The sequence below is a fragment of the Frigoribacterium sp. CFBP9030 genome (assembly GCF_034045195.1).
Classification (GTDB): Bacteria; Actinomycetota; Actinomycetes; order Actinomycetales; family Microbacteriaceae; genus Frigoribacterium.
Genome location: NZ_JAXCWG010000004.1, coordinates 227,584 through 340,557 on the forward strand (window position 1 = coordinate 227,584; position 112,974 = coordinate 340,557).

Here is a 112,974-nt window from a genome sequence, read left to right on the forward strand (position 1 = left end):
AGCACAGGAGGACGCCGATGTGGTCGGTGAGGAACCCGTGCTCGTCGGTGGCGGGGGAGGTGAACACGTCGTAGAACGTCGGGCCGTTGTCGTTCTCGAGCCAGTCGGCGTTCGGGCGGAGCAGGGTCCCGCGGAGACCCGCCTCGAGGGCACCGCCTCGCTCGGCGAACGACTCGGCTCGTCGGTCGACCCCGCGTCTGAGTCGCCAGAAGTCGAGCCATCGGCCCGCTCGTGCTCGCGTGAGCGCGTCCTTCAGGGCAGCGGACTCGAACGCGTAGAGGCTCGTCCCACCCCAGACCGCGGCTCGCTCGTCGGTCGCCCAGACGCGGTAGCCGACGTAGTCGTCGCCGGTCACGACGACCGTGTCCATCACGTTGCTGTGGTCCTCGAAGATCTTCAGGCGCAGCTTCTCGGCGTCGCGCAGCGCGACGAGTTCTTCTCGCGTCAGGTCTGGCATTCGTGGTCCCCCGGAGCGGGCGGCGGTGGACGCCGCGCCCCTCCCATCCTGTCAGGCCGACGAGGCGGCGCGCGGGGTCATGCACCCGTGGGGGAGGCGCGACCTGCGCCTCCTGGGCTGGGGCACCGCGGGTCGACGACGCTACGCCGCGATGTCGAACACGACCACCCGCGCCGACGCGTCGCGCAGGTACGCCGACACCGGCTGATGCGACGGGTGCGGCAGATAGCCGTCGAGCGCGGCCCGGTCGCGGAACCGCACGACGAGCATCCACTCGAACCCGGCCTCGAGCTGCTCGCCGCCGACGCTCTCGCCGCTCGACACGGAGAGGACGCCGTCGATGCGGGGGAGGTGCTGGCGCGAGAGGCGCGTCGCCTGCTCGGCCACATCGGTCGGGGCTCCGTCGGCCCACTCGACCAGGACCACGTGCACCAGCTCGTCCGTCACGGTCATGCGCGCATCCTCACGTCGGCGACGCCGCCGACCGCGACGTCTGGTCGATCCTGGCACGCGGGGCGGGCCACGACGCCGGGTTGTGGACATGACGCCGGGTTTGAGGCTGGCGTCGTGTCCATCTCCTGGCGCGGTGGCGGGCGGGCGGCGCCAGCCCGCCACGAGTTCGACACGCCGCCACGCGCTCCGGTGGCGGGGTGTCGAGTCGGTGGCGGGTAGAGCGAGTCGGGCTCGGTGCTCCTCAGCCGCCGCCGCCTGACCGCGTCGAGTAGGCACGACTCGCCGCGGGGAGTGGGGGAGGCGCGGCGTGTCTTGACTCCTGGTCGGGGCGGAAATAGGGGAGGTGCGGGTCCGGGGGACGCGACCCGCGCCTCCTCGGCTAGGCGTCGGTCGGCAGCGCCCGGAAGGCTCGCAACGCGGGGCTCGACAGGCAGATCAGGGCGCAGACGACGAAGCCGGCGCTCCCGATCGCGACGGACGCCTGCAGCCCGAGGAGGCCCGCGACGGCACCCCCCGCGAGGGCCCCCACCGGGTCGACGCCCCACGACACGAAGCGAGCCGTGCCGGCGACCTTCGACAGATGCTGAGCGGGGAAGAGCGCCTGACGCATCGTTCGACCGATGATCAGGTTGATGACGATGCAGATCTCGAAGACGGCGAAGACGACGGACACGATGACGGCCGCGGGCACACCCGATGTCAGCCCGGCGAGGGGCAGCGCGAGGCCGGCCACGGCGATGAGGCCGAATGAGGCGGTGAGGGTCTTGCCCAGCCCCGCGGCTCGCGTGACGCGATCTGCGAACACCGAGCCGACGATGCCCACGACGACCGGGAGGACGAAGACGAGGCCGAGGAGCGCCGGGGACATGTCGAGGATCTGCAGGGCGTAGACCGCGAAGACGGCGAGGATCCAGGAGTCGAAGAAGTTGTAGACGGTCGCCGCCAGGAGCACGACACGCTGCGGGGCCTGCCTCCAGATGAGGCGGAAGCCCAGCGCGATCTCGGCGAGATGCTCGCGGAGGATGCCTCTTTGCGAGGTCGCGGCCTCGTCGACGTCGGGGCGGCGCCCCAGAGGCAGCCCGACGAGCATGATCGAGCTGAACAGATACGTGGCCGCGTTGATCGCCACGATGAACGGCGCGCCGAGCGCGGACAGGAGCGCACCGGCTCCTGCGGGCCCGGCGGACTCCGTCACGGACAGGCCGCCCTCGATCCAGGAATTCGCGCGGACGAGACTCCTCGCGGGCACCACCGCCGGGATGGCTGCCGCCATGGCGCTCTCGTACAGCAGGGTGAGCGCCCCGACGACGAACAGGACGAGCGCGAGGATCGGCCAGGTCAGGCTCCCGGCCAGCAGGAGGACCAGCACCAGGACGAACGCCGCCAGGCGACCGATGTTGCAGAGGTGCAGCAGGAGCGTCCTGTCGGCGCGGTCGGCCACGACGCCTGCCGAGAGCGCGACGAACAAGGGGGCGGCGAGACCCGCCGCCACGACCCAGCTGACCTGGACCGCCGAGAGACCCAGCACCGTCACGCCGATCACGGGGACGATGAACGTGATCATCGAGGAGCCCGTGTTCGACACGAAGTCGCCGATCCAGAGTCGGAAGAAGCCCGTGCCGCGGAGAGGGGCGGTGGGGCGTGGGGGGTCTGCCGTCGTCGTCATCGCTTTCGCCTTTCTCCGTCACATCCGTCTTTTTCGAGGACGTACCCGCCCATCCGGGTGATCGAACCTGCCGCCCTTTGCTGATCCTCAGGGAGATCTCGCAGCCTCGTCGCGAACCAGGCGGCTACCCGTGAGACGTCGGCGGGAGCGGCCCGGCCGTAGACCACGGTCGCGTAGTCGGCGTATTCGGTGGCTAGCAACTGCGAGCTGTCGTGTTCGACCGGTCCGGGCGACCGCCCGACCAGGGCGTTCGTCAGGGGCTCGTGCCTCGTATAACCCAACGCCGAGTGCATGTCCGTGAACCTGCTCATGACGCTACGGGTGTAGATGATGCCCTTGGGGGCGTGCTCTGCCGCGGTGACCTCACGAGCCAACCCCATCCCTCGGAAGGCCGGATGCACGACAAGTCTCTGCCCCAGGGTGAGTCGCCGATTCATCTCGGCGAATTGCTCCAGGTCTTCGGCCCAGGCGCGCGGGTAGGGCGCGCAATACAGATGAGCGGCGACCGGCTCTCCGTCAAACGTCGCGGTGACCACAGAGATCTCGCGGGCATCGGCGGCGAAGTCGAGGGTCGGGTAGTAGTGGAATCGCTCGAGGTCGAGGTAGTCCTTTAAGGTTCCTTGACTGACGTGGATACGAGTCGTGAGTTCCCAAGCCTCACCAGGCGTGCGTGTCTCCACGCGCGGCGCCGAATTCGCCCCCACATGCACGAGCAGGTCGGGGTCGAGCGCATTCGCCAGGTCGTCATGGGCTGTCGCGACGACGAGGTCGATCCCCCGACCTCTGCAGATCCTCTGCACGTTGTGGGCAACGATTGCGGCCGACGTTCTGTCGACAGTGGAGAGAAACTCGTCGATCATGATCCGATCGGCGCCGGAATGGATGGCGGCGGCGACCCTCGCCCGGAATCGCTGACCGTCCGACAGCCACGGCGTCTTACGAATGAGGACCTGCGCGTCGCCGAGGCCGAAGCGTGCCAGGAACGCGATGCGCTCGCCGAGGCTCCCGGAGAAGTGGTCTATGAGGGCTAAATCGCCTGCCAGCTCGGGGAGGACGGTCCATGTCGGGTCGTGGGCGAGTGTGGCCCTGAGGAAGGCGGATTTGCCGCATCCGCTCGGGCCGGTGATGTAGGTAATGCCCGAGGTGACGCGCACGTCGATGTGCCGCTCGTTGCTCCACACGTGGTCGGTGTTCTCGAAGAAGGCAGAGACGACCTGATCCACCGACGATTCGCTGCTGCCTCCGTGTGGCTCGACGCGGGTCACTGCTTCGCCATTTTCGCCAGTATGGACATGTCTGAGTCGAGGTACTCCTCGTAAAGGGAGATGTCTCCGTCTACGAAGCCCATGCTCACGCTTGACAGGACTATCTCCCTACCGGGCTGCAAGCCCAGTGCGGACTCCATGTCTTCAGCGTGAATGGCGTTCGACGTGACAGCCCCGAGACCGACGTCGGCCGCCGCCAAGAGCGCGTTCTGCGCCATGTGACCGGCTTGGAGCAGGAGTGCATTGAATCCCGAGGCCGCGTCGTACTTCCACGCTGTCCGGCTTGCGTTCCCCACCAGGACGACGACGGCGCCCGCCCTTCCGGCCCACCTCTGATTGCCGAGGAGGTGCTCCGTGGCTAGCGTGCGCTGGTCGCCGAGGCGCTCAAGCGCTTCCGAGCGGGGCCGGTAGCGATAGGCCCCGGTCTCGAGGCCCTCGACGTCAGCAACCAGCACGTAGCAATCGATGCCATTCAGGCCACCCGGGCTGGGGGCGAACATGAGCGGCAGAGGCGGGCGGTATGCCGGTCTCTGGAAACCCTGGATTCCGGCGGTCACCCAGAGCACGGATGACAGCTGCTCGGCCGAGACGGGGACGGGGAGGAAGTCGCGGCGGCTTCTCCTTCGGGCCAGAGACGCGACCAGTGCCTCGCTGACGCGAGGCGCTGGCAAGGGGATCTCGTCGGCGCTGGGCGGGGTCTCCGGTGCGAGGTCGTCGGCGGCGTGTCGGCGAAGAGCCTTGCCGAACGTGAAAGCCTCGGTCCTGTCGTCGCTGAAGCTCAGGCTCCTTGTCACAAGGTGGTGACCCGCCGTGGTCTCACCGAATGGCCAGCCACGCGAGAACGCCGACTCGAACTGGTCGGCCGGGGTTCCCTCCTCCACGAGGAATCCTTCCGAAAGCAGTGCCTGCAGGACCACGTCGGACCGGGCTGTGTCACCCGTGGCGTCATGAAGGAGCTCGACTACGGTCGCGCGATCGGTCCACTCCCCAAGGCCTCTGAGGACCTGCCACAGCGAGCCAGGAATCTTCCTCGTCGACCCCACGCGCGGGTTAGCCCCGACGACCTCGTCCTCACGTAGTCGGAAGGTCACCGTCGCTGAGCGCTTCAGCTTCTGGTCTGTCACGATTCCTCCATTCGGATGGCGGCCCAGTCGATCTCGGCTCGTCTCGTCACGATGCATTGTTCGTCCTTCACGCGGGGCCCCGCGGCGATGGTCGTATGGGCTTGCAGGAGCATGGAGAAGTCCGCACCGTCCCCGAAGAGGGTGTCGAGCAGGTCGATCCTGAGGGTGGATGGTTCGACATCTCCGGCCAGGTAGGCGGAGTAGGGCAGGGCCCTGGCGACGGAGGCTGTCAAGCCGAGCCGAGTGAGGACGCCCCCGGCCACCTTGTCGTTTGGATAGAAGTCCGCATAGGTGAGGGCCAGGAGCTCAGGTGAACGGCCATCGGGTTGTGGCGAGGAAGGTGGCAGGGCCGCCGGTGACGGCACTACGTACGCACCCTTGGTGATCTCAGCCAACTGTCGGAGATCGAGGAGCGATGCGACACGCTGACGGAAATCGCTCTCCCCTGGAGCTGAGCGCAAACCCATGATGATGGCCACTCGTGCGTTGACCGCGGTGGATGCCGCCTGCGGGTATCCACCGAGGATGCGGGTCAGGTCCAGGGCGCCGTCGACCAGTAACTCCAGACCTTCGCGTGGGCTGTTTGTCGCCAGTAGTTCGAGCGAGCGGAACTCGCTCTCGTCACCCTCGTCTCGGCGTGCAAGCTCGAGGAGACGACCCCCCTCACGGACGTCGCGGATGGCGAACCGACCGGAGGTGTGCCTCTCCGTCGAGAGACGGATGCAAGGAGTGAGGGAGAAGAGAGCCGACGCCAGAAGTTCCCTCAAGGCGCGTGTTGCCATCGTGGTACGCAGAATCACCGCACGCTGAACGATGTCGGCCTGGAAGGTCGCAGCTGAACCCAGGAACGAAACACCTCGGGTGACTGTGGCGAACAACTCGGTCACGGATACAGGCTGCCCGTCCGTCCACCGGACTCGATCACTCGGCGTCAATGTGAATACGTCTTCGTCCTGCTGTTCGAGGACCGCAGCACTGTCCGTCAGTCCGCCGTCCGAACGAAGGTCTTGTAGTCGCGCGTGAACAGCTGAGGTCGTGAAGGACCAGCTGTGATCCAAGACAGGCGGGAAGGTCACGGTGGACAAAGGCATCTCCGTCTCGACTCGGAGCCTAGGCATGGTCACAAGTGGGGCTCGGACGGAAACGGTGCACCTCTAAGTTCGTGAAGTCCACGGTCATCCGTTCCGTAGGGAGGGCGGGCACTCCCATGGCCCACTCCATGATCTGCTGAGCCATGAGAGCACCCACCAGGGTGTTGGTGACACCGTGCGACCAGCGGGGCACAGGTGCGGGGTCGCGCCGAGTGGAGTACCAGCACGGGAGGCAGTGGGGAGAGCCGGCCGTGAATAGTGGTCCGACGTGGCCGAACTCGATGCCGACGGCACCGGTCATGACTGTCAGGCCTGCGGCAAGCCCGGCTGACACGACCTGCGGCTCAATGTTCGGAGGGTCATCGATGCAGCACGCAACCACCGAAACGTATGGGTGCTCCGTGAGCAGCTGCTTCATGTCCGCGTGGGACCTGACCTTGCGCTCGACGATCTCAACACGCGCATTCAGTGCTCGATCAGCGACGTACGTTCGCGCAGGCTCCAGCTTGCTGATGCCGACGTCCTCGGTCGTGTAGATGAACTGTCGGTTCAGGTTGGACAGTTCAACTGTGTCGTGATCGACGAGGACGAGATCCCGAACGCCAGCCCCGATGAGGTGTTGCAATACGACCGATCCGGTGCCGCCGACGCCCAGGATCATGACGCTGGTTGACGACAGGTGTCGCTGAGCGGCCTGCGGAGACCGGAGCTTCGAGGCCAGATACCCGAGGGACCTGCTCTGCCTCGTCTCAGGTGGCGGCGAGTCCTCGGCGATCAGAAGGGCCCCGATTTCCACGAGCGCCTTGACCAGATCTTGTAGCGGCGCAGGCGCTTGGTCTACGTCGGCCATGGCGTTGCGTACGACGTCCTCGCTGAGCTGAAGCGCTTCGAGGTCGACCGTCCGGCGGTGGCGTTCGTCCTCGATCACGAGGAGCCCGTCCAGGAAGGTGAAGGAGACGCTGGGATTCTGTACGTACGACATGGGTCGCGGCGGGTGCCCGGGGGCACCCGCCGCCTCCGATGGTCTTATCAGCAGCGTCGCATGACGAACTCGCGGGGGTCAAAGCTCGTTGTCGTCTCGAAGAAGGAATCGAACTCAGCACCCTTCAGGCCCGATTCGATCGCTTCGAAGACACTGCTCTCGGTGGTCGTCAGTTCAGTTGATTCCTGCATCGTCATCTCCATTCTTATTAGTGGGGCTGCGGTCAGCCTCCCTGCCTCAAGAATAGACATAACGAGTGGTTTTGTCTACCTTCTACCCAGCTTTGTCCGTCTTCCAGCCCGGCGTCGCCTGCTCGAGCACGACGCCGTCGGCTGTGACGTTCAGAAAGCGGTCGAATGACCGTGCGAACCAGCGGTCGTGGGTGACGGCGACCACCGTGCCATCGAACTTCTGAAGGGCGGACTCCAAAGCCTCGGCTGATTCGATGTCGAGGTTGTCCGTCGGCTCGTCCAACAGCAGCAGCGTCGAGCCAGCCAGTTCTAAGAGGAGGATCTGGAAGCGAGCCCGTTGTCCGCCAGAGAGCTCATCCCAGGTGCTCTCCGCCGACGCGACCAGACCGTACCTCCCCAGGACGCTGCTGGCGCCGCCGCGGTCGAGCCCCCGACGAGAGGGGGTCCCCGCGTTCAGGATGCTGAGCAGGCTCTGCCCCTGGAGATCCTCGCGGTCGTGGGTCTGCACGAAGTAGCCGGGTCGCACCCGGGATCCCAGAGTGACGCGGCCTCCATGCTCAATTGGCTCGAGATCTCGTGTCCGCTCCTCCATCGAGATCTCCGGCTCGTCACTCGAGGCCTGTGTCGCCAGTAGCCGGAGCAGGTGCGACTTACCACTGCCGTTGCTGCCGACGATCGCCACCCGATCACCGAACCAGATCTCGGTATCGAAGGGCTCGATGAGGTCAGGCAGTGCTACGCGGGTGCACACGACAGCGCGCTTCGCCGTCCGTCCCCCCTCCAGGCGCATGGACACCGCTTCTTCGGCGTGCGGAGGTTCAGGCGGGCCTCCTACTCGGAACCTATCCAGCCGCGACTGGGCAGCCTGGTAGCGCTTCGCCATGTCGGAGTTGTACTTGGCTTTCTCGCGGTACAGCAGGACCTGGTCACGAAGCCGCTGCTCATCCTCGAACCAACGCCTCCTGAGCTCGTCGATCCTCGCGTTCCGCGCCTCACGCGCCGGTCGATAGCTGTCGAACCTGCCTCCGTGAACCCAGAGCGTCGCGCCCGCGCCGCCTCGTTCCAGCGTGGCGATGGAGGTGGCGCTCCGCGCGATGACCTCTCTGTCGTGACTGACGAAGAGGATGGACTTTCGTGTCGTGGAGATCAGTGACTCGAGCCACGACTTCCCCGCGATGTCGAGGTAGTTGTCGGGCTCGTCGAGGATGAGCACATCATGTGAGCTGGTCGCCAGACCCTCGAGGACGAGCCTCTTCTGCTGTCCTCCGCTCAGGGTGGAAGCCGGCCGGTGGGCGACCTGGTCGAAGGGCTGTCCGAGCGTCCTCACACAGATGTCGTCCCAACGGAGTTCCTCGTCGTAACCGCCGGCATCGCCCCAGGCCACGAGGGCTGTCGCGTAGCCCATCTGCGAGTTCTCATCGTCGCGCTCGAGCATGCGGCTTTCCGCAGCCGCCAGCTGAGTCGACGATGCCCCGATCGTGCCCGTCGAAGTGGTGAGCAGGAGTTCTCGGATCGTCGTGCTGTCCCGCACCTGCCCGACGAGCTGCTTCATGACGCCGATGCTGCCTGACGCGCTCCTCACGCCTGCCGATGGGGCCTCCTCGCCCAGGAGCAGCCGGAGCAACGTGGATTTCCCGATGCCATTCGGCCCAACGAGCGCCCGACGCTCGCCCTCACCGAGCCGCAGGGAGACGTCGCGCAGAAGTGGTCGACCATCGTTCAAGAAGTGGTCCACATGAGCCAGTTCGACATGTGACATACAGGACAGTCTAGTTCGACGATATCCGTAGAGTCGACCCGTACCTCCTACCTTCCACCTTCCGAGGAAAGGCACGTCCGCGTCAGTCCCAATGGCGTGGGGTGACCAACTAGTGCGCGGGGATGGTGCCGGGGCGTCGATGAGTCACGACTCGCCGCGGGGAGCGGGGGAGGCGCGGCGTGTCTTGACTCCTCGAGGTGCGGGGCCCGGGCCCCGAGGCGCGGCAGCGCTGGTGCGCGGGCCCGGATGGGGCCACTCTGGGCGCATGGACGAGAAAGAGACCCTGCAGCGCTACCTCTCGAAGCAGCGCGCCGACCTGCTCGGCAAGCTCGACGGACTCGGCGAGTACGACATCCGCCGCCCGCTCGTACCCAGCGGAACCAACCTCCTCGGCCTCGTCAAGCACGTCGCCAGCGTCCAGCTCGGCTACCTCGGCGAGGTCATGGGGCGCCCTGCCGACCGCGACGTCCCCTGGCTCTCCGAGACGAGCGAACCCGAAGCCGACCTCTGGGCCACCGCCGACGAGACGAAGGAGGCGGTGGTCGAGTTCGCCCGCTACTCCGCCACGCACGCCGACGCGACCGTCGACGCCCTCGACCTCGACTCGCCCAGCCTGGTGCCGTGGTGGCCGGAGGGTCGACGCGACGTCACGCTGCACTCGATCCTCGTGCACCTCTGCGTCGAGACCGCGCGTCACGCAGGGCACGCCGACCTCCTCCGCGAGCTCGTCGACGGGCGCCTCGGCAACGGCGCGGGCGACCCGAACGTGCCGGAGCGCGACGGGGCCGGGTGGCGCAGCCACCACGACCGGGTCGAGGCCGCCGCGCTCGCCGCGAGCGGGCGCGCCTCGGGCTGAAGGTCGAGGAGTCACGACTCGCCGCGGGGAGCAGGGGAGGCGCGGCGTGTCTTGACTCATGGAGGTGCGGGTCCTGGGGGAGGCGGGCCGCGCCTCCTGGGGGACCGGGGTCGAGGAGTCACGACTCGCCGCGGGGAGCAGGGGAGGCGCGGCGTGTCTCGACTCGTGGACGGGGCGGGTCCTGGGGGAGGCGGGGCGCGCCTCCTCGGGGGCTGCGGCCTACTGTGAGCTCATGACTTCGACGGCTCCCTCGGTCCTGTTCGTCTGCCGGAAGAACGGCGGCAAGTCGCAGATGGCCGCAGGCCTCATGCGACACGTCGCCGGCGACGCCGTGCACGTCGCGTCGGCCGGCACCGCACCGGGCAGCGCACTCAACGCCCAGTCGGTCGAGTCGCTCGGCGAGCTCGGCATCTCGCTCGACGGCGAACAGCCCAAGGCGATCACCGACGAGATGGTGCGCGACGCCGACCTGATCGTCGTCCTCGGCGAGGAGGCGCGGGTCGAGGACGCCGCCGGCACCCCCGTCGAGACGTGGATCACCGACGAGCCGTCGCTCCGCGGCATCGAGGGGATGGAGCGCATGCGGCTGGTGCGCGACGACATCCGCAGCCGCGTCGAGGAGCTGCACGCGCGCCTGCTGCGGGACGCCTAGGCGGCGCCCCGGCGCCGCGCCGCAGGGCAGCCCTACTCGGGCCAGGCGGCGAGCAGCACCTTGCCGCTCACCGACGAGTCCTTCGCCACGTCGAACGCGTGCTCGGCGGCATCGGTGCCGATCACGTGCGTCACGACCGCCTCGAGCGAGGGCGTCGACGCCAGGATCCGCACGGCCTCGTCGATCTCGTCGACGAAGCGGAACACCCCGAGCACCGACAGCTCCTTCGAGATGGCCGGCGCGAGGTTCACCGGGCGCTCCTCGTTCGGCATCATGCCGACCTGCGCCACCGTGCCCTGACGGCGTGCGGCGACGAACGCCGCGCTGACCGCCTTCGCCGCACCCGAGCACTCGAGCACCACGTCGAACGAGTCCGCCGGCACCTCGTCGACGCCGAGTCGCAGGGCCTCGTCGGCGCCGATCGCCAGCGCCCGGCTCAGCGGCCCCGGCAGCAGATCGACCACGGTCACGCTCGCCGCACCGCGGGCCTTCGCCGCGGCCGCAGCCAGCAGACCGATCGGCCCGGCACCCGAGACGAGCACCCGCGCGCCCGTCACATCGCCGACGCGGGTCAGAGCGTGCAGCCCCACCGCCAGCGGCTCGGCCAGCGCCGCACGCTGCAGCGGCAGACCCTCGGGCAGCACGCGGATCATGCCGGCGTCGACCACGAGGTACTCGCTCAGCGCGCCCTGCGTGTGCGGATGCGTCGACGCGCTGCCGAGGTACGACCCCCCGCGCCGCAGGTGCGGAGCGTTCTCGAGACCGGGCTCGTCCGCGCCGAAGCGGGCGGGGTGCACGGTCACCGGGGTGCCCGCCGCGAGACGCCCGCTCGGGTCCGCGTCGACCCGGCCCGAGAGCTCGTGGCCGGGGGCCAGCGGCTCCTCGACGACGAACGCCCCGTTGGCACCCTCGAAGTAGTAGTGCAGGTCGGACCCGCAGATGCCGACGTAGTCGACCCGGATCCGCACCTCCCCCTCGGCTGGCTCGGGCGTCGCCACCTCGCGCTCGGTCAGGACATGGGCGGAATCGATCTGGATGGTCTTCATGCTGGTTCTCTCTGGGGTCTGCGGGGGCACGGAGCAGGGGAGGAGCCGAGGAGGCGCGGCGCGAGACCGCCCGCAGCCCGGCCCGGACTCAGACGACGCTGGTCATGCCGCCGTCGACGAAGATGTTCTGCCCCGAGACGAAGTCGCTCGCGGCCGAGGACAGGTAGATGAGCGTGCCCTGCAGCTCTTCGATGCGGCCCCAGCGCTGAGCGGGCGTCCGCTGGCGCAGCCAGGCGTCGAAGGTCTCGTCCTGCCAGAGCGCCGTGTTCATCTCGGTCGCGAAGTACCCGGGCGAGAGCGTGTTGATCTGCACGTTGTGCCGCGCGAGGTCGGCGGCCATGCCGCGGCTCAGCTGCGCCACGCCGCCCTTGCTCGCCGAGTACGGCGCGATGGTCTGCCGGGCGAGCATCGACTGCACGCTGGCGATGTTGATGATCTTGCCCGAGCCGCGCTCGACCATGCCGGGCGCCACGAAGCGCGACACGTAGAAGACGCTCGACAGGTTGGTCGCCATGACGGCGTCCCAGTCCTCGACGGCGAACTCGGTGAACGGCGCGCGCTTCTGCACGCCGGCGTTGTTGACGAGGATGTCGGGGACGCCGTGCTCCGCGACGATGCCGGCCACCGCCTCCTCGACGGCCTTCGCGTCGGTCACGTCGAAGACGGCCGCCGCCGGACGGGTGCCCGTCGACTGCTCGATCGCGTCTCGCGTCGCATCGACTGCGGACTCGTCGCGGCCGTGCACGATCACCCGCGCCCCGGAGTCGGCCAGCGCGGTGGCGAGCGACCGCCCGAGCCCCCGGGAGGAGCCGGTCACGAGCGCCAGGCGCCCGGTGAGGTCGAAGAGCGGGGATGACATGAGACTCCTTCGTGAGGGTGCGACGGGAGGCGCGGGAGGCGCGGGAGGCGCGGCGCAGGAGGCGCGGGCCGGGTCGACCGGGAGTGTCCGGTCGACCCGACGGGCAGGGTCAGATCAGCGAGCCGACCGCGAACACCAGCAGTGCGGCGGCGAAGCCGAGCACCGACTCGATGGCCTGCTGCAGGGTCCAGACGCGCAGGGTGGTCTTGACGTCCATGCCCATCAGGCGACCGACGAGCCAGAAGCCCGAGTCGTTGACGTGACCGGCGAAGACCGAACCGGCCGCGGTGGCGAGCACGACGGCGGCGAGCTGGACGGCGTTGAGGTCGGCGAGGGCGACGGCGGGCGCCACCAGGCCGGCGGCGGTGACCAGCGCGACGGTCGCCGAACCCTGCGCGAGTCGCAGGATCGCGGCGATGACCCACGCGGCCACGATGACCGGCAGACCGAGGTCGCCGAGCACGTCGGCGAGGGCGTCGCCGATGCCCGAGGCGCGCAGCACCCCGCCGAACATGCCACCGGCGCCGGTGATCAGCACGACCGAGCAGATCGGGCCGAGCGCGCTGTCGAGCACCTTCTCGAGGGCGCTGCCGGTGACGCCGCGGGCGCGACCGAGCACGATGGCGGCGACGAGCACCGAGATGAGCAGCGCGATGCCGCTCGTGCCGACGAGGACGAGGGCCTGGACCCAGCCGGCCTCGGGGTCGACGATGCCGACGGAGCCGAGCGAGCTGAGGCCCGTGTTGAGCAGGATGAGCACGAGGGGCACGGCGAGCACGGCGATCACGGTGCTGGCCTTGGGCGGGTTCGCGGCCTGGACGTCGTCCTTCTCGCTGCCGAAGAGCGAGAGCACGGGCAGCGGGATGCGTTTGTTGACGGCCTTGGCCCACAGGTAGCCCGAGACGTACCAGACGGGGAACACGATCACGAGACCGGCGAGCAGCACGATGCCGAGGTTGGCGCCGAGCAGCTCGGTCGCCGAGACGGGGCCCGGGTGCGGCGGCAGGAACACGTGCATCACCGAGAAGGCCGCGGCGGCGCTGATGCCGTAGAGCAGCATCGACTTGCCGCCCATGCGGCGGGCGACGGCGAACACGATCGGCAGCATGACGATCAGACCCGCGTCGAAGAAGATCGGGAACCCCATGATCAGCGACGCGAGGCCGAGCGCGAACGGCGCCCGCTTCTCGCCGAAGACGTCGACCATGCGGTCGGCCAGCACCCGGGCGCCGCCCGACGACTCGACGAGGCGGCCGAGCATCGCGCCGAGCCCGACGAGCAGTGCGACCGAGCCGAGCGTCGTGCCGAAGCTCGTGACGAGCAGATCGGCGATCGCACCGGTGGGGATGCCGGTGACGAGGGCGGTGAGCGCGGCCACGATGACCAGCGTGAGGAAGGCGTGCAGCTTGAACTTGATCACCAGGATCAGGATCAGTGCGATCGACCCCGCTGCTATGGCGAGAAGAGGTCCCGCGTCGAGGGTCTGGGTCCAGTCGTCCATGGTGGGGTTCTCCGTCGAATCCGGTGCGCCTGTCGGCTGCGGGGTGTGAGCTCGGGGTCTTTCGGGTGGTGCGTCTGCGAGGGGTCTGTCGCGCGCCTCCTCGGTGTCCGTAGGTTGCCACCAAAAGTAGTACTTTTGCAACCCCATCGACTCAGGAGGTGCACGCCAGGATGGTCACGATGACGTCACCACCCGCCCGCGAGGGCGCACACGCGCAGCTGCTGCACGCCCTCGGCGGCACGATCGCGGCCGGCCGCCTGGAGCCCGGCGCGGTGCTGACGCTCGCCCGCCTCGAACACGACTACGGCGTCTCGCGGACCACCGCGCGCGAGGCCGTCCGCGTGCTCGAATCGCTGAGCATGGTGCAGTCGCGCCGCCGCGTCGGCATCACCGTGCTGCCGCGCGCCGACTGGCGGGTGCTCGACGTGCAGCTCATCCGCTGGACCCTCGCCGGCCCCCTGCACCGGCAGCAGCTCGTCGAGCTGATGGAGCTGCGCGCGGCGCTCGAACCGGCCGCCGCGGCGCTCGCGGCGGTGCACGCCTCGGACGCCCAGCGCATCGCCCTGGTGGAGCACGCGACCGAGCTGCACCGCCTCGGCAGCGCCGCCCGCGGGGACTCGGCGGAGTACCTCGCGGCCGACATCCGGTTCCACACGCTGCTGCTCGTCGCCAGCGGCAACGTGCTCTACGGCGAGCTCGCCGCCCCCGTGCGCGAGATCCTGCAGGGGCGGCACGAGCTCGGGCTGACCCCGGCCGTCCCGGCAGCCGGCACGCTCGACGCCCACCTCGCCGCGGCACGGGCGATCGCCGCAGGCGAAGGAGGCGCGGCGCGGGAGCACTCGCGCACCCACCTGTCGCTCGTCAGCGACGAGGTCGAGGGCGCCTGACGGGTGTCGCGGCTGCGGCGGTGGGCGGCGGCGGTGGGCGGGTACGACGCCGGGATGTGGACACGACGCCGGGTTTAAGCGTGGCGTCGTGTCCATCTTCTGGCGTGGTGGTGGGGCGTGGGGCGGCTCGCCGCCACCGACTCGACACGACGCCACGGGATTCGGTGGCGGGGTGTCGAACGCGTGGCGGGGTGCGCGCGGGTGCGGTGTGGGGCGGGTACGACGCCAGGACGTGGACACGACGCCCGGTTTAAGCGTGGCGTCGTGTCCATCTTCTGGCGTGGTGGTGGGGCGTGGGGCTCCGCGCGGGGGCGGGTCAGGCGGGGGTGGGGGCGGGCGGCTTGACGCCACCGAGTCGACACGCCGCCACGGGATTCGGTGGCGGGGTGTCGAACGCGTGGCGGGGTGTGCGCGGGTGCGGGCGGGCTGGCTGCGCGGCGGGCCCGGGGCGGCCGCCGGCTAGCCCGAGGCGACGGGGGAGGCGGGGACACGGGGGAGGCGCGGCGACGGAGGGGAGGCGGGGACACGGGGGAGGCGCGGCGACGGAGGGGAGGCGGGGACACGGGGGAGGCGCGGCGACGGAGGGGAGGCGGGGGAGGCGCGGGAGGCGCGGCAACGGACGGGAATCGACGTGAAAGGGTTTTCGTGAAAACGCTTGCAAACGTCGGACGGCCCGTGCATGCTTCGTGATAGCGATTTCACACCGACGTGATCGCGGTATCGACGAAGTACGAAGGAGTACCTCCGTTGTCGCTCTTCTCCCTGACTCCCGCCCGCCGTGCTCTGCTCGGCTGCACCGCCGCCGTCGGTGCCGTGGCCATCGCCCTCTCGGGCTCTCAGCTGCTCGTCGCCCCCACCTCGGCGGAGGCCGCCACCAGCCGCGTCGCCGTCGACTTCGGCACCACGACCGGCGACTTCCGCGGCGGCGCCACCGGAACCCTCTACGGCCTCGGCGACGACGGCTCGCCCTCGCCCGCCGTGCTCGAGGGCGCACGCGTCACGAACACCTCGCAGAAACCCCCGCAAGGCGCCCAGCACCCGAACGGCGACGCCCTCGACGTCGAGTCCGACTTCTTCGCGGCCGGCGGCCAGGACCTCTACGTCTACGCACAGGACATGTACCCCGACTGGGCCTACAACGGCGGGCAGCGCCCCGCCGACGCGAACGGCGACGGCGAGTGGGACTATCTGCCGATCCTCCGCCAGGTCGTCGAGTCGATCGCGTCGAACTCGGCCCACCCCGAGAAGTACGTGTTCATCCCGTTCAACGAGCCCGACGCCGGCAACTGGTACCCGAACTGGAGCACGCAGAAGACGCAGTTCCTCGCCGACTGGTCGGCGGCCTACGTCGAGATCCAGAAGATCTACACCGCCCACGGCCTCGGCGCGGCGAAGGTCGGAGGCCCCGGCGACGCCGGCTGGCACGCCGACCGCAGCCGCGACTTCCTCGCCTACGCGAAGCAGAAGCGCCAGCTGCCCGACGTGTTCATCTGGCACGAGCTCGGCACGCAGAACCTCGCGACCTTCCGCGGCCACAACGCCGAGTACAAGAGGATCCTCGCCGACCTCGGCATCGCCGACATCCCGGTCAACATCACCGAGTACGGGATGCTCCGCGACATGGGCGTGCCCGGCCAGCTGATCCAGTGGTTCTCCATGTTCGAAGAGCAGAAGGTCGACGCCCAGACCGCCTACTGGAACTACGCCGGCAACCTCTCGGACAACTCGGCCCGAAGCAACGGCGCCAACGGCGGCTGGTGGATGTTCAAGTGGTACGGCGACCTGGCCGGCAGTGAGACGGTCAAGGTGACCCCGCCGCAGGCGGACGCCGCCGACACCGTGCAGGCCATCGCCGCCCGCGACGACGCCGACCGCGAGGCCACCGTGCTCGTCGGCGGAGGCTCCTCCGACGTGCAGCTCGACCTGACCGGCCTCGACTCGGCCACGTTCGGCTCGAGCGTCGACGTGGTCGTCCGCGCGGCCCGGCTGAACGGGGCCGAGGGTCTCTCGGGCCAGCCTCCCGTGATCGTGTCGACCCGCGCCTCCTTGGCATCCGGCGCCGCCACGGTGACGATCCCGAACAACGACCGGTACGCCGCCTACGAGGTGCAGATCACCAAGCCGCTCGCCCAGCGACCCGCCGTCGACACCCGTCTCGTCAGCAGCGTCGAGGCCGAGAACGCCACGCTCGCGAACGCCACGGCCTACACCCAGGACCCTGCCCGCGAATGGTCGTTCATGGCCTCGGGCGGACGCGACGTCGGCAGCTTCAACCAGGTCGGCTCGAGCGCCACATGGAACGTCACGGTGCCGCGCGACGGCACGTACCGGCTCTCGGTGCTCGCCGGCGCCAACCAGGCCCCCGGTCAGCACGCCCTGTTCGTCGACGGAGGCTTCGACCAGCTCGTCAAGTACTCGGCCGATCTCTCGCACACCTACCGTGGCAGCACCGACGTGCTCGTGCCTCTGAAGGCCGGCACCCACTCGCTGTCGCTCCGGGCGAGCCGCGACGGCCAGACGAGACTGCCTGGCAGCGACATCACCCTCGACCGGTTCGAACTGCGCGACGCGACCGACGGCGAGCCCACCACCTACCCCGCCACCGAGGCGCGACTCACCTCCGGAGCTCAGCTCGTCTACGGACAGACGCCGGCCGCCGGGAACGGAGGCGCGCGACTGTCGGGCGCGGCCGGCGCCTCGTTCTTCGTCGCGGCCACCGAGAGCGGATATCACGACGTCGCCGTCCGGTACACGACGACCAGGGCGTCGGCCGTCGGCCTGACCGTGGGCGACAAGGCGATCCCGGCCGGCAGCGTCTCGGCAGCCGGGGCGTGGACGACGACGGTGCGCGTCTGGCTGACCCAGGGCGTCAACGAGATCGGCGTCACGTCGTCGACCGGCGCCGTCGTCACCGATGTGACCAGCACCCGCGGCGCAGCCCAGCGCACGGCCGACACGGCGCAGGGCAACGCCGTGAAGGTGCAGGCCGAGTCGCTGACCCGGGCCGGCGGCACGATCGTCCGCACACTGCCGGCGACGACCGGCTCGAACGGCTCGGCCGACGCGCAGGGCGCGGTCTCCGTGCTCGGCAGCCTCGGCAACGGCGCCGGCAACACCGCCACCCTCGCCCGACCGGCGGGGCTCGGAGCCGGCGACTACGTGCTGACGCTCTCGGCCGCCAACGCCGACAAGAGCGCCTCGATCAACTACAACCCGCAGGTGATCAGCCGTTTCGTCGACGTGACCGAGGCGGGCGGCACCCGCGAACGGGTCACGGTCCGCCACAACTACGCCTGGACCAGCTTCTGGGACTACGCGCAGCCCCTCCGTCTCACCACCGCGAGCGGTGCCATCACCCTCGGCAACACCACCGCGTGGGCGCCCGACATCGACACCGTGACGCTCGCCAAGCAGAGCGTCGGGACGCCGACCACGACGGCTCGCTGACCAGCCCCGCAGCCCCGCGCGCCAGCCCCACCCCGCAGCACGACCCCGCAGCACGACCGCCCGTGCCGGCCGACGACCCGCCCGTCGTCGGCCGGCCCCTCCCGATGACTCGGGAACGAAAGGACACCCCATGACTCTCGACCGCCTCCTGACGTCGCGCGACGACGAGGTGCCGACGGCCCCCGAAGCGATCGTGCGCTGGGCGACCCCCGGCCTCACGCTCGAGTTCGCCCACGGCGACGAGCCGTTGCACCTGGTGCGAGCCACGACCGACACGGTCGACACCCGGGTGGAGGCGGTCGTCCCGATCACCGAGATCCTCGCCGCCGGTCGCGGCCGCACCCTGGTCGGGTCGCGTCTCGTGCACACCGAGCTCGGGTCGACCCTGCGACTGACCGAGGTCCGACGCATCGACGACGATGGACTCGACCTCGTCTCGGCGTCGGACGAGGGTCTGCGGGTCGTTCTGCACCTGCGATCGTCGGCCCGCGCCTCCTTCTCGGTCACGACGACGGTCGAGAACACCGGCGACCGCGCCCTCGACCTGCAGTCGGTCACCTCGTGGGTGCAGGGGCTCGGCGGCACCGCCGGGCGGCCCGGGGGAGTCGACGACTGGACGCTGCTGCGCGGCCGCAACGACTGGCTCGGCGAGGGGCGCTGGTCCGAGACCCGACTGCGCGACGACCTCCCCGTGCTGGCCCAGCAGCTGACCGGGCACAGCCCGCGATCCGCCGTCAAGCAGATCTCGCAGGGCACCTGGTCGACCGGAGGCGCGTTGCCGCTGGGCGGGGTCGCCTCGGTCGAGCGCGGGGTCGCCTGGCTCTGGCAGATCGAGAACAACGGCCCGTGGCGCTGGGAGGTCGGCGAGCACGTCGACGACGCGTTCGTCGCCCTCTCGGGCCCGACCGACGTCGACCACCAGTGGGTGCAGCCGCTCGCGCCGGGGGAGTCGTTCACGACGGTGCCCGCCACGGTCGCCCTCGGAATCGACCTCGAGGCCGCGACCGCCGAGTTGACCCGTCACCGACGGGCCACCCGCCGTGCGCACCCCGACGACGCGCGACCCGCCATCGTCTTCAACGACTACATGAACACCCTCGACGGCGACCCGACCACCGACAAGCTGCTGCCGCTCGTCGACGCCGCCGCGGCCGCCGGGGCCGAGGTGTTCTGCATCGACGCCGGCTGGTACGACGACGGCGGCGACTGGTGGCCGAGCGTCGGCGCCTGGCAGCCCTCGACCGTGCGCTTCTCGGGCGGCCTCGCCGAGGTCACCGACCGCATCCGCTCGCACGGCATGGTGCCCGGGCTCTGGCTCGAGCCCGAGTCGGTCGGCGTGCTCAGCCCCGTCGCGTCGACGCTGCCGCCCGAGGCGTTCCTCCAGCGCCGCGGCCACCGCGTGCAGGAGCAGGAGCGCCTCCACCTCGACCTGCGGCACCCGGCCGCCCGGGCCCACCTCGACGAGGTCGTCGACCGACTCGTCCGGGACTTCGGCGTCGGCTACTTCAAGCTCGACTACAACACCGACCCCGGGGCGGGCACCGACGTCGACGCGCCGAGCGCCGGCGCCGGGCTGCTCGGCCACTCGCGCGCCGTGCTCGACTGGCTCGACGGCGTGCTCGACCGGCACCCCGCCCTCGTGCTCGAGGCGTGCTCGTCGGGGGCCATGCGCGCCGACCAGGCGATGCTCTCGCGAGTGCAGGCCCAGTCGACCTCGGACCAGCAGGACTACCTGCTCTACCCGCCTATCGCCTCCGCGGCACCGCTGTCGATCCTGCCCGAGCAGGCCGCGAGCTGGGCCTACCCGCAGCCGTCGATGACGGCCGAGCAGTCGGCCTTCTGCCTCGTGACCAGCCTGCTCGGCCGGTTCTTCCTGTCGGGCTACCTGAACCGGATGGACGACGCCCGGCTCGACCTCGTCCGAGAGGCCGTCGCGGCGGCCCGAGAGGTGCGCCCCGACCTCGTCGTGGCCGTGCCGACCTGGCCGAAGGGCCTCCCGACCTGGGACGACCGATGGGTCGCCCTCGCGCTGACCGCCGACCGCCGCGTGCTCGTCTCGGTCTGGGACCGCGACGAGACCGCCGGCGAGCACGAGCTCGCGTTCCCCGCCCTGCGCGGCACCGACGTCGACGTCGACGTCGTGTTCCCCCGCAGTCTCACCCCGTGGCAGACCACCTGGAACACCGCCACGGGCATCCTGACCGTCCGTTCGACCGCCGAGACCGTCGGCGCCCGCACGTTCGCCCTCACGCCGCGCCCCTCGGCGTGAGACCCTCCCCCACACACAGCACCATTCTCCTAAGGACCGACCGATGAAGATCACCTGGAAGAAGAGCGCGGTGGCCGCGGCCGCCGTCGCGACCCTCACCCTCTCGCTGGCGGGCTGCAGCGACCCCGGAGCCGGCGGCGGGTCGTCCGCCGGAGGCCCCGTCAGCTGGCCCGAGCAGGACGCCGACCTGACCGGCACGACCCTCACCGTCTGGGCCGCCCAGAGCACCGCCGAGACGGCCGACAGCGTCATCGAGGGCTTCGAGGCGCTCACCGGCGCCACCGTCGAGGTCGAGACCATCCCCGACCCCTACGAGCAGGGCGTGCAGACCCGCGTCGCCACCGGCGACAAGCCCGACATCGCGTTCTGGCAGCCGACCGAGTCGAGTCTCACCGCCCTCAACGCGCGCACCAACCTGCAGCCGCTCGACGGCGCCCCCTGGCTCGGCGACTACGACGCCAACTACGCCGACATCACCGGCCTCCTCGACGACACCCGGTACGCCGCCCTCGTGACGGTGCCCGCGGTCGAGGGCGTCTACTACAACAAGCAGGTGCTCGCCGAGGCCGGCGTCACCGAGACCCCCGGCGACCTCGACGAGCTGCTCGCCACCGCACGCGACCTGAAGGCCGACGGCGTCACCCCCTTCCACGAGATGGGCGGCGACCGCTGGGCCACGCAGTGGTGGGTGCAGGTGCAGCTGGCCGACGCCGCAGCGGACGGCCTCTGGGATCGCGTGAACACCAACGAGGAGACCTTCACCGACCCGACCATCCAGGGCGCGATCGACGAGTACCAGGGCCTCATCGACGAGGGCCTGTTCAACGATGACATCGCCACGGCCACCTTCGAGGACCAGGGCGACGCCCTGCTCGCCGGCGACGCCGCGATGGTCATGCAGGTCAACTCGTTCTTCGGCCAGCTGCAGGCCAAGGCCGACACCGCCGAGCTGAACGAGAAGATCGGGTTCTTCCCGATCTCGCCCTCGGGCAACGTCGGCACGTTCATCCCCGACCAGGCCAACGCCGTCGTCGCCTTCGACACGGGCGACGACGCCCAGGAGGCCGCCTCGCGTCAGTTCCTCTCGTACTGGATGGGCGAGGGCTACCAGGGCTTCGTCGACGACCAGGAGACGGTCTCGCTCATGCAGGGCGTCGACACCCCCGAGACGGTTCCGGAGGCGCTGCTCGCGTCGGCGGAGTCCGTCCCGGACGCGGTCGGCTCGATGCAGGCCCTCGCGGTCGCCAACCCCGACCTGTACATCAACCTGGCCGACATGATCCAGGGCACGAAGACGCCGGAGCAGGTCGCCGAGGCCACGCAGCAGCAGTTCGCCGAGCTGGCCAAGGCCCAGGGCTCGACCGACTTCTGACCCACCCGACCGGGCGGGGCGGCCTCACCAGCCGCCCCGCCGGGCCCCCACCCCCCTTCGCGACTGGAGCCCCCATGACCGCCCCGATCACCGCTCGCCGCACGGCCGTCCCGGCGCTGCGCAGCGGAACCGCGCCCCGCCGCCCCGGCGGCCGGCGACAGGACCACCCCGCATGGTTCATCGTCCCGGCGCTCGCCGTGCTCGTCGTCTTCTTCTTCGTGCCGACCGTCTTCAACTTCGTCTACGCCTTCACGAACTGGTCCAGCTTCTCGTCGCAGATCTCGTTCGTCGGCGTCGACAACTTCACCTCGCTCTTCGCCAACGGCGCCCTCGTCTCCGGGCTGCGCGTGACGCTCGTCTACGCCGTGCTCGTCGCGGTCTTCCAGAACGTCTTCGGGCTGATCCTCGCTCTCGTGCTCGAGGCCGACACCCGCGTCAACCGCTTCGCCCGGGTCGCCTTCTTCGTGCCCGTCGTGATGTCGGCGCTCGCCGTGGGCTACATCTTCCAGGCGCTGCTCAAACCCGACGGGGCCCTCAACGCCGTGCTGAGCGCCGTCACGGGCACCGAGGTCACCACCGCGTGGCTCGGCAGCACCTCGTGGACGATCGTCGTCGTCGCGCTCATCCACGCCTGGAAGTGGATGGGTCTCTCGATGCTCATCTACCTCGCCGGTCTCAAGACGATCGACCAGGACGTCCTCGAGGCGTCGCGCCTCGACGGGGCGAGCTGGTGGCAGACCTTCCGCACGATCCGGTTCCCGCTGCTGGCGCCGGCCGTGACCTTCAACGTCGCCACGTCCCTCCTCGGATCCATGAACGGCTTCGACGTCGTGCAGGCGACCACCGAGGGCGGCCCCGGCGGCACGACCGAGCTGCTCAACATCTTCATCTTCCGCACCTTCGGGCAGGGGCTCTTCGCCCAGGCCACGACCATGAGCCTGATGCTGTTCGTCATGGTGGCCGTGCTGGCGTTCCCCCTGATCCGGTTCCTCCGCAAGAGAGAGGACGTCCTCTGATGAGCGTCTCCAGCATCGCGACCCCGGCTCCGACCGTCACGGACTCCGAGGAGGTGCGCCGCACCTCCTCGAGGCCGCCCGCGTCGCGTCGTCGACGGCCCCGTCGCCGCGTGGTGCAGCCCCTGGTCGCGCTCGCGCTCGTCGTGGCCCTCCTCGGCGTGCCGTTCTGGATGGTCGTCGTCACGGCCGGGAAGGACCAGGCGGAGGCGTTCAGCCCCAACCTCGCCCTGCCCACGGACTGGCAGCTGTTCGAGAACATCGCCACCGTGTTCGGCGACGGCCGCATGGTGCCGGCGTTCTTCGGCAGCCTGCTCGTCATGGTGCCGTCGGTGCTCGGGGTGCTGCTGGTCGGCTCGATGGCCTCGTGGGTGCTCGCCCGACGCTCGAGCCGGGCGATGGCGATCGTCTACGCGTTGGCGATCAGCGGCATCGTGCTGCCGCCCGCCGTCGTCACCATCGTGCTGCTGCTGCGCCAGATCGGCCTCGCCGGCACCGCGCTCGGCATGATCGGCGTCTACATGGGCATGTACCTGTCGACGGTGGTGTTCTTCGTCACCGGCTTCGTGCGCACCATCCCGGTCGAACTGGAGGAGGCCGCGCGAGTCGACGGCGCCGGGCCGGTGCGGGTGTTCGTGCGGATCATCCTGCCGCTGCTCGGACCGACTCTCGCGACGGCGACGATCCTGATCTGCCTCTACGTCTGGAACGACGTGTTCTACGCGCTGTTCGTCATCGGCGGGCGCCTCGACACCCTGCCGTTGAACCTCTACCAGGTGGCGAGCAGCGGGTTGTACCTGCAGAACTGGCACCTGATCTTCGCCTACATCATCGTGATGAGCCTGCCGCTGCTGGTCACGTTCATGGTGATGCAGCGCAAGATCATCTCGGGCATCACCAGCGGCGCCGTCAAATGACGGGTCTGGTCGGATCGCCCTATGGTGAGACGATCATGCCGAGCCCCGCAGCGGACCAGCGCCCCGCCAACATCGACGACGTCGCGCGGCTCGCCGGCGTCTCGGCTCCGACCGTGTCACGGGTGCTCACCGGCGCGGCTAAGGTCAGCGCCGACAAGACGCAACGGGTGGAGCAGGCGATCGTCGAGCTCGGCTACCGGCCCAACGCGTCGGCCCGGGCGCTGGTCAACGGCAGATCGCGGGTCATCGCCGTCCTGGCCGGCGACACCTCTCATTACGGTTACGCCGAGACGATCCGCGGCGTCGAGGTCAGCGCCCGGGCCTCGGGCTACCTGGTCAGCATCACCGTCATCGACTCGACCGAGGCCGAGTCGGTGCACGCCGCCGTCGACCTCGCGCTGCAGCAGCCCGTCGCCGGTGTCGTCGTGCTGAAGTTCGACCCCGAGGGCGTCGCCGCACTCGCGGCCGTGCCCGCGTCGCTCGCGACGGTGGCCATCTCGGGCGAGATCGCGACCGGTGTGCCGCAGGCCGTCATCGACGAGATGACCGGCTCGTACGCGCTGACCGCGCACCTGCTCGAGCTGGGGCACTCGACCGTGCACCACGTGCGGGTGCCGCCCTCGGGCAAGGAGGACGGCCGCACCACCGGGTGGCGCAACGCGCTGATCGACGCCGGAGTGCCGGTGCCCGAGATCATCGACTCGTCGTGGGAGCCGCTCTCCGGTCGCGCGGTCGGGCGCGAGCTGGCCGCCGACCCGACGGTGACGGCCGTCTTCTGCGGCAACGACGAGATCGCGATGGGCGTCATCCGCGGCCTCGCCGACGAAGGGCTGCGGGTGCCCGACGACGTCAGCGTCGCCGGGTTCGACGACCACCCCATCTCCGAGCTGTTCTCGCCGTCGATCACGACCGCTCGCCAGGACTTCGCCGGCCTCGGGTCGCGCGCCTTCGGCCAGCTGCAGCAGCTCATGGCGGGCGGCGAGACGCCGCGGCTCACGACCGACCAGGCGGTGGTGGTGCTGCGGGAGAGCGTCGGTGCGCCGGGTGCCGAGCGCGGCGGGGCCGCCCGAGGCTGAGGAGCCCGGGTCGAGGAGTCACGACACGCCGCGGGGGCGGGGTGGGCCGCGGCGTGTTGTGACTCATGGAGCCGGGTGGGCGGGGAGGGAGCGGCGTGTAGCACCATGGCGGGTATGAGACGCCGAACAGCGACCCCGACCGCCGCCGTGCTCGCCTCCGCCGCGATCGTCGTCGCCGGGGTGACCGGCTGCACCACCGGGGCGACGCAGGGTGATGCGGGGGAGGCGACCCGCGCCTCCTCGGCTCCGGCATCCGCGACGCCCGCACCCACGGCCACCACGGCCACCACGGCGCCGACCGCCGACGCCTCGGCCGCGCTCGGCGCCCTCGAGACCGAGTTCGACGCCCGCGTCGGCGTCAGCGCCCTCGACACCGGATCGGGCACCACCCTCGACTACCGGGCGGACGAGCGGTTCGGCTACGCGTCGACCATCAAGGTGTTCGCGGCCGCGGCGTTCCTCCAGCAGGTGCCCGCCGATCAGCGCGACGAGGTCGTCACCTGGACGGCCGCCGACGTCTCGGCCGCCGGCTACTCACCCGTGACCAGCCAGTATGTCGACCAGGGCATGAGCCTGTCGTCGCTGGCCGAGGCCGCCGTGCGCCAGAGCGACAACACCGCGCTCAACCTCGTGCTCGACCGGATCGGCGGCCCCGCAGGGCTCGACGAGGCCCTCGAGCAGCTCGGCGACACCACCACCGAGGTCGTGAACCGCGAACCCGACCTCAACACGATCGAACCCGGCAGCACCGACGACACGACCACCCCGGGCGCCTTCACGGCCGACCTCGCCGCCCTCGCCAGCGAAGAGAATCTGGCGCCCGTCGACCGCGCGCTCCTGCTCGACTGGGCGAGCGGCAACGCCACCGGCGACACCCTCGTCCGGGCCGGCGCCCCCGAGGGCTGGACGGTCGTCGACAAATCAGGAGGCGCGGGAGGCATCCGCAACGACGTCGCCGTCGTCACGCCCCCGGGCCGCGACCCCATCGTGCTCACCGTCCTGACGACGAAGAACGACCCCGAGGTCGCCTACGACGACGCGCTCGTCGCCCGGGTCGCCGCCGCGGTGCTGGCCGAATTCGGCTAGCTAGGCCAGCTGGTCCAGCTCGGCTAGGCGGACCAGCCGGGCTAGACGCCGGGCCTACGCCTGGGTCCGGTCGGAGGCCTCAGCGGAGGCCGTGTCCGTGTCGGCGGCCGGTGCCGTGTCCGAAGCCGTGCCTGAGACCGGGTCCGAGGTCATGGCCGGGGCCTGCTCGGGGGTCGGTGCCGGGGCCGGCGCGGCCGGCGCGACCGACGCGGTCGACGCGGCCCGCGCCTCCTCGGCGAAAGCGCCGAAGCGGAGCACGTCGGCCCCGTACGAGGCGAGCAGCGCCGCGACGTCCTCGACGCGCGCCTGAGACAGCTTCTTGGTCGGACGCGAGATCAGCTCGCGCACGACGGCCTCGAGCTGGGTCGGGGTCGACACGATCTGCGTGGCCGCGCCTCCTTCGCTGCGGTCCTGATCGACGGCGAAGACGGTCGCCTTCGGGTGCGAGTACAGCACGCAGGTGTCGAACCACAGCCTCGCGTCGATCGACTCGTGCACCCGGTCGGACAGCCTGTTCGCCTGGCGCCGCACCTGCGACGCCGGCGACTTCGTGCCGAGGTGCGACCGCACGGTCAGCACGGTGGGCGAGTCGTCGACCACCTGAAGGGCGAACGGCGGCGACATCGTGCTCTCGTCGAAGAGCCCCCCGAACGCCGGGAACACGCTGCTCGGACGCCGACCGTCGAACACGATGCCGCGCCAGCCCTTGTTCTCGACCACCATCGCCCCGGTCTCGCCGACCAGCACGTGGTCGACCTGCGCGACGAACCTGCCGGAGGCGCTGCTCGCGGCGGGCACGAACACCACGTTGGTCAGCAGCACGACGTCCGCGCCGGCCGCACGGCAGGCCGCGGCGATCAGCTCGCGCGACGTCGCCTCGTACTTGAGGCCCGTCGACAGCATGGCCCGGGTCTGCTCGGCCTCGTCGAGGGCGGCCTGCTTCTGGTCGGCCAGCCGCTTGTTCTCGGTGCCGAGCTCGGTGGCGAGGGCCTCCTTCTCGCGGGTGTGCTCGGCGGTCGTGCGCGCCATGCGGGTGTCGTGGTGGGCGTCGCGGGCGTCCTGCTCGGCACGGGCCTGGCGGGCCTGCTCGTCGGCGGCCCTGCGGGCCTGCGTGAGGCGGCGTCGCAGCACCAGCAGCACCACGACGACGGCGATGACGACGACGAGCAGTGCGGCGGCGATGATCCACGGGAGGGTCTGATCGGAGAGCATGAGGCCAGCACATCACGAGGAGGCGCGGCGCGGGTCGTCCCTCGCCGGGCCGGACCGAGGTCGGCCTGCTCGCGCGTCGTCGCGCCTGCTGTTCGCTTAGGCCGCGAGACCCCGGGGAGTGGCTGAGACCCCTTCGCGCGCACGGGGGTCTCAGCGACATCCTGGGGTCTCGGCGCAGGCTAACCTCGGGGGCATGCCCGACGCCACGATCTACGACGTGGCGGCCCGCGCGGGGGTGTCGCATCAGACGGTCAGCCGGTTCCTCCGCGGCTTCGAGGGGATCCGGCCCGAGACCCGCGCCAAGGTCGAGTCGGCCCTCGCCGAGCTCGAGTACCGGCCGAACAGCGCCGCGAGGTTCCTCCGGCTGAAGCGCACCAACCGCATCGCCCTGCTCGCCGACAACATGCACCTGTCGGGCCCGGCCCGCACGATCGCCAGCGCCACCGAGGCCGCGCGCGACCTCGGCTACGTCACCGACATCGTCACGATGGACGGCAGCGACGAGGGCAGCGTCCGCGAAGCCCTCGATCTCGTGCTCAGTCAGCAGATCGCCGGGCTCGTGCTCATGGCCCAGACCGCGATCGCCCGCACCGCCATCGCGCAGCGCGACATCTCGATGCCCGTGGGCCGCGACTTCGGTCTCGTCGTCGACGGCACCGGCGAGTCGCTCGGCATCCGGGCCGGCCGCGTCGCCGCCGAGCATCTGATCGAGCTCGGGCACCGCCGGGCCGCCTACGTCGCCGGGCCCGAGCAGTGGCTCGTCGCCCGGGAGCGTCAGGAGGGCTTCACCGCCGCCTTCACGGCCGGGGGAGGCGAGGTCGTCGCGAGCACCGCGGGGGACTGGTCGGCCGAGTCGGGCTTCGCCGCGGCCCGCCTCCTGCTCGCCGAGGGCGCCCTCGACAGCGGAGGAGGCGCGGGTCGGGCCCCCGACGGAGGCGCCACCGCCGTCGCGGTCGCGAACGACACCATGGCGATGGGTCTGCTCGCGGCGCTCGCCGAGGCCGGCGTCTCGGTGCCCGGCGACGTCAGCGTCGTCGGCAACGACGACGCTCCGGAGGCGCGCTACATGGTCCCGCCCCTCACGACGGTCGACCTGGACTTCGCGCAGGAGGGCGTGCTCGTCGTCACCTCGCTGATCGACCGCATCGAGGGGCGCGAGACCGACCCCGTGATCCACGTGCCGACGCCGGCGTTGGTGACCCGCGCCTCCACGGCTCCGCCCCGCGTCTGAGCCCCCGGCACCGGCTGCGGACGCCTCGGCACCGGCCGCAGACGGCCCCGCGCCGGCCGAAGACGCCCCGCCGCTCGCCGCAGACGGCCCCTGCACCCACCGCCGCATCACGGTCGGGTCACGCCGCTCGATTGCCACTTGCGCGACGTCGGCGGCTCGACTAGCTTCCTCATCAACGCCGATGTTATCGACAACATCGGCCGACCACCATGCACCACCAGCACGCCAGCATCCGCGGATCGACGCCGATCCGCACGAGCAGACAGGTCGACGATGACGTCAGCACCACGCCACTCCGGGGTCCTCTTCGGGGCCGCCTACTACGCCGAGTACCAGCAGGCGGGCACCCTCGATCGCGATCTCGACCTGATGGTCGAGGCCGGCTTCACCGTGATCCGCGTGGGCGAGTCGGTCTGGTCGACGTGGGAGCCCCGCGAGGGCGAGTTCGACCTCGACTGGCTGCAGCCCGTGCTCGACGGCGCCCACGCCCGCGGCATCTCGGTCGTGCTCGGCACGCCCACCTACGCCGTGCCGCCGTGGCTGCAGGTGCTGCACCCCGAGATCGCGGCCGAGCGCACCTCCGGGGTCCGGGCCGGCTGGGGCGCCCGCCAGGAGATGGACCAGAGCCACCCCGCCTACCGCTTCTACGCCGAGCGCGTCGTCCGCCGCGTCGCCGCCCGGTACGCCGACCACCCCGCCGTGATCGGCTGGCAGGTCGACAACGAGCCCGGCAACGAGCTGCCCCGCAACGAGCAGGTCTTCCAGCGGTTCGTCGCCTGGCTGCAGCGCCGCTACGGCACGGTCGAGAGCCTGAACGACGAGTGGGGCCTCGTCTACTGGTCGCACCGCATCACCGAGTGGTCGCAGCTCTGGCGCCCCGACGGCAACGTGCAGCCGCAGTACGACCTCGAGTGGCGCCGGTTCCAGGGCGAGCTCGCCGACGAGCTGATCGCCTGGCAGGCCGACGTCGTGCGCGAGTACGCCCGCGACGATCAGTTCGTCACCACCTGCATCTCGTACGCCCGACCCCAGGTCGCCGACGACCGGCTCGTGAAGAGCCTCGACGTGACCGCCGGCAACCCCTATTACAAGATGCAGGACGGTCTCACCCGCGGCGTCGAGATCCCCCGCGAGGCCGGCTGGTGGCACACCGGCGTCTGGGCCCTGCACCAGTGGGGCGACCGGGCGTTCTCGTCGGCGCAGTCGTCGTTCCTGGTGACCGAGACCAACGCGCAGTCGATCGGCGGCCCGTGGCAGAACCACCCGCCCTTCGACGGGCAGATCAAGCAGGCCGCGCTCGCCCTGGTCGCCCGAGGCGCCCGGATGGTCGAGTACTGGCACTGGCACACGCTGCACTTCGGCGTCGAGACCTACTGGGGCGGCGTGCTGCCGCACAGCCAGCGACCCGGTCGCATCCACCGCGAGGTCGCGGCCCTCGGCGCGACCCTCGGGGCGGTAGGAGGCGCGGTGGACGGATTCATGCCGGCCGCCGACGTGCTCATGCTCTGGTCCACCGACACGAAGTGGTCGTTCGAGGGCTACCCGCCCCTGGCCCTGCCGAACGGCGACCCCGACCCCGACTCGTACCTGCACCTCTTCGACTCGCACTACCGGGGTCTCGCCGAGTCCGGCGCCCAGGTGCGCATCCAGCACGTCGAGCAGTTCGTCGCCGCCATGACCGCCGACTCGACGGGCCCCGCGGCGGTCGCGGCCGAGCACCCCGTGCTCGTCGTTCCCGGTCTGTACGTCGTCGACGACGAGACGCTCGACGCGCTCTCCGCCTACGCCGAGGCCGGGGGGCACCTCGTGCTCGGCGTCCGCACCGCCTACGGCGACCAGCTCGCCAGAGCCCGGCGCGACGTCGCCCCCGCCCGGCTCTCGGGCCCCGCGGGCGTCTGGTACGAGGAGTACACGAACCTCGACGAGCCCCTCGAGGTCCTCACCGCCGGCCCCGCCGACGGTCTCGCCCTCGAGCCCGGCTCGGCCGGCACCCGCTGGGCCGACGTGCTGAAGGTCGACGACGCCGAGGTGCTGGTGCGGTTCCCGGCCACCGAGATCGGGGCCGACGCGGTGATGACGACCCGCGCCTCCGGGGCCGGTCGCGTCAGCTACGTCGCCACCGTGCCGAACCCCGAGCTGTCGCGGAGCATCGCCCGCTGGCTCGTGCCGCAGACGGCGGCCCGCGACTGGGCGGCGACGGACGCCGTCACCGTCACCACCGGGTCGCGCCCCGACGGGCCCGACCTGGCCTTCGTGTCGAACTGGTCGGCCCACGAGGCCGCCGTGACCGCACCCCGCGCCGTCCGCGATCTCGAGACCGGCGACGTGCTCGAGGCCGGTCGCACCCTGACCCTCACCCCCCGATCAGCCCACGTGTTCGAGCACGTGGCCACGACCCCCACCCCCTGAACCCGGCGTCTCGCCCGAGACGCCGCACACCCCGAAAGAGAAGACCATGAAGCGGAAGAACACAGCAAAGGCGCTCGTGTCCCTGGCTCTCGTGTCGGCGTTCGCGCTGACCGCGTGCGCCCCCGGCGGCGGAGGAGGCGGTGGCGGTGGCGAGACCACCGCCCCCGTCTCGCAGGCCGACATCGACGCGGCGATGGACACCGAGACGACCATCACCTTCTGGACCTGGGTGCCCGACATCCAGAAGGAGGTCGACCTCTTCGAGGCGAAGTACCCGAAGATCACCGTCGACGTCGTCAACGTCGGCACGGGCACCGTGCAGTACCCCAAGCTGCGCACGGCTCTCAAGGCCGGCAAGGGCGCCCCCGACGTGGCGCAGATCGAGTACCAGTACATCCCGTCGTTCCGTCAGACGGACAGCCTGGTCGACCTCACCCCGTACGGAGGCGCGGAGCTGGAGTCGAAGTACGTCGAGTGGGTCTGGAACCAGGTCGCCGACGACAGCGGCGTCTGGTCGGTGCCGCAGGACTCCGGGCCGCTCGGCAACCTCTACCGCTCGGACATCTACGAGCAGGCCGGCATCACCGCCCCGCCCGCCACCTGGGACGAGTTCGCCGAGCAGGCGCAGACCGTGAAGGACGAGACCGGCTCGTACATGTCGAACCTGCCGGGCAACGACCCCGGTCAGGTCGTCGGGCTCTTCTGGCAGGCCGGCGCCAAGCCGTTCTCGTACGACGGCGACAAGACCGTCGGCATCGACCTCGACTCGGCCGAGACGCAGAAGGTCGTCACGTTCTGGCAGGACCTCATCGACAAGGACCTCGTCTCGACCGACGCCGACTTCACGGACTCCTGGTACCAGGGCTTCTCGTCCGGCAAGTACGCCAGCTGGCAGACCGCCGCCTGGGGCCCCGTGTTCCTGCAGGGCACCGCCGCGAACACCAGCGGCAAATGGACCGCCGCGAAGATCCCCCAGTGGGAGGCCGGCGAGGACGTCTCGGGCAACTGGGGCGGATCGTCCGACGCCGTGATCACGGGCACGAAGAACCCGATCGTGGCCGCCGAGTTCAGCAAGTTCCTCAACAGCGACCCCGAGTCGACCCTCGCCTTCGCGAACGAGCAGTTCCTGTTCCCGACGACGACCGACACCCTCTCGAGCAGCGAGTTCACCGGCACGGCCAGCGACTTCTACGGCGGCCAGAAGGTCAACGAGCTCTTCGCCGGCGTCTCGGACACGGTCAGCACCGACTTCCAGTGGCTGCCGTTCATGGACTACGTCTACTCGAGCTTCAACGACACCCTCGGCAAGGCCATCGCCGACCACGACGACATGTCCGCCGCCCTCACGGCGTGGCAGGACGACGTCACCGCCTACGCGAAGCAGCAGGGCTTCACCGTCCAGTAGTGCTCACGGCACCGTCCGTCGACGTCGGCCGCCCCCGGGCGGGCGGCGGCGACGGGCGGTGCCCCCGGCCCGGCAAGGAGCCCCGATGTCCACCTCCGTCACCCCCACCCCCGCCTCCGCGAGTGCTCGTCGAGACACGACCCGCGCCTCCTCGACCCGCACGCCGACCCCGCGTCGTCGCAGCACGCTGCACCGACCCCAGCTGATCGCCGCCTGGGCGCTCGCGATCCCGTTCCTGCTCGTCTTCGCGGCGATGTTCCTCGTGCCTCTCGGCTACGCCGGGTACCTCAGCACCTTCACCTCTCAGCTGGTCGGCGGGCAGGTCTTCTCGGGGCTCGCCAACTACGAGCGGGCCCTGAACGACCCGAGCTTCTGGGCCGGTCTCGGGCGCGTCGCGCTGTTCCTGTTCGTGCAGGTGCCGATCATGCTCGTGATCGCCCTGTTCGTCGCCCTCGCGCTCGACACCGGTCGTGTCGCCGGCAGCAAGTTCGTCCGTCTCGCGATCTTCGTGCCGTACGCCGTGCCCGGCGTCGTCGCGACGCTCATGTGGGGCTACCTCTACGGCCGCGAATCGGGGCTGATCGCCCAGGTGCTGACCGGCGTGGGCCTGCCCGCCCCCGACCTGCTCTCGCCGCAGAACGTGCTCGGCAGCACGATGAACATCGTCAGCTGGGAGTTCATCGGCTACAACATGATCGTGCTGTACGCGGCCCTCCGCAGCGTGCCGACCGAGATGTACGAGGCCGCCGAGATCGACGGCGCCGGGCCCTGGCGGGTGGCGTGGAGCATCAAGATCCCCGCGATCCGCTCGGCGATCCTGCTGACGGTGATCTTCTCGGTGATCGGGTCGTTCCAGCTCTTCAACGAGCCGAACCTGCTCTACAGCATCGCCCCGAACGCGATCGGCTCGGACTTCACCCCGAACCTCTACGCGTACAACGTCGCGTTCCGCAATCAGGACGTCAACTACGCCGCGGCCATCGCGTTCCTGCTCGGGTTCCTCATCATGATCATCAGCTACGTGGTGCAGCTCGCCACCTCACGCAAGGAGCGACTGTCGTGACGATCGCACCCGCACCCGTCGACACCGCCGGAGCCACGGCCGTCGACCGTCCGGCCCGCCGACTGCAGAGCGCAGGAGGCGCGGGTCGGCGACGCCCCCGACGTCGCGTCGAGCGCTCCCAGCGCAAGACGCCGATCCTGACCGTGATCCTCTGGATCACGCTGGCGTACTTCCTGCTGCCGCTGGTCTGGCTCGCGATCCAGGCGACGAAGACGAACGGCGACATCTTCAGCACGTTCGGTCTGGCCTTCGGACGCAGCTTCGCGCTCGGCGACAACGTGGCGCAGCTGTTCACCTTCCAGGACGGCATCTTCCTGCAGTGGATGGGCAACACGGTGCTCTACGCCGTGGTCAGCTCGGTGGGGGCGGCGCTGCTCGCCACCATGTGCGGGTACTCGCTGGCGAAGTACGTCTTCATGGGCCGGTCGTTCGTCTTCGGGCTGATCCTCGGGGCGGTCATGGTGCCGCTGACGGCGCTCGCCATCCCGACGTACCTGCTGTTCAGCGCGGCGAACCTGGTCGACACCCCGTGGGCGATCATCCTGCCGTCGCTCGTCAGCCCGTTCGGCGTCTACCTGATGCGCGTCTACGCGAGCGAGGCCGTCGACGACAGCCTGCTCGAGGCGGCGCGCATCGACGGGGCCGGTGAGCTGCGGATCTTCCTGACGATCTCGTCGCGACTGCTCGCCCCGGGCATCGTCACCGTGCTGCTGTTCGCGCTGGTCTCGACCTGGAACAACTACTTCCTGCCGCTGATCATGCTGAACGACCCGAGCCTGTTCCCGGCGACGGTCGGCCTGGCGCAGTGGCAGCAGGCGGCGACCGGCGGAGGCGGGGCGCAGGTACTGTTCTCGACGGTGCTGACCGGGTCGTTCGTGTCGATCCTGCCGCTCGTGGTGGCGTTCCTGTTCCTGCAGCGGTTCTGGCAGTCGGGCCTGAGCGCCGGCGGCGTGAAGGGGTAGCGGCGGACGGCGGGGCAGGCTCCGCGCCCGCTCCCCGTGCCCCGCGCCTCCTGCCCCGCTCCCCGCGCCTCCTGCCTACGCGAACGCGGTTCATGGCGCATCCGCCCCGAGAACGCAGGAGGCGCGGGTCACGCTAGACGGGCAGCCAGACGGAGTCCGCGGCGTCCGACGCCTCGACCGCGGCCAGCACGCGCTGCACCTGCAGGCCGTCGGCGAACGACGGGGCCGGCTGCGCGCCGGCGGCCAGCGCCACCACGAGATCGCGCAGCTGGTGCGTGAACGCGTGCTCCCACCCGAGGCCATGCCCGGCCGGCCACCACGCGTCGACGTACGGGTGCTGCGGCTCGGTCACGAGCACGCGGCGGAACCCCGACTCGGGCCCGTCGACCTCGAGCACCTCGAGCTCGTTCGGACGCTCGAGGTCGAACGCCACGGCGCCCCGCGAGCCCGAGACCTCGAGCCGGAAGGCGTTCTTGCGACCCGTCGCGAACCGGGAGGCCTCGACCGAAGCGATCGCGCCTCCTTCGAGTCGGGCCGTGAACCAGGCGGCGTCGTCGACCGTCACCCGACCGCGCTCCGACCCCGCGACCCCGCCGAGACCCGAGGTCGTCACCGTCTCGTCGACCAGCGGCCGCTCGGTCACGAAGGTATGCAGCGTGCCCGACACGTCGGTGAGGCGCCGACCGGTCACGAACTGCGCCGCGTCGACCGCGTGGGCCCCGATGTCGCCGAGGGCGCCCGAGCCCGCGACCGCCTTGTCGAGTCGCCAGGTCATCGGGTCGGTCTCGTCGATCAGCCAGTCCTGCAGGTACTGCGCCCGCACCTGACGCACCTCGCCGATGCGCCCCGCCGCCACGATGTCGCGCGCCAGGGTCACGGCCGGCACCCGCCGGTACGAGAAGCCGACCATCGCGAACACGCCGCGCTCGGCGGCGGCGGCCGCGGCCGACGCCATGCGCTCGGCCTCGGCGACCGTGTTGGCCAGCGGCTTCTCGCAGAGCACGTGCTTGCCCGCCTCGAGCGCGGCCACCGCGATGTCGACGTGCGTCGAGCCGGGCGAGCAGATGTCGATCACGTCGATGTCGGGGTCGTCGACCGCGTCGCGCCAGTCGGACGCCGTCGACTCCCACCCCCACCGCTCGGCCGCCGCGCGGGTGGCCGCGACGTCGCGACCGACCAGGGTCGCCATCACGGGCGCCAGCGGCAGGTCGAAGAAGGCGGGCGCGACACGGAGGGCCTGCGAATGCGCCGCACCCATGAACCCGTGACCCACGAGGGCGAAGCGGAGGGCGCCCTGCCCGGTCACCGCGCCTCCTGCCGTTCCCGCTCCGGAGCCGAGGAGGCGCGGGTCGCGTCGACCCCGCCCGCCCCGCCCTGCAGGGCCGCGCGCACCGACGCCCACGACTCGAGACGCGCCTTCACCTCGGGGTCGCGCTCGACGGAGACCGCCTCGCGGTGCGCCTGCTCGAGCACGTCGTCGACCAGCACGCGCTCGCCCGTGCGCGTCGACCGGATCGCCGCCTCGACCATCACGAGGCTCATCACGTTGCCGTGCACCTCGCCGTCGGGGCGCTCGCCGGTGCGGAGGGCCCGGGCGAACGCCGCGAGCGAGCCCGCGATCTCGACACCCACGGTCGGTCGCGCCTCGGGGGCCCCGGGGGCGCCGTCGATCTCGCTGACCGGCTCGTCGTCGCCCGACCAGAGCGCCGTGCCGCCCGAGCCCGAGACGCGCCAGGCGCCGTTCCACGAGGTCTCGACGCCGGGGCTGCACCACGAGCCGTCGTAGCTGTAGCGGACACCGCCCTCGAAGCCGATCACGGCGCTCGCCGCCGCGTCTCCGCGGTACCACGACCACGAGGGGTTCCACGAGTCGCACCACACCGACACGGGGTCGCGACCGATCAGGTAGCGCGCCGAGTCGAACGCGTGGATCGCCATGTCGAGCAGCAGCACGTCGTCCATCTGCTCGCGGAACCCGCCGAAGTGCGGCGCCTTCGCGAACGACGTCGACACCATGCCCACGTCGCCGAGCAGCTCGGCGTGCGCCTTCAGCGCCACCAGCTGGTCGTTGTAACGGCGCGACTGCGACACCATGAACAGCTCGCCCGTCACCTCGGCGGCGGCCGTCAGCGACAGAGCCTCGGCGACGCTCTGCGCGGCCGGCTTCTCGCCGAGCACCGGCAGACCGAGGCGGAGCGCCTGCATCGTCACCGGGTGGTGCGCCACCGGCACGGTCACGTCGAGCACGGCGTCGGGCGAGACCCGGGCCACGAGGGCGGCGAGGTCGCGGTCGACCGGCAGATCGGGCAGACCGGCGTGCTGCGCCCCGGCGCGGGCGGCGTCGAGATCGAGGTCGACGATGCCGACCAGCTCGACGTCGGGGGAGTCGGCGACGGTGCGGAGCCAGGCCCGCCCCATCTCGCCGGCGCCGACCTGCACGACCCGCAGCGGGCCTCCTCGGCGGTCGACGCGGCGGAAGCCGCCGGGTGCGGTGGTCTCGTCCACGGGGATCGGGGCGCTCATGCGTCGGCCGGCTCCTCGATCGGGCCCGAGTAGTCCTTGCCGTCGAAGTACTCGCCGAGGTCGTAGCGGAGCAGCGTCGGCGTGGCGCGTTCGCGCTCGGGGCGGGCCCACTCGGCGGCGTTCGAGATGACGCGGCGGACGTCGGGGTGGAAGTACACCGGGAAGTCCTGGTCGCCGGGCGAGAAGAAGAAGATCTTACCGAAGCCGCGGCGGTAGGTCATGCCGCTGCGGAACACCTCGCCGCCGGTGAAGCCCGAGATGAAGATCAGCTCGTCGGGCGTCGGCACGTCGAAGTACTCGCCGTACATCTCCTGTTCGGGGATCACGATCGGGTTCGGCACGCCGCGGGTGATCGGGTGTTGCGGGTTGACCGTCCAGACGAGCTCCTGGTCGTGCTCGCTGCGCCAGCGCAGCGTGCAGGTCGTGCCCATCAGCTTCGTGAAGATCTTCGACCAGTGGCCGGAGTGCAGCACGATCAGCCCCATGCCGGCGAGCACGTGGCGGTGCACCCGCTCGACGATCTCGTCGTCGACGTCGCCGTGCGCCGCGTGACCCCACCAGGTGAGCACGTCGGTGTCGGCCAGCAGCTCTTCGGTGAGGCCGTGCTCGGGCTGGTCCATCGTCGCGATGCGGACGACGGCGTCGGGCAGGTTCTCGCCGACGCCGGCGGCGATCGCCCCGTGCATCCCGTCGGGGTAGCGGTCGGCGACGTGCTGCTCGACCTTCTCGTGGACGTTCTCGCCCCAGACGGTGACCCGCAGGGGTGCGGTGGTGTTCGTGGTCATGGTGTTCCCTCTCTCTCGGGTGTGCGCCGTCGTCACTTGACGGCCCCGCCGGTGGCACCGGCGGCGATGAACTTCTGCGCGGCGAGCAGCAGCACGATGGCGGGCAGCGACGCGAGCACGGCGGCGGCCATCACGGTCGACCAGTCGGCCGTGTAGGTGCCGATGTACTGGTAGATGCCGAGCGTGATCGGCCGGATGTCGGTGGTCGTCGTCAGCGTCAGCGCCATCAGGAAGTCGCTCCAGGTGAACAGGAACGTGAAGAGACCCGCGGTGATCATCGCGTTGCGGCTGATCGGCAGCACGATGCTGCGGAACGCCCTGAAGTCGCCGGCCCCGTCGACCTTCGCCGCCTCGATGACCGACGGCGGGATGTTCAGCATGAACGCCCGCATGATCAGGATCGCGAACGGCACCCCCGCCGTCGAGTCGGCCAGGATCAGCCCCGGGATCGTGTTCAGCAGCCCGACGTCGTTGTACGCGGCGTAGAGCGCGTTCGCGACGACGATGCCCGGGATCATCTGCGAGATCAGGATCGCGAACAGCACCGCGTTGACCCCCCTGACCTTGAACTGCGCCAGAGCGTAGGAGGCGGGGGTCGCGATCGCGAGGCTGAGCACGACGCTGCCGAGTGCGATCACGAGGCTCGTGACCAGGTTGCCGCCCTGGTCGGCCAGCGCCTGGGCGTACCCGCCGAACTGCGCCTCGAACGGGAACCAGGAGGCCTCGATGGCCGACCCGGCGGGCTGCAGCGAGATGTTGACCATCCAGTAGACGGGGAACAGCATCCCGGCGAGCAGCAGCACGCCGATCGCGCTGAGCAGGTACTTCTTCGGCCCCTCGGGGCGCGAGAGCGGTCGGCGGCGTGCGGCGCCGCGACGATCGACGGCCCCGGTGCTCGGGACTCGCAGGGCTGTCTCACTCATCGACGGCCTTCCGGTTGAGTCGCAGGTACACGACGGCGAACACGGCCGAGATGACGATCAGCACGTTGCTGAGCGCCGCCCCCGACCCGAAGTCGAACTGCTGGAACGAGAGGCTGTACGACTGCGTCGCGATGGTCTGCGTCGCGTTCGCCGGCCCGCCGTTCGTCAGCCCGAGGATGATGTCGAGCACCTTGATCGTGTAGACGACGCCGAGCACGAGCACCACGCTGACCACCGGTCGCAGCAGCGGCCAGGTGACGTGACGGAAGCCCTTGAAGCCGGTGGCTCCGTCGAGCGACGCCGCCTCGTAGAGCTCGGTGGGGATGTCCTGCAGACCGCCGTAGAGGATGGTCGTGTTGAACGGGATGCCGATCCAGATGTTGACGAGCACCACGGTCAGCAGGGCCACGCTCGGGCTGGTCAGCCACGGCACGGCCGGGATGCCGAACGTCCCGAGGAACTGGTTCAGCACGCCCGAGTCCTGGTCGAGGATCCACTTCCAGATCGCGCTCGAGACGATCAGCGGCAGCAGCCAGGGCAGCAGCAGCAGCGATCGCAGGATCCCGTTGAGCGGGAAGGCCCGGCGGAAGAACAGGGCGAAGAGCAGCCCGATGACGAACTGGCCGACGATCGAGCCGATCGTGAAGAGCGCCGTGTTGAGCAGGGCCGTGCCGAACAGCTGCGAGCCGAGCACCTGGGCGTAGTTGGCGAAGCCGACCCAGGGCGCCTCGCCCGTGTAGAACGTGGTGGTCGTGTACGCCTGGAAGCTCATGATCAGGTTCTTGACCACGGGGTAGCCGAAGAACAGGACGATGAACAGCGCGGCCGGCAGCACGAACAGCAGCTGCGAGACGCGCTCCCAGCGGCGGGCCGTGCTGCGGCGGGTCGTGCGGCGGCCCGAGGGGCCGGGATCGCCGCGGCCGGGCCGCCGACGCGAGACCGGGGTCTCGTCGCCGGCGACCGGGCGGGTGCCGATCGAGGAGGCGGTGGTCATGTCACTCGCTCGGCTGCGCGTCGTCGAGGGCCTCGGCGGGTGAGGCCTGGCCGGTCAGCGCGGCCTGCACGGCGGTGTAGATGGCCGTGGCGGCGGCGGGCCAGTCGGCACCGAGCTCCGCCGTGCGCGACCGGGCGCCCGCGACCAGGGTGACGAACGCCTCCTGCTCGGGCTGCTGCTCGGCGTAGGTGTCCGCGACGCTCGTCTTCGAGGGGATCGTGTTGCGCTGCTCGGCCATGGCGAGCTGGTTCTCGTCGGAGTTCATGCACTCGACGACCTTCGCGGCGACGGCCTGACGGGCCTCGTCGCCGGTCTGCGGCACCGTCCACACCTCGCCGCCGAGCGGGGCGACCGCGGTGTCGGAGGCGTCTTTGACCGGGATCGTCGTCACGCCGTACTCGACGGCGGTCTGGGCGTTCAGGGCGGGCAGCTGCCACGGGCCGTTGACCATCATCGCCGTCTTGCCGGCCATGAACTGGTCGTTCACGTCGGCCTGGGTCCAGTTGACGACGCTCTTCGACATGGAGCCGTCGGCGACGAGGTCCGTCCAGAGCTGCAGCGCCTCGGCGGTCTCGGGCGTCGCGATGTCCTTCTCGTCGCCGCCGTTCGACCACATGAAGGGCAGGAACTGCCAGGTGCCCTCGTAGGTCGCGTTGGCGTCGACGGCCATGCCGTACCGGTCGCCCGAGGTGAGGGTCGCGGCGGCGGTCTCGAGCTCGTCCCACGTGGTGGGCGGCTCGACCCCGGCGTCGGCCAGGGCCTGCTTGTTGTAGAACAGCGCGATCGTGTTGACGGTCGGCGCGAGGCCGTAGAGCTCGCCGTCGTAGGTGCCCGACTGCACGACGCCCTCGGCGTAGCCGTCGGCGTCGAGCCCGAACTGCGACAGCGGGGTGAGCGCGCCCGTCTCGGCGATCTGCGCGAGGTCGGGGTTGTCGAGCATCAGCACGTCGGGCAGGGTGCGCGACGACGCCTGCTGCAGCACCCGCTGGATGAGCGACCCGCCGGGCACCATGGTGCGCTCGATCTCGACGCCGTTCTCGGTGCCGCACTGGTCGAGGAACGTCGTGATGACCTTCTCGTCGTTCTCGCCGTAGTAGTCGACGACGGTGATCTTGTCGACCGAGCCTCCGGAGGACGCGCCTCCGCCTCCGCCGCCGGTGCACCCGGCGAGGACGAGGGGGACGACGGCGACGAGGGCCGTCGCGGTGAGGGTTCTGGTGCGGATCGATGCGGGCTTCATTGCTCAGCTCTCTCTCGGTGACTGGTGGGCGGCCGGCGACGTCGGCCACGCGGGGTCGACCCGAGAGGCGGAGTGCGACGTCGCTGCTCCGTTGCAGGGAAGCTAGCAGTTAACCGCTTTACATGTAAAGCGGTTAACACGGATCCGTCCGATGTCTGCGCTGCGGGTCCGCCGCACTAGCCTGGTGTCGAGCGAAGGAGAGTCGTGGCGACCATGCGAGAGGTGGCCGCACGGGCGGGGGTGTCGATCGCCACGGTGTCGTTCGTGGTGAACGGGTCGCGCAGCGTGTCGGCGGGGGTGCACCGGCGGGTGACCGACGCCATGGGCGAGCTCGGCTACACGAACAACGTCGTCGCCCGCGCCCTGGCCAGCAAGCGGACGCGCATCATCGCCCTGCTGTTCCCGGCGCTCGAGCAGCGTCTCGGCGGCATCGCCCTCCACATGTTCATGAGCGCCGCCACGCGCGCCTCCGAGCTCGGCTACCACCTCGTGCTCTGGCCCACCGGGCAGACGGACGACGACGTGCGCGAGCTCGTGTCGGGGCGGCTGTTCGACGGGGTGCTCGTGATGGAGGTGCAGCTGCACGACTCGCGCGTGGAGGCGCTGCTCGAGCTCGATCTGCCGTTCGTGTCGATGGGGCGCACGTCGCAGAACGACCGGGTGCCCTACGTCGACATGGACTTCGAGGAGGCGGTGGAACAGGCCCTCGATCATCTCCAGTCGCTGGGGCACCGCAGCATCGGCCTCGTGGTCGAGGACTTCGCGGGGACCCCGATCGTCGGGTACGGACCCACCGCCCGCACGGAGGACGCGTTCCGAGCATCGACGGCCCGCCGCGGACTCCGCTCGGCCGTCGTCACGAGCGGGCAGTCGGCGGCCGGCGGGCGGCAGGCCGCCCACGATCTCGTCGAGGCGCTGCCGGACGTCACCGGGGTGCTGATGCTCAAGGACGACGCGACCGGCGGGCTGCAGAGCGGCCTCGCGGCGACCGGGCGCGAGGTGCCGCGCGACGTCTCGGTGGTGCTGCTGGCGTCGTCACGGGCGGCCGGTGCCGCGACGGAGCCCACGATGACGACGCTCGACGCGCCGGGAGCCGAGATGGCGCGGCTGGCGGTCGAGGCGCTCGTCGCGCGGCTCGACGCCGGTGCCGGTGCCGGTGCCGGTGTCGGTGTCGGTGCTGCTGCCGGTGCAGCTGCCGGTTCTGGTGCCGGTGCTGCTGCCGAGCTGACGCAGGTGCTGCTGCCGTGCGTGCTGCACGTCGCGGGCTCGAGTGCGCCCGCCCCCGCGCCCCGCGCCTCCTAGGCTCCCGCGCCCCGCACCCGCATCCTCCCCACGCGAAGAACCGCGTTCGCGAAGATGAACCGCGACATATCGCAGCTCATCTTCGCGAACGCGGTTCATGATGCGCGACCCGGGAACGCAGGAGGCGCGGGTCGACCGACCCGCGCCTCCTCGGCTCCCGCAGGCGGTCAGCCCTTCGTCGCCCCGGCCAGCAGCCCGCGCACGAAGAAGCGCTGCAGCGCGAAGAACACGATCAGCGGCACGATGATCGAGATGAACGCGCCGGCGGTCAGCAGCTCCCACGACTGGCCGTACGACCCGGAGAGGTCTTGCAGGGCCTTCGTGATCGGCAACCCCTGCCCCGAGGTGAACACCGTCGCCACGAGCAGGTCGTTCCACACCCACAGGAACTGGAAGATGCCGAAGGAGGCGATGGCCGGCATCGACAGCGGCAGCACGATGCGGAAGAACACCTGCCCGTGCCCCGCGCCGTCCATGCGCGCGGCCTCGATGACCTCGGCCGGGATCTCGCTGATGAAGTTGTGCAGCATGAAGATCGCCAGCGGCAGGGCGAAGATCGTGTGCGCGATCCACACCTTGGCGAACGAGCCGTCGAGCCCGTTCACCCCGAGGCCCGGCAGGATGTACAGCCCGCCGATCCGCAGACCGTCCGAGAACAGACGCAGCAGCGGCACGAGCGCCATCTGGATCGGCACGATCTGCAGGGCGAAGACCAGGACGAACATCGTGTTGCGACCCTTGAAGTCGATCCAGGCGAAGGCGTAGGCCGCGAGGCTCGCGATCGTGATCGGGATCAGCGCCGCGGGCAGCGTGATGACCAGCGAGTTGAGGAACGCCTTGCCGAGGGTGAGGCTGTCGCCCGAGTTCAGCGCGTTGACGTAGTTGTCGAGCGTGAAGCCGGGGTTCGCGAAGACCGTCCACCAGCCGGTGGTCTTGATGTCGTTCGCGGGGCGGAACGACGAGATGAACAGACCGGCGGTGGGGAGGGTCCAGATCACGGCGATGATCAGCGCGGCGATGGTGGCGCCCCGGCTGGTCGTGCCCTTCTTCAGCTTGCCGCTCGAGCTCTCGATCCTCGCGACGCCGCGCTTCAGCTGACTCTCGGTGCCCGGGGTGACGGCGACACCGACCGGGGTGGGGGTGGCGGTCATCGGATCTCCCTCTGCTTCTGGATCTGACGGGCGTTGTAGATGACGATCGGCAGCACGAGGATGAACAGGATCACGGCGAGTGCCGAGCTGTAGCCGGTGCGGCTGCCGAGCTGGAACTGTCGCACCATCTCGAACGCGAGGATGGTCGTGTCGTTGCGACCGCCGGTCATGGCCGAGACGATGTCGTAGACCTTCAGCGACGCGATCGAGATCGTCGTGAGCACGACGATGATCGTCGTCCGGATGCCCGGCACCGTGATGTGGCGGAAGGCCTGGAACCCGTTGGTCCCGTCGAGCGACGCGGCCTCGAGCTGCTCGGCGGGCACGCCCTTGATCGCGGCCGAGAGCACGGTCATGGCGAAGCCGGCCTGGGTCCAGATGAGCACGATCACGAGCAGCAGGGTGTTCCACGGCTCGAATCCGAGCCAGTCGACCGGCTGCCCGCCGAACGCGACGAGGATGCCGTTCAGCAGACCGATCTGCTCGCCCTGACGGATGTCGTAGAAGAACTTGAAGATGATCGACGCGCCGACGAACGAGATCGCCATCGGCATGAAGACCAGCAGCTTGAGGAACTTCTCGCCGCGGCTCTTGTCGATGAAGACGGCGTAGGCGAGACCGATCGCGGTCGCGGTGATCGGGGCCAGCAGCACCCAGATCAGCGTGTTGCCGAAGGCGGTCAGGCCGTCGGGGCTGGTGAAGACCCAGATGAAGTTGTCGATGCCGGCGAAGCCCGACCCGTCGTTCTTCATGAAGGCCTGACCGGCGGTCGTGATGGTCGGGTAGATCAGACCGATGATCAGGAAGAAGACCGCGGGGGCCATGAACCCGATGAGCTGCAGCGAGTAGCCGGCGCCGCGCTTCGAGCGGTAGTCGAGCAGGAACAGCCCGCCGCCGAGGACGGCGGCGATGACGGCGACCCACATGACCGAGTTGTAGAGGCCGAAGGCGAAGAGCACCCCGACGGGTACGAGCACGCAGACGGCGAGGCGGAGGATCGTGTACAGGCGGCCGCGACGGGGCGCGAATTCGACGAAGACCAGCACGATGCCGACCAGGGCCGTGAAGGCGAGCAGGATCAGGGGGATCTGAGCGAGCGGCGGGATCCCCGCCAGCCACTGGAAGAAACTGGACATCGCTGTCCTTTCGGGTACGGGTGAGGGTACGGGTCAGGGGCCGCCGACGAGCGGCGACCCCTGACTGTCGGGCGACTAGGAGGTGTAGCCGGCCTGGATCTCTTCGAGGACCGTCTCGGTGTCCGAGCCGTCGATCCAGTCGACCATGCCCTTCCAGAACGAGTCCGAGCCGACCGACTTGGGCATCAGGTCGGAGCCGTCGAAGCGGAAGGTGGTGTCGGTGCCCTGCAGGATCTCGACGGCGCTCTTCAGCAGGTCGCTGCCGGCGTTCTCGGGGTCGAGGCCCTGGTTGGCCGAGATGACTCCACCGAGCGAGACGCGGCTGTTGGCCCAGTCGGCGCTGGCGAGGTACGCCTGCACCTTGGCGGTGTCGTCGTCGTTCGAGAACGCGGCGACGAACTCGCCGCCACCGGTGACGGCGGCGGGGTCGCCCTCCTCCATCGGCGGGGTGAGGAACGCCCACACGTCGCCGTCTTCGGCGACCGTGGCGGGCTGGCCGTCGGCGTTGTTCGCCGCGGTCAGGAAGCCCTCGAAGAACGAGGCCTGGTGGGTCAGCGCGCAGCTGCCGTTCGCGACGTTGGTCGCGACGTCGCCGAAGGCGGTCGAGTTGATCGACTTGACGTCGCCGTAGCCGGCGTTGACCATCGAGGGGTCCTGCAGGATGGTGCCGACTGAGTCGAACGCGGCCTTGATGTCGGGGTCGGTGAACTCGGTGTCGCCCGAGACCCACGAGTCGTAGGCGTCGGGGCCGGCCTCGCGCAGCACGAGGTCCTCGATCCAGTCGGTGCCCGGCCAGCCGGACGCCTCACCCGAGTTGAAGCCGGCGCACCAGGGCGCTTCGCCGCTCTTCTCCTGGATGGTCTTCGAGACCTCGACGAGCTCGTCGTAGGTCTTGGGGACCTCGACGCCCCACTCCTCGAACTTGGCGGGCGAGTACCAGACGTAGCCCTTGACGCTGGCCATCAGGGGGGCGCCGTACTGGGTGCCGTCGACCTGGCCGTACTTCTGCCAGTCTTCGGACCAGCCGTCCTTCACGTTGGCGAGAGCCTCTTCGGGGAGCTCCTGCACCTTGCCGGACGACACGGTGTCGGCGAGCAGACCGGGCTGCGGGAAGATCGCGAGGTCGGGGGTGTCGCCGCCCTGGACCTTGATGCCGATCTGCTTCTCGAACTCCTTGTCGCCCGTGTACTTGATGTCGATGTCGTTCTCGGTCTCCCAGTCGGCCCAGCTCTCTTCGAGCAGGGTCGCCTCGTCGCCGTTGATGGTGCCGTAGATGTTCACGACGCCGTCGGCCGTGCCGACCTCGGCGCCGCCGCCGCTGCCGCCCGCGTTCGGGTCGTTGGGGTCGGCGGTGCCGGAGCAGCCGACCATCAGGAAGCTGGATGCCGCCAGGATGGCCAGAGGGCCTGTGATCCGACGGTGCAGGGATGCTCGCATTGGTTTCTCCTCATTGAGTGCAAGACAGGCGACCGGTCGTGCTGTCAGCCGGTCTCCGCGACACGTCGTCGTCGACGCGCGTCGACGACGATCTTCACACAGCCTCAGGAGGCGCGCAACCGGATCGAGGGTCGCTCAGGTCACGGGCTCGTAACGGGTGCGGAGCTGCCCCGCACCGTCAATCGGGGCGCGATCAACACGTGTGGCGCATCGTGCCGACGCCCCTCGATGCGGTCGACGAGATCGTCGACGGCGGCCGCCGCGATCCGGATGCCGGGCGGGCTGACCGTCGTCAGCGGGGGCGACGTCATCTCCGCCGCGAGGTCGCCGATGCTGAGTGCGACGACGCTGATGTCGCGGGGGATCGACCGCCCGGCCGCGGCGGCCGACTGCACGAAGCCGGCGAGGGCCGTCTCGTTGAACGCGAGCACGGCGGTCGGTCGACTCGGCCGCGCGTCGAACACCTCGAACGCCGCGCGACCGCCGGGCACCGAGTTCTCGGCGAGATGCGTCTCGAGTCGCAGCCCGCGCTCGGCGGCGGGTCGCTGCAGCGCGCTGGTCGCGCGGTCGAGCGGACCCGAGCCCCGCTCGGGTGACGCGATGATCTGACTGAGGAAGAACACCCGCTCGTGCCCGAGATCGGCCAGATGGTCGACGGCCATCCGCCCGAGCGACTCGTAGTCGGCGTCGACGAACCACAGCCCGTCGGCGTCGTCGGGTCGGCCGATGTTGCTGAACGGCACGCCCGAGTCGGTCAGCACCGCGACCCGAGCGTCGCTCGCCGTCAGCTCCATCAGGATGACCCCGTCGACGAGCCCCTCGCTGACGAGGCTGCCGAGCCCGTCGACGTCGTTGATCGGATGCGACCAGAGGAGGAGGTGGTAGCCGCGTTCGCGCGCCCGATCGGTGGCCGCGGCGACGTACTCGAACTCCGACGACGTCACGCCCCGGCGGCTGTACGGGTAGTGCAGCGCGAGGATCCCGCCGCGCGACCCGGCGAGCCCGCGGGCGAACGCGTTGGGCGTGTAGCTGAGGTCGGCCATGGCCTGCTCGACCCGCTGGCGCGTGCTGGCCGAGATCGTGCGGCGACCGCTGATCGCGTACGAGACGGTGCTGGCCGACACCCCGGCGAGCCGCGCCACATCGTCTCTCGTCGCCGCCACGGCCCGCACCTCGCCTCGTCACGCCTCACGCGTCGCTCGAAGGAGAGGACGACGTCGTCCGAGCACCCGGGTGCCCTTCGTGGATCGTAGCCGGTGCGGCCCGCGAGACCGGCACCGCGCCTCCTGCCGGTGCCTCCCGCCCGCGTGCCCCCGGCCCGCGCCGGCCTCCCGCCTGGCGCGCCTCCCGCCTCTCGCCCGCGCCTCCCGCCGGTGTCCCGCCTGGCGATGAACCGCGTTCGCGAAGATGAACCGCGATAGAACGCGGTTCATCTTCGCGAACGCGGTTCATGGTTCGCCGGCGGCAGGCGCTGCGCGCGCGTCAGGCGCTGCGGGAGGCGCCCGCGTGCGGCGGCCGGTGCGGGGTCAGGCGCCGCGCGCGGCCGGCGGGGCGGTCGTGCCGCGCACGACCAGGCGCGTCGGCAGCTGCACCTCGGGCGTCGTCGGCGCGCCCCCGTCGAGCATCGTGAAGAGCATGCCCGCCGCCGCGCTCCCGAGCCGCTGCATCGGCTGCTGCACGGTGGTCAGCGGCGGCGACTCGCGCGACGCCTCGGGGATGTCGTCGAAGCCGACGATGCTGAGGTCGTCCGGCACGCGCAGTCCGAGCTCGAGCGCCGTGCGCAGCAGCGCGATCGCCGACAGGTCGTTCGTCGCGAACACGGCGGTCGGCCGGTCGGCCTGGGTCAGCAGCGAGCGGGCGGCCTGCCGCGCCGTCGTCAGCTCGAAGTCGCCGTGCCGGGTCAGGCAGGGGTCGCGCGTGATGCCCGCCGCCCGCAGCGCCTGCACGTAGCCGGCCTCGCGCAGCGACGCCGAGCGCAGGTCGGGGCGCCCCGACAGGAACCCGATGCGGCGGTGCCCGAGCGCCAGCAGGTGCTCGACGGCGAGCAGGGCCCCGCCGCGGCTGTCCGCCTCGACGGAGGGCAGGTCGGTGCGACCGGTGTGCGGGTCGACGGCCACGACCGGGATGCTCACGGTCGTCGTCAGCACCGACGGCGTCACGAGGATGGCCCCGTCGATGAGGGTGCCGCTCAGTCGGCTGAGCGACCGGCGCTCCCACCCGCTGTTCTCGCCGTGGTGGGCGCCGCTGTAGGCGAGCAGGTCGTACTCCGAGCCGCGCGAGCGGACGGCCGCGCCGACGCCCTTCAGCACCTCCGAGCTGAACGGCTCGAAGTCGGCGACGAGCACGCCGATCACCCCGGTGCGCCGGGCGCGCATGCTGCTCGCGACGAGGCTCGACTCGTAGCCGAGCTCGTCGACCGCGGCCATGACGCGCTCGATCGCCTGGGGCGAGACCCCGTACCGCCCGTTGACGGCCTTCGAAACGGTCGCCGTCGAGACGCCGGCGGCCTTCGCCACGTCGTGGATGGTCACCCGACTCGTCATCACGAGCCGAATCCTAGTCACGTCGAAATGGTTTTCGAAAACGTTTGACACCTGCGCAGCCGTTTTCGACACTGAGGCGACGCCGCGCATCGGAGCACGGCGCGCTCGGCCGACCACGGCCGCTCAACGAAGAGGAAAAGGTGGAACCATGACCACATCTCGACGGCTCCTGGCCGGGTCTGCGGCCCTGCTGATCGGAGCGGGACTGCTGACCGGCTGCAGCACCGGAGGAGGCGGGGGAGACGACGACGGCTCGCTCACCCTCTGGCAGAACTCGACCACCGGCCCCGGGCAGGACTTCTGGGTGAAGGCCGCGGCCGACTTCGAGGAGGCCAACCCCGACGTGACGATCGATGTCCAGACCGTGCAGAACGAGGACTTCGACAGCAAGCTGCAGACCGCCCTGAACTCGGGCGACGCGCCCGACGTGTTCCTCCAGCGCGGCGGCGGCAAGCTCTCGGCGATGGTCGAGGCCGGCCAGGTGAAGGACATCAGCGACAGCATCTCGGACGACGCCCGGGCCGACATCAGCGAGGGCACCTTCGGCGCCGGCTCGGTCGACGGCAAGGTCTACTCGATGCCCGTCGCCGTGCTGCCCGGTGGCTTCTGGTACAGCCAGGATCTCTTCTCCGAGGCCGGCATCGACGCGGCGCCGACCACGATCGACGAGCTCGACGACGCGGTCTCGAAGCTGAAGGACGCCGACGTGCAGCCCGTCGCGCTCGGCGGCAAGGACGCCTGGCCCGCCGCGCACTGGTACTTCTTCTTCGCCCTGCGCGCCTGCAGCAGCGACGTGCTCGAGCAGGCCGCGACCGACCGCGACTTCAGCGACCAGTGCTGGGTCGACGCCGCCCAGGACCTCGCCGACTTCCGTGACACCGAGCCGTTCAACGAGGGCTTCCTCACCACCGCCGCCCAGCAGGGCGCCGGCAGCTCGGCCGGCCTCATCGCCAACAAGCAGGCCGGCATGGAGCTGATGGGCGCCTGGAACCCCGGCGTCATCGCCTCGCTGACGCCCGACGAGAAGCCGCTGCCCGACCTGGGCTGGTTCCCGTTCCCCGAGATCGAGGGCGGCGACGGCGAGACCGGCGCCATCATGGGCGGCGTCGACGGGTACTCGTGCTCGACCGATGCTCCCGACTCGTGCGTCGACTTCCTGAACTACCTCGCGACCCCCGACGTCCAGACGGCCTACTACAAGGCCTTCAACGCGCCTCCGGTCAACACGGTCGCTCAGGAGTCGGTCACCGAGCCCTACCTGCAGGACGTCCTGACCGCCTACAACGACGCCCCGTTCGTGTCGCAGTGGCTCGACACCGTCTACGGCCTGAACGTCGGCAACGCGATGAACGTCGCCGTGGTCGACCTGCTCTCGGGCGACGGCACGCCCGAGCAGTTCGTCGAGGCCGTCGACGCCGCCGCCAAGAAGGCGTAGGGGTCGCATCGTGAGTCTCCGCGAACCCTCCGTGCGGCCCGCCGCACCCTCGCGGGCTCACGCCACCGCCGGGGGCGATGCGCTCGCATCGCCCCCGGCGGCCTCCCGGGCCGTGTCCCGGAAGGGGCGTGGCGCCCGGGGTCTCGAGATCGCCCTGCTCGTCGGACCCGCCCTCGTGGTGTTCCTGGCGTTCGTGGTGTTCCCGATCGTCATGGCCGCCTACTACGGCTTCTTCAGCTGGTCGGGCTTCGGGGCGCCGACCGACTTCGTCGGGTTCCGCAACTACCTGACGATCTTCCAGGACGTCGCGTTCCTCGACGCCCTCCGCCACAACGCGACCATCGTGGTGCTCTCGCTCGTGCTGCAGGGCCCGGTAGCGATCGGTCTGGCGCTGCTGCTGAACCGGAAGCTCCGCGGTCAGTCGCTGATCCGCGTGCTGATCTTCGTGCCCTACGTCATCAGCGAGGTCGTCGTCGGCACCGGCTGGAGCCTCATGCTCCAGGGCAGCGGCGCCGTCAACGACATGCTGACGAAGCTCGGCCTCGGCTCGCTCGCGCAGGACTGGCTCGCCGACCCGAGCATCGCCATCTGGACCCTGCTCGTCATCATCACCTGGAAGTACGTCGGCTTCGCCGTCATCCTGTTCCTCGCCGGTCTGCAGGGCGTCCCCGAGGAGCTCAGCGAGGCCGCGGCCATCGACGGCGCCAGCTGGTGGCAGATCCAGCGCCGCATCACGCTGCCGCTGCTCGGCCCGACGCTGCGCATCTGGGCGTTCCTGTCGATCATCGGCTCGCTGCAGCTGTTCGACCTCGTCTACATCATCTGGGGTCAGTACATCGCGGCCACCGCCGGCACCTCGACGATGGCCACCTACATGGTCGCGAACGGCCGCACCTCGGGCAGCTACGGCTACGGCAACGCCGTCGCGGTCGTGCTGTTCCTCATCTCGCTCGTCGTCGCCCTCGTCTACCAGCGCTACGTGCTGCGTCGCGACACGGCCGGCGCCGTGACGACCTCCGCCACCACCGCAGGAGAAGAACGATGACCGCCTCGACCCTCGCCGCGCCTCCTCGGGGCCGCGGGTCCGCCTCCACCGACGACCGGCCGAAGCGAAGGAGGCGCGGGATCGCCGATCCCGGACGCGGCGTCGCGTACGTGGTCGCCCTGGTCGTCATCGTGGCGATGCTCGCGCCCGTCGCGTTCATCGTGCTCGGCGGGTTCCGCACGAATGCGCAGATCACGACCGACCCGTCGGGGTTCCCGAGCCCGTGGCAGATCGGCAACTACCTCGACGTGCTGACCGAGGGCACGTTCTGGCGGCAGGTCGGCAACTCGCTGATCTCGGCCGGGGCGACCACCATCGGCACCGTCGCGCTCGGTCTCGCCGCGAGCTACGTGCTGGCCCGCTACCGGTTCGCCGGTCGCGGCGTGCTCTACGCGATGTTCGCCGCCGGGTTGATGTTCCCGATGACCGTCGCGATCACGCCGCTGTACCTCGTCATCCGCGACCTGGGGCTGACGAACTCGCTGGCCGGGGTCATCCTGCCGCAGATCGCGTTCGCCCTGCCGACGACGATCATCATCCTCGTGCCGTTCCTCCGCGCGATCCCCGACGAGATCGAGGAGGCCGCGTTCATCGACGGCTGCAGCCGCCTCGGCTTCTTCTTCCGCATGGTGGTGCGCCTGTCGCTGCCCGGCGTGATCACCGTGGGCATCCTGGCGTTCATCGGCGCGTGGAACTCGTATCTGCTGCCGCTGTTCATCCTCAACGACCCGTCGACGTTCACCCTGCCGCTCGGCGTGCAGGCGTTCTCGTCGCAGTACTCGGTCGACACCGCCCGGGTGCTCGCCTTCACCGCGCTGTCGATGCTGCCCGCGCTGATCTTCTTCAGCCTCTTCGAGCGCCGCATCGTCGGCGGACTCACCGGGGCGGTCAAGGGATGACCGCCGCCGACACCGTCACCGAGACGGTGCAGAACCCCTCAGACCAGGAGGCGCGAGCCGACATGACCGACACCGCCCAGCGACCGCAGTCTCCCGCGACCGACACGGCCGAGGCGACCCTCCTGCGGGGCGAACCCCGCGCCTCCGGCCGGGTCTCCGCTCTGCTCGCCGACATGACCCTCGACGAGAAGCTGGCGCAGCTGGTCGGCTGGTGGGTCGACCAGGGGGCCGAGAACGTGGCGCCGATGCAGGGCGAGATGGCCACCTCGGGCGACTACGAGGACGCCACCCGACACGGACTCGGGCACCTGACGCGGGTCTACGGGACGCGACCGGTCGACCCCGCCGAGCGCGCCTCCTGGTTGTGGCGCGAACAGCGTCGCCTGCGCGACGAGACCCGTCTCGGCATCCCGGCCCTCGTGCACGAGGAGTGCCTGACCGGGCTCGCCGCCTGGCAGGCCGCGACCTTCCCGACGCCGCTGGCCTGGGGCGCGTCGTTCGACCCCGAGCTGGTCGAGCGGATGGCCGAGCTGATCGGCGGGTCGATGCGGGAGCTCGGCGTGCACCAGGGGCTCGCACCCGTGCTCGACGTGATCCGCGACCCGCGCTGGGGGCGGGTCGACGAGTGCATCGCCGAGGACCCGTACGTGGTCGGCACCATCGGCACCGCCTACGTGAGGGGGCTGCAGAACGCCGGGGTGCATGCGACGCTGAAGCACTTCGTCGGGTACTCGGCGTCGGCGGCGGGGCGCAACCACGCCCCGGCGCAGATCGGGCCGCGGTTCGTCGAGGACGTCCTGCTGCCGCCGTTCGAGATGGCCGTGCTCGACGGCGGGGTCCGCTCGGTGATGAACTCGTACGCCGAGATCGACGGGGTGCCCGTCGCCGGGACCCCGTCGTATCTGACCGATCTGCTGCGCCGCCGGTGGGGGTTCGACGGGGTCGTCGTGTCGGACTACTTCTCGGTGGCGTTCCTCCAGGTGATGCACGCGGTGGCGGCCGACCGGGGCGAGGCCGCCGCGCTGGCCCTCGAAGCCGGCATCGACGTCGAGCTGCCGACCGGCGACGCCTACCTCGCGCCGCTGGCCGAGCGGGTGCGCGCCGGGCTGGTCGACGAGGCGCTGGTCGATCGGGCCGTGCTGCGCGTGCTCGCGCAGAAGGAGGAGCTCGGCCTGCTCGACGAGACCTTCGAGACGCCGCCGCCCGCCGCGTTCGACCTCGACTCGAGCGAGCACCGCGCCGTCGCACGGCGACTGGCGGACGAGTCGGTCGTCGTGCTGACGAACGACGGGGTGCTGCCGCTGGTCGGTGCGGGTGCGGGTGCGGGTGCGGGTGCTGGTGTTGGGGCTGGCGCTGGTGCTCGTGCGGCTGCGGGTGCGGGTGCGGGTGCGGGTGCGGGCCCGGCCTCGATCGTGGTGCTCGGGCCGAACGGCGACAGCGCCGAGGCCCTGATGGGCTGCTACTCGTTCGTCAACCACGTGCTGGCGCACCACCCGGGAGTGCCGCTCGGCATCGAGCTGCCGACCGTCGCCGACGCGCTGCGGCTCGAGCTGCCGGGCGCCGACGTCACGGTCGTAGCGGGCTGCGACGTCGAGGGCGACGACCGGTCGCGCATCGACGAGGCCGTGGCCGCCGCCCGCGACGCCGAGGTGGCGATCGTGGTGGTCGGCGACCGCGCCGGTCTGTTCGGTCGCGGCACCGTCGGCGAGGGCAACGACGTCGAGAGTCTCGAGCTGCCGGGGGTGCAGCGTGACCTGGTGGAGGCGGTCGTCGCCACCGGCACGCCCGTGGTGATGGTCGTGCTGTCGGGGCGGCCCTATGCGATCGGGTGGGCGGTCGGTGGCGCGGGGGCGCCGGCGGCCGTCGTGCAGGCGTTCTTCCCGGGGGAGGAGGGCGGCGCCGCCGTCGCGGGCGTCCTCACCGGGAGCGTCGAGCCCTCGGGTCACCTGCCCGTGTCGTTGCCCCGTTCGGCCGGAGCGCAGCCGTTCTCGTACCTGCACCCCGTGCTCGGCGGCCCCTCGGAGGTGACGAGCGCCGACAGCACGCCGGTGCTGCCGTTCGGCCACGGGCTGTCGTACACGACGTTCGAGCGGACCGACCTGGTGGTCGGGTCGCCGGCCGGTCCGTCGGCCGGCTCGTCGGGCTCGGCCGGCTCGCCGGGCTCGTCAGGTTCGGCCGGTTCGTCGGCCTCGGCCGCGGAAGTGGCCGCCGGAGGCTCGTTCACCGCCTCGGTGCGCGTCGCCAACACGGGCGACCGCCCGGGCACCGACCTCGTGCAGCTCTACGCCCGCGACGTGATCGGCTCGGTCACGAGGCCGGTCGCGCAGCTGCTCGGCTACGCCCGGGTGACGCTCGAACCGGGTCGGGAGGCGCGGGTCGAGTTCGACGTGCCCACCACCCGTCTGGCGTTCACCGACCGGCACGGCCGTCGGGTCGTCGAGCCCGGCGACGTCGAGCTGTGGGTGGGCCCGTCGTGCGACACCCGCGAGACGGAGGCGCGCCTCCTGCTCACCGGAGACGTGCACCCCGTCTCGCTGACCGACCCCCGGCTGGTCGGGGTCGAGGTCGCGCCCCTGGCCTGACCTCCTGCCGCTCCGCGCCGCGCCATGAACCGCGTTCGCGAAGATGAACCGCGATGTATCGCAGTTCATCTTCGCGAACGCGGTTCTTCGGTGCGGCGGCGGCGGACGCGCCGCGGGCAGCCAGGGGGATAACCCCCGCGCGGGTCTGGGTGCGGGCGTCATAGGGCCGCGTGGCACGCGTCGCGAGGATCGTAGGCATGGAAGATCACGCCGCCACCACCACGCCCACCACCCGCCGCCGTCTGCGCGCCGGGGCGCTCGCCGCCCTCGGAGTCGCCGGCATCGCCGCCCTGACCGGCTGCTCGTCGATGGTCAGCGCCGCCGAGGAGGCCCTCGGCAGCGAGCAGGTGCAGCAGCGCCACTACGACACGTACGCCGATGCTCCGAGCTCGCGCACCTCCGACGACGTCGCCTGGTTCATGCCCGACTGGGTGCCCGCCGACGCCCGCGACATCGACGTGCGTCTCGACACCGAGCAGCCCGGTTACGAGCTGTCGTTCACCTCGGCGGAGGGTGTCGACCTCGACGCCTGCGAGCCCGTCGACGGCGATCTCGGCGGGCCGGCGATGCCGACCGAGACGCTGCCGCAGCCCCTCCCGACGACCGGTCTCGTGTCGTGCGGCGACGGTCGCGTGACCGCCACCGTCGACGACCGCTGGGCCAGCTGGACGACCCTCGAGGCCGTGCCCGGCGACGACGGCGGCAGCACGCTGCGCCGCTGACCCGCGCCTCCGCGCCGGTGCCGACCCGCGCCTCCGCGCCGGTCTCGACCCGCGCCTCCTCGCCGGTGCCGACCCGCGCCTCCTCGACCCCTCTCTCCGACAGGACCCCCCTCATGACCCACCCCGCAGCCCACCCCGCAGCCCACCCCGCCACCCCCACCAGCCGAGGAGGCGCGGCGCCCGTCGCCCGCGTCGAGAACGTCACGAAGTCGTTCGGCCTCGGCGACGGCCGCGTCGACGCTCTGCGAGACGTGTCGCTCGACCTCCGCGCCGGGCAGTTCACCGCCGTGATGGGCCCGAGCGGCTCGGGCAAGTCGACGCTCATGCACATCACCGCCGGGCTCGACCAGGCGACCTCGGGCCGGGTGATGCTCGGCGACACCGACATCACGCGCCTCGACGACACCCAGCTGACGCTGCTGCGCCGCCGCCGGATCGGCTTCGTCTTCCAGGCGTTCAACCTCGTGCCCACGCTCGACGTGTCGGCCAACATCGAGCTGCCGTTCCGGCTCGACGGCCGCCGCGCCTCCGTCGAGGAGCGCGCCTGGATCGACTGGCTCGTCGGCACCCTCGGCCTCGACTCGCGTCTGACGCACCGGCCGCACCAGCTCTCGGGCGGACAGCAGCAGCGCGTCGCGATCGCCCGCGCGCTCGCCACCCGGCCCGATCTGATCTTCGCCGACGAGCCCACGGGCAACCTCGACTCGAAGGCCGGCCGCGACGTGCTCGAGGTGCTGCGCACCGCCTCGCGCGACCACGGCCAGAGCATCGCCATGGTCACCCACGACCCCGTCGCGGCGAGCTACGCCGACCGCGTGGTGTTCCTCGCCGACGGACGCATCGTGCACGAGGTCGGCGCCAGCACGCCGGCCGAGATCTCGCAGGTCATGCTCGAGCTGGAGCGTGACGCGTGAGCGCCGCGACGGTCGACCGCGCCGGTGCCCGCGGCTCTGCGCCCACCGGAGCCCGCGCCGCAGCCCGCTCCGCCCTCCGCGGCCAGCTGCTCGAGCACCGCCCCAGCGTGCTCGTCGCCGCGCTCGGCACCACGTTCGGCGTCGCCCTGCTCTCGGTGTCGCACGTCTTCGAGCAGCTGATCGCGTCCGACCCGGCGGTCGCGGCCAGCGGCACCGTGTCGACGATGCTCGATCTCGTCGCGTCGGTCTTCGTCGGTCTGGCCCTCTACGTCGGCGCGATCGTGACGGCGAACACCTTCACCACGGTGGTCGCCGGTCGCACGCCCACGATCGCCCTGATGCGCCTGCTCGGCTCGTCGGCCCGAGACCAGCGTCGGGTCGTCGCCCGCGAGGGGCTCGTCGTCGGCGTCGCCGGTGCGCTGATCGGCGTCGTCGTCGGCACCCTGCTGGTCGTCGTCGCCGTCGGCGTGCTGGTGGCCCGCGGCACCCTGCCCGACCTCGACTACTCGTTCGTCTCGGTCGGCGGCCTCGTGCCGGCCGTCGCCGTCGTCGCGACCACGGTCGCCGCCGCCTGGATCGGCTCGCGTCGCGTGCTGCAGGTCACCCCGCTGCAGGCCACGGGCGTCGTGCAGGAGGAGCCGGTCGGCTCGCGCCCCCGCCGGGTGCTCCGCACGGTGCTGGCGGCGCTGCTCGTCGTCGGGGGCGGCGTGCTGCTGCTCGCCGGGGTGCTCATGGGGCTCGCGAACGAGGCCGGCGTGCTCGTCGCCTTCGTCGGCGGGGTCCTCTCCTTCTCGGGTGTCGTCGTCGGCGCCCACACGGTGATGCCCGCCGGGCTCGCCGCGGTCGGCCGCCTGTTCGGCTCGGGTCAGGTGGCGCGCCTGGCCGCCGAGAACGCCGTGCGTCAGCCCGAGCGCAGCACCCGGGCGACGATCGGCATCGTGATCGGCGTGACCCTGGTGACGACGATGTCGGTGGCGCTCGAGACGCTCCGCAGCTTCATCGGCAGCATCCAGCAGGACCCTGCCTACGCGGCCGAGCTCGACACCATGTTCACGACGACGCTGCTCGTCATGGCGGGCCTCGTCGGCTTCTCGGCCGTGATCGCCGCGGTCGGCATGGTGAACGACATGTCGCTCAGCGTGCTGCAGCGGCGGCGCGAGCTGGGGCTGCTGCGCGCCGTCGGGTCGACGGTGGGCCAGATCCGCGGGATGATCCTGCTCGAGGCGGCGCAGATGGCCGTCACGGCGATCGTCGTCGGGGTCGTGCTCGGCACCGTCTACGGCTGGGCCGGGGCGCAGTCGCTGCTCGGGGCCGCCAACCAGGGGATGCTGATCGCGCCGACGCTGCCCGTGCCGCTGCTCGTCGGGCTGGCGCTGACGGCAGCGGTGCTGGCCGGGGTGGCGGCGCTCGTGCCGGCTCGCCGGGCGACCTCGGTGACCCCGGTCGAGGCGCTCGCCGCCCGCTGAGCCGCGCCGCGCCTCCTCGGCTCGCACTGCACCCCGTTTTCGGCGCTGCACCCCGATAGATGCGGGTGCAGCGCCGGGAACGGGGTGTCGCAGGAGGCGCGGGGACGCGGGCGAGGACCGTGTAGGTTCTGAGGCACAGACAAGTGGGTTCACACGGGGGTGTGGTGGGCATGACGACGATCGAGTTCGACGATGGCGCGGCCGATGCGTTGATCGCTGCGGCGGACGGGGCGTCGAGCGACCTGGGTGAGCAAGCGTTCACGAACCGGTTCTCGGTCGAGGGCGTGGTGGCGGACTTCAAGGGCGCGTACGCGACTCTCTTCACGCAAGCCAACATCGTGCGATCCGAGGACACGCTGTCGTTGACTGGTGTGCTCACAGACCTGATGACTGCCGTGGGTGAGTCCAGGCGACAGGCTGACGACGAGCGTCAGCGTCTCTCCGACCTGTCTGACTGGAAGAAGCGAGAGGCCGAGCGCGAACGTCAGCGTGGATCTGGTGATGTGCTCCAGGAGTCTTCGGCGTTCGTCTCGGAGCTCGTCGACCGAAGACCGTCGGAAGTTCCGATCAGGGCGACGCCCATCTCCGTTGCCTACAGCGCCCGCGAGCGAAACCGCACACGTGGCGGTGCGTCCGGTGGAACCTCGTCAGCTGATCCAGACGTGCTGCGGACCTTCGTCGGCATGAGTCGAGCTTCCGATCTGAGCACGGCTCAGCACGTGATCCAGATGAAGAACGCTTGGACGCGTTTCGCGTCGGCATGCTCATGGGTGCCCATCGAGTCGTCGACGGTGATCACGAGTCTCGACACCCTCATGGCAGAGAACGCACTGGACGCGACCTGGATCGAGGGGATCGCGGCGGAGTTCGATGCGGCGGGCGGCGCGTCACTGCCCGACCTGCGGCTGGATGGAGTGGTCATCACCGCCGCTTCACCGGCACTCACCAAACTGCTGCAGCCCGGTCTCACCCCTGCTGAGGTCGCCGAGGCGTACGCGCTGCTGCCGCAGTCAGACGCATACATTGAAGGATTTCCGCTCGTTGCTCAGTACTTCCTGGCCAACCTGGACGGCGTCCCTGCGGTCTCGCGGGACGTTGCCTCCCGTGCCGTTCTGGATGCCGCCGTCGCGAATCCAGAAGCGGTAGCGCAGTTGATGGGAATCGTGCCGGACGGGCCGCTGGCCGAGCAGGACTTCGAGGAGCAGGTTGTCGCGCTGAGGAAGGCGGTGGACCAGGCCGACCTAACGGCGAAAGAACTGCTCGGGCAGGATGGCGCCTCGAGCATTGCGCAGCTTGTCGGTTTTGGTGTGCACGACGGGGCCGTCGTGGCCGCCATCTCGCTTGGCGACCTTGACACCGCTTCCAACGTAACCGTGAACGTCCCAGGGATGAAATCGAACGCGGGGGAGATGAAGTCGGCGTTGACGGCAGCGGATGAGCTGGTCCGAGCCGCTGTGAGAGGGAACCCGGACGCTAGCTATGCCGTCGTCTCGTGGATGGGCTACAACTCGCCTAGTGAATTCGAAGTGGCGTCTCCCGCTCGTGCGTTGTCCGGGGCAGCCGAACTTGCGTCGTTCATGGACGGCCTGCATGACAGTCGTGCCGACGTCCCGGCGGACTCATACTCCGTCATGGCCCACTCATACGGTTCGACGACGACGTCGGAGGCATTGCTGCTGACCCAGCATCGTGTCGACTCGTTCATCTCCTACGGTTCCGTGGGGTTGACGAACGAAGCGACGGTCTATGACCTCAACGCCGATGAGGTCTATGCGACTCAGGCCTGGGGAGACGGGCTCGCGCCTGTCGGGCTGGCTCTCGGTCTCGGTACGCGAACGAACCCGACGATCCTCGACGGTGTGCACGTATTCTCGTCCGGGGCCGGACCGGGTACCGAGGCTGTGACGCAGCATGACATGTTCTTGGATTCCGGGTCCGACCAGAACGGGTACCTCTCGGCGGACACGACATCCCTCAAGACCATCTCGCAGATCGTCGCTAATGGAAGACCGGACTGATGAACGAAGTCAAGAACCAACGCCTGCATCATGTCGCCGCGTTGGTGGCGACGATCCTGGTGCTCGTGACGACAGGCTGCGGGACGAACGCGAAGAACGGAGATGACGTGGTGAGACAGGGTGGACGGGACGCCGCCGGGTTGACGCAGGCAGAGGTCGCCGGGATGTCGCTGGAAGACGAGTTCGGGTTGGCATCGGAGCGGTACGTCAAGATGCAGGGCCTGCTCGAGGAGGCGCAGCTACAGATCTCAGACGGCTCGTGGGTCTGGATCGGTGGTGATGTGCTCCCGGTCATGGGTGGGGCCAATGCGTACGGTGAGGCGCCTGAGGGTGCCAACGAGGACAACAGCTACTACGTCCGTACCAGCCGAAACGTCAAACTGAAGGGGACGACGGGCGAGCGTGCCGATCTCGATCCGATGATCCAGTACTTCGACGAGAAGGGCTGGGAGTCGGGCAGCATGAAGATCGGCCGGAACTTCGAGGCCAGGGCCGACACCGGTGACGGGTGGTGGGTCATGTACACGGTTCGACCTAACGGGCAGTACACGGTGGATGTGTACAGCGAGGTGTTCTGGACGAACGACTCGAGTGAGCTGCGTCTGGCGATCGGCAAGCGGGACGTGACACCGTTTCCGCGCGAGTCTGTGCCGGGCGAATACGAACTATTCCCCTCGTGGAGCGATCCGGTTCAGCCTTAGTTCATGATCAGACCTGGGGGTGTTCTTCGAGCCGTAGTGCTGTCAGTGGTGACGGTGCTCGCGGTGGCGGGGTGCGCCTCCGGGGCGGGGTCGACAGGCGAGGATGCACGGGACGCGGCGGGGTTGACGCAGGCAGAGGTCGCTGGGATGTCGCTGGAGGACGAGTTCGGGTTGGCTGCGGACCGGTATTCGGAGATCGAGTCCGTGCTCGAAGAGGCGCAGCTGCAGGTGTCGGATGATGCGTGGCGGTGGAACGGCGGGGATGTGCTGCCGAGCGCGGGCGGTCCGGGGTCGTTCGGTGAGCCATTACCGGGGGCCGATGGTGACAACAGCTATTACTTCCGTGTGGGTCGGACGCTTCGGCCGGAGGGTGCCAGTGGTGCGGTCGCTGGTCTCGAGCCGATGAGCTCGTACTTCGATGAGAAGGGGTGGAAGTACGGCACCCGCGAGAGCGGCACGAAAAGCGAGGTGCGCGCTGACACGGGTGATGGGTGGTGGCTGACGTACACGGTGCGTGACAACGGGCAGTACTTGTTGGTCGTGTATAGCGAGCTGTACTGGACGAACGACGCGGGCGAGTTGCGACTAGCGATCGGCAAGCGGGACGTGACTCCGTTCCCTGAGGAGTCCGTGCCGGGCGAGCATGAGCCTTTCCCCACGTGGAGCGACCCGGTTCAGCCGTAGATCGTGACGCGACCTGGGGGTGTTCTTCGAGCTGTGGTGCTGTCAGTGGTGATGGTGCTCGCGGTGGCGGGGTGCGCCTCCGGGGAGAGGTCGGCGAGCGAGGATGCACGGGATGCCGCGGGGATGACTCAGTCGGAGGTGGCTGGGATGACGCTGGAGGACGAGTTCGGGCTGGCGGCTGAGCGGTATGTCGAGATGCAGGGCGTGCTCGAGGAGGCGCAGGTGCAGCTCTCGGACGGCTCATGGTTCTGGAACGGTGGTGACGTGCTTCCTGTCGCAGCGGGGGCCGACGCGTTCGGCGAGGCGCTGCCTGGTGCGGACGATGACAACTCGTACTTCTTCACAGCGGGGAGGATTCTCGAGCCGGAGGGTGCCGAGGGTGAGCGGGCGGATCTCGATCCGATGATCGCGTATTTCGACGAGAAGGGCTGGGAGTCGGGTAGTCGCGAGATCGGCCGCAATTTCGAGGCGAGAGCCGACAGCGGTGACGGGTGGTGGGTCACCTATACGGTTCGTCCGAACGGCCAGTACTCCCTCGCCGTGTACAGCGAGCCGTTCTGGACGAACGACTCGCGTGCGTTGTTCTCGGCGATCGCCGATCGTGACCCGGCCGATTTCCCGCAGGAGTCCGTGCCGGGTGAGTACTCGCCGTTCCCGTCGTGGAGCGATCCGGTTCAGCCGTAGATCATGATCAGATTTGGGGGTGTTCTTCGAGCCGTGGTGCTGTCGGTGGTGGCGGTGTTCGCGGTGGCGGGGTGCACCTCCGGGGCGGGATCTGCCGTCGGCGGCGAGCCTCGCGATGCGGCAGGGTTGACGCAGGCAGAGGTGGCGGAGCTGTCGCTGGAGGAGGAGTTCGGGCTCGCGGCTAAGCGGTACTCGGAGATCGAGTCCGTGCTCGACGAGGCGCAGCTGCAGGTGTCGGATGATGCGTGGCGGTGGAACGGCGGGGATGTGCTGCCGAGCGCGGGCGGTCCGGGGTCGTTCGGTGAGCCATTACCGGGGGCCGATGGTGACAAGAGCTATTACTTCCGTGTGGGTCGGACGCTTCGGCCGGAGGGTGCCAGTGGTGCGGTCGCCAATCTCGAGCCGATGAGCTCGTACTTCGATGAGAAGGGCTGGAAGTACGGCACCCGCGAGAGTGACACGAAGAGCGAGGTGCGCGCCGACACCGGTGATGGGTGGTGGCTGACGTACACGGTGCGTGACAACGGGCAGTACTCGTTGGTCGTGTATAGCGAGCTGTACTGGACGAACGACGCGGGCGAGTTGCGACTAGCGATCGGCAAGCGGGACGTGACTCCGTTCCCTGAGGAGTCCCTGCCGGGCGAGCATGAGCCTTTCCCCACGTGGAGCGACCCGGTGCAGCCGTAGACCCCGCCCTACCTCGGCCTCAGCCGGCGGCCCAGACCGGGAACGGGTCGACGAAGTCCCGCCATTCGGCCGGATCCCGCAGCAGTTCGGCGTCGCTCAGGAGGCACGAGTCGAGCTCACGACGGATCGTCGCCACGTCGAGATCCAGACCGAAGAACGCGATCTGCTGACCGTGCGGCGAGTCGGGGTGCCACGACGGACTCGACGTGGGGTCGAGGCTCAGCATCTGCCCGACGCTCGACCACGACCCGACCCGGTCGCACCGCGTGGCGAACTGGGTGAACCCGCGCGATCGCAGCACCGTCCCCACGGCCCCCGGCGCGAAGGTGCGCTCGACGACGGCGGCGAGGCGCTCGGGGTGGAACGGGCGCTCGTCGCGGTAGACGTAGGTCGTGATCGTCCCGTCGTGGGCGAGGTCGGGGGTGTGCTCCGAGAGGGCCTGCATCCAGCCGGCTGCGCTGCCGAGGTGCGCCGCGCCTCCTCGGGTCGCCAAGGAGGTGCGGGTCACCTCGTCGACGGGCAGCACCGCCGCCTCGGGTGCGAGCCTCGCCAGCAGCCGCTCGAGCGTCCGGCGGTCGGCGGCGGGCACGGCGTCCGTGTCGGCGAGGGCGACGACGGTTGCGTACTCGACCAGTTCGACGACGTGCTCGGCGGCGCGGAACCGGTCGTCGACACCGCCCAGCACCAGCTCGGCGAGGTCGACCGCGCTGACGACGGAGACGACGTGCTGCAACAGCGACCGGCCGTCGGGCAGCCCCAGATCGGCGTCGAGCAGCGCGCCGAGCATCAGCCCGGTGGGCCGCAGCGGGGTGCCGGGTTCGACCGAGGCGACGATGTCGACCGCGGCGCCGTCGTGGGCGAGGTCGAGCGCGAGGCGGTGGACGGTGTCGACGGCGGTGTGCGGGTCGGGACTGGGGCCTAGGTCGGGGTCGAGGTCGGGTCGGGGCTCGGGCTGGCGCTCGCGCTCGGTGGAGAGTCGTCGGCTGGCGGGGCCGGCGAGCTCGTCGGCGAGGCGTCCGACGAGGGCTGGGCTCTGGCCGCCGACGAGGACGACTCCCCGGTGTCGCGAGAGCCGAGGGGTGGGCAGCGGTTCGATCATGCCCCTAAGCTAAGTGATAACTGTTCTCAGTAACAAGCTGGGGACGCTGATGAAGGAGGCACGGTGAAGGTCCGCAACTCGCTCAAGGCTCTGAAGGCGATCCCGGGGTCGCAGGTGGTGCGCCGCCGCGGCCGCGTGTACGTGATCAACAAGAAGAACCCCCGGTGGAACACGCGACAGGGGTGAGTGCTGCCGAGGTCTCCGGTGTCGGAGGTCTCGCCTAGCGTCGGCTCGCATGGGAGTCCAGTCGTCGTTCGTCAACGCCGCCGCCGCGCTCGCGAAGCGGCCGCACGAGCATCCTTATGCGATCCCGCCCATGCCGGGAGGGCAGGGGCTCTGGCTGATCCGGCAGGGTGCGGCTGCGCCGCTCGGCTTCGTCAGGATGCGCCCGGTGCTCGGGGGGTACGCGTTCGACGTCTACGCGCACTGCCGTGACGACGGCGGGCGCCGCCCCTGGCTGCACACTGCGGGGAGCCTCGACTCGGCGGTCGCCTGGGCGGTGCAGCACGACCGCGAGATCCGCGCGCTGATCGCCCGCTGTGCCCCCGAGCCCGACGTCTGGCCGGCGTGAGTGAGCACCGGTGGACGCGCGCCAGCACCTTCGCCCCGCGGTGAGTGCGGTGTCGGCTCGACCCGCGCCTCCTCGGCCCGGCTCTACAGGCGGACGACGAGCTTCTGCGCCGAGACGCCGGCCCGCTGGCGGTCGACCGCGCCCTGGATCGCGGCGAGTCCTTCTCCGGTGACCAGCGCCTCCGGCATCGGACGCAGCGAACCGTCGGCGAGACCGCGGGGCAGCACCTCGCCCCAGAGCCGCTCGCCGAGGTCGTCGTCGCGCAGGCTGCTGCCCCAGATGAACCGCGCCGTCACCCCCGCCTGCCGCGCGGCCAGCGCCGAGCGCGCCGTCGCCAGCCCGAGGCGCGCGAAGGTCGGCAGGGCCGACGGGATGAGCCTCCGGCCGGCCGCGACCTCGGCGAGCGACACGGGGGTGCTCGCGATCGCGAGGCGCGTCCCTCCTGTGCGGGCCAGCAGGCGGATGCACGCCTCGGTCGAGCCGGCGCCGATCGCGACCGCCCCCGCGACGGTGCGACCCGCGATCACCGCGACGAGCTTGTCGACCACCTCGGGGTCGCGGTAGTCGTAGACGTGGGTCGCTCCGAGCTCCCGCACGGTCTCGGCGTTCACGGCCGACGCGGTGCTCAGCACGTCGTAGCCGGCCGCCGTCGCCAGCTGCACCGCGTTCATCCCGACGCTCGACGAGCCGCCCCAGACGACGACGACCTCGCGCTCGGCCGGCGCCGCGCCTCCGCGGGTGGGTGAGGGGTCGCGTTCGGCCTGCGCCGCGCCTCCTCGGGATGTCGGCGGGAGTCGCAGCCCCAGGTGCCGCTCCTGGAACAGCGCGCACGCCGCGGTCGACACCCCGAGCGGCAGCACCGCGGCCCGCTCGAACGACAGCCCGTCGGGGATCACCGTCGTCAGCCGCTCGAGCAGCGCCGTGTAGTGCTGGAACGCCCCCTCACGCGTCGAATCGCGACCCTTGTCGGTGCCGGTCGCCAGCCCCGCGACCCGGTCGCCGACCACGAGCCGCGTCACATTCGAGCCGATCGCGACCACCTCGCCCGCGACGTCCGTGCCGAGCACCGCGGGATGCGCGAGCCAGCGGTACGTCAGCTGGCCGGTGCCCTGCACCACCCAGTCGAGCGGGTTCACGGCGACGACGCGCACCCGGACGACCACCTCGTCGGGAGCCGGCTCGGGCAGGGCGGCCGGGCCGACCTCGAACGGGGTGCGCGGTGAGCGCAGGAACGCGGCGGTGTTCGTGCGGGGCATGCTCGGTCCTGACGTCGAGGGTGCGCGGGGGTGCGCGGGGGCGCGGGGTGGTCGGGTGCACGGGTTGTCGGGTACAGCATGGCGCGCCTGCCGGGGTGTGCAAATCGCGACCGTTCCGGCGGTTCGGGGCGTCATAGCCCGGTTCTTCGCAGTGCGTGAGCGTGCACAGGTCGGGTTCGGCCCGCCGGAGCAGCCGCGCGCGGTCGCGATTTGCACAGATCCGGGCGGCGGCGGTCGCGACCCGCGCCTCCTCGAGTCGTCAGCGCTGCGCCGAGCCGAGGAGGCGCGGGTCGGGGATCAGTGCCGACTCGCCATCCAGAGCGCGTCGCCGACCACGAACACGACCAGCGACACCCCGAGCAACGGCAGGAACAGCGCCAGCACTCCTCCGACCGCGAGCACCAGCGCGACACCCCACCACGGCGCACGCGTCAGCGCCCCGGCCGGCGCAGCACCCACCCGCGCACCGCGCGTCGGCCGCCGCTTCCACCACATGAGGTACCCGAACACGACCATCGCCGCGATGCCGAGCGCCGTGACGGCGAGCAGCAGCTGATTCGCCAGGCCGAACATCGAGCCCATGTGGGTGTCGACTCCCCAGCGCGCGAGCTTCGCCATGATCGGGTAGTCGGCGAAGTCGGTGCGTCCGACCACCTCGAGCGTCGACCCGTCCACCGCCACGGCGTCGACCTCGGTCGGGAAGCTGCGCTGGATCTCGGTGACCGTCCAGGCGCTCGCGGCGTCGGCGGGCGGCTTGATCTCGACCAGTCCGGTGTTCACGTTGACGGTCCGGGCGACGGCGAGCACGGCGTCGAAGTCGGCGGGATCCGCGTCGGCGACCGGCGCCTCCTCGGCTCCGTGGTGTCCGGCGTGCGGGTCGGCCGCGACATCGGCCGCGTCCGCCGCAGACGACCCGGACCCCGACCCGGCCCCAGCACCCGACTCCGCACCGTCAGCGGGCAGCGCCGTCGTCAGCGCGGGGTTCGACCAGCTGAGCGCCGACCGCAACCCGGTCACGTTCTCGCCCGCGAACTGCGACCACGTGATGCCCGTCGCCGAGAGGAACAGCGCCCCGACGAGCAGCCAGATCCCCGTCGACGCATGCCACGAGAAGATGCGACGGTAACCGGTCGAACCGGTCTCAGGCCGCAGCATGCCGCGTCGTGCCCGGGCGCGATCCGCCGGACGCGCCCGCCGACGGGCCGCCCGCCACCGCACCAGCCACAGCGCCCCGCCCGCGACGACGACTACGCCGAGCCAGCTGGCGGCCAGCTCGCTGTACAGCCGACCGGCGTCGCCGAGCCCGAGACTGCGGTGGAAGTCGCTCACCGCGGTCCGCAGCGGCAGCGCCCCGCTCGTCCCGTACACCGGCAGATCGCCCCGCACCTCGGCGGTCGCCGGGTCGACGAAGATCGCCCGGGTCTGACTCTCGATCAGGTCGTCGCCCGTGAACATGACCCGCGTCGTGTCGCCCGCCTCGGGAGCGGGCCGCACCGCGACCAGCGCCCCGTCGTCGCCCACCACCCGCTCGGCGGCCTCGATCTGGTCGGCGAGCGGCAGCGCGGGTGCCTCGGCGCTCGCAGCAGGCACCGTGAGCTCGTCGGCGTACACGACCCGCTCGATCGACGGGGTCAGCGCGTAGGCGGCCCCGGTCAGCGCCGCCACGAGGATGAACGGCCCGACCAGCACCCCCGCGAAGAAGTGCAGCCGCAGCAGCATCGGCGCGAACCAGCCGCGGCGCGGTGCGGCAGGGCGCGAAGCCGAGGAGGTGCGGGTCGCGTCGGCCGCGGAGCCCCCGTCCGTCGAGTGGTCCGTCGCGACCGCCTCGGAGTCGCGGGGTGACTGCGGGGGCCGACCCGCGCCTCCTCGGCTCCCCGCGATGTCCGGTGCGGCGGTGTCGTGCGTGGGGCCGCTCATCGACGGGCCTCCTGCTGGCGACGGAGGCCGATGGTCAGCAGCACGACGGCGACGACCCCGACGGCGAGACCGGCGAGCCCGAGCAGACGGGCGGTGTCGTCGACCGGCGCGGCGGAGGTGGCGTCGGAGGCGGTGGCCGTCGTGGCCGACCCGTCCGCCGAGTCCGTCGCGCCCGCGCCTGAGGCGGCGTCCGTCAGCACCAGCGCGGGCGCCGGTTCGTCCGGCTCGGGGTCGTCGGGGTCGGAGGAGGGCAGCTCGCTCCACGCGTACGACCCCGACTCGCAGGTCTGCACGGTCGGGAACGCGACGAGGTCGCCCGCCTGCCCGTCGACCGGCAGCAGCGCCGAGATCTCGACCGTGTCGCGGAACCCGTCGGGCAGCGGGGTGTCGGCCGTGTACGTCACGGTCGTCGCCTCGAGCACGGTCGGGTCGGCGGGCGGGGCGGACTCGGTGATGGTCCAGCCGGGCTTCACGGTGGGGGTGACCGACTGGACGCCGGCGGGCAGCTCGATCGCGAGCGAGGTCGTCGGCGAGCCCTCGCAGCCGTGCCCGACGGCGAAGGTCAGCACGCTGAGCGTGGCCGGCGCGGTCGACGAGGACTCGAGCTCGACGTGCGCCGAGGCCGACATCGGGATGCCGACGGCGAGGGCGAGCCCGGCGGCGCCGGCGACGAGCGCCGCGGCGAACGGACGGGAGCGGGATGCCGAGGAGGCGCGGGAGGCGCGGGCGGTTCGGGCGGTTCGGGCGACGGAGTCGAGATGAGAGTCGTGGCGGTTCTGGGTGCGCGAGCGCATGGCGGAGCGGGTCCTTCGAACGGGCGGGGTGATCCCCGGGGTGCGGTCGTCCGGCGCGGCCGCACCCGGACGGGGCGGCGGCACGCCGGGACCACGCGAGTCAGGCGACCCGCGCGGTCAGTGGGCGAGCACCCCGACCGGAGGGCCCCGCAGCCCCCGCGTCGTGCCGAGCAGCGACGACGCCCGGCGGCAGGCGGCCCAGACGGACTCCCTGACGAGGCGGTGTCGACGACGGACCAGCGCGACCGGATCGACGAGCGCCGTGATCGCCGACGCGAGCGCCGCGACCAGAGCGGTGATCAGCGCCGTGACGAGGCGACCGAGGTGCGACGTCGCGATCGCGGTGCCGACCGTGACGGCGACGCTGCGAGCCAGCTGTCGCACGGCCGAGGCCCCGAGACGCAGCGCGATGATCGTGACGACGCCCGCGACGACGTGCGCCCAGAGCATCGTCCCCGATGGCATGGCGCCCATGTCTCCGGATGCGGCCGCCACGTCGGGCATCGTGACGAGGTGCGCGTGCGCGCCGTGACCGGTGGACCCGGCCGAGGAGGCGCTGGTCGGGTCGACGCCGACCGAACCGTGCCCGAGCGAGCCGTGCCCGAGCGAGCCGTGCCCGACCGAGCCGTGCCCGAGCGAGAAGACGACGTGCAGCAGCCCCTGCAGCAGGCCGATCGCGACGACGAGGTTCGGCAGGGCGACGCGGCGACCGCCGGCGGCGAAGCAGCCGAGCACGCCTGCGACGAACACGAGCGCGAGGAGGAGCGGCGGCGGGAACGCGCCCCCGCCGAGCGAGTGGGCGGTCGCCGTGACGAGCACCCCGACCGAGGTGGACAGGACGGCACGCAGCATGCGTTCCTGTCGAGCCAGCACGTCGCCTCCCAGCGGTCGAGACAACGGTACCCGAGCGCTCCTGCCGGCCCGCGCCTCCTGCACCATCGGCGTGCTGCGCGCCCCTGCGGCGGGTTCGTGTCCTCCGCGGCGGGTCAGCGCTGACCCGCCCCCGATGACACCGACCCGCCGCACCCGCGCAGGCACCCGCCCCCGATGACATCGACCCGCCGCACCCGTGTCTGCACCCGCGCAGGCACCCGCCCCCGATGACACCGACCCGCCGCACCCTCCCGTTCCGGGCCAGCCCGCTAGGGTCCCCTCATGAGCACGACGACGCGTGCGACCCGCCGCCCCCTCGACCCGCCGCGCAGCACGTCCGAGGGGCGCCTCCGCCGTGCCGCCCTGTGGCAGCTCCTGCTGCCGGTCGTCCTGATGGGTCTCTACGCGCCGGCGAGGTTGCTCGACGACGACCGCACCCCCGCCGATCTGCTCCTGTGGGGCATGCTCGTCTGCCTCGCCGGCCTCTTCATCACGCAGCTCGTCGAGTTCCGGCAGGTCGGCGCCTGGCGCACCCTTCCCGTCGAGCCGGGCGAGCGGATGCTGTGGGGGACGTCCGCCGCGTGGATCCTCCCGACCGGTGGTGCGGGTCACCCGGGCTCGTTCGCCCTGTCCGACCGGCGCCTGCGGTACGTGCCCGGTCCGACCGCGCGCCTCCGGGGGACGGCACCCGCCGAATGGCCCGTCGCGCGCCTCCTGAGCGTGGCCGTCAGCCCGGTCGACCACCGCCGCCGGCTCCGAGGAGGCGCGTGGGTCGTCATCGAGATCGCCGACGCCGATCCCGTGACCGTCCTCACCCCCGAGCCGCACGCGGTCGCCGCCGAGCTGCACGAGCAGCTGCTCCGCACCCGCGCCCGCTGACCCGCGCCTCCTGCCCGGCCATCCCGCCACCGCGCCAGGAGCTGGACAAGACGCCACTCTCAAACCCGGCGTCGTGTCCACAACCTGGCGTGCTGGCGGCGCGGCCCGCCCGCACCGGCCGACCCGCGCCTCCTGCCCGGCCATCCCGCCACCGTCTCGACACCCCGCCACCGTTTCTCGTGGCGGGGTGTCGAGTCCGTGGCGGCGTGGCCCGCCCAGCGCCACCGCGCCAGGAGATGGACACGACGCCACTCTTAAACCCGGCGTCGTGTCCACAACCTGGCGTGCTGGCGGCGTGGCCCGCCCGCGCCTGCCGACCCGCGCCTCCTGCACCATCGGCATGCTGCGCCCGCCGCCCCTGCGGCGGGTTCGTGTCCTCCGCGGCGGGTCAGCGCTGACCCGCCCCCGATGACACCGACCCGCCGCACCCTCCCGTTCCCGCCCAGCGCCACCGCGCCAGAAGATGGACACGACGCCACTCTTAAACCCGGCGTCGTGTCCACAACCTGGCGTGCTGGCGGCGCCACGCACCCCGCACACACGAAGGAGGCGCGGTGCCGGCACCAGCCGACCCGCGCCTCCTCGGCGTCACGGGATCACGAGCGGGGTCAGTGGCGACCCGCACCCTTGTCGTTCGCGTCGTCGGTGGCACGCGTGACCGGCTCGCCCTCGACGGTCGCGCGGTCGTTCTTGTTCTTGTCGCCGCGGGTCTTCGCGAGGCTGGCGACCGTCGCGACCGTGATGGTCGCGCCGATGAAGAGCAGCGAGAACCAGATCGGGATCTCGGGCACCGCGAGGATCGGCTCGCCGCCGTTGATGAAAGGCACCTCGTTGACGTGCAGGGCGTGGAAGACGAGCTTCACGCCGATGAACGCGAGGATGACGGCGAGACCCTGCGACAGGTACACGAGACGCTCGAGCAGACCGCCGATCAGGAAGTACAGCTGGCGCAGACCCATCAGCGCGAAGGCGTTGGCGGTGAAGACGATGTACGCCTCATTGGTCAGACCGTAGATCGCGGGGATCGAGTCGAGCGCGAACACCAGGTCGACGAAGCCGATGGCGATGACGCAGAGCAGCAGCGGGGTGACGAAGCGCTTGCCCGAGATCTTGACGGTGAACTTGTCACCGTTGAAGTCGTCGTGCACCGGCAGGATGCGGCGCGCGATGCGGACGAACATGTTGTCGGCGGCGTTCCCGCCGTGGTCGCCCTTGAGCTGCTGGTAGGCGAGCACGAACAGGAGCGCACCGAAGATGTAGAAGACCCACGAGAAGTTCTCGATCAGGGCGGCGCCGGCGGCGATGAAGCCCGCGCGCATGATGAGCGCGATGACGATGCCGATCATCAGCACCTTCTGCTGGTACATCCGCGGGATGGCGAACCCGGTCATGATCAGCAGGAACACGAAGAGGTTGTCGATCGACAGCGCCTTCTCGGTCAGGTAGCCGGCGAAGTACTCGCCGCCGTAGCCCCAGCCGTTCGTGACGCCGATGCCGACGCCGAACAGCAGCGCCAGGCCGATGTAGAAGGCCGACCAGCGGGCGGACTCGCCGATCGTGGGCTCGTGCGGCTTGCGCACATGGGTGAAGAACTCGTAGACGAAGAAGGCGATCGTCACCGCGATGGTGATGAGCCAGGTGGTCAGCGATATGTTCACGGGGTTGGGCTCCGGGTTTCGGGCTGGGGCTGTGAGGCGCGTTGGCGGTCGGTGAGCAGGGTTGCGTCGACCGTCGGGATGACTCCCGAGACGAATCTACGTGAGAGTCCGCTGTGGGCGTGCCGCCAAGCAGCCGCCACGCTCCTGTGAAGCTGCAGAGCGTGCAAAGTCCTGGTCAGGCCGCGATCAGCGCTCGACGCCCACGCGGTCGAGCTCGGCGCCGATGCCCGTCAGTACGCGGGTCATGTAGGGCCCCCAGGCGAAGCGCACGATGCCGCGCACGATCGCCCCCGCGCCCGGTTTCGCGGTGAACGAGTATCGCCAGCGCACGCGCGTCCCGTCGCCGTCGGGCATGTAGCGCCAGGCGGCCCGGCCGCCCGAGACGAGCTTCTCGAGCGGCCCGCGGAAGTCGGTCAGGTCGTAGATGAAGAGCGAGGGCGTGTCGACCCGGGTGACGGTCTCGCGCACCGACCCGCCGCCCGAGAGCTCGAGGAGGCGCGTCTGACCGGGTGCGTCCCACCCGCCGGTCTGCCCGTGCACGGCCTGCACCTCGGGCAGCGGTCCCCACTTCGGGTAGAAGCCCACGGGGTCGAGCGGGGTGCCGATCTCCCAGGCGCGGTGCAGCGGCGCGGTGGTCGTGATCTCGCGGGTGGCGCTCGCGGTGGTCGTCATGCCCGGTGGTTCGGAGTCGCGGCCCGGATCGGCAGGAGGCGCGGTGCGAGCGGGTGCAGGAGGCGCGGTGCAGCCGACCCGCGCCTCCTCGGCTCTGCACCCGCGCCTCCTCGGCTGCGAAAACCGGCCGCCGATGATCGAACACCTTTTGCATGTGCGTCGACAGAAGTAGTTGAATGGTGTCCGGCGTTCACATCGGACCACCGGAACGAAGGAGTATCCCCATGAGCAGCTCACCCTCAGTCCAGCTCTACAGCGTGCGCGACGCGATCTCCGCCGACCTGCCGGGCAGTGTCGCCCGTCTGGCCGAGATCGGCTTCACGAAGGTCGAGCCGTACGGCTTCGCCGACAACCCCACCGACATCGCCGCCGCGCTGACCGCGGCCGGTGTCACGGCGCCGACCGGTCACAGCGCCGTGATCGACGCCGACGACTCGCAGCGCGTCTTCGACGCCGCGAAGGAGATCGGTCTCGAGACCGTCATCGACCCGTTCATCCCGAGCGACCGCTGGCAGACCGCCGACGACGTCAAGGCGATCGCCGAGCGCGTCAACGTGCTCGCCGACGAGGCCGCCGGTCACGGGCTCCGCTTCGGGTACCACAACCACCAGTGGGAGTTCACGAACAAGGTCGACGGCCGCCCCGTCTACGACCTCTTCGTCGAGCTGCTCTCGCCCTCCGTCGTGCTCGAGCTCGACACCTTCTGGGCCACCGTCGGCGGCGCCGACACCCCCGCCGTGCTGAAGTCGCTCGGCGACCGCGTTCAGTTCCTGCACATCAAGGACGGCAAGGTCAGCGGCGACATCGCCACGGCCCTGCCGAGCAGCGAGAGCGCACTGATCGTGCCGGAGGCGCTGGCCGCCGCATTCGAGAACCAGACCCCGGCCGGGCAGGGCGACGTCGATGTGCGCGCGATCCTCGCCGCCGCACCGCACGCCCTCCGGGTCGTCGAGTTCGACGCCTACTCGGGCGACGTGTTCGAGGGCATCGCCGCGTCGTACGCGTGGCTCGCCGAGAACGACACGGAGGCCACCGCGTGAGCGCCGCATCCGCCTCCTCGTCCGCCGCCGCCGCCTCCTCGTCGGCCTCGTCGGCCGCCCGCGGTTCGGGGCCCGTCGGCGTCGGCGTCATCGGCGCGGGTGTCATCAGCGGCACCTACCTCGAGAACATGACGAAGTTCGCCGACCTGAAGGTGCTCTTCGTCGCCGACCTCGACCTCGATCGCGCTCGCAGCCAGGCCGAGACGTACGGCGTGCCCGGGCACGGCACGGTCGACGAGCTGCTCGCGATCGACGAGATCGAGATCGTCGTCAACCTGACCATCCCGGCCGTGCACGCCGAGGTCGGTCGTCAGATCATCGCCGCCGGCAAGAACGTGTGGAGCGAGAAGCCCCTGGCCCTCGACCACCAGTCGGGCAGCGACCTGCTGGCTGCGGCCGACGCCGCCGGCGTGCGCGTCGCGTGCGCACCCGACACGGTGCTCGGCGCCGGCATCCAGTCGGCCATGCGGGCCATCGCCCGCGGCGACATCGGCGAGCCGCTCTCGGCGACGACGATGTTCCACGTGCCCGGCCCCGAGTCGTGGCACCCCAACCCCGACTTCCTGTTCGCCGTCGGCGCGGGCCCCCTGTTCGACATGGGTCCGTACTACGTCAGCACGCTGGTGCACGCCTTCGGCTCGGCCAGCAGGGTGAGCGCCGTGTCGTCGAAGTCGTTCGACACGCGCACCATCGGCAGCGGTCCGCGTGCCGGGCAGACGTTCCCCGTCGAGGTGCCGACGCACCACGCGGCCCTGATCCAGTTCGAGGGCGGGCAGTCGGCGCAGTCGACCTTCTCGTTCCAGAACGCGCTGCCCCGGGCGGGCTTCGTCGAGATCAGCGGCACCGAGGGCACCATCGTGCTGCCCGACCCGAACATGTTCGAGGGCGACTCGACGCTCTGGCGCTTCGGCCACGACGAGCCCGAGACGCTCACCGCCGTCGGGTCGACGTACGGTCGGGGGTCGGGCGTGCTCGACCTGGCCCGGGCGATCCGCGGGGGCGAGAGCGAGCGGGCCAGCGGCGCGGTCGCGGCGCACGTGCTCGACGTGCTGCTCGCCGTGTCGGAGGCGGCCGAGAGCGGCGCCGTCGTCGACGTGGCGTCGAGCGTGGCGAAGCCCGCGCCCCTGCCCGAGAGCTGGGACCCTGCGGCCGCGACGCTCTAGCCGCAGCCGGTCCGCGCCTCCCGACCCGCGCCTCCTCGGCCTGCGTCGCGACGGCGCGTGCCCATGAACCCCGTTCGCGAAGATGAACCACGATATATCGCGGTTCATCTTCGCGAACGGGGTTCTTCGCCGCTAATGTACGTTCGTACACAGCGCGCTACCCCGCGCCCCCGCACCCCGCACCCCGCACCCCGCACCCCCACCCCGCACCCCGCACCCGCACCCCGCACCCGGAAGCCCCCATGAGCACGACGACGTCTCGACCCCCGGTCCCTCGCGACATCCAGCGTGCGCGCTGGGCGGTGTCGCTGCTGTTCCTGACGAACGGCGCGATCTTCGCGAACCTGCTGCCGCGGTACCCGGCGATCAAAGACGGGCTCGGGCTGTCGAACGCCGAGTTCGGGGTGGCCGTGGCGGCGTTCCCGCTCGGGGCGATCGTGGCCGGGCTGGCGGCGGGGCTGCTGATCCGCAGGTTCCGGTCGTCGCGGGTCGCCGTGGTCGGCACGATCATCACCGGTCTCGGAGTCCTCACCGCAGGTGTCGCGCCGTCGTGGGCGCTGCTGGCCGCGGGTCTCTTCCTCGCCGGAGCGATGGACGCCATCACCGACGTCGCCCAGAACTCGCACGGCCTGCGGGTGCAGCGGCGCTACGGGCGATCGATCCTCAACTCGTTCCACGCCGCGTGGAGCGTCGGAGCCGTCATCGGCGGCCTGATGGGCGGTGCGGCCGCGGGGCTCGGCATCCCCACCCCCGTGCACCTGTCGGTCTCGGCCGCGCTGTTCTGCGTCGTCGCGCTGCTCTCGTACCGCTCGATGCTCGCCGGCCCCGAGCCGACCGACGAGAGCGAGGCGGCAGACGCCGAGGCATCCGACACGAGCGCAGCCGACGGCCGGGCAGCCGGCACGGGCGCGGCGAACACCGGAGCGACGAGCGCCGCAGCAGCCGAGGAGGCGCGGGTCGAGTCGAACCCGTCCGTCGCGTCGGTCGCCGCGGTCGCCGGCCGCTCCGCCCTCCGCTTCGGCACGGTGGCCGTGCTGGCCGCCCTCGTGCTCGTCTCCATGGGCGCGGCCATCGTCGAGGACGCCGGCAACACCTGGGCCGCCGTCTACCTCTCGGGCTCGCTGGGGGCGAGCATCACGATCGCGTCGCTCGGATTCGTGTCGCTCGCGGGCATGCAGCTGATCGGCCGGCTGGTCGGCGACGTCATGGTCGACCGGCTGGGGCAGCGCACCGTCGCCCGGATCGGCGGCGTGCTGGTCGCGGTCGGCACGGGGCTCGCGTTGGCGTTCCCGTCGATCCCCGGCACGATCATCGGCTTCGGTGCGGCCGGTTTCGGCGTGGCGACGCTCATCCCCGGAGCGATGCATGCCGCCGACCAGCTGCCCGGCTTCCGTCGTGGCACCGGTCTGACGCTGCTGAGCTGGCTGATGCGTCTCGGGTTCCTGTTCTCGCCGCCGCTGGTGGGGCTGATCGCCGATGCGACCTCGCTGCGCTGGGGTCTGCTCGTCATGCCGGCCGCCGGAGTGATCGTGCTGCTCCTCGCCGGAGTGCTCGCGCGGCGGGTGCCCCATGGGGCCGCCGTCCACGACCCCCGGGCCTGACCCGCGCCTCCTCGGCGTCCCCCGACCCGCGCCTCCTCGGCGTCCCGGTTCAGGAGGCGCGGCGTACTCTCGCGCGCATGGAACGGCGAACCGAACCCGGCGATGCAGGAGGCGCGGGTCGGGCAGGAGGCGCGGCGAACGACCCCCGCGTGGCCGCGGCCCGCTACCGCACCGACGGCGCGGCTCCCGCCGCCGACGCTCCGACCGACAACCGCACCGCGGCCGAGATGCGCGCCTGGGCCCGCACGGCCATCGACCAGGCGATCGCGCGCGGCGACTTCGACGACCTGCCGCTGGCCGGCAAGCCGCTGCCCGGTCTGGCCGGTGACACGGTCGACCCCGACTGGTGGATCCGGGGCCTGATCGAGAGGGAGGGGCTGACCGGGCTCGCGCCTCCTGCGCTGTCGTTGCGGACGGAGCACGCGTCGTTCGAGCAGACCCTCGACGGGCTGTTCGCCGAGGCCGCGGTGCGTGCGCACGTCGACGACTACAACGCGCGGATCGTCGAGGCGCGGCGGCAGCTGCGCGGCGGACCTCCCGTGGTGACGCCGACGCGCGACGTCGACGCCGAGGTGCTGGCCTGGCACCGGCGGCGCGCCGAGCGTCGTGCGCGCGAGGCCGCGGAGGTGCTACCGCCCCCGCCGTCGTGGCGCGAGCGCCGGGCCCTCCGCCGAGAGCTTCGCCGCCGCCGCGCGTAGCCCCGCTGCGCGCCAGCCCCGCTCCGCGCCCGCCCCGCGCTCTGCGCCCGCCCCGCTCTCCGGCAGCCCCGCGCTCCGTACCTCCCAAGGGGTTCGGCGGGTTCCCGTCATCCTCGGCGGGTCAGCGCTGACCCGCCCCCGATGACACGAACCCGCCGAACCTCGCTCGCCGCCCGCCGCAGCCCCTCGAGCCCGCGCGCAGCCCAGGCTCAGCTCCCGAGCCGGCCCGTCAGCCGCCCGTGGAACGCGCTGCTGCGGTCGTCGAGCCCGACGAACTCGACCTCCACCCCGTGCGCGGCGTACTTCGTGCCGACGGCGTCGAGTGCGGCGACGCTCGAGGCGTCCCAGACGGAGGCGCGGGTCAGGTCGATCGTCACCCGTGCCGGATCGTCGGCGTACGAGAAGTGCTCGACGAGGTCGTTGCTGCTGCCGAAGAACAGCGGTCCGATCACGTCGTAACGGACCGAGGCCCCGCTCCCGGGCCCCGCGTTGCCGGGCCCCGCGCTGCCGGGCCCTGCGCTGCCGGGCCCTGCGTCGCCGGGCCCCGCGCTGCCGGGCCCTGCGTTGCCGGGCCCTGCACTGCTGAGCCCGATGCCGTCGGCGCTCGCCGCGCCTCCTTCGACCGTCCGCTCGACCCGGATCACGTGCGCGATCCGCCGCGCGAACAGCACCATGGCGAGCAGCACGCCGACCGCGACGCCGAGCGCCAGGTTGTCGGTCGCGACGACGACCGCGACGGTGACGACCATGACGAGCGTCTCGGGGATCGGCATGCGCCGCAGCGTCGACGGCCGGACGCTGTGCCAGTCCACCGTCGAGATCGCGACGATCATCATCACGGCGGCCAGCGCGACCATGGGGATGCGCGCCATCACCTCGCTCAGGGCGGTGACGAGCAGCAGCAGGAACAGCCCCGCGACGACCGTCGACACCCGCGTGCGGGCCCGGCCGATCTTGACGTTGACGACGGTCTGGCCGATCATCGCGCAACCGGCGATGCCGCCGTAGGCGCCCGCGGCGATGTTCGCGACGCCGAGCGCCCACGACTCCTTGCCCTTGCGCGACGGCGTCTCGGTGATGTCGTCGACGAGTTTCGCGGTCAGCAGGGTCTCCATCAGGCCGACGAACGCGACGCTGAGCGCGGTCGGCAGGATGATGCCGAGCGTCTCGAGCGAGAACGGCACGAGCCAGGGGGTGAGGCCGGGCAGCCCGCCGCCCATCTCGCCCTCGTCGCCGACGGTGGTCACGTCGAGCCCGGCCGCGACGACGATCACGGTCACGACGACGATGGCGACGAGCGGCGCCGGAACGGCCTTCGTCAGGCGCGGCAGCAGCACGACGATCACGATGGTCAGCACGAACAGCGGGTAGACGATCCACGGCACGTCGATCAGGTGCGGCACCTGGGCCATGAAGATGAGGATGCCGAGGGCGTTGACGAAGCCGATCATCACCGACCGCGGGATGAACCGCATCAGCCGGGCGAGCCCCGCCGTGCCGAACGCGATCTGGATGACGCCGGCGAGCAGCACGGCCGGCAGCACGTACTCGACGCCGTGCGCACGGACGAGCGGGGCGATGACGAGCGCGACCGAGCCCGCGGCGGCGGTGACCATGGCGGGGCGGCCGCCGAGCAGCGACATGACGAGGGCGAGCACGATCGAGGCGACCAGGCTGACCATCGGGTCGACGCCGGCGATCACCGAGAACGAGATGACCTCGGGCACGAGGGCGAGCGTGGTGACGATGCCGGCCAGCGCCTCCCGGGTCAGGAGGCGCGGTGACCGCAGGACGCCGAGCACCGTGTCGTCGCGGTGCGGGCGCGCGACGGGCGCGGGGGAGGGAGCGGTCACGAGGACTCCTGGGGAGAAGAAGGGGGAGGGGTGCCGCGATGCGGCGCGTTCGACTTTAGGCGACGGGCGCGGGCCGTCCGCGCGTCCGTCCGCCCGTGCGCGTTCGCGGGGCGCCAGAGGGTTCGGCGGGTTCGCGTTCGCGGGGGCTGCAGGGGGTTCGGCGGGTGCGCGTTCGCGGGGGTGCAGGGGGTTCGGCGGGTTCCTGTCATCGGTGGCGGGTCAGCGCTGACCCGCCGCCGATGACGGGAACCCGCCGAACCAGCAGGAGGCGCGGTTCGCGAGCGGCAGGAGGCGCGGCTCGCGACACGCACGCGAGGCACGACCCGCGAACGATCGCGGGTCCGCCCTGAGGCCGATGACAGCACAGGGGCCGAGCGCGAGACTCGAGTCATGAGCTCAGTGGACGACGGCCGGATCGTGCGGCGCATCTTCGCCGGCCTGCTGGTCGTCGTGACCCTGCTCGGTCTGGCGATCTTCTCGCTGGGGCGCGCCTCCTTCGCGGTGCTCGACGCGGAGGGGCAGGAGGCGCCTCCGTTCACGGTCTGCTCGGTCGACTACCCGACGTGCACCGATCCGCAGCCCGTGCTCGTGATCTTCGGAGCGGCGATGATGATCGCCGCCCTCGTCGCGCTGATCAGCATGATCGCCTCGCGTCGTCGCCGGCACCGTCCGGTGCGCCGAACTCGCCGCTGACCGCCAGCCGCTGCTCAGGCGTCGCGGTCGGCCGCCGCCGGTGCGGACGGGCCGCGGACGGCGTCGTGCGCCGACACGTCGCGGTCGACGCCGCCGTGGCGCCGCTGCTGCGACTCCGAGTTGAGCAGCAGGTTGAGCAGCACCGCGACGAGGGCCCCGGCGCTGATACCCGAGTCGAACACGATCGTGAACCAGGTCGGGAACTGCGCGTAGATGTCGGGGCTGACGGTCGGCAGCAGGCTGACACCCAGCGCCACGGCGACGATCAGGATGTTCGAGTTGTTGAACTTCACCTTCGACAGCGTGCGGATGCCGCTCGCGGCGACCATGCCGAACAGTGCCACGCCCGCGCCGCCGAGCACCGCCAGGGGAACCCCCTCGACGACGGCGCCGAGTGCCGGCACCAGCCCGAGCACGACGAGGATCACCCCGGCGAACGTCGCCACGTAGCGCGATCGCACGCCGGTGATGCTGACCAGGCCGACGTTCTGCGCGAACGCCGTGTAGGGGAACGTGTTGAAGACACCGCCGATCACGGTCGAGAGGCCGTCGGCGCGCAGGCCGTCGGCGAGGCGGCGCGGGGTGACGGGCTCGTCGACGATCTCGCCGACCGCGATGATGTCGCCGGTCGTCTCGGTCATGATCACGAGGCCGACGATGCACATCGACACGATGGCGCTGATCGGGAAGGTGGGCAGCCCGAAGTGGAAGGGCAGGGCGAGTCCGAACCAGGCGCTCTCGCCGACGCCGCTCCAGTCGGTGAGGCCGAACGGCCACGCGACGAGTGTGCCGATCACGAGCCCCAGCAGGATGGACACCCGCTGGATCGCAGGAGGCGCGAACCGCTCGATCAGGATGATCAGCAGCAGGGTCCCCGCCGCGAACCCGATGTCGAGCGGGTCGCCGAAGTCCTCCGAGCCGGTGCCGCCGCCGACCCAGCCGGCCGCGACGTCCATCAGCGAGACGCCGATGATGAGGATGACGGTGCCGGTGACGATCGGCGGGAAGAACCGGACGAGTCGGGAGAAGAACGGTGCGAGCAGCATCATGAACAGGCCGCTCGCGATGACGGAGCCGTAGATCGCGGTGATGCCGTACTCGCCGCCGATCACGATCATCGGGCCGACGGCGGCGAAGGTGCAGCCCTGCATCAGTGGCAGCCGCACCCCGAAGCGCCAGAATCCGACCGACTGGATGATGGTCGCGATGCCGGCGACGAGCAGGTCGGCGCTGATCAGGTACGCGATGTCGCCCGGCTCGAGCTCGCCCATGCCGACGAGCGCACCACCGACGATCAGCGGAACCGCGACGGCGCCCGCGTACATCGCGAGCACGTGCTGCAGCCCCAGCGGGAACAGCCGTCGCAGCGGCGGGATCCGGTCGACGGGTCGCTTCTCGGCCTGCGCGCTCGCGGTCATGGGGCCTCCTGATCAGGGTGAGTCGGTCATGACGACGCTAGGGCACGCGCGTTGCCCGGATGATGCCGTCATGTGTCGCCTGTGTGAAGGCGGCCGCGTCCGCGACCTGTGGAGAAGCCTGATTCTCATCCCCAGATCGGGGCAGGTCCGCCTCGCGGCGTGGGCATGACGATAGTGTTGGGACTCCGCCGACAGTCGTCGAGCGATGTCCCAGCCGTTCTGATCGAGACTGAGAAGCATGCACCGCCTCACCACGCGCCCCGACCTCTCCGGGTCGACCCGCGCCTCCCGGGGCCGACGTGCCGTCACGACCGCGATCGCCGTCGTCGGGCTCAGCGTCGCCTCGCTCCTCGCCGTCCCCGCTCAGGCTCAGGCCGCCGCCCCCACCTGGGCTCAGATCGAAGAGGCCCGCAGCTCCGAGACGGCCAAGAAAGACGCCATCGCCGACGTCGAGGCCGCACTCGAGGCGGCCACGAACCGTGCCGCAGACGCCCAAAAGGCCGCCGACGCCGCCGGTGAGGTGCTCGTCGACGCGCAGGCCGCCGCCGACGAGGCCAACGCGACCTACGCCGCCATCCAGAAGAAGGCCGACGAGGCCCGCGAGCAGTCCGCCTCGTCCGAGATCGTCGTCGGTCAGGCCGCCGCGATGCTCGCCCGCCCGACCAGCACCGGCACCCTCAGCGACCTGCTGTCGTCCGGTGCCGGCGCCGAAGACACCCTCCGCGGCCTCAGCATGTCGAGCAAGGTCGGCGAGAACCTCGACGCTCTGCGTGATCGCGCCATCGCCGCCGACAACCTCGCGACCTCGCTCGCCGACCAGGCCAAGGTCGCCCTCGACGAGCGCGACCGCCTGACCGACGAGGCCGACGCCGCCCTCGACGAGGCCGTCGCCGCCAACGAGGCCGCCAAGGCCGACGCGGCGAAGATCGACACCGAGAAGGCCACGCTGGCCGCCCAGCTCGTCGTGCTGCAAGACGACCGCATCTCGATGGAGCAGGCCTTCGCCCAGGCGCAGGCCGCCGAGGCGGCGGCCGCCCAGGCGAAGCTCCAGGCCGGCGCCGCGGGCACCGGCCCGATCAGCGTCGGTGCGGGCTCCGGTCCCGGCACGACGCAGCCCGACCCCGGCACCGGCTGGGTCGCCGCGATCCGCTCGTTCGGCTCGTACCAGGCGTACGGCTACCGCGTGCACCCGATCACGGGCGAGTACAAGCTGCACGCCGGCGCCGACTTCGGCGCCTCGTGCGGCACGCCGATCTACTCGATCGCCGCCGGCACCGTCTCGTATGCGGGCCCCGCCGGCGGGTACGGCAACCTCGTGATCATCGATCACGGCAACGGCATCAGCAGCGCTTACGGGCACATGGAGTCGTCGGGCATCTTCGTGTCGCAGGGTCAGACCGTGACCCCCGGTCAGAACATCGCGGGCGTCGGCACGGCCGGCGGCTCGACGGGCTGCCACCTGCACCTCGAGGTCCGTCAGAACGGGCTCGCCACCGACCCCGTCGCCTACCTCGCCACGCAGGGTGTCCGCTAGGCCACTGCGCCCGGCGCATCCGCCTCGTCCGCTCCGCCTGAGCTGACCACGGCGCTGGCGACCCGCGCCTCCTCGGAGGCTGCCTCCGTCACCCGGGCCTCCGCCAGCAGCTCGTCGACCACGACGCGCACCGCCGGCCGCACGGCCCGATCCGGCCGCATCAGCGCCTCGATGTGCCGCCCGGCGCGCACCTCCTCGAGCGTCGCCAGATGGAACCGCCCCCGCGCGCGGCCCGCCGACGTGTGCCGCGGCACGAGCGCGATCCCGTGCCCCGCGGCCACCATGTTCTCGAGCAGCGGCAGGTGCGTGCTGCGGTGCACCACATCCGGAGTGACGCCCGCCCGCAGCGCCATCGCCGTCAGCACGCGGTCGATCGGGAACCCGACCGGAACGCCGATCCACGGTTCGCCGATCACGTCGCCGAGCGTCACGCGCTCCCGCCCCGCCAGCGGGTGATCGAGCGGCATCGCGACCTCGAGCGGCTCGCGCAGCAGCGCCACGACGGCCAGGCGCGACCGATCAGGAGGCGCGACCCCGTCCGACCGGTGCCCCACCACCACGTCGAAGTCCGCGGTCAGCCGTGCGAACTCGTCTTCGCTCACGTCGCGGTCGTCGATCTCGACCTCGATGTCGGCGTGGGCCCGCATCCGCGTCACGAACCCGGGCAGCAGCAGCTCGGCCGCCGACGGGAACACCGCGAGCCGTACGACGCCCGTCGCGCCGGTCCGCACCGCCTCGAGCGTCGCCTCCGCCTCGGCCACCGCCGTCGACACCGCCAAGGAGGCGCGCGCGAGCGCCTGCCCCGCCTCCGTCAGTCGCACCCCGCGTCCGACCCGCTGCACCAGCTCGACGCCGAGCTGGCGCTGCAGGGTCTTGAGCTGCTGCGACACGGCACTCGGCGAGCGGTGGGTCGCCGCCGCGACGGCCGTGACGCTGCCGCGTTCGTCGAGTTCGCGGAGGAGTTCGAGATGCTGCACGTCCATGAAGGGAGGCTACAAGGTCACCGCGGAGATGCGCGCTGGTCCTGCAACGAGGCATCCGCCAGCATGGAGCCATGAGCCCCCGCGACCGCCTCCTCGCCCTCGTCGTCGCGGTCTGCTGGGGTGTGAACTTCCCGATGACGGCGCTGGCGCTCGAGCACTTCCCGCCGTTCCTCCTCGTCGCGGTGCGTTTCGCTCTGCTGGCGGTGCCGACCCTGCTGCTGGTGCCGCGTCCGGCGATCCCGTGGCCGCGCCTCCTGATGGTCGGGTTCGCCCTCGGCATCTTGCAGTTCGGGTTCCTGTACCTCGGGATGGAGGCCGGCATGCCGTCGGGCCTCGCGTCGCTCGTGCTGCAGGCGTCGGCGCCGTTCACCGTGGTGATCGCCGGCATCTGGCTGCGCGAGCGCATCACGCGACGGCAGGCGATCGGCATCGGCGTGGCGGTGCTGGCGCTGGCCGTGATCGCGGTGCACCGGTCTCAGGTCGCGGCGCTGCTGCCCGTCGTGCTGTGTCTCTGCGCGGCGCTCGGCTGGGCGCTCGGCAACGTGGCGGTGCGGCGGGCCGCCGCTCCGAACCCGCTGCATCTGACGCTGTGGATGTCGGTCGTGCCGCCGATCCCGATGCTGTCGCTGTCGTTCGTCGTCGAGGGCCCGGAACGGATCGGCCAGACGTTCGCGACGCTGTTAACCCTCGACGCGCTGCCGTCGATCGTGGGGCTGCTCTACGTGGTGCTCGTCGCGACGGTGCTCGGTTACGGGCTGTGGACGCGCCTCCTCGCCACGTATCCGTCGAGCACCGTCGCGCCGTTCTCGATGCTCGTCCCGGTGATCGGCGTGCTGGCGTCATGGCTCGCCTTCGACGAGGTGCCCGACGTGGTCGAGCTCGTGGCGGGCGTGGTCGTGGTCGGCGGGGTGCTCTACGCGAGCCGCGTGGTGCGAGCCGTGCCGGAGCGGGGCGCCCGGTCTGCGGCGGAGTCGGAGCCCCCTGCCGGAGGCGCGGCGGAGGTCGGCACCGCGGGTGTCGTCCCGCAGGGCGGCGCCGGCACCGGTGCCGCCACCGGAGCTGCGGCCGGGGCGGCGCCCGAGGCCGGGGTGCGCCGCTAGCCCTCGCCGGAGGGGCGCGGTGCGTCGGGTGCGCGTCGCAGCCGCTCGTAGCGCACGAGGCTGCGGACGGCGAAGACGCCGGTGGCGACGGCTCCGACGGCGGCCGCCCAGGGTGGGACGGTGAAGCCGGGGGAGTCGGCGGCCAGGGCGGCGGCACCGACGGCGAGCCCGGAGGTGATCGCTCCGAGTGCGATGCGGCGGCGGGGGTGTCGGCGGTGCGGGTCGACCAGGCGGACCGTGATGAGGGCGACGGTGACGGCGAGGAGGGCGACGAGCGCGCCGACGAAGCCGGCCACGGGTGCGGCGAACAGGTACGACGACGTCGACACCCCGGCGGGCGCACCGATCGACGACACGATCGCGATGACGACGACCACGGCGATGCCGAGCAGCGTGCCGCTCGCCATGGCCCGGACGACGAGGCCGAACACGAGACCCGCGTCGGGGCCCGTCGTGCCGGAGGAGTCGCTCACCCGGACAGGCTAGCCGCCCCGCGTCACGAGCATGACCCGCCGGCCTGAACGGCTCCGGGCGCAGAGCCGATCAGGCCGACAGGTCGCCCCCGCTCCCCTGCTGTTCCTCTGGTCGCAGTTTAGAGACCGGCCGCACGAATGTGCAGCCCCCGCAAAGGGGGATGACCTCGCCGCACAGCCGCGCCCCCGCACAGCCGCGCCCCCGTCACCGCCGTGCGGGCGTCCGCGTCTCGAGCACCCGCTCGACGGTCCGCGTCGCCGCCGCGATGCCCTCGACGTCGACCTGGGCCAGCACCTCGCCGTAGTCGTGCGGCACCGTCAGCTGCCGCTGCCACTCGGCCTGGTACAGCGCCTCCAGGTACCCCGACGACTCCCGGCAGGCCGCGTCGGCCGTCGCCAGGCGGATCTCGTCGCTGCTGATCGGCGACGACGGATCGTCCGACCCGAACTCGGCCGCCATGTCGATCGTCGGCATCCCCGCGGGCGAGCGCGGCAGGGTCTCGGCCAGCGCCTCCGTCGCGAACGGCCCCGTGTCGAAGACGTCGGCGTCGATCAGGCAGCTTCGCCACTCGTCGGCGGTGTCGAGCACGCGGTCGTCGCGCCGCGCCTCCGAGAACGCGGCGTCGCCGAGCCGGATGGCGATCGACGACGTCAGGTCGTCCTGTGCCAGCTCGGGGTGCTCCGTCAGCACCTGGTCGCCGCACCTCATCCGGGCGTCGAACACGGGATCGGCGAACACCGTCGTCGAGTAGGTGCGCCAGGCCGTCGCCCCCGGGTCGTCGGTCGGCGCCACGTGGTAGCCGCGCGCCCGGGCGTCGGTCAGATCGAACGCCCGCACCGGCTGCGACTCGAGGGCGTTCGTCGCCGCGTCGACGTCCCGCCACGGGACCTCGACCCCCTCGAACCCCGCCGCCTGCAGGCACGGCTCGATCAGCAGCTCCTCGGCGTAGGTCAGCCTCGTCGTGCTCGGGCCGATGTAGGCGTCGAGCGGCATCAGCCACTCCGTGCGGTCCTGCTCGGGCGGATCCGGCAGCGTGTAGGCCGCATTGGCGGGGATGCCGACCGCGATCACCCCGGCGACGACGACCCCGACGGCGACCGCGGTGATCCGCTTGGCGAGCTGCTCTCGGCTGCTCACCCGCGCCTCCGGTCGGGCCCGGACACCACGCCGTTCTCGTACGCGAAGACGACGATCTGCACCCGGTTGCGCATGCCCAGCTTCTGCAGCACCGAGCGCACGTGGCTCTTCACGGTCGCCTCGCTGAGGTACGCCTCGGTCGCGATCTCGGTGTTGCTCAGGCCCTTCGCGACGAGCGTGAACATCTCGCGCTCGCGGGGCGACAGGGGCGCGAGCGGGTCGACCCGGGGCGGCGCGGTCGGCGGCACGGCGAACTCGTGCACGACGTCGAGTGCGGCCCCCGCGGTCGGCACCGGGTCGCCCGCGAACGCCGCGCGGATCGTCGTGATGACGTCGTCGGGCGTCGCGTCCTTCGTGAGGAACGCGTACGCCCCGGCCTTCAGCGCACCGAACACCGCTTCGTCCCGCTGGATCGTCGTCAGCGCCACGACCCGCGGCAGATCGTCGGGCGACACCCCCTCGAGGATGCGCGCCGTCGCCTCGAGCCCGTTCATCACCGGCATGCGGAGATCCATCAGCACGACGTCGGGCGACTCGCGGGCGACGAGCTCGAGCGCCTCGCGCCCGTCGACGGCCGTGCCGACGCAGGCCAGGTCGGGCTGGGCCTCGATCAGCATCCGCAGACCCGAGGCGAAGAGCGGCTGGTCGTCGACGACGGCGACGCGGATGGCGCGGGTCGGCTCGGTGAGGTCAGGCATGAGGGTCTCTCTCGTGAGGAGCGGGCGGAGCAGCGGAAGGCGCGGGTGCAGGCGTAGGCGCCGGCGCAGCCGCAGGCGCGGCCGCAGCAGGCGCGGCCGACGAACCCGCACCCGTCCCGTCGAGCAGCGTGCGCGGGTAGTTGCCCGTCGAGGCGCCGGAGGTGCGGGCCGAGTCGGGTCGACGTCTGGTCGGCACGAAGACGGTCACCTCGAACCCGGTGCCGTCGCTCGACGGCTGCGCGGTCAGCCACCCGCCGGCCAGGCGCGCCCGCTCGACCATGCCGCGCACCCCGGCGCCGCGGTCGACCCCGGTGCGTGCGGCCACGAGCGGGGCGCCGCGACCCCGCGAGGTCACCAGCAGCGACAGGCCGGGCCCCCGCCAGTCCATGGCGATCACGACCTTGCTCGTCGTGCCGGCGTGCTTGAGGGCGTTCGTCAGGCTCTCCTGCACGATGCGGTAGACGGCGAGCTGCTGCGACGGCGCCAGCTCGCCGGGCTCGCCTTCCTCGGTGACGCCGATGTCCATGCCGACCTCGCGCATCGCCGAGACGAGCCCCTCGATGTCGGCGAGGGTCTCGCGGGGCGCCGTGACGTCGTCGTCCTGTGTGATGCGCTCGACCAGGCGTCGCACGTCGAGCAGGGCCGTGCGACCCACCTCGGCGATGTTCTGCAGCGACTCGGCCGTCACCTCGGGTCGGGTGTGCTGCAACGCGATCGCCCCCTGCGCCTGCGAGACGACGACCGCCAGCGAGTGCGCCAGCGCGTCGTGCACGTCGCGCGAGATGCGGGCGCGCTCCTGAGCGATGCGGAGCTCGAAGTCGGTCGCCTCGAACCGGGTCTCGGTGGCCTCGAGCGCCTGCCGGATGACCAGCACGCGCCGGATGCTCGCGAACGCCACGCCGATGGCCCACGCCCCGGCGAAGACGCCGAAGAGCGCCGCCGTCAGCAGCGAGAACTCGAGACGGAGCCCGCCGGCGGCGCCCGTGCCGACCCAGCTGCTCCAGACGTAGGGACGCGTGATGGTCGGCACTGCGAGCAGCCAGGCGCCGAGCGCGGCGATGCCGGCCGCGATCAGCAGGGCCGCGAGGCGCAACCACGGCGAGGGGCGCACGGCGACGAAGAACATCACCAGGGCGATGGCCACGTAGGCGCCCCAGGTGTCTTCTCGCGGGGCCTCGACGACGCCGAACAGCTGCAGCACGGGCACGACGACGACCAGCACGAGGGCCGTGACGGGCATCCAGTACGCCAGCCCGATCGCCATCGCGAACAGACCGAAGACGACGGCGTTGTCGGCGACGCCGCCGTTGCCCCAGGTGCTCGCCACCCAGAACGCGAAGTAGACGACCGCGGCGACGGGCGCGGCGACGTGCCGCTGCCACCGCCGTACGTTCGTCATGCCGTCACGTTAGGGGAGGGTCGGGGTGCACCGCGCCTCCTCGGGGCCGTTTTCAACCCGGGGGCGCACGACTGGGGTCTGTGGAGGAGACGACGAGGGCGCACCCGCCGAAGCGGATGCGCCCTCGAGAGCAGCGATGCGGCTGCGGGGTACCGGATCAGAAGCCGGTCAGCAGGCCCTGCGTCTTGGTGGTCGCGGCGGCGTAGCGGGCGGCGACGTTGTCCCAGTTGACGATGTTCCAGAAGGCCTTGACGTAGTCGGCGCGGACGTTCTGGTAGTCGAGGTAGTAGGCGTGCTCCCACACGTCGAGCATCAGCAGCGGCACGAGGCCGAACGGCACGTTGCCCTGCTGGTCGAAGAGCTGGAAGACGCTGAGCTTCTCGCCGAGCACGTCGTACGCGAGCACCGACCAGCCGGAGCCCTGCACGCCGAGAGCGGTCGCGGTGAAGTGCGCCTTGAACTTCTCGAGGTCGCCGAACTCGGAGCCGATGGCCTCGAGCAGGTCGCCGGTGGGCTCGCCGGTCTCGGGGGTCAGGTTCGTCCAGAAGATCGAGTGGTTGACGTGGCCGCCGAGGTTGAAGGCCAGGTCCTTCTCGAGCTTGTTGACGTTGGCGAGGTTGCCGGTCTCACGGGCCTCGGCGAGGGCGGCGTTGGCCGTGTTCGCACCGGTCACGTACGTGTTGTGGTGCTTGGAGTGGTGCAGCTCCATGATCTTCGCGCTGATGTGCGGCGCGAGCGCTGCATAGTCGTAAGGGAGATCGGGAAGGGTGTACTCAGCCATGTGGGGTCCTTTCGAGTTGACCTCCGTCCACCGTACGACCTCCACCCATGTCGGGGTCAACGTTCTCCCAGCGTGATCGCAGATACGGCGACGCCGTGGTGGTGCGAAGCTGGGGGCGACGAGAGACCGAACACCAGCACCCAGGAGGCGCACCATGGCCGGATTCACCGGGCTCGGCAGGCGGCGCGCAGCCGACCCGCGCCTCCCACCGGGGCAGTACCTCGAGAACGGGTTCCCCGTGCTGTCGGCCGGGCCGACGCCGAACATCAAGCGGTGGGAGCTCCAGATCGCGACGGAGACGGCGCAGCGCTCGCTCAGCTGGGCCGACTTCCAGGCGCTGCCGCACGAGGACATCGAGACCGACATCCACTGCGTCACGAGCTGGAGCAAGCTCGGCACCCACTGGCGCGGCGTCTCGATCGACACCCTCTTCGACGGGCTCGACACGCAGCACGAGTTCGCGATGGCCACCAGTCACGGTGGCTACACGACCAACCTGCCGCTCACCGAGCTGCTGGGCGGCAAGGCGTGGGTGGTCGACACCTACGAGGGGCAGCCGCTGCACGCCGAGCACGGCGGGCCCGCGCGCCTCTTCGTGCCCGGGCTGTACTTCTGGAAGAGCGCGAAGTGGCTGCAGGGCCTGCAGACCATGGCCACCGACCGTCGCGGCTTCTGGGAGAGCATGGGCTACCACCCCCACGGCGACCCCTGGAAGGAGGAGCGCTACGCGTGAGCCCCGTCGGTGACTCGTTCGACTGGCTGCCCGGCACGATCGTCGCAGCGTCCCCGCAGACCGGGCGGGCGCGGTCGCTGACGATCGCGATGCCGGGTCTGCGGCCGGCTCGAGCCGGGCAGCACGTGGATCTGCGGCTCACCGCCGACGACGGGTACACGGCCGTGCGCTCGTACTCGCTGTCGGATGTGCGCGGCTCCCGACGGCCCGGAGGAGGCGCGGGTCGCGTCGCCGAGACGGGTGCGGATCCCGCGAGCCCAGGAGGCGCGGGTCGCGTCGTCGATGCGAGCCCGGTTCCCGCCGGCCCGGGAGGCGCGGGTCGTGCCCCGCAGATCGAGGTCACGGTCGAGCGGATGGACGACGGCGAGGTGTCGCCCTACCTCGTCGACGCCGCCGAGCCCGGCGACCCGATCGAGGTCCGTGGCCCGATCGGCGGCTGGTTCGTCTGGCCGCCGACCGAGTTCGAGCCCGGCTCCGCCGTGCACGCCGTGCTGCCCGAGCCGGAGGGGGCGACGCCGGTGCGCGAGGCGCCCGTGCAGCTGATCGGCGGCGGGTCGGGCCTCGCTCCGCTCATGGCGATGGTGCGGGCGCGGAGCCGCGACGCGCCTCCGTTCCGTCTGCTCGCCTCGGTGCGCGGCCCGCGGTCGCGCTGGTTCGCGGGGGAGCTCGACGAGGCCGTGCGCGCCTCCTCGGGGGTTGGTGTTGGTGGTGCTGCTGGTGCTGGTGCTGAGGCGGGTGCGGGTGCCGGCGCTCGTGCCGGCGGGGCGGGGTTGCGGGTCGACTGGGTCTACACGCGCGAGGTGCCGGAGGGGGAGGTGCGGCCGGCGAGACGCCTGACCCGCGACGAGCTCGAGTCGCTCGTGCTGCCCGCCGTCGAGCACCCGCTCGTCTACGTCTGCGGGGCGAACTCGTTCGTCGAGGCCGTGGCGGGGTGGCTGGTCGAGCTCGGGCACGCGCCGACCCGCGTGCGCACGGAGCGCTTCGGCGGCGTGTGACGGGGCGGGCCGCGTCGGCTGTGCCGGCCGCGGCGGTTGTCCACAGGTCCGCACCCGCCGTCCATAACGCCCAGTATGTCGCGTGTAGCATTCCGGTCAGCGCGTCCGTCGGATGCGCCTGACACAAGGAGCACCATGTCCACTGCCAGAACCTGCCTCGCGACGATCGGCACCGCCGGCGTCGTCCTCGCTTCCCTCGTCGCCGGGCCCGCGTTCGCCGCGAGCCCCGACTCCTCGGCTTCGTCGACCGCGTCGGCGACGATCGCCTCGACCATCGGCGACGGCACGGCCGAGCGGCCCGCCATCACCCTCCTCGGCGTCAGCGACGGCGCCGTCGAGGTCTCCGTCCAGGGCGCGCCCCACGCGCTCGTCGCCTTCGTCAACGAGCGCGGTGTCGAGACCCGCACCCTGCTCGACGGCTCGGGCCGCAACACGGTCTCGATCCGCGTGGCGAACGACCGCGAGAACGTGTTCACCGTCCGCTCCGTCGTCGACGGCGTCCCCTACCTCTCCGAGTGGCGCGTCGACCCGCGCCAGGGCGTCGACCCCGGCACGCCGGTCGACCCCGAGGTGCCGGTCGACCCTGAGGTGCCGGTCGACCCTGAGACGCCCGTCGACCCGGAGACGCCGGAGGAGCCCGGCGTCCCCGGTGACTTCCGCGTCTCGTACAGCGTCGGCGCCGTGATCGAGGGCTACGCCACGGTCACCCTCGCCGGCCCCGCGGGCCAGATCTGGAGCGTCGTCGACGCCTCCGGCGACTCGTACGGCCTCGACGCCTTCGGCACCGACGGCGTCGGCCGTGTGTCGCTCCCGGCCCCGGCCGGAGAGAGGACGGCCTTCACCCTCGAGCTGCGCGAGGGCTACAGCACGGTCGTCGAGAGCCAGCCCCTCGTCATCGACCGCACCGACGAGGGCGAGACCCCCGGCGAGCCCGGTGACCCCGGTGAGCCCGGCGACCCGGGTGAGCCCGGTGAGCCCGGCGACCCCGGTGAGCCCGGCACGCCGGCTCCGGGCACGGTCGTCGTCGGCGACATCGCGGACGGCCGCGCCGCGGTGACCATCCACGGTTCGCTCTTCGCGAGCTTCATGATCACGGATGCACAGGGCCGGTTCGTCACCGGAAGCTGGCTGAACGGCGAGTCGGTCACTCTCGACCTCGCGGCACCCGCCGGTGCGGTGACGACGTACACGCTGCACATCGCCGACCTGCCCGCGCCGGTGCAGTTCTCGATCGACGCCCGCTAGTCGATCCCGCTCCACCCTCTCTTCGGCGAGAACACAGAGGCCCTCGTGCGTGCACGAGGGCCTCTGCGCGTCTCCCCGCCCTCGAGAGTCGCGCCACACCCCGAATACCGCGCCACACCCCGATCTCTCAGGGTGTGACGCGGCTTCCGGGGTGTGACGCGGCGCCGGCAGCGCCGGTAGCGGCGGGTGGCGGGCGGCGGGCGGCGGCGCACGCAGCGCCGGGCGGGCTAGGCCTCGGGGGCGGTGGTGCGGAACGTGCTCCGCGAGACGTGCTGCTGCCAGAGCAGCTCGGCCAGGGCGTCGGGGTTCTTGCCCTCGCTCTGCGGGTCGATGCCGCCGGGGATGATCAGCTGCGCGACGTGGATCCCCTCGTCGGCCAGCACCTCGTGCAGCAGCTGCGCGTAAGCGGTCTCGCCGGCGAACGCGATCGACGTGCCGGTGAGGTTCTTGCCGGGGGTGACGGCCGAGCCGCCGTTGACGAAGAGGATCGTGCCGCCGCCTCCGGGCAGGAACCGCATGCCCGGCAGCACCTGGTGCACGGCCGCGACGGGTCCATAGACGGAGAACTCGATCGGCCCGACGAGGTCCGCCGGCGTCGTCTCGAGCACGGGGCGCATGAAGTCCTTCTGGGGCAGAGGGCTGTACTGCAGCACCTGGATCGGCCCGAGCTGCTCGGTCGCCTTCTCGAGCGCGGCCGCGAGGCTCGCGGGGTCGCGCACGTCGGCGGTGAAGCCCTGAGCCGTGACGCCGTCGGCGCCGAGCTCGGCGGCCAGCGCGTCGAGCCGTCCCTGGTGCCGAGAGATCAGCGCGACGCTGAAGCCCTCCCGGCCGAATCGTCGGGCGACGGCAGCGCCGAGCCCCTTGCCTGCTCCGATGATCGCGAGTGTCGTCATGCCCCCACTCAACCAAGGAGGCGCGGGTCGGCACCCAGGCAGCGCCCCGCCCCCTGCGCCCCCGCCCCCCGTTCCGCCTCATCGAGGTGACGCAAAGCGCGGCCTCCCAGCGCCCCAGGCCTCGTTCCGGGTCACATCGTTCGGCGCCAGCGGCGCCCGCCGGCGCGCGGCCTCATCGAGGTGACGCAAAGCGTGGCCTCCCTGCGCCCCAGGCCCCGTTTCGAGTCACTTCATTCGGGCTTGACGCGCGGGAGGTGCGGGAGGCGCGGGTCGACCCCCAGGGAGCCCGCCGCCCCCTGCACCCCGCCTCGCACCCCGTTCCACCCCATCGAGGTGACGCAACGCGTGGCCTCCTGGCGCCCCAGGGCTCGTTTCGAGTCACTTCGTTCGGCGCCTGCGGCCCCCGCCTGCGCGCGGCTTCATCGAGGTGACGCAAAGCGTGGCCTCCCGGCGCCTCAGGGCTCGTTTCGAGTCACTTCGTTCGGGCGGGAGGTGCGGGAGGCGCGGGTCGGCACCTAGGGAGCCCGCCGCCCCTGCGCCCCGCCTCGTGCCCCGTACCGCGTCATCGAGGTGACGCAACGCGTGGCCTCCTGGCGCCTCAGGGCTCGTTTCGGGTCGCTTCGTTCGAGGAGGGGGCGCGCGCGGCACCGCAGCGCGCGCGGGCGCACGCCCAGGCGGGGGCTGCGAGCATGGACGCAGTACCCCGTCGGCCCCTGACCAGGAGCAACTCGTGTCGCCTCGCACCCTCTTCCGCTCGTTCGCCGTCGCCGAGGTGGTGACCTGGTCGCTGCTGATCGGCGGCATGCTGCTGAAGTACGTCGCCCGCGTCGGCGACTGGCCGGTCAGCGTCGCCGGGCCGATCCACGGCTTCGTGTTCCTGGCGTATCTCGTCGCCGGGGTCGTCGTCGCGGTCAACCAGCGCTGGTCGCTCGGTGTCACGCTGGCCGCGCTGGCGAGCGCCGTCGTGCCGTACGCCTCGGTCCCGGTCGAGCGCTGGATCGACCGCAGCGGGCGACTCCGCGGCGACTGGCGACGCACCGCCACCGACGACCCGCGCGATCGCCGCCCGCTCGACCGCTTGCTGCGCTGGATGCTCACGCACCTCGGGCTCGCCCTGGGGCTGCTCGTCGCCGGTGTCGTGGTCGTGTTCGTCGTGCTGCTCGTGGTCGGGCCTCCGGTCGGGGGCTGACCGGCGCGACGGGCAGGGGTTGCCGCGCCGCGCCTCCTCGACTCGGGATCGACCGGATGCTGGCGGTCTGACGTATACCCCCCTAGGGTATGTGTATGAGCACCGGGCACCCTGACAGCACCCCGCACGCCGACCACGCAGGAGGCGCGGGTCACGACGACCACGCCGCCCACGACGCGCACGCGGGTCACGACGACCACGCCGGTCACGACGCGCACGCCGGTCACGACGCGCACGCCGGTCACGACGCGCACGCCGGTCACGACGCGCACGCTGGGCACGGCGGACACGGGCACGGCGGACACGGTCACGCCGGGCACGGCGGGCACGGCGATCACGCGGCGCAGTTCCGCGACAAGTTCTGGGTGAGTCTGGTCGTGGCGATCCCGGTGATCGTCTTCAGCTCGATGTTCGCGGGGCTGCTCGGCTACGACGTGCCCGAGTTCCCCGGGTCGACGTGGATCTCGCCGGTGCTCGGCACGTTCCTGTTCTTCTGGGGCGGCTGGCCGTTCCTCAGCGGAGGGGTCGCCGAGGCGCGCGCCAAGCAGCCCGGCATGATGCTGCTCATCGCGATGGCGATCACCGTCGCCTTCGCCGCGAGCTGGGCGACCCAGCTCGGCATCGGCGGGCTCGACCTCGACTTCTGGTGGGAGCTCGCCCTCCTCGTCGTCATCATGCTGCTCGGCCACTGGATCGAGATGCGGGCGCTCGGCGCCGCCTCCGGAGCCCTCGACGCCCTCGCGGCGCTGCTGCCCGACACCGCCGACCGCGTCGTCTCGCCCGCCGCCACCCACGCCGCCGCGACCGCCCCCGCCGCGACCGCCCCCGCCACCGGCGACACCGCCCACGCCGCCCCCGCCGCAGGCGACACCGAGCCCGTCGCGATCGCCGAGCTGGCGGTCGGCGACGTCGTGCTCGTCCGCTCGGGCGGGAGGGTCCCCGCCGACGGCAGCATCGTCGACGGCGAGGCCGCGATGGACGAGTCGATGATCACGGGCGAGTCCCGCACGGTCTCCCGCGCTGTCGGCGACCGCGTCGTCGCCGGAACGGTCGCCACCGACGGCACCCTGCGCGTGCGGGTCGAGGCGGTCGGCGAGGCCACGGCGCTCGCCGGGATCCGCCGTCTCGTGGCCGAGGCGCAGGCGTCGTCGTCGCGCGCTCAGGCGCTCGCCGACCGGGCCGCCGCCCTGCTGTTCTGGTTCGCCGCGGGCGCGGGTGTCATCACCTTCGTCGTCTGGCTGCTGATCGGCGACGTCGACCAGGCCATCACGCGCACGGTCACCGTGCTCGTCATCGCCTGCCCGCACGCCCTCGGCCTCGCGATCCCGCTCGTGATCGCCATCTCGACGGAACGCGCCGCGCGCGCCGGAGTCCTCGTCAAAGACCGCCTCGCCCTCGAGCGCATGCGTCTGGTCGACACCGTCCTGTTCGACAAGACGGGCACCCTCACGCGGGGCGAGCCGGTCGTGACGGACGTGACGACCGCCTCCTCGGCCTCCACCGCCTCCGGCACCTCCACCGCCGCCGCCACCGCCTCCGCCGCCGCCTCCTCCGCCTCCGCCTCCTCCGCCACCGCCTCTTCCGACGACCGTCGGCACGCCGCGCTCCGCCTCGCGGCCGCCGTCGAGCGCGACAGCGAGCACCCGCTGGCCCGGGCGATCGTCCGCGCCGAGGCCGAGTCGCCTCAGGCCCGACCCGAGGAGGCGCGGGTCGACGTCACCGACTTCCGCACCGTCACGGGACGCGGCGTCGAGGGCACGATCGACGGCGTGCGGGTCGCGGTCGGCGGCCCGGGTCTGCTGCGCGACGGCGACCACGAGGCGCCCGACGAGATCGCCTCCGCGACCGCATCGTGGTCCGACGAGGGCGCGACCGTGCTCTACCTCGTGCGCGACGGCGCGGTCGAGGCGGCCTTCGCCCTCCGCGACGAGGTGCGCCCCGAGTCGGCCGAGGCGGTGCGACGTCTGCACGAGGCGGGCGTGCGCGTCGCCATGATCACCGGCGACGCCCGGCCCGTCGCCGAGGCCGTCGGGCGCGAGCTCGGCATCGACGAGGTGTTCGCCGAGGTGCGCCCCGACGAGAAGGACGCCCGCGTGGCCGAGCTCCAGCAGCGCGGCCAGAGGGTCGCCATGGTGGGCGACGGGGTGAACGACGCTCCGGCGCTCGCCCGCGCCGACGTCGGCATCGCGATCGGCGCCGGGACGGACGTCGCCGTCGAGTCGGCCGGCGTCGTGCTCGCCTCGAACGACCCACGGGCCGTGCTGTCGGTCATCTCGCTGTCGCGGGTCGGGTACCGCAAGATGATCCAGAACCTCGTCTGGGGCGCCGGCTACAACGTGCTGTCGGTGCCGCTCGCCGCCGGAGTCCTGGCAGGGGTCGGCTTCGTCCTCTCGCCCGCGGCCGGTGCGGTGCTGATGAGCCTGTCGACCGTGATCGTCGCGCTGAACGCGCAGCTGCTGCGTCGCTGGAAGCCCGCCGCCTGACAGGTCGCTGATTGTTTTAGTTGCTAAGAGAAATGTGCAGGAGGCGCGACTAGCGTCGTCCGCATGAGTTCCGACCCGCAGACCAGCAGCCACGCCCGCACCCCGTCGCCCGCGGCGGGCGCCTCGCGCGCCACGAGCGCCTCGCGCGCCACGAGCGCCGCTCCCGCCACCGGCGCCGACGTCGTCCGCCAGATCGTCGTGCTGGTCAGCGCGGTCGTCGCGATCGTGCTCGCGGCCGTCGGCTCGGGCGCCTTCGGCGGCACCGCGGTCGCCGACGCCGCCGGGGGAGCCCTCAGCGCCACCGCCACGACCGTCGCCCCCGCGACCACCGCGTTCAGCATCTGGAGCGTCATCTACCTCGGCCTCGTCGCCTACGCCGTCTACCAGGCCCTGCCGCGTCAGCGGGCCGTCACGCGGCACCGCCGCCTCGGCTACTGGGTCGCCGCCTCGATGCTGCTGAACGCGGGCTGGCTCTTCGCGGCCGTGCAGCTCGGCAGCGTCTGGCTCGGCGCGGCAGTGATCGTCGCGCTGCTGCTCGTGCTGGCGCGCATCTTCGTCATCTGCTTCCACACCGCCTCGAGCGGTTGGGTCGACGCCGTCGTGACCGACGGCACCTTCGGCCTCTACCTCGGCTGGGTCAGCGTGGCGACGGTCGCGAACGTGGCCGCCGGGTTCGTCGACGCGGGTTTCGACGGCTTCGGTCTGCCGGCCGGCTTCTGGTCGGCCGTGGTGCTCGGGGTCGCGGCCCTGGTCGGCGTCGCGATCGCCTTCGCCGGGCGCGGGCGCATCGCCCCCGCCCTGTCGCTGAGCTGGGGCCTGTCGTGGATCGCCGTGGGCCGTCTGCTCGGCGAACCCGAGAACACGGTGGCCGGCGTCGCGGCGATCATCGCGGCGGTCGTCGTGCTCGGCGTGACGGTGGCCGTGCGGGTGGCGCGCGGTCGCGTCGGCGCCACCCGCTCGCTGCACCGCTGAGCGTCGCCGCGGCCGCCGCGGCCGCCGCCGCTCAGCGCGACACCCCGTTCTCGGCGCAGCACCCCGAAAGATCCGGGTGTAGCGCCGAAAACGGGGTGTAGCGCCGAAACGGGGTGCAGCGCGGCAGGGGCCGCGCGAGCGGCTAGCGGCCGCCGGCGAGCTTGCGGTCGCGCTGTGCGACCCCGGCGGTGCCGTACGGGTAGTCGTCGATCCGCGGGGCGCTGGCCGCCGACAGGCGGGCGACCTCGTCGTCGGTCAGCGCGACGGCGACGTCCGACGCCCCGAGGTTGTCGGAGAGCTGCTCGACCGACCGCGCGCCCAGGATGACCGACGTCACCGCGGGCTGACGCAGCAGCCACGCGAGCGAGACCTGCGACGCCGACGCGTCGTGGGCGGCGGCGATCGAGGTGACCTCGTCGAGGACGGCCCAGGTGCGCTCGTCCGCGTTCCGCGCCTCCCAGGCCTCCATTCCGCGCTTCGGGTCCTCGCCGAGGCGGGTGGCGCCGGTCGGGGCCTGGTCGCGGGTGTACTTGCCGCTCAGCCAGCCGCCCGCCAGGGGCGACCACGGCAGCAGGCCGATGCCGGCGTCGAGCGAGGCCGGCACGATCTCGTGCTCGATGTCGCGCACGAGCAGGTTGTACTGCGGCTGCAGGGTCACGGGCGGTGTGAAGCCGAGGGCGGCGGCGCGACCGACGGCCTTGCTCACCTGCCAGCCGAGGTAGTTCGAGAAGCCGTAGTAGCCGATCTTGCCCGCGCTGACGGCGTCGTCCAGGAACCGCAGGGTCTCGTCGATCGGCGTCAGGTGGTCCCACGCGTGCATCTGATAGAGGTCGACGTGCTCGACGCCGAGTCGGGTGAGGGAGGCGTCGAGGGCGGTCGCGAGGTGACGGCGCGACAGCCCGACGTCGTTCGGGCCGGCCCCCATCGGGAACCGCCCCTTCGTCGCGAGCACGACCTGCGCCTCCTCGGTCGGGTGCTTCGCGAGCCAGCGCCCGATGATCTCCTCCGACACGCCCGCGCTGTACACGTCGGCGGTGTCGACCAGGGTGCCGCCCGCCGCGACGAAGGCGTCGAGCAGGGCGAAGGAGGTGGTCTCGTCGGCTTCGGCGCCGAAGGTCATGGTGCCGAGTGTCAGCTCCGACACGGAGGCGCCGCTGTTTCCCAGAGTTCTGTAGTCCATGTCGGCGACGCTACGCCCCGTCCCGCGGCTCGGGATCCCACCCGTGCGGAGCCTGCTGTCGCGCGGGTTTCCGCGGTAGCCTTCGCCCAGTCGACGGATCAGGTCGACGAGCTCACGCGAACCCGGACCCCGTTCGCCGCGGCCACCACCCGACCCGGGCCGACACCGATGTCACCGAATCCCTTCGCGGACCCGCGCGTCCGCAGCATCGAGACGACCGACCGCGCCGTCGCGCACGAGATCCTGCACCGCGTCTACCGTCTGCAGTCGCTCGACGCCGCCGTCTCCGACGACTTCCGGTTCCGCCGATCGGTCACCGGCGAATCCCGCTTCGCCGTCGGCCACCTCGAGTACGGCGGAGTCGTGCGGACCCTCAGCGACCCCCTCCCGTACTTCAGCATCGCGACCGTCGTCGCGGGTCGGGTGACCGTCTCGGACGGAGTCGAGGAGGTGCGGGGCACGACGGGCCAGACCGTCGCCTTCTCGAGCAGTCGCGTCAAGGACACCCGCTGGGAGCACCTCGAGCTGTCGCAGATCATGCTCGATCGCGAGGCGGTCGAGAAGGAGCTCGCCGTGCTCGGTCTCACCGCCCCGCGCGGACTGCACCTCACCTCGATGAACCCCGTCTCGCCCGCGCACCAGAAGCACTGGCGGTCGGTGTCGGGGCATCTGCGGCAGCTGGTCGGCAACGACGCGGCGATGGCGAGTCAGCTCGTGCGGTCGGCCGCGTTCCACACCGTGGTCGCGGCCTTCGTCGAGGGGTTCTCGACCACCGCCGTCGGGCTCGACGAGCGGAGCGAAGGGCCCCTGCTGCCCTCGACCGTGCGCCGCGCGATGACGTTCATGGCCGAGCACGCGCACGACGACATCGGCGTCGCCGAGATCGCCGAGGCCGCCCGGCTGACCCCGCGCGGGCTGCAGCTCGCGTTCCGCAAGCACCTCGACTCGACTCCCATGGCCGAGCTGCGGAAGGCTCGACTGCGCGGCGCCCACGACGAGCTGCTGGCGAGCGACCCCACCCTCGGGCACACCGTCGCGAGCATCGCGGCGAACTGGGGCTTCGCCCACGCGGGCCGCTTCTCGGCGATCCACCTCGAGGCGTACGGCCGCTCGCCGCGCGAGACCCTCGAGTCCTGACGCACGACGAGTCGCCGCCACGGCTGCGGCCGCCGCCGCCGCCACGGCCGCGGCCGCCGGGCTCAGGAGGCGCGGGTCGACAGGGGTGCGAGGTGCGAGCGTGCAAGGGATTGACCTTCGCGCGGCGTCCTGATACTTCGTTCTTCGTCCAGGACGCTCACAAAAGTGAGTATTCGTTACAAGATGTTGATGCCTCGCGATGACCGGTTCAGGATCGCGAGTCACGGGGTGCGGGTCGAGATGTCGGGTTTCTCCCCGCACCCCCTTCTCATGCCCTGTGGCGGGCCCAGGGGTCTCGCTACCGAAGTCGATGAGTCACGACGCGCCGCGCCTCCTCGGGGTGCCGCGGCGTGTCGTGACTCATCGACCGAACTGGCGCGGCCGTGGCCCGGGCCCGGCCGCCGCGCGGCGCCGCGGGGCTAGCGGCTGACGTCGGTGTGCACGAACGACTGCGCCGACCGGCTCGCCGTCGGCCCGCGCTGACCCTGGTACCGCGAGCCGTACTCGCTCGAGCCGTAGGGGTGGTCGGCCGGCGAGCTGAGCCGGAAGAAGCACAGCTGCCCGATCTTCATGCCGGGCCAGAGCTTGATCGGCAGCGTCGCGACGTTCGACAGCTCGAGCGTCACGTGACCGCTGAACCCGGGGTCGATGAACCCGGCCGTCGAGTGCGTCAGCAGCCCGAGACGCCCCAGCGAGCTCTTGCCCTCGAGTCGGGCGGCGACGTCGTCGGGCAGGCTGACCAGCTCGTAGGTGCTGCCGAGCACGAACTCGCCCGGGTGCAGGATGAACGGCTCGTCGGCCTTCGTCTCGACCAGCCGGGTCAGCTCGGGCTGCTCGACGGCGGGGTCGATGAACGGGTACTTGTGGTTGTCGAACAGGCGGAACAGCCGGTCGAGCCGCACATCGATGCTCGACGGCTGGATCAGCGCCGGGTCGTAGGGGTCGAGGCCGATGCGGCCCGCGTCGAGTTCGAGCTTGATGTCGTGGTCGGAGAGCAGCACGCGGCCAGCCTAGTCAGGACCGCGGGGAGGCCCCGTCAGCCCCGTTGGAGGAGGATGGGCGCATGCGTGCTGTCACAGTCCCCGTGCCCGGAGGGCCCCGTGCCCTGATCGTCAGCGAGGTGCCCGAGCCCGTCGCCGGAGCGCACGAGGTCGTCATCGACGTCGCGGCCGCCGGCGTCAACCGCGCCGACGTGAACCAGCGCGAGGGGCACTACCCGTCTCCGGCCGGAGCGCCCGAGTGGCCGGGGCTCGAGGTGAGCGGCACGGTGGTGGCCGTCGGCAGCGAGGTGACCAGCGCCTCCTTGGGCGACCACGTCGTCGCCCTGCTGCCCGGCGGGGGCTACGCCGACCGCGTGTCGGTCGACGCGGGGCTCCTGCTGCCGTACCTGAAGGGCATGGACTTCGTCGAGTCGGCCGGTCTGCCCGAGGCGGTCGCGACCGTCTGGTCGAACGTGTTCATGAACGCGCAGCTGCAGCCGGGCGAGACCCTGCTCGTGCACGGCGGATCCAGCGGGGTCGGGTCGATCGCGATCCAGCTCGCCAAGGCCCTCGGCTCGACCGTGTACGCCACCGCCGGCACCCCGGCCAAGGTCGAGTTCTGCGAGCAGCTCGGCGCCGACCGCGGCATCGACTACAAGAGCGACGACTTCGTCGAGGTCGTGCACGAGCTCACCGGCGGCCGGGGCGTCGACGTGATCCTCGACCTCGTCAGCGGCGACTACCTCGCCCGCGACGTCGACGCGCTCGCCGTCGGGGGTCGCATCATGGTGATCGCCGCTCAGGGCGGCCGCGACGCCACCATCGACGTCGGCCGCCTGATGGCCAAGCGCGCCCGCATCTGGGGCACCACCCTGCGCGCCCGCCCCCTCGAGGAGCGCCGCGAGATCATGGCGCAGGTGCGCGAGCACGTCTGGCCGCTCGTCGAGCGGGGCGACGTGCGCCCGGTGCTCGACAGCGTGTTCCCGCTCGAGTTCGCGGCGGCCGCGCACGAGCGCATGGAGTCGGGCGGACACAGCGGCAAGATCTTGCTCGCCGTGCGCTGAGGCCGCTGGCCGCCCGGGCCGCCCGGCCGCCCGGCTGCCGCCGCCCGCTAGACGACGCGGGTCGCGACGGGTGCGGACCCCTCGTCGTCGACCCCGGCGATGTGCACGTCCACGACGGCGACGTTCACCTCGGCGACCTGCATGCCCACGAGCTGCTCGATCGCGTCGGCGACGCTGGCGCGCACGTCGTCGGCGATCCGGCTCATCGGCAGCGGGTACTCGACGACGATCGACACGTCGGCCGCGACCTGGGTCTCGCCGACCTCGACGCGGACGCCCTGGGCGAGGTCCTGGCTGCCGACCACGTCGCGGATCGCGCCGAACGCGCGTGCGGCGCCGCCGCCGAGCGCGTGGACGCCGGGCACCGCGCGGGCGGCGATGCCGGCCACCTTCGAGATGACGGTGTCGGCGATGACGGTGCGCCCGGTCGCGCGCGCCGTGCCGGTCGCCGCGGCGGTGCCCGCGACGGGGGTGCTCGCGGCGCCGGTCGCAGAGGGGGTGACGGTGGGGGGAGTCGTGTCGGTCATGATCGGATCCTGTCTGTCGGATGTGCGGTGGAGTCGTTCGTGGTTTAGTCGTCTACGAGACGCATGCCGCGACCGAATCGTCACGGTGTCCGTCGGCACTCTGTTCCGCTCCGTTCTACCGGAGCACCGGAGGTCGGGTCACAGCGATGCGCCCCGATCGGATCCAGCCGAGGAGGCGCGGTGGCGGTCGACCTGTCCGAAGCGTCCGACGCGGTGCTCGCGTCGCGTGCCGCGGAGGGAGATGAGAGGGCCTTCGAGCAGCTGCTCCGCCGGCACCTCGGTCTGATGACCGCCTACGCGACCCGTCTCACGAGCTCGCGCGCCGATGCGAACGACGCCGTGCAGGAGGCCTCGATCGCGATCTGGCGCGAGCTGCCGACCCTCAGCGAGCCGGCCGCCGTGCGCGGCTGGATGATGCGGATCGTGTCGCGCAAGTCGTTCGACCTGGTGCGCTCGCGGCGTCCGGCGAGCGACGTCGACGAGCTGGAGCTGCCGAGCGAGCCCGGCGGCCGCGACGACCCCGAGCGCGCGGTCGTCACCGGCGACGCCATGTCGGGTCTCCGTTCGGCGCTGCGACGACTGCCCGAGAGCCAACGCCAGGTCTGGACGCTCCGCGAGGTCGGAGGCGAGTCATACGCCGACATCGCCGAGACCACCGGCACGACCGTGACCGCCGTCCGAGGCCTCCTGGCCCGGGCCCGAGAGACACTGACCCGAGAGATGGAGGCCTGGCGATGAGCGACGACCCGACCCGCTCCTCCGGGTACGACGGCGACGAGAGCGGGCCGACCCGCGCCTCCTCGGGGGCCGCCGACGCGACCCCGTCGCCCACCGGCGCCGAGACGACCGCCGACGCGATCGCGCACGGGCTCGACCCCGAGCACGCGACCGCGGCCGGCGACGCGGTGACCGCAGCCGACGCCGAGGCCGAGCTCGACGCGGCCGTCGACGCCGCCCCCGACGACGGCGTGAGCATCGAGCGGATCGCCGACTACCTCGACGAGGGCCGGCAGCCCTACGACCCCCTCATCGAGGACGACCCGTCGGCGCTCGCCCAGCTCAACGCGCTGCAGCGGCTGCGCGGCATCTCGGCCCAGCTGCTGACCGACGAGGTCGCCGCGACCCCCGCCCCGGCGCCGTCGTGGATCGCCGACGTCATGAGCCGCGTGCGACTCGAGTCGCGCTCGGGCCGCGAGATCCCGCTCACGTCGACCCACGAGCGGACGACGCTGCACATCACCGAGGGGGCCGTCCGCGGGCTGATCCGCGAGGCGGGCGACTCGGTCGACGGGGCGCTCGTCGTCTCGTGCGCCATCGTGGGCGACGTCGCGCAGCCCGACGCGATCGTGACGGTCGACGTCGCCATCAGCGCCCTCTACGGCGTGGCCGTGCAGCCGCTCGCCGACGAGGTCCGCGACGCCGTCGCCCGACACCTCTTGCAGCAGACCGAGCTCGTGGTCGAGAGTGTCGACGTGACGGTGCGCGACGTGCACCAGCTCGACGACGAAGCCGACGGAGGCCTGTGATGGACGACAGCCGACTCTCACAGCTCGCGACCGAGCTCGGGGCGCTCGCCGCGGGCACACCGGGCGTCGTGCGCGTCCAGGCCCGCCCGGGGTTCGGCACGGTCGTGCGGCGCGCGGTCGACGGACTGACCAGCGTGGTCGGCGGAGGCACGGGGCTCGGCGGTGGGGCGGATGCCGGTGCCGCGGGTGCGGCGGGTGGCGCTGGAGCCGCTGGTGCGGCAGATGCCGTGGACGGCTCGGGTGCCGTGGCGACGGTGACGGGGCCCTCGGCTCCGATCGTGGGGATCGTCGTCACGAAGGCCGAGACCCGGATCACACTCGACATCGCCGTGAGCGACGAGGCCGCCGGGCCGCGGGTCGCGCGCGATGTCGCCGAGCGCCTCCTCGGGCGTCTCGCCGTCGAGTCCGAACTCGTCGAGCCCTCGCTCGACCTCCGCATCGTCGGCGTCGGCGGCCTCTGACCGCAGGGGTCGTGAGCGGCCGAGGAGGCGCGGGTCGCTATAGTGGACTGGTCCGCGTCCGACGCGGTGCGCGAGTGTAGTTCAATGGTAGAACTCCAGCTTCCCAAGCTGGTAGCGCGGGTTCGATTCCCGTCACTCGCTCCGATTCCTGTAGCGCGCCTCCTCGGTGGGGTCGCAGCACTGTCGCCGGTGACCGGTGCATCGTGTCGCCGAGGAGTCCCGGGGGAGGGGCGGATCAGGTGCCGAGTCGCAGCAGGGCCCTGGCGGTGCTCATGATCGCGTCGACCTCGATGGTGCTGAGCGCCTGCGCCGGTGCCCCGTTCGTCGGCGACCGGAGCGCCGAGGCCTTCGCGGAGCGACTCCCCGGCACGTGGATCGAGAGCTCAGGCGACGGGCCTGCGGTGCTCGTCCTGTCGGAGGACGGCACGTTCGAGGCGCACGACCTCCCGGCCGCCCTCGCGTGCGGCGGATCGGCCGGTGACCCCGAGCTCGAGGCCTGCCGCGCGGACCCGCGGCCGAGCTCGATCTCGACCGACGGCACCTGGTCGGTGCTCGACGAGGAGCAGGGCATGCTCGAACTCGACGTCGACGGACGACTCCTCGCCGTCGGGTACCGCGACTTCGACGGCTTCTTCGCGGAGTCGTTCTCTCTCGGGTTCTACACGGGCGCCCTCGACGTGCGAGAACCGGACCACGTCTTCTCGCGCCGCTGAGGCCCGCGGGGCCGCTGCGCCGCTGCGCGGCGCCCCCCGATCGAGGTGACCCGAAAGGGCCCGCCGCGCACCGCCAAGCCCCCCGACGCGTCACTTCGATGGGCCCCGGGCCGTGCCGCGCCAGCCCCGTCTCGATCGAAGTGACCCAAAGGGGCTGTCGCGGGCCGGGAGGGCCACCTTCGCGTCACTTCGATAGGCGTCGGGTCGCGTACCGCGGCCCGCGGCGCCCGCGGCGCGCGCGGTGCGCGCGGTGCGCGCGCCGGCGCTACGCGGCTGCGCGGGCGACGTAGTCGGCGGCGAGCGCCTCGCTGGCCGCCTCGACGTCGGGCACCGCGACCGGGTGCACGGTCAGCCGCACCCAGTCGTCGCCGAGCACCAGGTCGGTGATGCACGTCTCGGCGCAGGTGCGGTAGGCGCGGTCTCCCGAGGCGAGCCCCGGCACCTCGACCGCCGACGACGCGTCGACGTGCCCGAACTCGAGCCGCTGATCGAGCGCCCACGCACCTCCTACCAGCAGGCTCTCGTCGGCCACCGAGTCGACCGCGGCGTCGGCACCGCCGTCGGCGACCGACACGAAGCAGTTCGAGGCCGCCGCACGCTGCCAGGCCGCCGCGTAGATCGAGTACCCGCCGCCGGGCAGCACGAGCTGCACCTCGTCGTCGATGCCGAGCGCCGCTCCGTCGACCGGGGCGTCGGCGTTGCAGGTGAAGCCGGGCAGCGCCCCGCCGAGCGGCCAGGGGTCGTCCGAGACGTCGGCCCCGGTGACCGCGTCGGTGACCGAGCGCACGGCCGGCGCGAAGACCTTCTCGTTCGAGCCGCCCTCGGGCACGACGAGCCCGGTCGCGAGCATGCTGACCCAGGTGTCGCCGATCAGCATGTCGTGCGTGCAGCCCGCGGTCCCCTGGTTCTCGACGCTCATGTTGTCGTAGCAGTCGGGTTCGGTCTTCTCGCCGTAGGTGGCGACCAGCTGCGCGTACTGCTCGGCGGCGTGCGGCAGCACCTGCACGAGCAGCCCCGTGTAGTCGCTGCCCGGCACGGGGTTGTTCTTGCCGTCGGAGGCGGCCCCGTCGTTCCACGTGCAGATCAGGCCGCCCTCCTGCGCGATCGCGTAGTCGGCGGGCACGGCGTCGGCGCGGGCGTAGTAGTCGCGCGGAGTCCACTCGGGCTGCAGCGCGCTCGCGGTGGCCGAGTCGAGCAGGGCGGCGCAGTCGAGGTCGATCTCGGTGACCGGCGAGGCGGCCGAGTCGTCGGGTGCAGGCGTCGACGACGGTGTGGCGCCGGCGGAGGGGGTCGAGTCGCCACCGCCTGTCGGGCCGGGGGTCGCGGAGTCGTCACCCGCGCCTCCTGCGGTGCACCCGGTCAGCAGCAGCACGGCCGCGATTCCGCCGATGACGCCCTGTCGAAGTCGTGTCGTCTTCCCCATGCCCCGACGCTACCGAGCCGAGGAGGCGCGGGTCGTCACGATCGTGCAACACCCGTCGTGCACTCGGCCGGCCTCGCCTCGCGGCCGATGTGCATCGAGGTGACCCGTCGGGGGCTCCCCGCCCCGCCGAGGGCCCCGGATGCGTCACCTCGATGCCGCTCGACGTCCGCGGAGGCCGCTGGACTACGGTCGAGCGATGTTCCTCCTCTTCGGCACGACCCTCCGCCGTTCGCTGCTCGTGACCGTCGTGTTCATCTGCGGCTACTGCGACAAGAACGTGCCGCAGCGCGTCGAGAAGCTCTCGACGAAGTTCACGCTGTTCTTCATCCCGCTGTTCACGGTGTCGTCGCGGTACTCGAACCAGTGCACGAACTGCGGAGGAGTCACCGACCTGACCCGCGAGCAGGCCGAGCACGCGGTGGCGCGCCAGGGCTGAGTCGCCGCCGAGCCGGCGCGCCCTAGCGCGAGCCCGCCCCGCCCGAGCACGAGCGCGAGCCCGCCCCGCCCTGCCCCGCCCGAGGGTGGGCGGAAGAAGCCCTTGCGCGGGCGGTGAGGGGCGTTTTCTGCCCAGCCTGGCGGTGGGGTGCCCGAGGGTGGGCGGAAGATGCCCTCGCGCGGGCGGCGGGGGGCGTTTTCTGCCCGGCCTGGCGGCGGTGGGGTGCTCGAGTGTGGGCGAAAGACGCCCTCGCGCGCCGTGGCGGAGGGCGTCTTCCGACCACCGTGGCCGGGGGCCGCTAGCGGAGGCGGCGGAGGCGTCGGCGTCGGACGACGATGAGCCCCGCTCCGGCGGCCACCAGCGCGAGCGCCGCGGCGACGATGCCCGCGATCGACTCCGAGCCCGTGTAGGCGAGCGACCCGTCGTCGGCCAGAGCGAGGTCGTCACCGGCGGACGTGCCGGGTCCGGGCTGCTGCGCCGCGCCTCCGGCGTCCTGCTCGTCGTCGGCGGGCACCGCGGCCGGGTCGGTCGGATCCGCGGGCGCGGGCGCGGCAGGGTCGGTCGGCGCCGGGTCGACGGGAGCAGGGTCGACCGGAGCCGGGTCGACCGGAGCCGGGTCGACCGGAGCCGGGTCCACGGGTGCGGGATCGGTCGGCGCCGGGTCGACCGGCGGCGCGGCCGGGTCGACGAGCGAGACCGTGCCGTCGGCCGCGACCGTCACCGACGCCGACATGGCCGCCGCGAGGTCGAGCCGCTGCCAGCTGCCCTCGGCGCCCTCGTCGAGCGGACGACCCGAGTCGACGGCGGTCAGCGCGAGCACCTGGCGACGCTGCTCGGCGGTGAGGTCGGGGTGGCTCGTGATGAGCAGCGACTCGGCGTCGTCGGGCACGGTGATCGGCTCACCGGCGGCGCCGACCAGGGGGAAGTCGTAGCCGAGGCGGTCTCGGTAGACGGCCAGCGCCTCCTCGTCGCTCAGGTACGGGGTGTCGACGGCGATGCACTCGGCGAGGGGCGCGCCGCAGCCCGCCTCGAGCACCTGGTGCAGCTCGGTGCTCGCCTGCTCGAACAGGGTGCGGAACTCGGGGTCGGACCACCGGCGCTCGACGATGTGCTGACCCATCATGCGACCGCTCATCACGTCGAGCGGGTAGTGCGCGGCCATCACGATGCGGTTGTTCCCCGCCTCGGAGGTGCGGGCCAGGATCTGCGGCGCGAGCTCGGGCAGCATCGTGGCGAGCGAGGTGCCCTGCCAGTACGCCTGCGAGGTGTGCCCGCTCGGGTAGGCGCCCGACGTGGAGGCCCACGCGTCGCCGCCCGGCTTGTCGCGGTAGGTCAGCAGCTCGGGGAACCGGATGTAGGGGCGGTCCCAGTCGAAGTGCTCCTTCGCGGGGTTCGACGACGAGTAGTAGCCGACCAGCCCGCCGCTCTTCGCCAGAAGCGCCTCGGTCTTGGGCAGCTCGCCCGCCAGACGCGCGTCGCGGTAGATCGCACCCAGGTTCTCGCCGAGTCCGTCGGCCATGGACACGGACATGTCGTCGTACTGGTCGACGATGGCGCGGTCGACCTGCTCGGCGGTCGCATTCTGGTTGATCGTCACGGTCATCGCGTCGTTCAGGGCGATGATGTCGGGGCGGTCGGCCCGCAGCTGCGTGAACCGGTCGATGATCGGCACGTAGTCGTACGTGGCGTTCGAGGGGTACGGGTAGCTCAGCTCGGCCGGGTCGAAGGGCGTGGCCGCCGATGCGGAGAGCGCGCCGAAGCCGGAGAGGACGATGCCGAGGCCGGTTCCGGCGGCGAGGAGGGACGTGATGCGTCGGCGGGGAGCGAGGCCTGGTCGCGGGGTTCGTCGGGGGGTCGCGGTGGTGATGATCGTGCCTCTCGTCCGGTGCGGGGTGGGCCCGAGCGGGCCTCCGGCACCGTAATGAGAGCGCGTGACCGGCAGTGAGACGACAGGTGTCGCGGAGGTGGCCGGGCGTGCGAGGCGGTGGCGGGCTTGCGAAGCGGTGCCGCGCAGGCGCACCCGCCCGCGCCCCGGGCCCTAGCGGCGACCGCGCCAGAGCAGCCAGACGAAGTACGGCGTCCCGATCACGGCGGTCAGCAGCCCTGCGCCGAGCTGCGCGGGGGCGATCGCGGTGCGTCCGAGCACGTCGGCCAGGCCCACGAGCACGGCTCCGAGCAGCACGGCGACGGGCACGACCCTGGCGTGCCTCCTGCCGACCAGCGCCCGGGCCGCATGCGGTGCGACGAGCCCCACGAACCCGACCACGCCGACCGCCGCCACGGCCGTCGCCGTCAGGACCACGGCCAGGGCCAGGAAGACCAGGCGCGAGCGCGAGAGCGAGACCCCGAGGAGGCGCGGCGTGTCGTCGTCCACCCCCACGAGGTCGAGTCGGCGACGCTGTGCGACCACCACGACGACCGCCAGCACCAGTGCCAGCGCGACCGGCGCCGAGTCGGCGAGCGAGCGGCCGTAGGTCGAGCCCGACAGCCAGGTGAGGGCCTTCGCCCCGTTGAACGGGTCGGTGAGCACGATGAGCAGGCTGATCGCGGCGGTCGTCGCGGTCGCGACACCGATGCCGATCAGCACGAGGCGGTTCTGGGCGAAGCCGCTGCGCGCGGCGAGACCGAAGACGATCAGCGAGGCGAGCACCGCGCCGACGAAGGCCGCCCCGGCGATGCCCCAGCCCGACGCCGCGGGCACGGTGGTGACGAACAGCACGGCGCCGAGCCCCGCGCCGCCGGTCACGCCGACGATGCCCGGCTCGGCCAGCGGGTTGCGGGTGGCGCCCTGCACGAGGGTGCCGGCGAGCGCGAGCGCGGCGCCCGCCGTGACGGCCGCGACGACGCGCGGCACCCGCGTGTCGAGCACGTAGCTGACGACCGGCCCCGAGCGGCCCGCGATCCAGTTGACGACGTCGCCGAGAAGCAGCTTCGCGTCGCCGAGCAGCACCGACGCGACGACGACGCCGACCAGCACCGCCGCGACGACGACGAGGGTCGCGACGTAGCGGGTGCGCGACACGATCGGGTGCCGCTCGACCGGAGTCGCCCCGCCGTGGTCGCGGGCCCTGAAGGCGAGCACGACCAGGAAGACGGCTCCGAGCAGCGAGGTGACGACCCCGGTCGGCACCTGCACCGACGCCTCGGCCCCGACCAGCACGCGCAGCAGCACGTCGGCGCCGAGCACGAGCCCGGCGCCGGTCAGCCCGGCGAGCGGCATGAGCACGAGCGAGCGCCGCACGGCGGGCACCAGGCGCCGCATCAGCCGCACGAGGGCGGGTGCGCAGAGCCCGACGAACCCGATCGGCCCGGTCAGGGTCACGGCCGCCGCAGACAGCAGCACGGCGGCGAGCACCGTCACGACGCGGGTCGTGCGCACGTCGACCCCGACGCTGCGGGCCGCGTCGTCGCCGAGGGCCAGGGCGTCGATGCGGGTCGAGGCGAGCAGCAGCACGGCGAGCCCGACCACGATGATCGGGGTCAGCTGCACCACGCCGGCGAAGCCGTTCTGCGAGATGCTGCCCTGCCCCCACTGGTAGAGGCCGACGGTCTGCTGCGGGAACAGCAGCAGCAGCGAGCTCGTGACCGAGGCGAGCCCGAGCGCCAGCGCGCTGCCGGCGAGCACCAGCCGCACGGTGCCCGAGCCGAGTCCCGACAGGGCGAGCACGACCGCCGCGGCGATCAGCCCGCCGACGAACGCGACGCCCGACGAGGCCAGCAGCGGCAGCGTCAGACCGGTGACCGCGGCCACGGCGAGGGCCGCCGAGGCTCCGGCGTTAACCGCGAGGGTGTCGGGCGAGGCCAGCACGTTGCGGCTGATCTGCTGCAGCGCGGCGCCCGCGGCCCCGAGGGCGACTCCGACGACGAGACCGGCGACCATCCGAGGGAGGCGCGACGCCACCACCACGGACGCGTCGCCCGCCGTCGCCGTCCCGGTCAGGGCCTGCCACACCTGGCGGGGCCCGACGTCGGCGGTGCCCTGCGTGATGTCGACGAGGGCGAGGAGCACGACGACGGCGACCAGCGCTACCGTCACCCCGACCGATCGAGGGGTGAGCCGGCGGGGCGCGGTGACCCGCGCCTCCTCGGCTCGCTCGGGTCGCCCCTGCCGGGTCGGCGGGACGGGATCGGTGGGGATGACGGTCGCGGTCACGGTCGTGGCGTCGCTCGGTGCGTCAGGCGTCGGTCGGTCGGTCGGGCGTCAGTCGGTCAGCGCGGCGACGGCGGCGTCGATGTAGCCCGTCATCGCGGCCGGGCCGCCGAACATCCAGATGCCGTCGGGCAGGCGGTGCACGTCGCCCGACTCGACGAAGGGCAGCGACTTCCACACGGCGTTGTCGCCCAGCACGTCGGCGAAGGGGTCGTCGCCGTCGACCTCGTTCGTGATGTACAGGAACTGCGTGTCGTCGGGCAGCTGCGTGAGCCCCTCGACGTCGGTCGAGGCGAGACCGTAGGCGGGGTCGCCCTCGACCGTCCAGCCGTTGGCGAGACCGAGCTCTTCCGTGACGTCGCCGACGAGCGACCCGGCGGCGTACGGGCGGATCCCGACCTGGCCGGCGTCGACGTAGCCGTCGGCGAAGGCCACGTTCGTGCCCTCGAGCCCGGCGTCCGCGATGGCCTTCTTGCCCTCGGCCAGCGCGTCGGTGAAGGCGTCCTTGACCTCGGTCGCCTGGTCTTCGGTGCCGGTGGCCTTCGCGATCAGGTCCAGGTTGTCGGTCGAGTTCTCGATCTGGCGCGAGGCGTCGGCCGAGGTGATCTGCAGCACGGGCGCGATCTCACGCAGCTGCGTCACGGCGTCGGCGGGCAGATCGGTGGTCGCGACGATCAGATCGGGCGCGAGCGAGGCGACGGTGTCGAGGCTCGGCTCGCCGCGCGTGCCGATGTCGGTGGGGTCGTTCGTCAGCGGCACCGCGGAGCCCCAGGCCTCGTAGCCGGGCACGTCGGCCACGCCGACCGGGTCGACGCCGAGCGCGACGAGGTCCTCGACGACGTTCCACTCGGTGCCGACGACCTTCGTCGCCGGGCCGTCGAGCGTGATCTCGGTGCCGGTCGCGTCGGTCAGCGTGATCTGCTCGCCGCTCTCGGCCGTCGCACCGGCGTCGGTCGTCTCGGTGGTGCCGCACCCTGCGAGGGTGAGGGCTGCGGCGGCGGCGACGGCCGCGGCCGTCAGGAGTCGTCGTCTGGTGTTCACGGGTGGAGCCTCTCGGTTCTGGTGTGGTGTCGGCCGATCGCGCGGGTGCGCAGGTGGCCGGTGGTGGGGTCGGTGTCGACGTCGATGCGGATGCCCCAGACCTCGCTCAGGAGGTGCGGTGTCAGCACGGCCGCTGGCTCGCCCTCGGCGACGACGCGGCCCTCGCTGAGCACGACGATGCGATCGGCGAGAGCGGCCGCCTGGTCGAGGTCGTGCAGCACGACTCCGACGGCGATGCGCCGGTCGTCGGCGAGCTCGCGCACGAGGTCGAGCAGCTCGACCTGATAGCGGAGGTCGAGGTACGTGGTCGGCTCGTCGAGCAGCAGCACACCGGTGTCCTGTGCGAGGCAGCTGGCCAGCCAGACCCGCTGCAGCTGCCCGCCCGAGAGCTGGTCGACCCCGCGGTCGGCGAGGGCGGCGACACCCGTCAGGTCGAGGGCGCGGTCGACGGCGGACGAGCCGTCGGCATCGCCCCGACCCCAGCGGCCGCGGTGCGGGTAGCGGCCGAACTCGACGACGTCGCGCACGGTCAGACCGCTCGGGGTGGGGCGGCCCTGTGTGAGCATCGCGACGCGACGGGCGAAGTCGCGGGGCGAGAGCGCGAGGGCGTCGAGGGGCTGGTGGTCGGCGTCGCTGTGGTCGGCGGACCGGGTGGCGGTGGGCTGGTGGTCGGCGGGCCGGGTGTCGGCGCCGTCGGCGAGGGCCAGCGAGCCGATCCGCGACTGCTGGAGGCGCGCGAGGGTCCGCAGGAGCGTCGACTTCCCGCTGCCGTTCGGCCCGATCAGCGCGGTGACGCATCCGGGGCGGAGCTCAAGTCGGGCGTCGTGGACGACGTCGACGCCGTCGTAGGCGATCGAGACGCCGTCGGCCACGAGGGCGGCGCCGGTCGGCAGATGGGGGGTCACAAGCGATTAGGTTAGCCTAACCTCACTCGCCGGCGCGACCCCGGTCGTTCGACGTCGAGGCGCTCGCCGCTCCCGCCCGCCCCGAACGAGGTGCCCCGAACAGGCGCCTCGGGCCGCGGCACGGCCCCTTTCGCGTCACTTCGTGTGGCCGAGCTGCGGGCGCCGCGCGCGCCGCTCCGCCGGCTCTAAACGAGGTGCCGCAAACCGGCGCCTCAGTCCGCCAGACCGCCCCTTTCGCGTCACTTCGTGTGGCCGAGGTGCGAGCCGCTCCAACGGCTCCGAACGAAGTGCCTCAAACCGGGTCCTCGGGCCGCCGGACCGCCCCTTTTGCGTCACTTCGTGTGGCCGAGGTACGGGCCGCTCCGTCGGGCCCAAACGAGGTGACTCGAAGCGGGGGCTCGGGGCGCTGAATCGCCCGCTTCGCGTCACTTCGTTTGGGCGCGCGGCGCGGCGCCGGCGGCGCCAGACGCTGCGCGCTGCGCGCGGCGCGCGGCGCGGCAGCGCGGCG

Annotated in this window: 99 protein-coding genes and 1 tRNA gene (1 of these 100 only partly in view); 52 read left to right on the forward strand and 48 right to left on the reverse strand. The window is 71.6% G+C overall.

The annotated features are described in order from the left end of the window. The 9 genes from SOM13_RS06880 to SOM13_RS06920 form a co-directional block, all read right to left on the reverse strand. A protein-coding gene (locus SOM13_RS06880; protein ID WP_320479203.1) for a hypothetical protein crosses the window boundary here: on the reverse strand, nt 1–457 show its 5' portion. It extends 164 nt beyond the left edge of the window; the window shows 457 of its 621 coding nt (coding positions 1–457); the start codon lies at nt 455–457; its stop codon lies off the left edge, out of view. Nucleotides 458–598: 141 nt separating this feature from the next. After that, nucleotides 599–910, reverse strand: a complete 312-nt coding sequence (locus SOM13_RS06885; RefSeq protein WP_320479204.1) for a Dabb family protein — start codon at nt 908–910, stop codon at nt 599–601. A 379-nt stretch (nt 911–1,289) separates the two neighbouring features. Then, on the reverse strand, nt 1,290–2,576 hold the full coding sequence (locus tag SOM13_RS06890) for an MFS transporter (RefSeq protein WP_320479205.1): 1,287 nt from the start codon (nt 2,574–2,576) through the stop codon (nt 1,290–1,292). Continuing rightward, the gene (locus SOM13_RS06895) at nt 2,573–3,841 is read right to left on the reverse strand and encodes a hypothetical protein (protein WP_320479206.1); all 1,269 of its coding nucleotides are present in this window, start codon (nt 3,839–3,841) and stop codon (nt 2,573–2,575) included. The genes SOM13_RS06890 and SOM13_RS06895 overlap by 4 nt, the downstream gene beginning before the upstream one ends. Further along, nucleotides 3,838–4,965 carry a SagB/ThcOx family dehydrogenase gene (locus SOM13_RS06900; RefSeq protein WP_320479207.1) on the reverse strand — a complete coding sequence of 376 codons (1,128 nt, stop codon included), beginning with the start codon at nt 4,963–4,965 and terminating at the stop codon, nt 3,838–3,840. Before SOM13_RS06900 ends, SOM13_RS06895 begins: the two co-directional genes overlap by 4 nt. Then, nucleotides 4,962–5,852, reverse strand: a complete 891-nt coding sequence (locus SOM13_RS06905) for a hypothetical protein (protein ID WP_320479208.1) — start codon at nt 5,850–5,852, stop codon at nt 4,962–4,964. The genes SOM13_RS06900 and SOM13_RS06905 overlap by 4 nt, the downstream gene beginning before the upstream one ends. Nucleotides 5,853–6,075: 223 nt before the next feature. Beyond that, a complete protein-coding gene (locus tag SOM13_RS06910) occupies nt 6,076–7,038 on the reverse strand; it encodes a ThiF family adenylyltransferase (protein WP_320479209.1) in 963 nt (320 codons plus the stop codon). A gap of 47 nt (nt 7,039–7,085) precedes the next feature. Further along, the gene (locus tag SOM13_RS06915) at nt 7,086–7,235 is read right to left on the reverse strand and encodes a hypothetical protein (protein WP_320479210.1); all 150 of its coding nucleotides are present in this window, start codon (nt 7,233–7,235) and stop codon (nt 7,086–7,088) included. Nucleotides 7,236–7,311: 76 nt separating this feature from the next. Continuing rightward, nucleotides 7,312–8,988 carry an ABC-F family ATP-binding cassette domain-containing protein gene (locus SOM13_RS06920; RefSeq protein WP_320479211.1) on the reverse strand — a complete coding sequence of 559 codons (1,677 nt, stop codon included), beginning with the start codon at nt 8,986–8,988 and terminating at the stop codon, nt 7,312–7,314. A 265-nt stretch (nt 8,989–9,253) separates the two neighbouring features. Here SOM13_RS06920 and SOM13_RS06925 point away from each other — a divergent pair, with 265 nt between their 5' ends. Continuing rightward, nucleotides 9,254–9,844, forward strand: a complete 591-nt coding sequence (locus SOM13_RS06925) for a DinB family protein (RefSeq protein WP_320479212.1) — start codon at nt 9,254–9,256, stop codon at nt 9,842–9,844. Between the two features lie 232 nt (nt 9,845–10,076). After that, the gene (locus SOM13_RS06930) at nt 10,077–10,496 is read left to right on the forward strand and encodes a low molecular weight phosphatase family protein (RefSeq protein WP_320479213.1); all 420 of its coding nucleotides are present in this window, start codon (nt 10,077–10,079) and stop codon (nt 10,494–10,496) included. Nucleotides 10,497–10,528: 32 nt separating this feature from the next. Here SOM13_RS06930 and SOM13_RS06935 read toward each other — a convergent pair whose 3' ends face one another. From SOM13_RS06935 to SOM13_RS06945, 3 genes are all read right to left on the reverse strand, one after another. Next, the gene (locus SOM13_RS06935; RefSeq protein WP_320479214.1) at nt 10,529–11,542 is read right to left on the reverse strand and encodes a zinc-binding dehydrogenase; all 1,014 of its coding nucleotides are present in this window, start codon (nt 11,540–11,542) and stop codon (nt 10,529–10,531) included. 88 nt (nt 11,543–11,630) lie between these two features. Then, the gene (locus SOM13_RS06940; RefSeq protein ID WP_320479215.1) at nt 11,631–12,401 is read right to left on the reverse strand and encodes an SDR family oxidoreductase; all 771 of its coding nucleotides are present in this window, start codon (nt 12,399–12,401) and stop codon (nt 11,631–11,633) included. Between the two features lie 109 nt (nt 12,402–12,510). Next, on the reverse strand, nt 12,511–13,902 hold the full coding sequence (locus SOM13_RS06945; RefSeq protein ID WP_192061240.1) for a GntP family permease: 1,392 nt from the start codon (nt 13,900–13,902) through the stop codon (nt 12,511–12,513). Between the two features lie 179 nt (nt 13,903–14,081). Here SOM13_RS06945 and SOM13_RS06950 point away from each other — a divergent pair, with 179 nt between their 5' ends. The 8 genes from SOM13_RS06950 to bla all read left to right on the forward strand — a co-directional run bounded on the left by SOM13_RS06950 (nt 14,082) and on the right by bla (nt 25,969). Continuing rightward, a complete protein-coding gene (locus SOM13_RS06950) occupies nt 14,082–14,789 on the forward strand; it encodes a FadR/GntR family transcriptional regulator (protein ID WP_320479216.1) in 708 nt (235 codons plus the stop codon). A 747-nt stretch (nt 14,790–15,536) separates the two neighbouring features. Then, nucleotides 15,537–18,236: a CBM35 domain-containing protein gene (locus SOM13_RS06955; protein WP_320479217.1), complete on the forward strand. Its 2,700-nt coding sequence runs from the start codon at nt 15,537–15,539 to the stop codon at nt 18,234–18,236. A gap of 130 nt (nt 18,237–18,366) precedes the next feature. Further along, nucleotides 18,367–20,505 (forward strand): glycoside hydrolase family 36 protein, encoded by a 2,139-nt coding sequence (locus SOM13_RS06960; protein ID WP_320479218.1) that lies wholly within the window; start codon nt 18,367–18,369, stop codon nt 20,503–20,505. 43 nt (nt 20,506–20,548) lie between these two features. Then, on the forward strand, nt 20,549–21,877 hold the full coding sequence (locus SOM13_RS06965) for an ABC transporter substrate-binding protein (protein WP_320479219.1): 1,329 nt from the start codon (nt 20,549–20,551) through the stop codon (nt 21,875–21,877). Between the two features lie 74 nt (nt 21,878–21,951). Beyond that, nucleotides 21,952–22,893, forward strand: a complete 942-nt coding sequence (locus SOM13_RS06970; RefSeq protein WP_243215153.1) for a carbohydrate ABC transporter permease — start codon at nt 21,952–21,954, stop codon at nt 22,891–22,893. Continuing rightward, nucleotides 22,893–23,807: a carbohydrate ABC transporter permease gene (locus tag SOM13_RS06975; protein ID WP_320479220.1), complete on the forward strand. Its 915-nt coding sequence runs from the start codon at nt 22,893–22,895 to the stop codon at nt 23,805–23,807. Before SOM13_RS06970 ends, SOM13_RS06975 begins: the two co-directional genes overlap by 1 nt. Nucleotides 23,808–23,842: 35 nt before the next feature. Next, entirely contained in the window at nt 23,843–24,883 is a 1,041-nt protein-coding gene (locus tag SOM13_RS06980; protein ID WP_320479221.1) for a LacI family DNA-binding transcriptional regulator, read from the forward strand. 114 nt (nt 24,884–24,997) lie between these two features. Continuing rightward, nucleotides 24,998–25,969: a class A beta-lactamase gene (bla, locus tag SOM13_RS06985; protein WP_320479222.1), complete on the forward strand. Its 972-nt coding sequence runs from the start codon at nt 24,998–25,000 to the stop codon at nt 25,967–25,969. 54 nt (nt 25,970–26,023) lie between these two features. On the opposite strand, the gene SOM13_RS06990 is transcribed toward bla, so the two are convergent. After that, nucleotides 26,024–27,181: a nuclease-related domain-containing protein gene (locus SOM13_RS06990; protein ID WP_320479223.1), complete on the reverse strand. Its 1,158-nt coding sequence runs from the start codon at nt 27,179–27,181 to the stop codon at nt 26,024–26,026. 193 nt (nt 27,182–27,374) lie between these two features. Between SOM13_RS06990 and SOM13_RS06995 the strand changes: the two genes are divergently transcribed. From SOM13_RS06995 to SOM13_RS07015, 5 genes are all read left to right on the forward strand, one after another. Next, the gene (locus tag SOM13_RS06995) at nt 27,375–28,412 is read left to right on the forward strand and encodes a LacI family DNA-binding transcriptional regulator (protein ID WP_320479224.1); all 1,038 of its coding nucleotides are present in this window, start codon (nt 27,375–27,377) and stop codon (nt 28,410–28,412) included. A 273-nt stretch (nt 28,413–28,685) separates the two neighbouring features. After that, complete coding sequence (locus tag SOM13_RS07000) at nt 28,686–30,821, forward strand: beta-galactosidase (protein ID WP_320479225.1); 2,136 nt, start codon at nt 28,686–28,688, stop codon at nt 30,819–30,821. Nucleotides 30,822–30,867: 46 nt separating this feature from the next. Beyond that, on the forward strand, nt 30,868–32,226 hold the full coding sequence (locus SOM13_RS07005) for an ABC transporter substrate-binding protein (RefSeq protein ID WP_320479226.1): 1,359 nt from the start codon (nt 30,868–30,870) through the stop codon (nt 32,224–32,226). Between the two features lie 85 nt (nt 32,227–32,311). Continuing rightward, the gene (locus SOM13_RS07010; RefSeq protein WP_320479227.1) at nt 32,312–33,289 is read left to right on the forward strand and encodes a sugar ABC transporter permease; all 978 of its coding nucleotides are present in this window, start codon (nt 32,312–32,314) and stop codon (nt 33,287–33,289) included. Then, the gene (locus SOM13_RS07015; RefSeq protein WP_414655513.1) at nt 33,286–34,251 is read left to right on the forward strand and encodes a carbohydrate ABC transporter permease; all 966 of its coding nucleotides are present in this window, start codon (nt 33,286–33,288) and stop codon (nt 34,249–34,251) included. The genes SOM13_RS07010 and SOM13_RS07015 overlap by 4 nt, the downstream gene beginning before the upstream one ends. A 133-nt stretch (nt 34,252–34,384) precedes the next feature. Here SOM13_RS07015 and SOM13_RS07020 read toward each other — a convergent pair whose 3' ends face one another. The 6 genes from SOM13_RS07020 to SOM13_RS07045 form a co-directional block, all read right to left on the reverse strand. Then, on the reverse strand, nt 34,385–35,557 hold the full coding sequence (locus tag SOM13_RS07020) for a Gfo/Idh/MocA family oxidoreductase (protein WP_320479228.1): 1,173 nt from the start codon (nt 35,555–35,557) through the stop codon (nt 34,385–34,387). Further along, nucleotides 35,554–36,774: a Gfo/Idh/MocA family oxidoreductase gene (locus tag SOM13_RS07025; protein ID WP_320479229.1), complete on the reverse strand. Its 1,221-nt coding sequence runs from the start codon at nt 36,772–36,774 to the stop codon at nt 35,554–35,556. Before SOM13_RS07025 ends, SOM13_RS07020 begins: the two co-directional genes overlap by 4 nt. After that, nucleotides 36,771–37,559 (reverse strand): ThuA domain-containing protein, encoded by a 789-nt coding sequence (locus SOM13_RS07030; protein WP_320479230.1) that lies wholly within the window; start codon nt 37,557–37,559, stop codon nt 36,771–36,773. Before SOM13_RS07030 ends, SOM13_RS07025 begins: the two co-directional genes overlap by 4 nt. 32 nt (nt 37,560–37,591) lie before the next feature. Then, nucleotides 37,592–38,344 (reverse strand): carbohydrate ABC transporter permease, encoded by a 753-nt coding sequence (locus SOM13_RS07035; RefSeq protein ID WP_371740777.1) that lies wholly within the window; start codon nt 38,342–38,344, stop codon nt 37,592–37,594. Nucleotides 38,345–38,474: 130 nt separating this feature from the next. Then, nucleotides 38,475–39,476, reverse strand: a complete 1,002-nt coding sequence (locus SOM13_RS07040; RefSeq protein WP_320479231.1) for a sugar ABC transporter permease — start codon at nt 39,474–39,476, stop codon at nt 38,475–38,477. A gap of 1 nt (nt 39,477) precedes the next feature. After that, the gene (locus tag SOM13_RS07045; RefSeq protein ID WP_192061252.1) at nt 39,478–40,716 is read right to left on the reverse strand and encodes a sugar ABC transporter substrate-binding protein; all 1,239 of its coding nucleotides are present in this window, start codon (nt 40,714–40,716) and stop codon (nt 39,478–39,480) included. Nucleotides 40,717–40,929: 213 nt separating this feature from the next. Between SOM13_RS07045 and SOM13_RS07050 the strand changes: the two genes are divergently transcribed. Next, nucleotides 40,930–42,018 (forward strand): LacI family DNA-binding transcriptional regulator, encoded by a 1,089-nt coding sequence (locus SOM13_RS07050; RefSeq protein WP_320479274.1) that lies wholly within the window; start codon nt 40,930–40,932, stop codon nt 42,016–42,018. A 167-nt stretch (nt 42,019–42,185) separates the two neighbouring features. Here the strand turns inward: SOM13_RS07050 and SOM13_RS07055 are convergent, their stop codons facing one another. The 5 genes from SOM13_RS07055 to SOM13_RS07075 all read right to left on the reverse strand — a co-directional run bounded on the left by SOM13_RS07055 (nt 42,186) and on the right by SOM13_RS07075 (nt 48,285). Next, entirely contained in the window at nt 42,186–43,169 is a 984-nt protein-coding gene (locus SOM13_RS07055; protein WP_320479232.1) for a carbohydrate ABC transporter permease, read from the reverse strand. Continuing rightward, a complete protein-coding gene (locus SOM13_RS07060; protein ID WP_192061254.1) occupies nt 43,166–44,305 on the reverse strand; it encodes a carbohydrate ABC transporter permease in 1,140 nt (379 codons plus the stop codon). The genes SOM13_RS07055 and SOM13_RS07060 overlap by 4 nt, the downstream gene beginning before the upstream one ends. A 75-nt stretch (nt 44,306–44,380) precedes the next feature. Further along, nucleotides 44,381–45,742 (reverse strand): ABC transporter substrate-binding protein, encoded by a 1,362-nt coding sequence (locus SOM13_RS07065; RefSeq protein ID WP_192061255.1) that lies wholly within the window; start codon nt 45,740–45,742, stop codon nt 44,381–44,383. Between the two features lie 140 nt (nt 45,743–45,882). Then, nucleotides 45,883–46,905 carry a LacI family DNA-binding transcriptional regulator gene (locus SOM13_RS07070; RefSeq protein ID WP_192061256.1) on the reverse strand — a complete coding sequence of 341 codons (1,023 nt, stop codon included), beginning with the start codon at nt 46,903–46,905 and terminating at the stop codon, nt 45,883–45,885. Between the two features lie 363 nt (nt 46,906–47,268). Continuing rightward, nucleotides 47,269–48,285, reverse strand: coding sequence for a LacI family DNA-binding transcriptional regulator (locus tag SOM13_RS07075; RefSeq protein WP_192061295.1), 1,017 nt, complete (start codon nt 48,283–48,285; stop codon nt 47,269–47,271). A 148-nt stretch (nt 48,286–48,433) separates the two neighbouring features. On the opposite strand from SOM13_RS07075, the gene SOM13_RS07080 reads away from it, so the two are divergent. The 12 genes from SOM13_RS07080 to SOM13_RS07135 all read left to right on the forward strand — a co-directional run bounded on the left by SOM13_RS07080 (nt 48,434) and on the right by SOM13_RS07135 (nt 62,122). Further along, nucleotides 48,434–49,720 carry an ABC transporter substrate-binding protein gene (locus SOM13_RS07080; protein ID WP_320479233.1) on the forward strand — a complete coding sequence of 429 codons (1,287 nt, stop codon included), beginning with the start codon at nt 48,434–48,436 and terminating at the stop codon, nt 49,718–49,720. A 10-nt stretch (nt 49,721–49,730) separates the two neighbouring features. Next, a complete protein-coding gene (locus tag SOM13_RS07085; protein ID WP_414655514.1) occupies nt 49,731–50,765 on the forward strand; it encodes a carbohydrate ABC transporter permease in 1,035 nt (344 codons plus the stop codon). After that, entirely contained in the window at nt 50,762–51,664 is a 903-nt protein-coding gene (locus tag SOM13_RS07090; RefSeq protein WP_320479234.1) for a carbohydrate ABC transporter permease, read from the forward strand. The genes SOM13_RS07085 and SOM13_RS07090 overlap by 4 nt, the downstream gene beginning before the upstream one ends. A 173-nt stretch (nt 51,665–51,837) precedes the next feature. Next, entirely contained in the window at nt 51,838–54,246 is a 2,409-nt protein-coding gene (locus SOM13_RS07095) for a beta-glucosidase family protein (protein ID WP_320479276.1), read from the forward strand. Between the two features lie 197 nt (nt 54,247–54,443). Beyond that, nucleotides 54,444–54,968, forward strand: a complete 525-nt coding sequence (locus SOM13_RS07100) for a hypothetical protein (RefSeq protein ID WP_320479235.1) — start codon at nt 54,444–54,446, stop codon at nt 54,966–54,968. A gap of 113 nt (nt 54,969–55,081) precedes the next feature. Then, nucleotides 55,082–55,882, forward strand: coding sequence for an ABC transporter ATP-binding protein (locus SOM13_RS07105; RefSeq protein ID WP_320479236.1), 801 nt, complete (start codon nt 55,082–55,084; stop codon nt 55,880–55,882). Next, a complete protein-coding gene (locus SOM13_RS07110; protein ID WP_320479237.1) occupies nt 55,879–57,348 on the forward strand; it encodes an ABC transporter permease in 1,470 nt (489 codons plus the stop codon). The genes SOM13_RS07105 and SOM13_RS07110 overlap by 4 nt, the downstream gene beginning before the upstream one ends. Nucleotides 57,349–57,518: 170 nt before the next feature. After that, nucleotides 57,519–59,366: an alpha/beta hydrolase gene (locus tag SOM13_RS07115; RefSeq protein ID WP_320479238.1), complete on the forward strand. Its 1,848-nt coding sequence runs from the start codon at nt 57,519–57,521 to the stop codon at nt 59,364–59,366. Next, entirely contained in the window at nt 59,366–60,067 is a 702-nt protein-coding gene (locus SOM13_RS07120) for a hypothetical protein (RefSeq protein ID WP_192061263.1), read from the forward strand. Before SOM13_RS07115 ends, SOM13_RS07120 begins: the two co-directional genes overlap by 1 nt. Before the next feature lie 3 nt (nt 60,068–60,070). Next, the gene (locus tag SOM13_RS07125; RefSeq protein ID WP_320479239.1) at nt 60,071–60,751 is read left to right on the forward strand and encodes a hypothetical protein; all 681 of its coding nucleotides are present in this window, start codon (nt 60,071–60,073) and stop codon (nt 60,749–60,751) included. A gap of 147 nt (nt 60,752–60,898) precedes the next feature. Then, a complete protein-coding gene (locus SOM13_RS07130) occupies nt 60,899–61,435 on the forward strand; it encodes a hypothetical protein (protein ID WP_320479240.1) in 537 nt (178 codons plus the stop codon). Nucleotides 61,436–61,468: 33 nt separating this feature from the next. Next, a complete protein-coding gene (locus SOM13_RS07135) occupies nt 61,469–62,122 on the forward strand; it encodes a hypothetical protein (RefSeq protein ID WP_320479241.1) in 654 nt (217 codons plus the stop codon). Nucleotides 62,123–62,141: 19 nt separating this feature from the next. On the opposite strand, the gene SOM13_RS07140 is transcribed toward SOM13_RS07135, so the two are convergent. Beyond that, the gene (locus SOM13_RS07140; RefSeq protein WP_320479242.1) at nt 62,142–63,221 is read right to left on the reverse strand and encodes a GTP-binding protein; all 1,080 of its coding nucleotides are present in this window, start codon (nt 63,219–63,221) and stop codon (nt 62,142–62,144) included. A 63-nt stretch (nt 63,222–63,284) separates the two neighbouring features. Between SOM13_RS07140 and ykgO the strand changes: the two genes are divergently transcribed. Together ykgO and SOM13_RS07150 are read left to right on the forward strand one after the other, a co-directional pair. After that, the gene (gene ykgO / locus SOM13_RS07145) at nt 63,285–63,407 is read left to right on the forward strand and encodes a type B 50S ribosomal protein L36 (RefSeq protein WP_192061268.1); all 123 of its coding nucleotides are present in this window, start codon (nt 63,285–63,287) and stop codon (nt 63,405–63,407) included. 49 nt (nt 63,408–63,456) lie between these two features. Further along, nucleotides 63,457–63,792, forward strand: coding sequence for a hypothetical protein (locus tag SOM13_RS07150; protein WP_192061269.1), 336 nt, complete (start codon nt 63,457–63,459; stop codon nt 63,790–63,792). An 83-nt stretch (nt 63,793–63,875) separates the two neighbouring features. Here SOM13_RS07150 and SOM13_RS07155 read toward each other — a convergent pair whose 3' ends face one another. From SOM13_RS07155 to SOM13_RS07170, 4 genes are all read right to left on the reverse strand, one after another. Continuing rightward, entirely contained in the window at nt 63,876–65,048 is a 1,173-nt protein-coding gene (locus SOM13_RS07155; RefSeq protein WP_320479243.1) for a zinc-binding alcohol dehydrogenase family protein, read from the reverse strand. 297 nt (nt 65,049–65,345) lie between these two features. Continuing rightward, the gene (locus SOM13_RS07160; RefSeq protein ID WP_320479244.1) at nt 65,346–66,965 is read right to left on the reverse strand and encodes a PepSY domain-containing protein; all 1,620 of its coding nucleotides are present in this window, start codon (nt 66,963–66,965) and stop codon (nt 65,346–65,348) included. Further along, entirely contained in the window at nt 66,962–67,759 is a 798-nt protein-coding gene (locus tag SOM13_RS07165; protein ID WP_320479245.1) for a YcnI family protein, read from the reverse strand. Before SOM13_RS07165 ends, SOM13_RS07160 begins: the two co-directional genes overlap by 4 nt. Nucleotides 67,760–67,876: 117 nt before the next feature. Beyond that, entirely contained in the window at nt 67,877–68,611 is a 735-nt protein-coding gene (locus SOM13_RS07170; protein WP_320479246.1) for a hypothetical protein, read from the reverse strand. Between the two features lie 303 nt (nt 68,612–68,914). Here SOM13_RS07170 and SOM13_RS07175 point away from each other — a divergent pair, with 303 nt between their 5' ends. Further along, nucleotides 68,915–69,511 carry a hypothetical protein gene (locus tag SOM13_RS07175; protein WP_192061274.1) on the forward strand — a complete coding sequence of 199 codons (597 nt, stop codon included), beginning with the start codon at nt 68,915–68,917 and terminating at the stop codon, nt 69,509–69,511. Nucleotides 69,512–70,119: 608 nt separating this feature from the next. Here the strand turns inward: SOM13_RS07175 and SOM13_RS07180 are convergent. After that, complete coding sequence (locus tag SOM13_RS07180) at nt 70,120–71,169, reverse strand: TerC family protein (RefSeq protein ID WP_192061275.1); 1,050 nt, start codon at nt 71,167–71,169, stop codon at nt 70,120–70,122. A 186-nt stretch (nt 71,170–71,355) separates the two neighbouring features. Beyond that, nucleotides 71,356–71,841: an SRPBCC family protein gene (locus SOM13_RS07185; RefSeq protein WP_320479247.1), complete on the reverse strand. Its 486-nt coding sequence runs from the start codon at nt 71,839–71,841 to the stop codon at nt 71,356–71,358. Nucleotides 71,842–72,065: 224 nt separating this feature from the next. Between SOM13_RS07185 and SOM13_RS07190 the strand changes: the two genes are divergently transcribed. From SOM13_RS07190 to SOM13_RS07205, 4 genes are all read left to right on the forward strand, one after another. Continuing rightward, the gene (locus tag SOM13_RS07190) at nt 72,066–72,881 is read left to right on the forward strand and encodes a sugar phosphate isomerase/epimerase family protein (protein WP_192061277.1); all 816 of its coding nucleotides are present in this window, start codon (nt 72,066–72,068) and stop codon (nt 72,879–72,881) included. Nucleotides 72,882–72,970: 89 nt separating this feature from the next. Further along, a complete protein-coding gene (locus SOM13_RS07195; protein ID WP_308196262.1) occupies nt 72,971–74,044 on the forward strand; it encodes a Gfo/Idh/MocA family oxidoreductase in 1,074 nt (357 codons plus the stop codon). A 242-nt stretch (nt 74,045–74,286) separates the two neighbouring features. Beyond that, a complete protein-coding gene (locus tag SOM13_RS07200) occupies nt 74,287–75,645 on the forward strand; it encodes an MFS transporter (RefSeq protein WP_320479248.1) in 1,359 nt (452 codons plus the stop codon). Nucleotides 75,646–75,722: 77 nt separating this feature from the next. Then, on the forward strand, nt 75,723–76,343 hold the full coding sequence (locus tag SOM13_RS07205) for a DUF1992 domain-containing protein (protein ID WP_320479249.1): 621 nt from the start codon (nt 75,723–75,725) through the stop codon (nt 76,341–76,343). Between the two features lie 209 nt (nt 76,344–76,552). Here SOM13_RS07205 and SOM13_RS07210 read toward each other — a convergent pair whose 3' ends face one another. After that, nucleotides 76,553–78,196, reverse strand: coding sequence for a SulP family inorganic anion transporter (locus SOM13_RS07210; RefSeq protein WP_320479250.1), 1,644 nt, complete (start codon nt 78,194–78,196; stop codon nt 76,553–76,555). Between the two features lie 390 nt (nt 78,197–78,586). Here SOM13_RS07210 and SOM13_RS07215 point away from each other — a divergent pair, with 390 nt between their 5' ends. Further along, nucleotides 78,587–78,889: a hypothetical protein gene (locus SOM13_RS07215; protein WP_243215577.1), complete on the forward strand. Its 303-nt coding sequence runs from the start codon at nt 78,587–78,589 to the stop codon at nt 78,887–78,889. Nucleotides 78,890–78,903: 14 nt separating this feature from the next. Here the strand turns inward: SOM13_RS07215 and SOM13_RS07220 are convergent, their stop codons facing one another. Beyond that, nucleotides 78,904–80,307 (reverse strand): nucleobase:cation symporter-2 family protein, encoded by a 1,404-nt coding sequence (locus SOM13_RS07220; protein WP_192061678.1) that lies wholly within the window; start codon nt 80,305–80,307, stop codon nt 78,904–78,906. Nucleotides 80,308–80,545: 238 nt separating this feature from the next. On the opposite strand from SOM13_RS07220, the gene SOM13_RS07225 reads away from it, so the two are divergent. Then, a complete protein-coding gene (locus SOM13_RS07225; RefSeq protein ID WP_243215573.1) occupies nt 80,546–81,841 on the forward strand; it encodes a M23 family metallopeptidase in 1,296 nt (431 codons plus the stop codon). Here SOM13_RS07225 and SOM13_RS07230 read toward each other — a convergent pair. Further along, nucleotides 81,838–82,824, reverse strand: coding sequence for a LysR family transcriptional regulator (locus SOM13_RS07230; protein WP_320479251.1), 987 nt, complete (start codon nt 82,822–82,824; stop codon nt 81,838–81,840). The two genes, SOM13_RS07225 and SOM13_RS07230, sit on opposite strands and share 4 nt — an antisense overlap. 71 nt (nt 82,825–82,895) lie before the next feature. Between SOM13_RS07230 and SOM13_RS07235 the strand changes: the two genes are divergently transcribed. After that, entirely contained in the window at nt 82,896–83,924 is a 1,029-nt protein-coding gene (locus SOM13_RS07235; protein ID WP_320479252.1) for an EamA family transporter, read from the forward strand. Here SOM13_RS07235 and SOM13_RS07240 read toward each other — a convergent pair. The 5 genes from SOM13_RS07240 to SOM13_RS07260 all read right to left on the reverse strand — a co-directional run bounded on the left by SOM13_RS07240 (nt 83,921) and on the right by SOM13_RS07260 (nt 88,413). Next, nucleotides 83,921–84,397 carry a hypothetical protein gene (locus tag SOM13_RS07240; protein ID WP_320479253.1) on the reverse strand — a complete coding sequence of 159 codons (477 nt, stop codon included), beginning with the start codon at nt 84,395–84,397 and terminating at the stop codon, nt 83,921–83,923. The genes SOM13_RS07235 and SOM13_RS07240 overlap by 4 nt on opposite strands. Before the next feature lie 205 nt (nt 84,398–84,602). Next, the gene (locus tag SOM13_RS07245; RefSeq protein WP_320479254.1) at nt 84,603–85,535 is read right to left on the reverse strand and encodes a hypothetical protein; all 933 of its coding nucleotides are present in this window, start codon (nt 85,533–85,535) and stop codon (nt 84,603–84,605) included. Beyond that, the gene (locus SOM13_RS07250; RefSeq protein WP_192061683.1) at nt 85,532–86,233 is read right to left on the reverse strand and encodes a response regulator; all 702 of its coding nucleotides are present in this window, start codon (nt 86,231–86,233) and stop codon (nt 85,532–85,534) included. Before SOM13_RS07250 ends, SOM13_RS07245 begins: the two co-directional genes overlap by 4 nt. Continuing rightward, nucleotides 86,226–87,632, reverse strand: a complete 1,407-nt coding sequence (locus tag SOM13_RS07255) for a sensor histidine kinase (protein ID WP_320479255.1) — start codon at nt 87,630–87,632, stop codon at nt 86,226–86,228. The genes SOM13_RS07250 and SOM13_RS07255 overlap by 8 nt, the downstream gene beginning before the upstream one ends. 157 nt (nt 87,633–87,789) lie before the next feature. Next, entirely contained in the window at nt 87,790–88,413 is a 624-nt protein-coding gene (locus SOM13_RS07260; RefSeq protein ID WP_243215559.1) for a superoxide dismutase, read from the reverse strand. Between the two features lie 154 nt (nt 88,414–88,567). On the opposite strand from SOM13_RS07260, the gene SOM13_RS07265 reads away from it, so the two are divergent. The 3 genes from SOM13_RS07265 to SOM13_RS07275 all read left to right on the forward strand — a co-directional run bounded on the left by SOM13_RS07265 (nt 88,568) and on the right by SOM13_RS07275 (nt 91,386). Then, a complete protein-coding gene (locus tag SOM13_RS07265; protein WP_192061686.1) occupies nt 88,568–89,146 on the forward strand; it encodes a molybdopterin-dependent oxidoreductase in 579 nt (192 codons plus the stop codon). Next, nucleotides 89,143–90,141, forward strand: coding sequence for a hypothetical protein (locus SOM13_RS07270; protein WP_320479256.1), 999 nt, complete (start codon nt 89,143–89,145; stop codon nt 90,139–90,141). The genes SOM13_RS07265 and SOM13_RS07270 overlap by 4 nt, the downstream gene beginning before the upstream one ends. A 135-nt stretch (nt 90,142–90,276) precedes the next feature. Continuing rightward, entirely contained in the window at nt 90,277–91,386 is a 1,110-nt protein-coding gene (locus SOM13_RS07275) for a hypothetical protein (RefSeq protein WP_320479257.1), read from the forward strand. A 227-nt stretch (nt 91,387–91,613) separates the two neighbouring features. Here the strand turns inward: SOM13_RS07275 and SOM13_RS07280 are convergent, their stop codons facing one another. Further along, nucleotides 91,614–92,279, reverse strand: a complete 666-nt coding sequence (locus SOM13_RS07280; protein ID WP_320479258.1) for an SDR family NAD(P)-dependent oxidoreductase — start codon at nt 92,277–92,279, stop codon at nt 91,614–91,616. A gap of 730 nt (nt 92,280–93,009) precedes the next feature. On the opposite strand from SOM13_RS07280, the gene SOM13_RS07285 reads away from it, so the two are divergent. From SOM13_RS07285 to SOM13_RS07295, 3 genes are all read left to right on the forward strand, one after another. Continuing rightward, nucleotides 93,010–93,468 (forward strand): DUF3817 domain-containing protein, encoded by a 459-nt coding sequence (locus tag SOM13_RS07285; RefSeq protein WP_192061688.1) that lies wholly within the window; start codon nt 93,010–93,012, stop codon nt 93,466–93,468. 95 nt (nt 93,469–93,563) lie between these two features. Beyond that, nucleotides 93,564–95,951 (forward strand): heavy metal translocating P-type ATPase, encoded by a 2,388-nt coding sequence (locus SOM13_RS07290; protein ID WP_320479259.1) that lies wholly within the window; start codon nt 93,564–93,566, stop codon nt 95,949–95,951. A 63-nt stretch (nt 95,952–96,014) separates the two neighbouring features. Further along, on the forward strand, nt 96,015–96,923 hold the full coding sequence (locus SOM13_RS07295; RefSeq protein ID WP_320479260.1) for a TspO/MBR family protein: 909 nt from the start codon (nt 96,015–96,017) through the stop codon (nt 96,921–96,923). Between the two features lie 142 nt (nt 96,924–97,065). On the opposite strand, the gene SOM13_RS07300 is transcribed toward SOM13_RS07295, so the two are convergent. Further along, nucleotides 97,066–98,103: an aldo/keto reductase gene (locus tag SOM13_RS07300; RefSeq protein WP_192061691.1), complete on the reverse strand. Its 1,038-nt coding sequence runs from the start codon at nt 98,101–98,103 to the stop codon at nt 97,066–97,068. Nucleotides 98,104–98,271: 168 nt separating this feature from the next. Between SOM13_RS07300 and SOM13_RS07305 the strand changes: the two genes are divergently transcribed. Then, nucleotides 98,272–99,240, forward strand: coding sequence for an AraC family transcriptional regulator (locus tag SOM13_RS07305; RefSeq protein ID WP_320479261.1), 969 nt, complete (start codon nt 98,272–98,274; stop codon nt 99,238–99,240). 419 nt (nt 99,241–99,659) lie between these two features. On the opposite strand, the gene dcd is transcribed toward SOM13_RS07305, so the two are convergent. Then, nucleotides 99,660–100,241 (reverse strand): dCTP deaminase, encoded by a 582-nt coding sequence (gene dcd / locus SOM13_RS07310; RefSeq protein ID WP_192061693.1) that lies wholly within the window; start codon nt 100,239–100,241, stop codon nt 99,660–99,662. A 62-nt stretch (nt 100,242–100,303) separates the two neighbouring features. Here dcd and SOM13_RS07315 point away from each other — a divergent pair, with 62 nt between their 5' ends. Continuing rightward, a complete protein-coding gene (locus tag SOM13_RS07315; RefSeq protein ID WP_320479262.1) occupies nt 100,304–101,284 on the forward strand; it encodes an NAD(P)H-quinone oxidoreductase in 981 nt (326 codons plus the stop codon). 47 nt (nt 101,285–101,331) lie between these two features. On the opposite strand, the gene SOM13_RS07320 is transcribed toward SOM13_RS07315, so the two are convergent. Continuing rightward, complete coding sequence (locus tag SOM13_RS07320; protein ID WP_320479263.1) at nt 101,332–101,811, reverse strand: Asp23/Gls24 family envelope stress response protein; 480 nt, start codon at nt 101,809–101,811, stop codon at nt 101,332–101,334. A gap of 180 nt (nt 101,812–101,991) precedes the next feature. Between SOM13_RS07320 and SOM13_RS07325 the strand changes: the two genes are divergently transcribed. From SOM13_RS07325 to SOM13_RS07345, 5 genes are all read left to right on the forward strand, one after another. Next, the gene (locus SOM13_RS07325; RefSeq protein WP_243216533.1) at nt 101,992–102,549 is read left to right on the forward strand and encodes an RNA polymerase sigma factor; all 558 of its coding nucleotides are present in this window, start codon (nt 101,992–101,994) and stop codon (nt 102,547–102,549) included. Further along, entirely contained in the window at nt 102,546–103,337 is a 792-nt protein-coding gene (locus SOM13_RS07330) for an Asp23/Gls24 family envelope stress response protein (RefSeq protein WP_320479264.1), read from the forward strand. Before SOM13_RS07325 ends, SOM13_RS07330 begins: the two co-directional genes overlap by 4 nt. Then, a complete protein-coding gene (locus SOM13_RS07335; protein WP_320479265.1) occupies nt 103,337–103,798 on the forward strand; it encodes a hypothetical protein in 462 nt (153 codons plus the stop codon). Before SOM13_RS07330 ends, SOM13_RS07335 begins: the two co-directional genes overlap by 1 nt. A gap of 70 nt (nt 103,799–103,868) precedes the next feature. After that, nucleotides 103,869–103,939, forward strand: a tRNA-Gly gene (locus SOM13_RS07340). 98 nt (nt 103,940–104,037) lie between these two features. After that, nucleotides 104,038–104,511 (forward strand): hypothetical protein, encoded by a 474-nt coding sequence (locus tag SOM13_RS07345; protein ID WP_320479266.1) that lies wholly within the window; start codon nt 104,038–104,040, stop codon nt 104,509–104,511. Between the two features lie 265 nt (nt 104,512–104,776). Here SOM13_RS07345 and SOM13_RS07350 read toward each other — a convergent pair whose 3' ends face one another. Continuing rightward, nucleotides 104,777–105,934, reverse strand: a complete 1,158-nt coding sequence (locus SOM13_RS07350; RefSeq protein ID WP_320479267.1) for a hypothetical protein — start codon at nt 105,932–105,934, stop codon at nt 104,777–104,779. A 196-nt stretch (nt 105,935–106,130) separates the two neighbouring features. Between SOM13_RS07350 and SOM13_RS07355 the strand changes: the two genes are divergently transcribed. Then, nucleotides 106,131–106,370, forward strand: a complete 240-nt coding sequence (locus SOM13_RS07355; protein WP_192061701.1) for a zinc-ribbon domain-containing protein — start codon at nt 106,131–106,133, stop codon at nt 106,368–106,370. Nucleotides 106,371–106,668: 298 nt separating this feature from the next. On the opposite strand, the gene SOM13_RS07360 is transcribed toward SOM13_RS07355, so the two are convergent. Genes SOM13_RS07360 through SOM13_RS07375 form a run of 4 tightly spaced genes read right to left on the reverse strand, consistent with a single transcriptional unit; the run spans nt 106,669 to nt 112,466 of the window. Continuing rightward, nucleotides 106,669–108,390, reverse strand: a complete 1,722-nt coding sequence (locus SOM13_RS07360) for an acid phosphatase (RefSeq protein WP_320479268.1) — start codon at nt 108,388–108,390, stop codon at nt 106,669–106,671. Nucleotides 108,391–108,408: 18 nt separating this feature from the next. After that, nucleotides 108,409–110,523, reverse strand: coding sequence for an iron ABC transporter permease (locus SOM13_RS07365; RefSeq protein ID WP_320479269.1), 2,115 nt, complete (start codon nt 110,521–110,523; stop codon nt 108,409–108,411). Nucleotides 110,524–110,571: 48 nt separating this feature from the next. Then, a complete protein-coding gene (locus SOM13_RS07370) occupies nt 110,572–111,561 on the reverse strand; it encodes an iron-siderophore ABC transporter substrate-binding protein (protein WP_320479270.1) in 990 nt (329 codons plus the stop codon). Then, a complete protein-coding gene (locus tag SOM13_RS07375) occupies nt 111,558–112,466 on the reverse strand; it encodes an ABC transporter ATP-binding protein (protein ID WP_414655515.1) in 909 nt (302 codons plus the stop codon). Before SOM13_RS07375 ends, SOM13_RS07370 begins: the two co-directional genes overlap by 4 nt. Between the last annotated feature and the right edge of the window lie 508 nt (nt 112,467–112,974).

What these genes read in the sequence shown, in the direction of transcription:
- SOM13_RS07175 (WP_192061274.1), top strand. Translation starts at nt 68,915, where the DNA reads ATGAGCACGACGACGCGTGCGACCCGCCGCCCCCTCGACCCGCCGCGC.
- SOM13_RS06920 (WP_320479211.1), bottom strand. Translation starts at nt 8,988, where the DNA reads ATGTCACATGTCGAACTGGCTCATGTGGACCACTTCTTGAACGATGGT.
- SOM13_RS07150 (WP_192061269.1), top strand. Translation starts at nt 63,457, where the DNA reads ATGGGAGTCCAGTCGTCGTTCGTCAACGCCGCCGCCGCGCTCGCGAAG.
- SOM13_RS07315 (WP_320479262.1), top strand. Translation starts at nt 100,304, where the DNA reads ATGCGTGCTGTCACAGTCCCCGTGCCCGGAGGGCCCCGTGCCCTGATC.
- SOM13_RS07300 (WP_192061691.1), bottom strand. Translation starts at nt 98,103, where the DNA reads ATGGACTACAGAACTCTGGGAAACAGCGGCGCCTCCGTGTCGGAGCTG.
- SOM13_RS06915 (WP_320479210.1), bottom strand. Translation starts at nt 7,235, where the DNA reads ATGACGATGCAGGAATCAACTGAACTGACGACCACCGAGAGCAGTGTC.
- SOM13_RS07075 (WP_192061295.1), bottom strand. Translation starts at nt 48,285, where the DNA reads ATGACGAGTCGGGTGACCATCCACGACGTGGCGAAGGCCGCCGGCGTC.
- SOM13_RS07225 (WP_243215573.1), top strand. Translation starts at nt 80,546, where the DNA reads ATGCACCGCCTCACCACGCGCCCCGACCTCTCCGGGTCGACCCGCGCC.
- SOM13_RS07235 (WP_320479252.1), top strand. Translation starts at nt 82,896, where the DNA reads ATGAGCCCCCGCGACCGCCTCCTCGCCCTCGTCGTCGCGGTCTGCTGG.
- SOM13_RS07335 (WP_320479265.1), top strand. Translation starts at nt 103,337, where the DNA reads ATGGACGACAGCCGACTCTCACAGCTCGCGACCGAGCTCGGGGCGCTC.
- SOM13_RS07220 (WP_192061678.1), bottom strand. Translation starts at nt 80,307, where the DNA reads ATGACCGCGAGCGCGCAGGCCGAGAAGCGACCCGTCGACCGGATCCCG.
- SOM13_RS07290 (WP_320479259.1), top strand. Translation starts at nt 93,564, where the DNA reads ATGAGCACCGGGCACCCTGACAGCACCCCGCACGCCGACCACGCAGGA.
- SOM13_RS06885 (WP_320479204.1), bottom strand. Translation starts at nt 910, where the DNA reads ATGACCGTGACGGACGAGCTGGTGCACGTGGTCCTGGTCGAGTGGGCC.
- SOM13_RS07190 (WP_192061277.1), top strand. Translation starts at nt 72,066, where the DNA reads ATGAGCAGCTCACCCTCAGTCCAGCTCTACAGCGTGCGCGACGCGATC.
- SOM13_RS07230 (WP_320479251.1), bottom strand. Translation starts at nt 82,824, where the DNA reads ATGGACGTGCAGCATCTCGAACTCCTCCGCGAACTCGACGAACGCGGC.
- SOM13_RS07065 (WP_192061255.1), bottom strand. Translation starts at nt 45,742, where the DNA reads ATGCGAGCATCCCTGCACCGTCGGATCACAGGCCCTCTGGCCATCCTG.
- SOM13_RS06925 (WP_320479212.1), top strand. Translation starts at nt 9,254, where the DNA reads ATGGACGAGAAAGAGACCCTGCAGCGCTACCTCTCGAAGCAGCGCGCC.
- SOM13_RS07250 (WP_192061683.1), bottom strand. Translation starts at nt 86,233, where the DNA reads ATGCCTGACCTCACCGAGCCGACCCGCGCCATCCGCGTCGCCGTCGTC.
- SOM13_RS07185 (WP_320479247.1), bottom strand. Translation starts at nt 71,841, where the DNA reads ATGACGACCACCGCGAGCGCCACCCGCGAGATCACGACCACCGCGCCG.
- SOM13_RS07260 (WP_243215559.1), bottom strand. Translation starts at nt 88,413, where the DNA reads ATGGCTGAGTACACCCTTCCCGATCTCCCTTACGACTATGCAGCGCTC.
- SOM13_RS07105 (WP_320479236.1), top strand. Translation starts at nt 55,082, where the DNA reads ATGACCCACCCCGCAGCCCACCCCGCAGCCCACCCCGCCACCCCCACC.
- SOM13_RS07280 (WP_320479258.1), bottom strand. Translation starts at nt 92,279, where the DNA reads ATGACGACACTCGCGATCATCGGAGCAGGCAAGGGGCTCGGCGCTGCC.
- SOM13_RS07125 (WP_320479239.1), top strand. Translation starts at nt 60,071, where the DNA reads ATGATCAGACCTGGGGGTGTTCTTCGAGCCGTAGTGCTGTCAGTGGTG.
- SOM13_RS07080 (WP_320479233.1), top strand. Translation starts at nt 48,434, where the DNA reads ATGACCACATCTCGACGGCTCCTGGCCGGGTCTGCGGCCCTGCTGATC.
- SOM13_RS07215 (WP_243215577.1), top strand. Translation starts at nt 78,587, where the DNA reads ATGAGCTCAGTGGACGACGGCCGGATCGTGCGGCGCATCTTCGCCGGC.
- SOM13_RS06960 (WP_320479218.1), top strand. Translation starts at nt 18,367, where the DNA reads ATGACTCTCGACCGCCTCCTGACGTCGCGCGACGACGAGGTGCCGACG.
- SOM13_RS06995 (WP_320479224.1), top strand. Translation starts at nt 27,375, where the DNA reads ATGCCCGACGCCACGATCTACGACGTGGCGGCCCGCGCGGGGGTGTCG.
- SOM13_RS07115 (WP_320479238.1), top strand. Translation starts at nt 57,519, where the DNA reads ATGACGACGATCGAGTTCGACGATGGCGCGGCCGATGCGTTGATCGCT.
- SOM13_RS07350 (WP_320479267.1), bottom strand. Translation starts at nt 105,934, where the DNA reads ATGGGGAAGACGACACGACTTCGACAGGGCGTCATCGGCGGAATCGCG.
- SOM13_RS07320 (WP_320479263.1), bottom strand. Translation starts at nt 101,811, where the DNA reads ATGACCGACACGACTCCCCCCACCGTCACCCCCTCTGCGACCGGCGCC.
- SOM13_RS07130 (WP_320479240.1), top strand. Translation starts at nt 60,899, where the DNA reads ATGACGCTGGAGGACGAGTTCGGGCTGGCGGCTGAGCGGTATGTCGAG.
- SOM13_RS07275 (WP_320479257.1), top strand. Translation starts at nt 90,277, where the DNA reads ATGTCCACTGCCAGAACCTGCCTCGCGACGATCGGCACCGCCGGCGTC.
- bla (WP_320479222.1), top strand. Translation starts at nt 24,998, where the DNA reads ATGAGACGCCGAACAGCGACCCCGACCGCCGCCGTGCTCGCCTCCGCC.
- SOM13_RS06910 (WP_320479209.1), bottom strand. Translation starts at nt 7,038, where the DNA reads ATGTCGTACGTACAGAATCCCAGCGTCTCCTTCACCTTCCTGGACGGG.
- SOM13_RS07055 (WP_320479232.1), bottom strand. Translation starts at nt 43,169, where the DNA reads ATGACCGCCACCCCCACCCCGGTCGGTGTCGCCGTCACCCCGGGCACC.
- SOM13_RS07040 (WP_320479231.1), bottom strand. Translation starts at nt 39,476, where the DNA reads ATGACCACCGCCTCCTCGATCGGCACCCGCCCGGTCGCCGGCGACGAG.
- SOM13_RS07035 (WP_371740777.1), bottom strand. Translation starts at nt 38,344, where the DNA reads ATGCTGTTCCCCGTCTACTGGATGGTCAACATCTCGCTGCAGCCCGCC.
- SOM13_RS07160 (WP_320479244.1), bottom strand. Translation starts at nt 66,965, where the DNA reads ATGAGCGGCCCCACGCACGACACCGCCGCACCGGACATCGCGGGGAGC.
- SOM13_RS07165 (WP_320479245.1), bottom strand. Translation starts at nt 67,759, where the DNA reads ATGCGCTCGCGCACCCAGAACCGCCACGACTCTCATCTCGACTCCGTC.
- SOM13_RS06935 (WP_320479214.1), bottom strand. Translation starts at nt 11,542, where the DNA reads ATGAAGACCATCCAGATCGATTCCGCCCATGTCCTGACCGAGCGCGAG.
- SOM13_RS07155 (WP_320479243.1), bottom strand. Translation starts at nt 65,048, where the DNA reads ATGCCCCGCACGAACACCGCCGCGTTCCTGCGCTCACCGCGCACCCCG.
- SOM13_RS07255 (WP_320479255.1), bottom strand. Translation starts at nt 87,632, where the DNA reads ATGACGAACGTACGGCGGTGGCAGCGGCACGTCGCCGCGCCCGTCGCC.
- SOM13_RS06990 (WP_320479223.1), bottom strand. Translation starts at nt 27,181, where the DNA reads ATGCTCTCCGATCAGACCCTCCCGTGGATCATCGCCGCCGCACTGCTC.
- SOM13_RS06950 (WP_320479216.1), top strand. Translation starts at nt 14,082, where the DNA reads ATGACGTCACCACCCGCCCGCGAGGGCGCACACGCGCAGCTGCTGCAC.
- SOM13_RS07005 (WP_320479226.1), top strand. Translation starts at nt 30,868, where the DNA reads ATGAAGCGGAAGAACACAGCAAAGGCGCTCGTGTCCCTGGCTCTCGTG.
- SOM13_RS07090 (WP_320479234.1), top strand. Translation starts at nt 50,762, where the DNA reads ATGACCGCCTCGACCCTCGCCGCGCCTCCTCGGGGCCGCGGGTCCGCC.
- SOM13_RS07100 (WP_320479235.1), top strand. Translation starts at nt 54,444, where the DNA reads ATGGAAGATCACGCCGCCACCACCACGCCCACCACCCGCCGCCGTCTG.
- SOM13_RS07265 (WP_192061686.1), top strand. Translation starts at nt 88,568, where the DNA reads ATGGCCGGATTCACCGGGCTCGGCAGGCGGCGCGCAGCCGACCCGCGC.
- SOM13_RS07140 (WP_320479242.1), bottom strand. Translation starts at nt 63,221, where the DNA reads ATGATCGAACCGCTGCCCACCCCTCGGCTCTCGCGACACCGGGGAGTC.
- SOM13_RS06970 (WP_243215153.1), top strand. Translation starts at nt 21,952, where the DNA reads ATGACCGCCCCGATCACCGCTCGCCGCACGGCCGTCCCGGCGCTGCGC.
- SOM13_RS06930 (WP_320479213.1), top strand. Translation starts at nt 10,077, where the DNA reads ATGACTTCGACGGCTCCCTCGGTCCTGTTCGTCTGCCGGAAGAACGGC.
- SOM13_RS06940 (WP_320479215.1), bottom strand. Translation starts at nt 12,401, where the DNA reads ATGTCATCCCCGCTCTTCGACCTCACCGGGCGCCTGGCGCTCGTGACC.
- SOM13_RS06945 (WP_192061240.1), bottom strand. Translation starts at nt 13,902, where the DNA reads ATGGACGACTGGACCCAGACCCTCGACGCGGGACCTCTTCTCGCCATA.
- SOM13_RS07030 (WP_320479230.1), bottom strand. Translation starts at nt 37,559, where the DNA reads ATGACCACGAACACCACCGCACCCCTGCGGGTCACCGTCTGGGGCGAG.
- SOM13_RS07295 (WP_320479260.1), top strand. Translation starts at nt 96,015, where the DNA reads ATGAGTTCCGACCCGCAGACCAGCAGCCACGCCCGCACCCCGTCGCCC.
- SOM13_RS07305 (WP_320479261.1), top strand. Translation starts at nt 98,272, where the DNA reads ATGTCACCGAATCCCTTCGCGGACCCGCGCGTCCGCAGCATCGAGACG.
- SOM13_RS07170 (WP_320479246.1), bottom strand. Translation starts at nt 68,611, where the DNA reads ATGCTGCGTGCCGTCCTGTCCACCTCGGTCGGGGTGCTCGTCACGGCG.
- SOM13_RS07010 (WP_320479227.1), top strand. Translation starts at nt 32,312, where the DNA reads ATGTCCACCTCCGTCACCCCCACCCCCGCCTCCGCGAGTGCTCGTCGA.
- SOM13_RS07120 (WP_192061263.1), top strand. Translation starts at nt 59,366, where the DNA reads ATGAACGAAGTCAAGAACCAACGCCTGCATCATGTCGCCGCGTTGGTG.
- SOM13_RS07355 (WP_192061701.1), top strand. Translation starts at nt 106,131, where the DNA reads ATGTTCCTCCTCTTCGGCACGACCCTCCGCCGTTCGCTGCTCGTGACC.
- SOM13_RS06965 (WP_320479219.1), top strand. Translation starts at nt 20,549, where the DNA reads ATGAAGATCACCTGGAAGAAGAGCGCGGTGGCCGCGGCCGCCGTCGCG.
- SOM13_RS07045 (WP_192061252.1), bottom strand. Translation starts at nt 40,716, where the DNA reads ATGAAGCCCGCATCGATCCGCACCAGAACCCTCACCGCGACGGCCCTC.
- SOM13_RS06975 (WP_320479220.1), top strand. Translation starts at nt 22,893, where the DNA reads ATGAGCGTCTCCAGCATCGCGACCCCGGCTCCGACCGTCACGGACTCC.
- SOM13_RS07200 (WP_320479248.1), top strand. Translation starts at nt 74,287, where the DNA reads ATGAGCACGACGACGTCTCGACCCCCGGTCCCTCGCGACATCCAGCGT.
- SOM13_RS07025 (WP_320479229.1), bottom strand. Translation starts at nt 36,774, where the DNA reads ATGAGCGCCCCGATCCCCGTGGACGAGACCACCGCACCCGGCGGCTTC.
- SOM13_RS07205 (WP_320479249.1), top strand. Translation starts at nt 75,723, where the DNA reads ATGGAACGGCGAACCGAACCCGGCGATGCAGGAGGCGCGGGTCGGGCA.
- SOM13_RS06890 (WP_320479205.1), bottom strand. Translation starts at nt 2,576, where the DNA reads ATGACGACGACGGCAGACCCCCCACGCCCCACCGCCCCTCTCCGCGGC.
- SOM13_RS06980 (WP_320479221.1), top strand. Translation starts at nt 23,843, where the DNA reads ATGCCGAGCCCCGCAGCGGACCAGCGCCCCGCCAACATCGACGACGTC.
- SOM13_RS07050 (WP_320479274.1), top strand. Translation starts at nt 40,930, where the DNA reads ATGCGAGAGGTGGCCGCACGGGCGGGGGTGTCGATCGCCACGGTGTCG.
- SOM13_RS07000 (WP_320479225.1), top strand. Translation starts at nt 28,686, where the DNA reads ATGACGTCAGCACCACGCCACTCCGGGGTCCTCTTCGGGGCCGCCTAC.
- SOM13_RS07095 (WP_320479276.1), top strand. Translation starts at nt 51,838, where the DNA reads ATGACCCTCGACGAGAAGCTGGCGCAGCTGGTCGGCTGGTGGGTCGAC.
- SOM13_RS07330 (WP_320479264.1), top strand. Translation starts at nt 102,546, where the DNA reads ATGAGCGACGACCCGACCCGCTCCTCCGGGTACGACGGCGACGAGAGC.
- SOM13_RS07060 (WP_192061254.1), bottom strand. Translation starts at nt 44,305, where the DNA reads ATGTCCAGTTTCTTCCAGTGGCTGGCGGGGATCCCGCCGCTCGCTCAG.